This window comes from Lonsdalea britannica, from assembly GCF_002111595.1.
GTDB lineage: Bacteria > Pseudomonadota > Gammaproteobacteria > Enterobacterales > Enterobacteriaceae > Lonsdalea > Lonsdalea britannica.
Map to the genome: position 1 here is coordinate 57,672 of NZ_LUTN01000008.1, position 92,825 is coordinate 150,496.

At 56.9% G+C, this 92,825-nt stretch carries 75 protein-coding genes, 1 tRNA gene, 1 other RNA gene and 7 pseudogenes (1 of these 84 only partly in view); 44 read left to right on the top strand and 40 right to left on the bottom strand.

Annotated elements, in window-relative coordinates; translation table 11 throughout:
* Both kdsD and AU509_RS08595 read right to left on the bottom strand, forming a co-directional pair.
* Window positions 1–975, bottom strand: partial view of an arabinose-5-phosphate isomerase KdsD gene (kdsD, locus tag AU509_RS08590; protein WP_085651059.1) — the 5' portion only. It extends 12 nt beyond the left edge of the window; only the first 975 of its 987 coding nucleotides appear in the window; it begins with the start codon at window positions 973–975; its stop codon lies beyond the left edge, outside the window.
* 32 nt (window positions 976–1,007) lie between these two features.
* Window positions 1,008–1,970 (bottom strand): calcium/sodium antiporter, encoded by a 963-nt coding sequence (locus AU509_RS08595; protein WP_085651058.1) that lies wholly within the window; start codon window positions 1,968–1,970, stop codon window positions 1,008–1,010.
* A 277-nt stretch (window positions 1,971–2,247) separates the two neighbouring features.
* Here AU509_RS08595 and mlaF point away from each other — a divergent pair, with 277 nt between their 5' ends.
* The 7 genes from mlaF to murA all read left to right on the top strand — a co-directional run bounded on the left by mlaF (window position 2,248) and on the right by murA (window position 7,037).
* Entirely contained in the window at window positions 2,248–3,060 is an 813-nt protein-coding gene (gene mlaF / locus AU509_RS08600) for a phospholipid ABC transporter ATP-binding protein MlaF (protein ID WP_085651091.1), read from the top strand.
* Between the two features lie 7 nt (window positions 3,061–3,067).
* Window positions 3,068–3,850: a lipid asymmetry maintenance ABC transporter permease subunit MlaE gene (mlaE, locus tag AU509_RS08605; RefSeq protein WP_085651057.1), complete on the top strand. Its 783-nt coding sequence runs from the start codon at window positions 3,068–3,070 to the stop codon at window positions 3,848–3,850.
* Between the two features lie 3 nt (window positions 3,851–3,853).
* Window positions 3,854–4,405: an outer membrane lipid asymmetry maintenance protein MlaD gene (mlaD, locus tag AU509_RS08610; RefSeq protein ID WP_094118145.1), complete on the top strand. Its 552-nt coding sequence runs from the start codon at window positions 3,854–3,856 to the stop codon at window positions 4,403–4,405.
* A 12-nt stretch (window positions 4,406–4,417) separates the two neighbouring features.
* Window positions 4,418–5,053, top strand: coding sequence for a phospholipid-binding protein MlaC (mlaC, locus tag AU509_RS08615; RefSeq protein ID WP_085651055.1), 636 nt, complete (start codon window positions 4,418–4,420; stop codon window positions 5,051–5,053).
* Window positions 5,046–5,348: a lipid asymmetry maintenance protein MlaB gene (gene mlaB / locus AU509_RS08620; RefSeq protein ID WP_094118146.1), complete on the top strand. Its 303-nt coding sequence runs from the start codon at window positions 5,046–5,048 to the stop codon at window positions 5,346–5,348. The genes mlaC and mlaB overlap by 8 nt, the downstream gene beginning before the upstream one ends.
* Before the next feature lie 131 nt (window positions 5,349–5,479).
* Window positions 5,480–5,734, top strand: coding sequence for a BolA family iron metabolism protein IbaG (ibaG, locus tag AU509_RS08625; protein ID WP_026740703.1), 255 nt, complete (start codon window positions 5,480–5,482; stop codon window positions 5,732–5,734).
* Window positions 5,735–5,774: 40 nt separating this feature from the next.
* Window positions 5,775–7,037 (top strand): UDP-N-acetylglucosamine 1-carboxyvinyltransferase, encoded by a 1,263-nt coding sequence (gene murA, locus AU509_RS08630; protein ID WP_094118147.1) that lies wholly within the window; start codon window positions 5,775–5,777, stop codon window positions 7,035–7,037.
* A gap of 88 nt (window positions 7,038–7,125) precedes the next feature.
* Here the strand turns inward: murA and degS are convergent, their stop codons facing one another.
* The 3 genes from degS to zapG all read right to left on the bottom strand — a co-directional run bounded on the left by degS (window position 7,126) and on the right by zapG (window position 10,232).
* Complete coding sequence (gene degS, locus AU509_RS08635) at window positions 7,126–8,178, bottom strand: outer membrane-stress sensor serine endopeptidase DegS (protein ID WP_085651052.1); 1,053 nt, start codon at window positions 8,176–8,178, stop codon at window positions 7,126–7,128.
* An 87-nt stretch (window positions 8,179–8,265) separates the two neighbouring features.
* Window positions 8,266–9,633, bottom strand: a complete 1,368-nt coding sequence (degQ, locus tag AU509_RS08640; RefSeq protein ID WP_094118148.1) for a serine endoprotease DegQ — start codon at window positions 9,631–9,633, stop codon at window positions 8,266–8,268.
* Window positions 9,634–9,827: 194 nt separating this feature from the next.
* Window positions 9,828–10,232: a Z-ring associated protein ZapG gene (zapG, locus tag AU509_RS08645; protein WP_094118149.1), complete on the bottom strand. Its 405-nt coding sequence runs from the start codon at window positions 10,230–10,232 to the stop codon at window positions 9,828–9,830.
* A gap of 222 nt (window positions 10,233–10,454) precedes the next feature.
* On the opposite strand from zapG, the gene zapE reads away from it, so the two are divergent.
* The 6 genes from zapE (at window position 10,455) to AU509_RS08680 (ending at window position 14,698) form a co-directional block, all read left to right on the top strand.
* Window positions 10,455–11,621: a cell division protein ZapE gene (gene zapE / locus AU509_RS08650; protein ID WP_409359756.1), complete on the top strand. Its 1,167-nt coding sequence runs from the start codon at window positions 10,455–10,457 to the stop codon at window positions 11,619–11,621.
* Between the two features lie 188 nt (window positions 11,622–11,809).
* On the top strand, window positions 11,810–12,238 hold the full coding sequence (rplM, locus tag AU509_RS08660) for a 50S ribosomal protein L13 (protein WP_026740709.1): 429 nt from the start codon (window positions 11,810–11,812) through the stop codon (window positions 12,236–12,238).
* 15 nt (window positions 12,239–12,253) lie between these two features.
* Complete coding sequence (rpsI, locus tag AU509_RS08665) at window positions 12,254–12,646, top strand: 30S ribosomal protein S9 (RefSeq protein ID WP_026740710.1); 393 nt, start codon at window positions 12,254–12,256, stop codon at window positions 12,644–12,646.
* A gap of 327 nt (window positions 12,647–12,973) precedes the next feature.
* Window positions 12,974–13,615, top strand: a complete 642-nt coding sequence (sspA, locus tag AU509_RS08670) for a stringent starvation protein SspA (protein WP_085651047.1) — start codon at window positions 12,974–12,976, stop codon at window positions 13,613–13,615.
* Between the two features lie 5 nt (window positions 13,616–13,620).
* Window positions 13,621–14,121: a ClpXP protease specificity-enhancing factor gene (sspB, locus tag AU509_RS08675; RefSeq protein WP_085651046.1), complete on the top strand. Its 501-nt coding sequence runs from the start codon at window positions 13,621–13,623 to the stop codon at window positions 14,119–14,121.
* A gap of 169 nt (window positions 14,122–14,290) precedes the next feature.
* Complete coding sequence (locus AU509_RS08680; protein ID WP_085651045.1) at window positions 14,291–14,698, top strand: GFA family protein; 408 nt, start codon at window positions 14,291–14,293, stop codon at window positions 14,696–14,698.
* Window positions 14,699–14,759: 61 nt separating this feature from the next.
* Here the strand turns inward: AU509_RS08680 and AU509_RS08685 are convergent, their stop codons facing one another.
* Both AU509_RS08685 and gltB read right to left on the bottom strand, forming a co-directional pair.
* Complete coding sequence (locus AU509_RS08685) at window positions 14,760–16,178, bottom strand: glutamate synthase small subunit (RefSeq protein WP_094118151.1); 1,419 nt, start codon at window positions 16,176–16,178, stop codon at window positions 14,760–14,762.
* Between the two features lie 9 nt (window positions 16,179–16,187).
* Complete coding sequence (gene gltB / locus AU509_RS08690; RefSeq protein WP_094118152.1) at window positions 16,188–20,651, bottom strand: glutamate synthase large subunit; 4,464 nt, start codon at window positions 20,649–20,651, stop codon at window positions 16,188–16,190.
* 684 nt (window positions 20,652–21,335) lie between these two features.
* On the opposite strand from gltB, the gene AU509_RS08695 reads away from it, so the two are divergent.
* The 4 genes and pseudogenes from AU509_RS08695 (at window position 21,336) to mtgA (ending at window position 26,323) form a co-directional block, all read left to right on the top strand.
* Window positions 21,336–22,265 (top strand): TIGR01212 family radical SAM protein, encoded by a 930-nt coding sequence (locus AU509_RS08695; protein WP_094118153.1) that lies wholly within the window; start codon window positions 21,336–21,338, stop codon window positions 22,263–22,265.
* A 92-nt stretch (window positions 22,266–22,357) separates the two neighbouring features.
* The gene (gene arcB / locus AU509_RS08700; protein ID WP_094118154.1) at window positions 22,358–24,703 is read left to right on the top strand and encodes an aerobic respiration two-component sensor histidine kinase ArcB; all 2,346 of its coding nucleotides are present in this window, start codon (window positions 22,358–22,360) and stop codon (window positions 24,701–24,703) included.
* Window positions 24,704–24,939: 236 nt separating this feature from the next.
* Window positions 24,940–25,593, top strand: a complete 654-nt coding sequence (elbB, locus tag AU509_RS08705) for an isoprenoid biosynthesis glyoxalase ElbB (protein WP_094118175.1) — start codon at window positions 24,940–24,942, stop codon at window positions 25,591–25,593.
* Window positions 25,590–26,323, top strand: a pseudogene (gene mtgA, locus AU509_RS08710) (monofunctional biosynthetic peptidoglycan transglycosylase). The gene elbB and the pseudogene mtgA overlap by 4 nt, the downstream one beginning before the upstream one ends.
* A 315-nt stretch (window positions 26,324–26,638) precedes the next feature.
* Here the strand turns inward: mtgA and dolP are convergent.
* Genes dolP through AU509_RS08730 form a run of 4 tightly spaced genes read right to left on the bottom strand, consistent with a single transcriptional unit; the run spans window position 26,639 to window position 30,220 of the window.
* Window positions 26,639–27,214: a division/outer membrane stress-associated lipid-binding lipoprotein gene (gene dolP / locus AU509_RS08715; RefSeq protein WP_094118155.1), complete on the bottom strand. Its 576-nt coding sequence runs from the start codon at window positions 27,212–27,214 to the stop codon at window positions 26,639–26,641.
* 10 nt (window positions 27,215–27,224) lie between these two features.
* Window positions 27,225–27,815, bottom strand: a complete 591-nt coding sequence (gene diaA / locus AU509_RS08720; protein ID WP_026740721.1) for a DnaA initiator-associating protein DiaA — start codon at window positions 27,813–27,815, stop codon at window positions 27,225–27,227.
* A gap of 39 nt (window positions 27,816–27,854) precedes the next feature.
* On the bottom strand, window positions 27,855–28,211 hold the full coding sequence (locus AU509_RS08725; protein ID WP_244201039.1) for a YraN family protein: 357 nt from the start codon (window positions 28,209–28,211) through the stop codon (window positions 27,855–27,857).
* Complete coding sequence (locus AU509_RS08730) at window positions 28,208–30,220, bottom strand: penicillin-binding protein activator (protein WP_094118156.1); 2,013 nt, start codon at window positions 30,218–30,220, stop codon at window positions 28,208–28,210. The genes AU509_RS08725 and AU509_RS08730 overlap by 4 nt, the downstream gene beginning before the upstream one ends.
* 60 nt (window positions 30,221–30,280) lie before the next feature.
* On the opposite strand from AU509_RS08730, the gene rsmI reads away from it, so the two are divergent.
* The 3 genes from rsmI to ygiD all read left to right on the top strand — a co-directional run bounded on the left by rsmI (window position 30,281) and on the right by ygiD (window position 32,555).
* The gene (gene rsmI, locus AU509_RS08735) at window positions 30,281–31,147 is read left to right on the top strand and encodes a 16S rRNA (cytidine(1402)-2'-O)-methyltransferase (RefSeq protein WP_085651037.1); all 867 of its coding nucleotides are present in this window, start codon (window positions 30,281–30,283) and stop codon (window positions 31,145–31,147) included.
* Between the two features lie 46 nt (window positions 31,148–31,193).
* An RNA gene (gene rnpB, locus AU509_RS08740) (RNase P RNA component class A) lies at window positions 31,194–31,572 on the top strand.
* 200 nt (window positions 31,573–31,772) lie between these two features.
* Entirely contained in the window at window positions 31,773–32,555 is a 783-nt protein-coding gene (ygiD, locus tag AU509_RS08745) for a 4,5-DOPA-extradiol-dioxygenase (RefSeq protein ID WP_085651036.1), read from the top strand.
* 65 nt (window positions 32,556–32,620) lie between these two features.
* Here ygiD and AU509_RS08750 read toward each other — a convergent pair whose 3' ends face one another.
* From AU509_RS08750 to tolC, 4 genes are all read right to left on the bottom strand, one after another.
* Window positions 32,621–33,175: a tetratricopeptide repeat protein gene (locus tag AU509_RS08750; protein ID WP_085651035.1), complete on the bottom strand. Its 555-nt coding sequence runs from the start codon at window positions 33,173–33,175 to the stop codon at window positions 32,621–32,623.
* Between the two features lie 224 nt (window positions 33,176–33,399).
* Complete coding sequence (locus AU509_RS08755) at window positions 33,400–34,560, bottom strand: glutathionylspermidine synthase family protein (RefSeq protein ID WP_085651034.1); 1,161 nt, start codon at window positions 34,558–34,560, stop codon at window positions 33,400–33,402.
* A gap of 12 nt (window positions 34,561–34,572) precedes the next feature.
* On the bottom strand, window positions 34,573–35,286 hold the full coding sequence (locus tag AU509_RS08760) for a DUF1190 family protein (RefSeq protein WP_094118157.1): 714 nt from the start codon (window positions 35,284–35,286) through the stop codon (window positions 34,573–34,575).
* A gap of 246 nt (window positions 35,287–35,532) precedes the next feature.
* Entirely contained in the window at window positions 35,533–36,921 is a 1,389-nt protein-coding gene (gene tolC, locus AU509_RS08765) for an outer membrane channel protein TolC (RefSeq protein WP_094118158.1), read from the bottom strand.
* 358 nt (window positions 36,922–37,279) lie between these two features.
* Here tolC and nudF point away from each other — a divergent pair, with 358 nt between their 5' ends.
* The 6 genes from nudF (at window position 37,280) to AU509_RS08795 (ending at window position 42,707) form a co-directional block, all read left to right on the top strand.
* A complete protein-coding gene (gene nudF, locus AU509_RS08770) occupies window positions 37,280–37,912 on the top strand; it encodes an ADP-ribose diphosphatase (RefSeq protein WP_026740731.1) in 633 nt (210 codons plus the stop codon).
* A gap of 4 nt (window positions 37,913–37,916) precedes the next feature.
* On the top strand, window positions 37,917–38,339 hold the full coding sequence (locus AU509_RS08775; RefSeq protein WP_026744045.1) for a DUF1249 family protein: 423 nt from the start codon (window positions 37,917–37,919) through the stop codon (window positions 38,337–38,339).
* Window positions 38,340–38,366: 27 nt separating this feature from the next.
* Entirely contained in the window at window positions 38,367–39,194 is an 828-nt protein-coding gene (cpdA, locus tag AU509_RS08780) for a 3',5'-cyclic-AMP phosphodiesterase (protein WP_094118159.1), read from the top strand.
* Complete coding sequence (yqiA, locus tag AU509_RS08785; protein WP_085651030.1) at window positions 39,194–39,775, top strand: esterase YqiA; 582 nt, start codon at window positions 39,194–39,196, stop codon at window positions 39,773–39,775. Before cpdA ends, yqiA begins: the two co-directional genes overlap by 1 nt.
* Before the next feature lie 117 nt (window positions 39,776–39,892).
* The gene (parE, locus tag AU509_RS08790; protein WP_085651029.1) at window positions 39,893–41,788 is read left to right on the top strand and encodes a DNA topoisomerase IV subunit B; all 1,896 of its coding nucleotides are present in this window, start codon (window positions 39,893–39,895) and stop codon (window positions 41,786–41,788) included.
* Window positions 41,789–41,810: 22 nt separating this feature from the next.
* Window positions 41,811–42,707: a LysR substrate-binding domain-containing protein gene (locus AU509_RS08795; RefSeq protein WP_094118160.1), complete on the top strand. Its 897-nt coding sequence runs from the start codon at window positions 41,811–41,813 to the stop codon at window positions 42,705–42,707.
* 35 nt (window positions 42,708–42,742) lie between these two features.
* Here the strand turns inward: AU509_RS08795 and AU509_RS08800 are convergent, their stop codons facing one another.
* Complete coding sequence (locus tag AU509_RS08800) at window positions 42,743–43,324, bottom strand: NAD(P)H-dependent oxidoreductase (protein WP_085651027.1); 582 nt, start codon at window positions 43,322–43,324, stop codon at window positions 42,743–42,745.
* Window positions 43,325–43,583: 259 nt separating this feature from the next.
* On the opposite strand from AU509_RS08800, the gene parC reads away from it, so the two are divergent.
* From parC to ftsP, 3 genes are all read left to right on the top strand, one after another.
* Entirely contained in the window at window positions 43,584–45,857 is a 2,274-nt protein-coding gene (gene parC, locus AU509_RS08805; RefSeq protein WP_094118161.1) for a DNA topoisomerase IV subunit A, read from the top strand.
* A 213-nt stretch (window positions 45,858–46,070) separates the two neighbouring features.
* A complete protein-coding gene (locus AU509_RS08810; protein WP_085651025.1) occupies window positions 46,071–46,808 on the top strand; it encodes a 1-acylglycerol-3-phosphate O-acyltransferase in 738 nt (245 codons plus the stop codon).
* Between the two features lie 103 nt (window positions 46,809–46,911).
* The gene (gene ftsP, locus AU509_RS08815; RefSeq protein WP_094118162.1) at window positions 46,912–48,327 is read left to right on the top strand and encodes a cell division protein FtsP; all 1,416 of its coding nucleotides are present in this window, start codon (window positions 46,912–46,914) and stop codon (window positions 48,325–48,327) included.
* A gap of 19 nt (window positions 48,328–48,346) precedes the next feature.
* On the opposite strand, the pseudogene AU509_RS08820 reads toward ftsP, so the two are convergent.
* The 3 genes and pseudogenes from AU509_RS08820 to AU509_RS08830 all read right to left on the bottom strand — a co-directional run bounded on the left by AU509_RS08820 (window position 48,347) and on the right by AU509_RS08830 (window position 51,735).
* Window positions 48,347–49,293, bottom strand: a pseudogene (locus AU509_RS08820) (PfkB family carbohydrate kinase).
* Window positions 49,293–50,711 carry a purine-cytosine permease family protein gene (locus tag AU509_RS08825; RefSeq protein WP_085651023.1) on the bottom strand — a complete coding sequence of 473 codons (1,419 nt, stop codon included), beginning with the start codon at window positions 50,709–50,711 and terminating at the stop codon, window positions 49,293–49,295. The pseudogene AU509_RS08820 and the gene AU509_RS08825 overlap by 1 nt, the downstream one beginning before the upstream one ends.
* A pseudogene (locus AU509_RS08830) lies at window positions 50,657–51,735 on the bottom strand (ADP-ribosylglycohydrolase family protein). The gene AU509_RS08825 and the pseudogene AU509_RS08830 overlap by 55 nt, the downstream one beginning before the upstream one ends.
* A gap of 197 nt (window positions 51,736–51,932) precedes the next feature.
* On the opposite strand from AU509_RS08830, the gene AU509_RS08835 reads away from it, so the two are divergent.
* A complete protein-coding gene (locus AU509_RS08835) occupies window positions 51,933–52,673 on the top strand; it encodes a GntR family transcriptional regulator (protein WP_085651021.1) in 741 nt (246 codons plus the stop codon).
* A 58-nt stretch (window positions 52,674–52,731) separates the two neighbouring features.
* On the opposite strand, the gene dkgA is transcribed toward AU509_RS08835, so the two are convergent.
* The 3 genes and pseudogenes from dkgA to AU509_RS08850 form a co-directional block, all read right to left on the bottom strand.
* Window positions 52,732–53,577 (bottom strand): 2,5-didehydrogluconate reductase DkgA, encoded by an 846-nt coding sequence (gene dkgA / locus AU509_RS08840; RefSeq protein WP_094118163.1) that lies wholly within the window; start codon window positions 53,575–53,577, stop codon window positions 52,732–52,734.
* A gap of 198 nt (window positions 53,578–53,775) precedes the next feature.
* Window positions 53,776–54,938, bottom strand: a pseudogene (gene yqhD, locus AU509_RS08845) (alcohol dehydrogenase).
* 3 nt (window positions 54,939–54,941) lie between these two features.
* Entirely contained in the window at window positions 54,942–55,682 is a 741-nt protein-coding gene (locus AU509_RS08850) for an NADPH-dependent oxidoreductase (RefSeq protein WP_094118164.1), read from the bottom strand.
* Window positions 55,683–55,889: 207 nt separating this feature from the next.
* Between AU509_RS08850 and AU509_RS08855 the strand changes: the two genes are divergently transcribed.
* Entirely contained in the window at window positions 55,890–56,804 is a 915-nt protein-coding gene (locus AU509_RS08855; protein WP_085651087.1) for an AraC family transcriptional regulator, read from the top strand.
* 45 nt (window positions 56,805–56,849) lie between these two features.
* On the opposite strand, the gene AU509_RS08860 is transcribed toward AU509_RS08855, so the two are convergent.
* The gene (locus AU509_RS08860; protein ID WP_085651017.1) at window positions 56,850–57,509 is read right to left on the bottom strand and encodes a DedA family protein; all 660 of its coding nucleotides are present in this window, start codon (window positions 57,507–57,509) and stop codon (window positions 56,850–56,852) included.
* Window positions 57,510–57,698: 189 nt separating this feature from the next.
* Window positions 57,699–58,892 carry a cystathionine beta-lyase gene (gene metC / locus AU509_RS08865; RefSeq protein WP_094118165.1) on the bottom strand — a complete coding sequence of 398 codons (1,194 nt, stop codon included), beginning with the start codon at window positions 58,890–58,892 and terminating at the stop codon, window positions 57,699–57,701.
* A 329-nt stretch (window positions 58,893–59,221) separates the two neighbouring features.
* On the opposite strand from metC, the gene exbB reads away from it, so the two are divergent.
* Window positions 59,222–60,181, top strand: a complete 960-nt coding sequence (gene exbB, locus AU509_RS08870; protein WP_085651015.1) for a tol-pal system-associated acyl-CoA thioesterase — start codon at window positions 59,222–59,224, stop codon at window positions 60,179–60,181.
* Window positions 60,182–60,184: 3 nt separating this feature from the next.
* Entirely contained in the window at window positions 60,185–60,604 is a 420-nt protein-coding gene (gene exbD / locus AU509_RS08875) for a TonB system transport protein ExbD (protein WP_074728878.1), read from the top strand.
* A gap of 168 nt (window positions 60,605–60,772) precedes the next feature.
* Here the strand turns inward: exbD and AU509_RS08880 are convergent, their stop codons facing one another.
* The 5 genes from AU509_RS08880 to AU509_RS08900 form a co-directional block, all read right to left on the bottom strand.
* Entirely contained in the window at window positions 60,773–61,792 is a 1,020-nt protein-coding gene (locus AU509_RS08880) for a substrate-binding domain-containing protein (RefSeq protein WP_085651014.1), read from the bottom strand.
* A gap of 31 nt (window positions 61,793–61,823) precedes the next feature.
* On the bottom strand, window positions 61,824–63,236 hold the full coding sequence (locus AU509_RS08885; protein WP_094118166.1) for a glycoside hydrolase family 32 protein: 1,413 nt from the start codon (window positions 63,234–63,236) through the stop codon (window positions 61,824–61,826).
* Window positions 63,236–64,606: a sucrose-specific PTS transporter subunit IIBC gene (locus tag AU509_RS08890; RefSeq protein WP_085651012.1), complete on the bottom strand. Its 1,371-nt coding sequence runs from the start codon at window positions 64,604–64,606 to the stop codon at window positions 63,236–63,238. The genes AU509_RS08885 and AU509_RS08890 overlap by 1 nt, the downstream gene beginning before the upstream one ends.
* Before the next feature lie 82 nt (window positions 64,607–64,688).
* Window positions 64,689–66,260 carry a carbohydrate porin gene (locus AU509_RS08895; protein WP_094118167.1) on the bottom strand — a complete coding sequence of 524 codons (1,572 nt, stop codon included), beginning with the start codon at window positions 66,258–66,260 and terminating at the stop codon, window positions 64,689–64,691.
* A 185-nt stretch (window positions 66,261–66,445) separates the two neighbouring features.
* Complete coding sequence (locus AU509_RS08900) at window positions 66,446–67,372, bottom strand: aminoimidazole riboside kinase (RefSeq protein WP_085651010.1); 927 nt, start codon at window positions 67,370–67,372, stop codon at window positions 66,446–66,448.
* Between the two features lie 399 nt (window positions 67,373–67,771).
* On the opposite strand from AU509_RS08900, the gene AU509_RS08905 reads away from it, so the two are divergent.
* Window positions 67,772–68,227, top strand: a complete 456-nt coding sequence (locus AU509_RS08905; RefSeq protein ID WP_085651009.1) for a YhbP family protein — start codon at window positions 67,772–67,774, stop codon at window positions 68,225–68,227.
* 4 nt (window positions 68,228–68,231) lie between these two features.
* Here AU509_RS08905 and nrdG read toward each other — a convergent pair whose 3' ends face one another.
* Window positions 68,232–68,696 carry an anaerobic ribonucleoside-triphosphate reductase-activating protein gene (gene nrdG / locus AU509_RS08910; RefSeq protein WP_085651008.1) on the bottom strand — a complete coding sequence of 155 codons (465 nt, stop codon included), beginning with the start codon at window positions 68,694–68,696 and terminating at the stop codon, window positions 68,232–68,234.
* A 159-nt stretch (window positions 68,697–68,855) separates the two neighbouring features.
* Window positions 68,856–70,994: an anaerobic ribonucleoside-triphosphate reductase gene (nrdD, locus tag AU509_RS08915; RefSeq protein WP_085651007.1), complete on the bottom strand. Its 2,139-nt coding sequence runs from the start codon at window positions 70,992–70,994 to the stop codon at window positions 68,856–68,858.
* Between the two features lie 733 nt (window positions 70,995–71,727).
* Here nrdD and AU509_RS08925 point away from each other — a divergent pair.
* The 5 genes and pseudogenes from AU509_RS08925 to AU509_RS08945 all read left to right on the top strand — a co-directional run bounded on the left by AU509_RS08925 (window position 71,728) and on the right by AU509_RS08945 (window position 77,725).
* A complete protein-coding gene (locus tag AU509_RS08925; RefSeq protein WP_085651005.1) occupies window positions 71,728–72,636 on the top strand; it encodes a homocysteine S-methyltransferase family protein in 909 nt (302 codons plus the stop codon).
* A gap of 67 nt (window positions 72,637–72,703) precedes the next feature.
* Window positions 72,704–74,245: an ABC transporter substrate-binding protein gene (locus AU509_RS08930; RefSeq protein WP_085651004.1), complete on the top strand. Its 1,542-nt coding sequence runs from the start codon at window positions 72,704–72,706 to the stop codon at window positions 74,243–74,245.
* A gap of 28 nt (window positions 74,246–74,273) precedes the next feature.
* Window positions 74,274–75,268: pseudogene (locus AU509_RS08935) on the top strand (ABC transporter permease).
* Between the two features lie 47 nt (window positions 75,269–75,315).
* Window positions 75,316–76,137 (top strand): ABC transporter permease, encoded by an 822-nt coding sequence (locus tag AU509_RS08940; RefSeq protein WP_027063977.1) that lies wholly within the window; start codon window positions 75,316–75,318, stop codon window positions 76,135–76,137.
* Window positions 76,130–77,725 (top strand): ABC transporter ATP-binding protein, encoded by a 1,596-nt coding sequence (locus AU509_RS08945; RefSeq protein ID WP_094118168.1) that lies wholly within the window; start codon window positions 76,130–76,132, stop codon window positions 77,723–77,725. Before AU509_RS08940 ends, AU509_RS08945 begins: the two co-directional genes overlap by 8 nt.
* Window positions 77,726–77,847: 122 nt before the next feature.
* Here the strand turns inward: AU509_RS08945 and ridA are convergent, their stop codons facing one another.
* The 4 genes from ridA to argF form a co-directional block, all read right to left on the bottom strand.
* The gene (gene ridA, locus AU509_RS08950) at window positions 77,848–78,234 is read right to left on the bottom strand and encodes a 2-iminobutanoate/2-iminopropanoate deaminase (protein ID WP_094118169.1); all 387 of its coding nucleotides are present in this window, start codon (window positions 78,232–78,234) and stop codon (window positions 77,848–77,850) included.
* Window positions 78,235–78,350: 116 nt separating this feature from the next.
* Window positions 78,351–78,815: an aspartate carbamoyltransferase regulatory subunit gene (gene pyrI / locus AU509_RS08955; RefSeq protein ID WP_026740769.1), complete on the bottom strand. Its 465-nt coding sequence runs from the start codon at window positions 78,813–78,815 to the stop codon at window positions 78,351–78,353.
* A 13-nt stretch (window positions 78,816–78,828) separates the two neighbouring features.
* Entirely contained in the window at window positions 78,829–79,764 is a 936-nt protein-coding gene (gene pyrB, locus AU509_RS08960) for an aspartate carbamoyltransferase (RefSeq protein WP_085650998.1), read from the bottom strand.
* A gap of 346 nt (window positions 79,765–80,110) precedes the next feature.
* Window positions 80,111–81,121, bottom strand: coding sequence for an ornithine carbamoyltransferase (gene argF / locus AU509_RS08965; RefSeq protein WP_094118170.1), 1,011 nt, complete (start codon window positions 81,119–81,121; stop codon window positions 80,111–80,113).
* A 161-nt stretch (window positions 81,122–81,282) separates the two neighbouring features.
* On the opposite strand from argF, the gene rraB reads away from it, so the two are divergent.
* Window positions 81,283–81,708: a ribonuclease E inhibitor RraB gene (gene rraB / locus AU509_RS08970; RefSeq protein ID WP_085653795.1), complete on the top strand. Its 426-nt coding sequence runs from the start codon at window positions 81,283–81,285 to the stop codon at window positions 81,706–81,708.
* Between the two features lie 77 nt (window positions 81,709–81,785).
* Here the strand turns inward: rraB and AU509_RS08975 are convergent, their stop codons facing one another.
* The 4 genes from AU509_RS08975 to pepA form a co-directional block, all read right to left on the bottom strand.
* On the bottom strand, window positions 81,786–82,289 hold the full coding sequence (locus AU509_RS08975) for a GNAT family N-acetyltransferase (RefSeq protein WP_085653794.1): 504 nt from the start codon (window positions 82,287–82,289) through the stop codon (window positions 81,786–81,788).
* Window positions 82,290–82,568: 279 nt separating this feature from the next.
* Window positions 82,569–85,424: a valine--tRNA ligase gene (locus AU509_RS08980; protein WP_085653793.1), complete on the bottom strand. Its 2,856-nt coding sequence runs from the start codon at window positions 85,422–85,424 to the stop codon at window positions 82,569–82,571.
* Between the two features lie 5 nt (window positions 85,425–85,429).
* Window positions 85,430–85,885 (bottom strand): DNA polymerase III subunit chi, encoded by a 456-nt coding sequence (locus tag AU509_RS08985; protein WP_094118171.1) that lies wholly within the window; start codon window positions 85,883–85,885, stop codon window positions 85,430–85,432.
* A gap of 130 nt (window positions 85,886–86,015) precedes the next feature.
* Window positions 86,016–87,524, bottom strand: a complete 1,509-nt coding sequence (pepA, locus tag AU509_RS08990) for a leucyl aminopeptidase (protein ID WP_094118172.1) — start codon at window positions 87,522–87,524, stop codon at window positions 86,016–86,018.
* 281 nt (window positions 87,525–87,805) lie between these two features.
* Here pepA and lptF point away from each other — a divergent pair.
* Window positions 87,806–88,905, top strand: a pseudogene (lptF, locus tag AU509_RS08995) (LPS export ABC transporter permease LptF).
* A pseudogene (gene lptG, locus AU509_RS09000) lies at window positions 88,905–89,974 on the top strand (LPS export ABC transporter permease LptG). The pseudogenes lptF and lptG overlap by 1 nt, the downstream one beginning before the upstream one ends.
* Window positions 89,975–90,038: 64 nt before the next feature.
* Here lptG and AU509_RS09005 read toward each other — a convergent pair.
* Window positions 90,039–91,331 (bottom strand): DUF445 domain-containing protein, encoded by a 1,293-nt coding sequence (locus AU509_RS09005; protein WP_094118173.1) that lies wholly within the window; start codon window positions 91,329–91,331, stop codon window positions 90,039–90,041.
* A gap of 201 nt (window positions 91,332–91,532) precedes the next feature.
* Here AU509_RS09005 and AU509_RS09010 point away from each other — a divergent pair.
* Together AU509_RS09010 and AU509_RS09015 are read left to right on the top strand one after the other, a co-directional pair.
* Window positions 91,533–91,616, top strand: a tRNA-Leu gene (locus AU509_RS09010).
* A 189-nt stretch (window positions 91,617–91,805) separates the two neighbouring features.
* Window positions 91,806–92,825, top strand: a 1,020-nt coding sequence (locus AU509_RS09015; RefSeq protein ID WP_094118174.1) for a tyrosine-type recombinase/integrase, incomplete at its 3' end; no start/stop codon positions are given.

The following is a 92,825-nucleotide window of genomic DNA, read 5'->3' on the forward strand; positions in this document are numbered from 1 at the left end:
TGCCCGCAGCATGTCGTGCATATGCACGACGCCGACCAGACGATCGTCTTTGGCGACCATCAGCGCCGTCACATGACGCGACTGCATCAGGTTCAGCGCATCCACGGCCAGCATTTGCGATGTCACGCGGATACCGCCGCCCGTCATGACGTCGACGATGCGCGCGCTGTTCAGATCGATATTCAGATCGAAAATACGGCGCAGGTCGCCATCGGTGAAAATCCCTTCGATGGTGCCGTCGGGCGCGCAGATGGCGGTCATTCCCAGGTTCTTACGGGTGATCTCCAACAGCGCATCGCGCAGTGAGGCATCCCGGGGCACACTGGGGATTTCATCGCCAGCGTGCATGATATCGTTCACCCGCAATAACAGTTTGCGGCCAAGTGCTCCGCCCGGATGAGACAGGGCGAAATCTTCCGCGGTAAATCCGCGAGCCTGAAGCAGCGCCACGGCAATCGCGTCGCCCATTACCAGCGTAGCAGTTGTGCTGGAGGTGGGCGCCAGACCCAGCGGGCAGGCTTCCTGCGAAACATGAATGCAAAGATGGTGATCGGCGGCTTTTCCCATGGTGCTTTCCGGGTTGCCGGTCATGCAGATCAACGGGACGTGCAGACGTTTGAGCACGGGGATCAGGGCCAGAATCTCATGGGATTCGCCGGAGTTGGAGATAGCGATCACGATATCCTGCGCGGTAATCATCCCGAGATCGCCGTGACTGGCCTCGCCGGGATGCACGAAGAAGGACGGCGTGCCGGTACTGGCGAAGGTCGCGGCGATCTTGCAGCCGATATGACCGGATTTCCCCATGCCCATCACCACGACTTTGCCCGCACAGCGGAAAATCATCTCGCAGACGCGGGTGAAGTTGTCGTCGATATACTGATCCAATTGAGCCAGCGTTTCGCGCTCAATGGATAAAACCTGTTTCCCTGCGCTCTGGAAATCGAAATTGGAGGGTAGCTCAAAGTGTGACATTCAAAACGTCCTGCGTTGCCGATAAGGTCCGGCTATGAAAAAAAGAACAGCACGGCGAGGTAAGCGATAAACGCGCACAGCAATAGCGCGCCCGCGCCCTGACCGATGCACCGTTTCTGGCGTAGGCACAGTGCCGCCAGCAGTACGCTGGCTCCCAGCATCACCCAGTAGTCGCGGCTGAACGCCAGTGGGTTCACTGACCCCGGGGAAAGCAGCGCCGGTACGCCCAGCACAATGCCGATGTTGAAAATATTGGAACCGATCAGGTTGCCCAGCGCGATGTCGTCTTCTTTCTTCAGCGTGCCGACGATAGCGGTGGCGAGTTCGGGCAGGCTGGTGCCGATGGCTAGCACCGTCAGACCGATAGTTAATTCGCTAATATTAAAGCTGCGGGCGATCACCGTGGCGTTGTCCACGACGATGCGGGTCGCCATGGGCAGAATGATGACGCCTAACACCAGCCACAGTAAGGCGACGGTCGAGTTATTGTCGCGCGGCAGCTCATCCATCTGCTCGCGCGTCAGGCTATCCACGCCCGCCTGTTGGGCGGTGCGAGCCATGCGCAGTATCATCGTGATCGAGACCGCGGCTGACAGCAGCAGTATCACGCCGTCCAGTCGGCTGAGGTCATGGTCGAGCAGCAAGACGCCGCACAACGCCGTGACGATCAACATCAGCGGCAGTTCCCGACGCACCAAGACCGAATGGAAGGTCAGCGGGCGAATTAATGTGGCGCTGCCGAGGATCAGCAGAATGTTGGCGATGTTGGAGCCGAGCACATTGCCCACCGCCATATCTATCTGATGATTCAGCGCTGCGGTGACCGAAACCATCAGCTCCGGCAACGAGGTACCGAGCCCGACAATCGTAATGCCGATCATCATCGGTGGAATGCCGAAGGAGCGGGCCAACACGGCGGCACCGTAAACCAGTCGGTCGGCACCATAAACCAGCAGAATCAAACCAACAATCAAGAGTACTGTCGCAAAAAGCATGCAGCGTCCTTTATTCAGGTATAATCACCGGTTTATTGGCGCACAAACCAGTATTTTTTGGACGAAGAGTGAACAAGAAAGTCATTTTTCATCTTTGGCGCTAATTTTGACTGTGTAGTGTGAAAAAGTAAAACCAATGGCAACTTTGGTCACGAATTAGTGATGGCCGTTTGTCACAGTGAATGCCTGATGCGTCATCCGGCGTGGAAGGACGGTTCAACATACGGTCTTAATGCTGATGACTGCGCCGCTCGCGCAGTCGGAAAGGAAACATATGATGAATCCCGAAGTCTCTAACCTGGTTGAAGTTCGCGGGCTCAGTTTTCGCCGGGGAAATCGGCAGATTTTCACCGATATTTCCCTGAACGTTCCCAAACGCAAAGTGACGGCCATCATGGGGCCGTCCGGCATCGGCAAAACCACGCTGTTGCGCCTCATCGGCGGACAGCTGCCGCCGGATCAGGGGCAAATCTGGTTCGACGGCGAAAACATTCCTGCGCTTTCCCGTTCCGGCCTGTACGAAGCCCGTAAAAAGATGAGCATGCTGTTCCAGTCCGGCGCGCTGTTTACCGACCTCAACGTATTCGATAACGTCGCCTGGCCGCTGCGCGAGCACAGCCAACTGCCGCCGGAACTGTTGCACACCATTGTGATGATGAAACTCGAAGCGGTGGGGTTGCGTGGAGCGGCCTCTCTAATGCCGTCCGAATTGTCCGGCGGGATGGCGCGACGTGCGGCGCTGGCGCGAGCCATCGCGCTCGACCCGCAGCTGATCATGTTTGACGAACCGTTTGTGGGGCAGGACCCCATTACCATGGGCGTGCTGGTCAAACTGATCGATGAACTGAATCATGCGCTCGGTGTCACTTGTATTGTGGTTTCGCACGATGTGCCCGAAGTGTTGAGCATCGCGGACTATGCCTACATCATTGCCGATCAGCACGTCATTGCCGAAGGCACGCCGAACGATTTGCAGCAGAACGCCGACCCCCGTGTCCGCCAGTTCCTGGACGGTATTGCCGACGGGCCGGTGCCTTTCCGCTATCCTGCGGGAGATTACACACGCGAGCTGTTGGAAGCAGGGAGTTAATTTATTCATGCTATTTCAGGCATTAGCGTCTTTTGGACGCGTCGGCATTAACGTTTGCACGTCGTTCGGACGCGCGGGACTCATGCTGTTCAATGCGCTGGTGGGAAAACCGGAGCTCGCCAGACAATGGCCGCTGTTGCGCCGCCAGCTGTACAGCGTGGGCGTACAATCGCTGTTGATCATCGTGGTGTCCGGTCTCTTTATCGGTATGGTGCTGGGCCTGCAGGGGTATCTGGTGCTCACGACCTATAGCGCGGAAGCCAGCCTCGGCATGATTGTCGCGCTATCGCTGCTGCGTGAGCTGGGACCGGTGGTGACCGCGTTGTTGTTCGCAGGTCGCGCTGGATCGGCGCTGACCGCGGAAATCGGCCTGATGAAGGCTACCGAGCAGTTGTCCAGCATGGAAATGATGGCGGTCGACCCGTTACGTCGCGTTGTCGCGCCGCGTTTCTGGGCCGGGGTGATCAGCATGCCGCTGCTGACGGTGATTTTTGTCGCTGTGGGCGTGTGGGGCGGCTCGTTGGTGGGCGTGGACTGGAAAGGCATCGATAGCGGCTTTTTCTGGTCGGCTTTGCAAGGCGCCGTCGAGTGGCGGCTGGATATCGTAAACTGCCTGCTCAAAAGCGTGGCCTTTGCGATTACCGTAACCTGGATCGCTTTGTTTAATGGTTATGACGCGATCCCGACGTCAGAGGGGATTAGCCGTGCAACGACGCGTACCGTCGTGCATTCATCGCTGGCGGTTCTGGGATTGGATTTTTTGCTGACGGCACTGATGTTTGGGAACTAAGTGATGCAAACGAAGAAACATGAAATCTGGGTCGGCGTATTCATGCTGATTGCGCTGGGCGCCATTATCTTTATCTGTCTGAAAGTGGCCGATTTGAACACGTTGGGGCACCAGCAGACGTACCGTTTGACGGCGACGTTCGATAATATCGGCGGTCTGAAAGCGCGTTCGCCGGTGAAAATCGGCGGTGTCGTGATTGGCCGCGTGGACAGCATCGATCTGGATCAGAAAACGTATTTGCCGCGGGTCACGATGGAGATCGATAAGCGTTACGACCGCATTCCGGACACCAGTTCGCTGGCCATCCGCACATCGGGCCTGCTGGGTGAACAGTATCTGGCGCTGAATATGGGCTTCGAAGATCCCGAGATGGGGACGTCTATCCTGAAGGACGGCGGCACGATCCAGGACACTAAATCGGCGATGGTGCTGGAAGACCTGATTGGACAGTTCCTGTACAAGAGCGGCGGCAGCAATGACCATGCTGAGCAGAACGGCAGCGCGCCAGCGGCCGCTCCGGAATCCCAGAATTCCCCCGTGACTCCACATTCTTAAGAGGATACCTGCATGTTGAAACGTTTACTCATGGCGGCAGCGCTTATCGTGATGGCTCCCGCAGCGCTGGCGGCCGACCAGACTAATCCTTACAGCCTGATGGCTGACGCCGCGCAGAAGACCTTCGACCGCCTGAAGAATGAACAGCCGAGTATCCGCCAGAACCCCAATTATCTGCGCAGCATCGTGCGTGAAGAGCTGTTGCCCTATGTGCAGGTGAAATACGCGGGCGCGCTGGTGCTGGGACAATATTACAAGGGCGCGACGCCGGCCCAGCGCGACGCCTACTTCAAGGCGTTCTCCGCTTATCTGGAACAGGCCTACGGTCAGGCGTTGGCGTTGTATCACGGCCAGACTTACCAGATCGCGCCACAGCAGCCGCTGGGCGATGCCAACATTGTGCCTATCCGCGTGACCATCATCGATAACGGCGGCCGTCCGCCGGTGCGGCTCGACTTCCAGTGGCGCAAGAACAGCCAGACCGGCAACTGGCAGGCGTACGACATGATCGCCGAAGGGGTGAGCATGATCACCACCAAGCAGAATGAATGGGCGTCGATACTGCGTCAGCAGGGCGTCGACGGGCTGACCCGCCAGCTGCAAATCTCGGCGCAGCAGCCGATTACGCTGGATCAGAAAAATGGCTGAGCCGCTAAGCTGGCAATCTCAGGAAGGCACGCTAACGTTGAAAGGCGATCTGGATCGTGAAACGCTGCTGCCGCTGTGGCAACAGCATGAGACGCTCCTCGCGGAGTCCGTTGAATTGGACGTGAGCCAGCTGCAACGTGTGGATTCCGCCGGTCTGGCTCTGCTGGTGCACTTTTACCATGAGCAGACGCAAAAGGGCCGCGACCTGCGGATTATCGGCGTGAGCGATCGGCTAAGAACATTGATCGATCTGTATAACCTGAACAACGTCATTCCAGTGCAATTGACCCGCTAATGCACGGCGTTTCTGGCCCTTCGTCCCCCGTTGTCTTTTGCGCCACGGGGGATTTCTTTTGTTTAAGATAGCGGCGGATTCCTCTAAGATACCCCCTGTTTATCATCCCCCCAGACGTAGAATCGAGAGCGATGGAAAATAAAGAAATCGAATCCGTGCTGATGAGCGCATTGGCACTTCAGGAAGTTCATGCATCCGGCGATGGAAGCCATTTTCAGGTGATTGTTGTCGGCGATCTCTTTGCCGGCATGAGCCGCGTTAAGCAGCAGCAGACGGTCTATGCGCCGCTGATGGAATATATCGCGGACAACCGTATTCACGCCCTGTCAATCAAGGCTTATACCCCCGAAGAGTGGCAACGCGATCGTAAGCTCAGCGGCTTTTAAATAGCGCGCCATTGAACTGAATTATTGAGAAATCGTCACTATGGATAAATTTCGTGTGCAGGGGCCGACCCGGCTCTCTGGTGAAGTCACTATCTCCGGGGCTAAAAATGCGGCCTTGCCTATCCTGTTTGCCGCGCTGCTGGCTGAAGAACCGGTAGAAATACAGAATGTCCCGAAACTGCGGGACATCGACACCACGATGAAGCTGCTAAGCCAACTTGGCGCTCGCGTGGAACGCAACGGTTCCGTCCATGTCGACGCTAGCGGAGTCAACGTCTTTTGCGCGCCTTACGAGCTGGTGAAAACGATGCGCGCGTCCATCTGGGCGTTAGGACCGTTGGTGGCCCGTTTCGGTCAGGGACAGGTTTCTCTGCCGGGCGGATGCGCCATCGGCGCGCGTCCGGTCGACCTGCATATCAACGGCCTGGAGCAGTTGGGCGCGAAGATTACCCTGGAAGAAGGGTACGTCAAGGCCCACGTTGACGGGCGTTTGCAGGGTGCGCATATCGTCATGGATAAGGTCAGCGTGGGTGCGACGGTGACGATCATGAGCGCGGCTACGCTGGCGGAAGGTCAGACGATTATTGAAAATGCGGCCCGCGAGCCGGAAATCGTCGATACGGCCCACTTTTTGAATACGCTGGGCGCCAAAATCAGCGGCGCGGGTAGTGACCGTATCGTGATCGACGGCGTTGCTCGCTTGGGCGGCGGCGTTTATCGCGTGCTGCCTGACCGCATCGAAACCGGCACCTTCCTGGTCGCTGGCGCGATTTCCCGCGGTAAGGTCGTATGCCACAGCACGCGTCCGGATACGCTGGATGCGGTACTGGCCAAGCTGCGCGAAGCCGGTGCTGATATCGAAATCGGCGAAGACTGGATCAGTCTGGATATGCATGGCGAGCGTCCTAAAGCCGTAACGTTCCGCACCGCACCGCATCCGGGATTCCCCACCGATATGCAGGCGCAGTTCAGCCTGCTGAATCTAGTGGCGGAAGGCACGGGTGTGATCACGGAAACCATCTTCGAAAACCGCTTCATGCATATTCCTGAGCTGATCCGCATGGGCGCGCAGGCGGAGATTGAGAGCAATACCGTCATCTGCCACGGCGTGGAAAATCTGTCAGGCGCACAGGTCATGGCGACCGATCTGCGGGCATCGGCTAGCCTGGTGCTGGCGGGCTGCATCGCGGAAGGCGCGACGCTGGTCGATCGTATTTATCATATCGATCGCGGCTATGAGCGCATCGAAGATAAGCTGCGTGGTCTTGGCGCAAACATAGAGCGTATTGCTGGCGAGGAGTAAGTTCCTCTTGCCATAAAAAACGGGACGATAGCCGTGAGGCTGTCGTCCCGTTTCTCGTTTTGTGGCCGGCACAGATTGATGAAGCGCGCTAGTTCGCCGGGAATTCCTGAATGGTCACGTCGAGCGTCAGTTCTTTGTTGTCGCGGAAAATGACGACCGGAATTACCGTGCCGGGCCGCAGCTCCGCCACCTGGTCCATCGTTTCTATGACCGACCGCGCTGGCTTGTTGTTCACCTTCAACAGCAGATCGTCTTCCTTGATACCCGCTTTATCCGCCGGACCATCCTGTTCGACCTTGCTGACGATGATGCCCTGCAAGCGTTCCAGCCCGGCATTCTTGTTGCCGACCCGTTCAATCTGAGCGCCGTTGATACCGATATAACCACGAATGACCCGCCCGTCGCGAATGAGCTTCCCCATCACTTTGGTTGCCAGCGCGACGGGAATCGCAAAGCCGATCCCTTCCGGGGTTCCGCCATCGTTGCTCTTATCGAAAGACAGGGTATTGATGCCGACCAGTTCCCCCAGCGTATTGACCAGTGCGCCGCCGGAGTTGCCCCGGTTAATGGAGGCGTCGGTCTGGAGGAAATTCTGACGGCCTGATGAGCTGAGTCCGACTCGCCCTGTGGCGCTGATGATGCCCTGCGTAATGGTCTGCCCCAGGTTATAGGGGTTGCCAATCGCCATCACGACGTCGCCGACGTGCGGGGTGCGGTGATCGTTAATGGCGATCGCCGGCAGGCTGGTGGCTTCGATTTTAAGCACGGCCAGGTCGGTCAGCGTATCCGAGCCGACCAGCAGCGCCTCATACAGACGGCCGTCCTGCAGGGTGACGACGATTTGTTCGGCGTCGGTGATCACATGTTTGTTGGTAAGAATATAGCCCTTGTTGTTCATGATAACGCCCGAACCCAGCGTGCGGACGTTGAGTTCATCCTTGTTGCCAGCCCGATTATAGACGTTGACGACCGCAGGCGCGGCGCGGCGAACACCTTGGTAATAGCTGACGGGGGCTTGATCTTGCGTCGACACCTCCTCTTTCAGCAGCATGCTGCTGGAGCGCAGTGCGGGAAGGGCCAATAACAGGATCGCGGCCACGACGACACCAATCAATGCTGAGCGTATCAGTTTGGTTAACATGAGCGTTTGGGACTTGAAGAAGAATAAATCGCAGAATAACAAAGATGGTAGGACGCCGCACGGCGCGGCGTCCAGTTTTTAGCGGGATTAACGTAATAGCAGATAAATCGATTCGTCTCCGCGGATGATATTCAGCGCCAGCACGGTCGGCTTGGCTTCCAGTATCTTGCGGAGCTGGGCGATATTTTCCACGCGCTCACGGTTAACGCCGATGATGATGTCGCCTTTCTGCAGACCAATTTTACCGGCGGCGCTGTCTTTGGCGATGTTGTCGATAGTCACGCCTTTGGTGCCATTCTTCAACTGACCGTCGGACAGCGTGGCGCCCTGCAGGCCAGGAGACAGCGTTTCCGCGTTAGTGGATGCGTTAGCGCTGTTATCCAGAACAACTGCAACTTCTTGCTGTTTCCCGTCGCGAATCAGGCCGATTTTCACGGTTTTCCCCGGTGCGGTGGTGCCCACTTTGGCACGCAGCTCGGCAAAGCTGTTGATCGTTTTGCCGTCCAGAGAGACCAGGACATCGCCTGCCTTAATACCGGCCTTGGCCGCCGCCGATTTCGGCAAGACTTCGCTGACGAAGGCGCCGCGCTGCGCGTCGACCTTGAAGGCTTTCGCCATTTCAGAGGTCATTTCGCTGCCTTTAATGCCTAACAGGCCGCGTTTGACTTCGCCGAATTCCAGCAGCTGCTGCGTCAGGTTCTGCGCCATGTTACTGGGAATGGCGAAGCCGATGCCGATATTGCCGCCGCCGGGGGCCAGAATAGCGGTGTTGATGCCGATCAGCTCGCCGTTCAGGTTGACCAGCGCGCCGCCGGAGTTGCCGCGGTTAATGGAGGCATCGGTCTGAATGAAGTTTTCCAGCCCTTCCAGATTCAGCCCGCTGCGACCCAGCGCGGAGATGATGCCGGACGTCGCGGTTTGGCCCAGACCGAAGGGGTTGCCGACGGCGACGGCAAAGTCGCCGACGCGAAGCTGATCGGAATCCGCCATTTTCACGGCGGTCAGGTTTTTCGCGTCGTTCAACTGCAGCAGGGCGATGTCCGTCTGCACGTCGCGACCTATCAGTTTGGCGTCGTATTCACGACCGTCGTTAAGCTGTACGCGAATTTTGTCCGCGTTGTTGATGACGTGGTTATTGGTCAGTACATAACCCTTGGCGGCATCAATGATGACGCCGGAGCCGAGACCCTCAAACGGACGGCTTTGTTTTTCGCCCGGCGCGTTGGGACCAAAAAAGAACTTAAACTCTTCCGGGATGCGCTGATTCTGAACCTGAGTGCCTTCCACATGGACGCTGACCACGGCGGGCAGGACTTTTTCCAGCATGGGGGCCAGGCTTGGCAGCGATTGACCGGCGACTGCCGCAGGCAGAGCAGCTTGGGCGACAGGCAGCGAAGATAGGGACAGTCCGATACTAATGGCTAGTGCGCTGAATAACATCGATGTCTTTTTCATTGATTGTTAACTCTCTCTCGACCTGCGTGGTAGTAAAATGATGATATATAAACTCAATCTTGTGGTGAAGAGTCAGACCGACTATTCCCGTGTAAAGTTCACTGCTGTTTTATGCGCGAAATGTAAGGAGCAGCCAGCGCTGCGGAAGAGAAGAGCGGGGCAAGGCGTGCCCCGCGCGTAGGGAATGAGTAGAATTATTTACGTAGCGGCGTTTCGCCGCGCAGCAGCCCGGAGGCGCTTTCCGAGTAATCACGCGGCGGCATCTTCACCGGCACCTGATCGTTGTCTGATTCGGCTTCCGTCAGACGATAGTTGAACGGATTTTCGCGTGACTGTCCTTCCGGCAGCAGGTCGTTCGAGCTTTTAGCCATGTGCTGATACAGCTTGCGGTAGTCGTCCGCCATATTGTCCAGCAGCTCAGCGCTACGGGCGAAATGACTCACAAGCTCCTGACGATATTGCTCCAGATCGGCTTTGCTTTTCTCCAGCTCATGTTGCAGTACCTGCTGCTGGCGCAGTTTACGATTGCCGTAGCGCATCGCTACCGCACCGATGATGACACCGATAACAAATCCAATCAGCGCGTACTCCCAGGTCATAATGACTCCTATTTGACTTCGTTGTTCCGTCGTATTTTTCACTCAATAATAGTCACTATAACCGCTAAGCTTGCCAGAGTGGAGTCCTGAAACAGGATGTAATAAAGCAGTTGGCGAAGGTGGGCGGTCCTGGAAGCGTTAACTGCTATGATTTAGACGCTAAACTAAGGTTCTTCAACGATAAAAGACCGTTTATCTCCTTTCTATAGGGATCTGGCCGCCATGCAGAATATGACGCCGATAACGCTTTACCAGCAAGCTTTAGCGACGCAGGATTACCAGCCGGATGAGGTGCAACGCCAAACGGTGCTGCGGCTTGAGGATATTCACCGTGCGTTGACGGCGCGTCAGCAGACGACGACGGCCCACGAGCCGCGAAGCTGGCTCCAGCGTCTCGGCAGGAAAAAGCCGCCAGCGCAGGCGCCGGTCGAAGGACTCTATCTTTGGGGCGGCGTGGGGCGGGGTAAAACCTGGCTGATGGATATGTTTTTCCAGAGCCTGCCGGGCGAACGCAAACTGCGTCTGCATTTCCATCGTTTTATGCTGCGAGTGCATGACGCTCTCAATCGGCTACAGGGACAGGAAAACCCTCTGGAACAGGTGGCGGATGAATTTCAAGCACAGACTGATGTGCTGTGCTTTGATGAATTTTTCGTCTCCGACATCACCGACGCCATGCTGCTGGCCGAACTGCTCGGCGCGTTGTTTGCGCGAGGAATCACGCTGGTGGCGACGTCCAACATTCCGCCGGACGAGCTGTATCGCAATGGCCTGCAGCGATCGCGTTTTTTACCGGCTATTGAACTGATTAAACAGCACTGCGCCGTGATGAATGTCGACGCGGGCATTGATTACCGACAGCGAACGCTGCGGCAGGCTCACCTGTACTTTTCCCCGCTGGGTGCGCATGCCGATGATGCGATGCGGCAAATGTTCATCGATCTGTCTGGACACACGCCCGACGGCGAAACGTTGGAGATAAATCATCGTGCGATGCCAGTGCTCGGCAGCTGCAACGGCGTACTGGCGGTCAGTTTCGCTACGCTGTGCGCCGATGCGCGCAGCCAGAACGATTACATTGCCTTGTCCCAGCGCTATCACTGCGTGCTGCTACATCACGTCACGGTCATGGGCGAGGCGGAGGAGGATGTCGCGCGGCGCTTTCTCGCGCTGGTCGATGAATTTTACGAACGCCGGGTGAAGCTGATTATATCGGCGCAGGTGCCGATGCCCGAGCTCTATCAGGCGCTCGTCTGGTGTTCGAGTACCGCCGCTGCCTGTCCCGGTTGCAGGAGATGCAAAGCGAAGACTATCTGCAATTGCCCCATCTGTCGTAGGAGGCGCTGCTGCCTTTTCTATCAATGTGGTAGAAAAAAGGTCGATTTTTGATGGCGGCTTCTCTATAATCCTGCGACCCCACGTTACAACAAAGTTTTTTTCCCGAAACTTTAATCGCGCTGGCAATAGCTATTCGAAGGGGTAGGTTTGCTGGACTAGATAGCCGTGTGAACCTCAACACTATTTATTGAAGCGTTTGTGTGTTCACCAACGTGTAACTTAAATTGGGTAAGCTTTTAATGAAAACTTTTACAGCTAAACCAGAAACCGTAAAACGCGACTGGTACGTTGTTGATGCGAGCGGTAAGACTTTGGGCCGTCTCGCTACTGAACTGGCTCGTCGTCTGCGCGGCAAGCATAAAGCGGAATACACTCCGCACGTTGATACTGGTGATTACATCATCGTCCTGAACGCTGAAAAAGTTGCTGTAACCGGCAACAAACGTTCTGACAAAGTGTACTACCACCACACCGGTCACATCGGTGGTATCAAACAGGCGACCTTTGAAGAGATGATTGCCCGCCGTCCTGAGCGTGTGATTGAAATCGCGGTTAAAGGCATGCTGCCGAAGGGCCCGCTGGGTCGTGCTATGTACCGTAAACTGAAAGTTTACGCGGGTAACGAGCACAATCACGCGGCACAGCAACCGCAAGTTCTGGACATTTAATCGGGATTATAGGCAATGGCTGAAAATCAATACTACGGCACTGGTCGCCGCAAAAGCTCCGCCGCTCGCGTGTTCATCAAACCGGGCAGTGGCAACATCGTTATCAACCAGCGCAGCCTGGATCAGTACTTCGGTCGCGAAACTGCCCGTATGGTAGTTCGTCAGCCGCTGGAACTGGTCGACATGGTTGGCAAACTGGATCTGTACATCACCGTTAAAGGTGGTGGTATCTCCGGTCAGGCTGGTGCTATCCGTCACGGTATCACCCGTGCACTGATGGAATATGATGAGTCTCTGCGTTCTGAGCTGCGTAAAGCTGGCTTCGTGACGCGTGATGCTCGTCAGGTTGAACGTAAGAAAGTCGGTCTGCGTAAAGCACGTCGTCGTCCTCAGTTCTCCAAACGTTAATTTCTGGCTGCTTTGCAGCGAAATCAACGTCAGAAACCCGGTGCTCGTCACCGGGTTTTTTTTGCCTGGTTTTTCAGTGCGTCTAAAAAATTCTCTTTAATTCCATGCGGTTAACGATGAATAGGCGCTTATATCCCCCCAAAACGCACAAAATCTGATACACTAATCGCCGGTTTTGTACCTGTTTGCCAGCTAGTAAGTTTTGATAAAACGACAGCTGTCGTCAGCGGTTTCTTACTCCAGTAAGAAGTTCAAACGCGGCAAGGCCTGCAGGATAATATTCGATCGGTTCTATGCCGTATTTTCTCGATAAACTTGGAGGTTTTCATGGCTGTCGCTGCCAACAAACGTTCGGTAATGACGCTGTTTTCCGGCCCGTCCGATATTTTTAGCCATCAGGTACGTATAGTGCTGGCGGAAAAAGGAGTGAGTGTCGAGATTGAACAGGTAGATGCGGATAATCTGCCGCAGGATCTCATTGACCTCAACCCGTACGGTTCTGTCCCGACGTTGGTGGATCGTGAACTGACGCTGTATGAATCCCGCATCATCATGGAATACCTGGATGAGCGTTTCCCGCATCCGCCATTGATGCCTGTCTACCCAGTCGCGCGCGGCAATAGCCGTCTGATGATGCACCGCATCGAGCAGGACTGGTATTCGTTGTTGAAAACTATTTCCACCGGTACGGCGTCACAGGCCGATGCAGCACGTAAACAGCTGCGCGAAGAGCTGCTGGCGATTGCCCCGGTATTTAATGAAACGCCTTATTTCATGAGCGAAGAGTTCAGCCTGGTCGATTGCTACCTGGCGCCGCTGTTGTGGCGTTTGCCGCTGCTGGGCATCGAGCTGAGTGGTTCAGGTTCCAAGGAGCTGAAAGGCTACATGACGCGTGTCTTCGAACGCGATGCTTTCCTGGCTTCCCTGACCGAAGCCGAGCGTGAAATCCGGTTACAGACCCGAGGTTAAGCTACATGGCTCTGTCTCAACTATCACCGCGCCGTCCGTACTTGTTACGGGCCTTTTATGACTGGTTGCTTGATAACCAGCTGACGCCGCATCTGGTGGTGGACGTCACGCTTCCCGGCGTGCAGGTGCCGATGGAGTTCGCCCGCGACGGCCAGATAGTACTCAATATTGCGCCGCTTGCCGTGGGCAATCTCGAATTGGCTGACGACCTGGTACGATTTAACGCCCGCTTCGGCGGCGTTCCTCGTCAGGTTATGGTGCCAATGGCGGCCGTCATGGCGATCTACGCCCGCGAGAACGGCGCAGGCACCATGTTCGAGCCTGAGCCTGCCTATGAGGCGGGCGGTGACGCGGATGACGCGCTGGTGCAGGACGATGAGCCGCACAAGCCGTCGTTGCGCACGGTCGAAGATGTTGAAACTGTTCCTTCCGGCAATGAAACGCCGGATGACGAGCCCCCTTCACCGCCTCGCGGCGGACGTCCTGCTCTGCGGGTCGTGAAGTAACTCAAAATAAAAGGGCATCATTACGGTGCCCTTTTTTACGTCCCCGGTTCCTCCCGATGCTGCTTCCCTCGTTCCGCTTCTAACGTTCCCAACATTGTTTGTTCAAGCCAAATGAAGACATACTGACGTTCTGAAACCTCTGTTTTTCTGCATCGAAAGGAGAAAAGAAATGGAAGGGCGTTGTTTATGTGGAGCGGTCACGCTGTCTACTGAGCGCGATATCCATGAGGTCTCCGTCTGCCATTGCGGTATGTGCCAGACCTGGAGCGGAGGGCCGTTAATGTCGATAGAGTGTAAAGATGATCTTGTTATCGATGGTAAAGAGAGTGTCGCTTACTACCGGTCTTCGGCGTGGGCGGAGCGCGCATTTTGCCGTCTGTGCGGCTCGCACTTGTTTTACAAGCAGTTGAACCCGTTAACCTATTTCGTGCCGGTAGGATTGTTCGGCAGCGATGAAAACACGCGTATGGTGTCTCAAATCTTCATTGATAAAAAGCCGAAATTTTACGCTTTTTCCCAGCAGACGCAGGAAATGACGGAGCAGGAAATGTTAGAAATGTATCCGTCGCAGAGTTAGCCGTCGACGCTTGTCAAAAGGGCAACCCGAAGGCTGCCCTTGATCTATAGAGGATTGAAAATCAGACTTCGAGATAGTTGAGGATCCCGTCTGCGGCCTTACGGCCCTCAGCGATGGCGGTGACGACCAAATCCGATCCGCGTACCGCATCGCCGCCCGCGAAGATCTTCGGGTTGCTGGTCTGGAAAGCGCTGTCGCGCGCTTCCGGAGCCAGGATCCGTCCCTGATCGTCCAGGGCGACGTCGTGCTCGGCCAACCAGTCCATTCGATGCGGACGAAAGCCGAATGCCATGATGACCGCATCGGCTTCCAGAATGTGCTCGGAGCCGGGTACGATCTCCGGTCGACGACGTCCATTGGCATCGGGTGCGCCCAGCTCGGTGCGCGCCATACGAACGCCGCAGACGTTGCCTGAGGCGTTGATTTCGATGCTCAGCGGCTGCAAATTGAAACGGAACTCAACCCCTTCCTCGCGCGCATTTTTCACCTCACGGCGCGAACCCGGCATGTTCTCTTCGTCACGACGATAGGCGCAGGTCACATGCGTTGCGCCCTGACGGATAGAGGTACGCACACAGTCCATCGCCGTATCGCCTCCGCCCAGAACGACGACGCGTTTGCCTTCCATCGAGACATAAGCTTCCGGCGCGGCCGTTTCGAAACCCATCAGCTGTTTGGTGTTGGCAATCAGGAATGGCAACGCGTCATAAACCCCAGTTGCCTCTTCGTTCTCCAACCCGCCGCGCATAGACTGATAGGTGCCTACGCCCAGGAACACGGCGTCGTGGTTGGCCAGCAGGTCAGTCAGCTGAACGTCTTTGCCGACTTCGGTATTCAAATGGAACTCGATGCCCATGCCGGAGAAAATTTCGCGGCGTTTGGTCATCACGCTTTTTTCCAACTTGAAGGCCGGAATACCGAAGGTCAGCAGGCCGCCGATTTCAGGATGTCGGTCATACACATGCGCTTTCACGCCGTTGCGCGCCAGAACGTCTGCGCAGGCCAGACCGGCGGGACCTGCGCCGATGATCGCCACGTTCTTACCGGTGGCCTGAACGCCGGACATGTCCGGCTTCCAGCCCATTTCGATGGCTTTATCGTTGATGTAGCGCTCGATGTTGCCGATCGTGACCGCGCCGAATTCATCGTTCAGCGTGCAGGAGCCTTCACACAGGCGGTCCTGCGGACAAACGCGGCCACAGACCTCAGGCAGACTGTTCGTGCGGTGGGAGAGCTCAGCGGCTTCGATAATACGTCCCTCATTGGCGAGCTTGAGCCAGTTGGGAATGTAGTTATGTACCGGACACTTCCATTCGCAGTAAGGGTTGCCGCAGGACAGACAACGGTCTGCCTGTGCTTTGGACTGACTTTCTGAAAATGGCTCGTATATCTCAATAAATTCAATTTTCCGTACTTTCAGCGGTTTTTTCGGCGGATCTACGCGCTGTAGGTCGATAAATTGATAAACATTTTGACTCATGATGACCTCTTACTGCGCCAGAACCCGCAGCTCAGCTGCGGAACGACTACGATGACCCAACAGCGCTTGCACATCGCTGGACTTCGGTTTCACCAGTGCGAATTTCGCCGCCCATACCGGCCAGTTGGCGAGGATTTCTTCGCCGCGTGATGAGCCGGTGTGCTGAACATGTTCGGTAATCATGCCGCGCAAGTGTTCTTCGTGGATCGCCAGGCTATCGACATTCAGGACTTCAACCAGCTCTGGGTTGACGCGTTTACGGAACTCGCCGTCTTCATCCAGCACGTAGGCGAAGCCGCCGGTCATCCCTGCACCGAAGTTCACGCCGGTGCGTCCCAGAATACAAACGATGCCGCCGGTCATGTATTCACAGCCGTTGTCGCCAATGCCTTCCACCACGGTGATGGCGCCGGAGTTACGTACGGCAAAACGTTCGCCCGCGCGCCCGGCGGCGAACAGTTTGCCGCCGGTGGCGCCGTAAAGGCAGGTGTTGCCGATGATGCTGGCTTCATGGCTGCGGAATGCGGAGCCGACAGGCGGACGGACGGCAATCATGCCTCCCGCCATGCCTTTACCGACATAGTCGTTGGCATCCCCGGTCAGCGTCAGCTCCACGCCGCCAGCGTTCCAGACGCCGAAGCTCTGTCCTGCGGTGCCGGTGAAGTAGGCTTTGATCGGATCGCTCGCCAGTCCCTGATCGCCATATTTTTCAGCGATAACCCCCGAGAGCGTGGCCCCGACGGAACGGTCGGTGTTGCGAATGTCGAAGTACAGCGTCTTGCTCTGTTTGGCCTCGACGTAAGGCTCGGCCTGTTCATGCAGCGCTGTGTTCAACACCCCTTTGTCGAACGGCGGATTGTTCTCGGTGCAGTACAGCGCCTTGCCCGGATGCGGTGTTGCCGTCTTCAACAGCGGCGCCAGATCCAGTTTGTTCTGCTTGGCGGTGAACCCATCCAACTCAGTGAGCAGGTCGGTACGGCCAATCAGGTCCACCAACTGGCTGACGCCCAGTTCAGCCATCAGCTCACGGGTTTCCCTCGCGATGAAATTGAAGTAGTTGATCACGCGTTCCGGCAGGCCGTGGTAGTGGTCGCGGCGCAGTTTGTCATCCTGCGTGGCAACGCCGGTGGCGCAGTTGTTCAGGTGACAGATACGCAGGTATTTGCAGCCGAGCGCAACCATCGGTCCGGTGCCGAAGCCGAAGCTTTCCGCCCCCAGAATCGCGGCTTTGATGATATCCAGCCCGGTTTTCAGTCCGCCATCCACCTGTAGGCGAATTTTGTGACGCAGGCCGTTCGCGACCAACGCCTGTTGTGTTTCCACCAGACCCAGCTCCCACGGGCAGCCCGCATATTTCACGGAGGTCAGCGGGCTCGCACCGGTGCCGCCGTCATAGCCGGCGATGGTGATGAGGTCGGCATAGGCTTTCGCAACGCCGGTGGCGATGGTGCCCACGCCGGGTTCGGAAACCAGTTTTACCGAAATCATCGCCTTCGGATTGATTTGTTTCAGGTCGAAAATCAGCTGCGCCAGATCCTCAATCGAGTAGATATCGTGGTGCGGCGGCGGTGAAATCAGCGTCACGCCGGGGACGGAATAACGCAATCGGGCGATGTAAGGCGTGACTTTGTCGCCCGGCAACTGACCGCCTTCGCCCGGTTTTGCGCCCTGAGCCACTTTAATCTGAATCACGTCGGCGTTGACCAGATAAGCCGGGGTGACGCCGAAGCGACCGGAAGCGACCTGCTTGATGCGCGAGACCTTGTTAGTGCGGTAGCGCGCCGGGTCTTCTCCGCCTTCGCCGGAGTTGGAGTAGCCGCCCAGCGTGTTCATGGCTTCAGCCAGCGATTCGTGCGCTTCCGGACTGAGCGCGCCGATGGACATGGCGGCGGTGTCGAAGCGTTTGAACAGCTCTGACGCGGGTTCCACCTGATCGAGAGCGATCGCCGAACTCTTCTCCTGCGGCTTGACGGCCAGCAGGTCGCGCAGCGTTGCCGTCGGACGTTCGTTGACCAGTTTGGCGTAGTGCTGATAGTCGCTGTATTCGCCGCTTTGAACCGCAGTCTGCAAGGTACTGACCACGTCGGGGTTATAGGCATGGTATTCGCCGTTGTAGACGAACTTCAGCAGGCCGCCGTGTTCCAGCGGCAGCCGTTTCAGCCAGGCGCGTTTAGCCAGATTCCGCAGGTCTTGTTCGAAATCGCTGAAGTTCGCGCCGCCGATACGACTGACGACACCCTGGAAACAACTGTGGGTGATGTCTTCATGCAGGCCGACCGCTTCGAACAACCGTGAGCAGCGGTAAGACGCCACGGTGGAAATGCCCATTTTGGACATGATCTTGTACAGACCTTTGTTGATGCCGTTACGGTAGTTCAGCATCACAACGCGGTGCGCTTTATCGATGGTGCGATTGTCCACCATACGGGCCAGCGTTTCGTAGGCCAGATAGGGGTAAATCGCGGTCGCGCCAAAGCCGAGCAGTACGGCGAAATGGTGCGGGTCGCGCGCGCTCGCGGTTTCTACAATGATGTTGGCGTCGCAACGCAAACTCTGTTCGACCAGACGGCTGTGAATCGCGCCCACCGCCATCGGAGCAGGTACCGGCAAGCGATCTTTGGCGATCGCGCGGTCAGTCAGCACCAGAAGTACCGTACCGTCGCGGACTTTGCTTTCCGCTTCGTCGCACAGTTTCTCAATTGTTTCCTGTAGCGTCTGCTGCTGAGGATCGAAAGTGAGGTCAATCTGGTCGGCGCGGTAGTGCTCCTGATCCTGATGGATCAGCTGATTGAAATCGGAATAGAGCAGAATCGGCGACTTGAAGCTGAGGCGGTAGGCCTGTCCTTCCGCTTCGCTGAAGACGTTCATCTCACGGCCGATGCAGGTCGCGAGCGACATGACGTGTGCTTCACGCAGCGGGTCGATCGGCGGATTGGTGACCTGCGCGAACTGCTGGCGGAAGTAGTCATAGACGATGCGCGGACGGCTGGACAGCACCGCGAACGGCGTATCGTCGCCCATTGAGCCGGTGGCTTCCTGGCCGTTCTCGCCGAGTACGCGCAGGATCTGGTCCAGCTCTTCGTTACTGTAGCCGAACTGCTTCTGATAGGCCTCAAGCTGCACGTCGTCCAGATCGCGCTGTCCGACCTGATCGTCCGGCATCTCTTCGAACGGCACCAGACGTTTAACGTTTCTCTCCATCCACTCTTTGTAGGGATGGCGACTCTTCAAATCGTTGTCGGTTTCGCTGGAGTGAAGGATGCGTCCTTCCTGCGTATCGATCACCATCAGTTCGCCGGGACCGACGCGGCCCTTTTCCACCACTTCATCCGGCTGATAGTCCCAAATCCCGACTTCAGAAGCACAGGTGATCAGCTTGTCCGTGGTGATGACGTAGCGCGCCGGGCGCAGTCCGTTACGGTCGAGGTTACAGGCGGCGTAACGCCCGTCGGACAAGACCACACCCGCCGGACCGTCCCACGGTTCCATGTGCATGGAGTTGAAGTCGAAGAACGCGCGCAGCTCCGGATCCATGTCCGGGTTGTTCTGCCAGGCGGGCGGCACAAGCAGGCGCATGGCGCGTACGATGTCCATACCACCGGCCAGGAACAGTTCCAGCATGTTGTCCAGCGAGCTGGAGTCGGAGCCGGTTTCATTGACGAACGGCGCGGCGTCCCGCAGATCCGGGATCAGCGGCGTTTTAAATTTATAAGCACGCGCGCGCGCCCACTGGCGGTTGCCGGCGATAGTGTTGATTTCGCCGTTGTGGGCCAGATAACGGAATGGCTGCGCCAGCGGCCAGCGCGGCACGGTATTGGTCGAAAATCGCTGGTGGAACAGGCAGATAGCCGATTCCAGACGAAGGTCGGCCAGATCCAGATAGAAGCGCGGCAGATCCGCGGGCATGCACAGACCTTTATAGATCGTCACCAGATTGGAGAAGCTGCACACGTAGAAATCCTTATCCTGCACGCGTTTTTCAATGCGGCGACGGGCCATAAACAGGCGTCGCTCCATATCGCGCTGGCGCCAGCCCGCAGGGGCGTTCACGAAAATTTGTTCGATGCGCGGTAGGGAGGAGAGGGCGATTTCACCCAGAACATCCGGATTGGTCGGCACTTCGCGCCAGCCCAGAACGGACAGCGTCTCGTTCTGCAGCTCTTCTTCCACAATCCGGCGAGTCGCTTTAGCGACCTCTTCGTCCTGGCTGAGGAACATCATGCCGACGGAGTAATTTTTCGCCAACCGCCAGCCGCGCTCTTCCGCGACCAGGCGGAAGAAACGGTCGGGCTTCTGAAGTAACAGGCCGCAGCCGTCGCCGGTCTTGCCGTCGGCAAGGATCGCGCCACGGTGCTGCATACGGGCCAGTGCGTGAATGGCGGTACGCACGACCTTATGGCTCGGCTCACCTTCTATATGGGCGATTAGTCCGAAGCCACAGTTGTCTTTTTCTTGGGATGCATCGTACAACATATGAATGAACCTCCCCAGGCTCTGTATGACTACCTCATCGCCAGCCCAATGCAGGCGACTTTACCGCGAGCGACCCCTCACTGAGAGTGAATATCTCAGCGGAAAATGACGCTCTCTATTTCCGGACTCTCGTGACGGTCTCACAAGGGGTGATGACTTGCTTGATGAGGGAGTCTTCTTGTTACTGCATAAATATGACGAGTCGTAGTCTCGTCAGGAAAGCTTCCAGCCATTTCCCAAATTAGCGAGAAACCCTGTTCAGGTCAAATCCCCTACATAAATCAGTATTTCAGGGATAATATTTACTTATATTTATGATAAGTAAGGATTTTTATAATAAAAAGAAGACATTGTCTCAACCTGAAGTCCGGATGAAATGTGAGGTGTATCACTATAAGAAAGCCGGATTGGTGTCCCGACGTGCTGCGTTATCTCGACTTAATGGCATCTTATTCTGGTAGATTTCCGTTTTTTAACTCATGTCACTGTTTTTTAATCTCTGGTCAACTTCTAATGCGACGCGCGCAGGTGATTAACAAAACTAATTAAGCTATTTGTGACTTTATTTTCACTAAAACAGAATAATTATTCAAAATGACCGAGAGGGGGGACTTGATCGGCGTCATCGCACGCGGGGCGAGGAAACGGTAGGCTGCTCCTCCCGCGGAGGAGGAAAGTCAGAATATGCAATTACAAAGATTAATCAATATGTTTGGCGGCGATCTCCAGCGCCGTTACGGCGAAAAAATTCACAAGCTGACCTTGCACGGCGGCTTCAACTGTCCTAATCGCGACGGCACGTTAGGCCGGGGCGGCTGCACGTTCTGCAATGTAGCTTCGTTCGCCGATGAACAGATGCAGCAGCGTAGCATCGCCGATCAGCTATCCGCACAGGCCGGTAAGGTTAACCGAGCCAAGCGCTATCTGGCCTATTTCCAGGCTTACACCAGCACTTATGCGGAGGTGCAGGTTCTGGCATCCATGTATCGCGAAGCGCTGACACAGGCCGATATGGTGGGCTTGTGCGTCGGCACCCGGCCTGACTGCGTCCCGGATGCGGTGCTGGATCTGCTCTCCGACTATCGTCAACAGGGCTATGAGGTCTGGCTGGAATTGGGCCTGCAAACGGCGAATGACAAGACGCTGCACCGCATCAACCGCGGCCACACGTTTGACTGCTACCAGCAGACGACGCGACGGGCCAGAGCGCGCGGCCTCAAAGTCTGCACGCACTTGATCGTCGGCCTGCCGGGCGAGGACGAGAAGAGTTGCTTGTCCACCCTGCGCCGCGTGGTTGACGCAGGCGTCGACGGTTTGAAACTGCATCCGCTGCATATCGTTGACGGCAGCATCATGGGTAAGGCGTGGCGTGCGGGTCGATTGCCGGCGTTGCCGCTGGCGCAGTATGTCACCACGGCCGGTGAAATGATCCGCCATACGCCTGCGGATGTGGTCTATCACCGCATCTCCGCCAGCGCCCGTCGCCCGACGCTGCTGGCCCCGCTGTGGTGCGAAAATCGTTGGACCGGCATGGTGGAGATCGACCGCTATCTGTCCCAGTACGGCGTTCAGGGTTCCGCTCTGGGCGACGCCTTCCGTTTTGTTCCCGCCTGACGCCACATCCCGTTCTTAAATCCTCTGTTCATTTCCCGCGCATCATGACTTTTACGGTATGATTTGCGGGATCTCGATGAAGGAAAAATCCTATGAAGCAAATCCGGCTGTTAGCCCAGTATTACGTTGATTTAATGGTGAGACTTGGGCTAGTTCGCTTTTCCATTCTGCTGGCTTCCGCGCTCGTGCTTTTGGCGCTGGTGGTTCAGATGGCGGTGACCATGTTGCTCAGCGGTCAGGTAGAACGCATCGATGTGGTGCGATCCATCTTTTTTGGCCTCTTAATCACGCCATGGGCGGTTTATTTTCTGTCGGTAGTGGTCAAGCAGCTTGAAGAGTCTCGACAGCGCCTGTCGCGTCTGGTGGCCAAATTAGAGGTGATGCGACATCGCGATCAGGAGCTGAACGCCAAACTGCAAAACAACATCGCCCAGCTCAACCAGGAAATCACCGATCGCATTAAAGCCGAAGAGTCGCGTCTTGAGATGCTCAGCAAGCTGCGCGAAGAAATGGCGCGGCGCGAACAGGCGCAGGTGGAACTGGAGCAACAGTCGGCGTTGCTGCGTTCTTTCCTCGATGCGTCGCCGGATCTGGTGTACTACCGCAACGAAAACAAGGCGTTCTCAGGCTGCAACCGCGCAATGGAGCTGCTGTTGGGCAAAAGCCAGAAGCAGATGATCGGCCTGACGCCCTTCGACGTCTATCCGCAGGATATCGCGGCCAAGGTGGTTGAAACGGACGAAAAAGTGTTCCGCCATAACGTCTCCCTGACCTACGAACAGTGGCTGGTTTACCCGGACGGACGCAAATCCTGCTTCGAGTTGCGCAAGGTGCCGTTTTACGACCGACAGGGTAAGCGGCATGGGCTTATGGGTTTTGGACGCGATATAACGGAACGTAAGCGTTATCAGGACGCGTTAGAGAAGGCCAGTAGGGAGAAGACTACCTTCATCTCAACGATCAGCCACGAGCTTCGTACGCCCCTTAACGGCATTGTCGGCCTCAGCCGCATTCTGCTCGACACCCATCTGGAGGCGGAGCAGCGAAAATATCTGAAAACCATCCACGTCAGCGCCATCACCCTCGGCAATATCTTCAACGACGTGATCGAAATGGACAAACAGGAGCGACGCAAGGTTCAGCTCGACAACCAGCAGGTCGATTTCATCGGATTCGTCGCCGATCTGGAAAACTTGGGCGGCTTGTTGGCCGAACCCAAAGGGTTACAGCTAGAGATGGACCTGCAGCAACCGTTGCCGAAAAGCATCATCACCGATGGCACGCGCTTACGGCAGATTCTGTGGAACTTGCTGAGCAACGCGGTGAAATTCACTCAGAGCGGCAAGGTGGTGATCCGCGTCGGGCATGACCAGAACACCGGTCTGCGTTTCGAGGTCGCGGATTCCGGCATGGGTATCCCGGATGACGAACTCGAAAAAATCTTTTCCATGTATTACCAGGTGAAGGATCAGAACGGCGGTAAACCGGCTACCGGCACCGGTATCGGTCTGGCCGTATCCAAACGGCTTGCGCAGAACATGGGGGGAGACATTCAGGTTACCAGCAAACTGGGCGAAGGCTCCTGCTTCACGCTGACGGTGTCCGCACCGAAGGTGGAAGAAGCGGAAACGAATGAGAACGGCGATGAAACAATGCCGTTGCCTGCGTTGCATGTCCTGCTGGTGGAAGATATCGAACTGAATGTCGTGGTTGCGCGTTCAGTGCTGGAAAAACTGGGCAGTAGCGTCGACGTGGCGATGACCGGTCAGGAAGCGCTGGCGATGTTCGATCCGGACGAATTTGATTTGGTGCTGCTGGATATCCAACTGCCGGATATGACCGGGCTGGATGTGGCGCGCGAGCTACGCGTTCGCTACGGTCAGCAAACGTTGCCTCCGCTGGTGGCGCTCACCGCCAACGTGCTGAAGGACAAGAAAGACTACCTGGATGCCGGCATGGACGATGTGTTGAGCAAACCGCTGGCGGTTCCCGCGCTCACCGCGATCATCAAACGGTATTGGGATGCGCCTGAAACTGGCGTGTTGGACGCTGTCGTCGAGGCGACGACCGATGCCTCCGCCGTGGAGTCGATGCTGGACGTCGCCATGTTGCAGCAGTATCTGGATTTGGTCGGTCCCTCGCTGATTCACCAGAGTCTGGATATGTTTGAGCAGATGATGCCGGGCTATCTGGAGGTGCTGGAGTCGAATATGACGGCGCGCGACCAGAAGGGGATTGCAGAGGAAGGCCATAAAATCAAAGGCGCAGCGGGTTCTGTCGGGTTACGGCACCTACAGCAGGTGGCTCAGCAGATTCAAACGACGACGTTGCCTGCATGGTGGGACAATGTGCATGAGTGGATTGATGAACTGAAACAAGATTGGCGTCATGATGTCGACGTGTTGAAAGCGTGGGTGGCTAAGGCTGAAAAAAAATGACCCCGACCGAAGCCGGGGTGCGCGAATTATGCGCCAACACCAGGGAAACTGGTACACCTGCAATTGATTTCAGGTTTGTTAGCTCGCAAGTGTGGTAAGTACATTTCAGGTAACTGACAACCTATCAAAATGCCGTTGCTCGTTACGAGTATCATTAAAATGTGTGGTGTAGATTAGTATTAGTGTTTGTCAATTAAAAAATCAATTAGTTGATGTAATGAAATGAGGACTTAATGATGAAAAAAGTCGGTGTCGTACTCAGCGGATGCGGTGTTTATGATGGTTCAGAAATCCACGAAGCTGTCTTGACTCTACTTGCAATAGACCGTGCCGGAGCCGAAGCTATCTGCTTTGCACCGGACAAAGATCAGCTGCATGTCGTCAATCATCTTAGCGGCCAAGTGACTGATGAAAAGCGTAATGTTCTTGCGGAATCAGCGCGGATCGCACGGGGTAAAATACAGCCTCTTTCCACGGCTGACGCGGAACAGCTTGATGCGTTGATTGTTCCCGGTGGTTTCGGCGCGGCAAAAAATTTAAGCGATTTTGCGACCCGTGGAAGCGAGTGCCAGGTCGACGAAGAATTAAAAATACTCACTCAGGAAATTTATAAGAAAAGCAAACCAATTGGCTTTATTTGCATCTCCCCGGCGATGTTGCCGAGACTGCTGGGTCTTCCTGTCAGACTTACAATTGGTAACGATATTGATACAGCGGAAGCCATCGAAACGATGGGGGGAATGCATGTCACTTGTCCGGTTGACGACATTGTCGTGGATGCCGAACACAAGGTCGTGACGACGCCTGCCTACATGCTGGCGAATTCCATCGGCGAGGCGGCTCAGGGGATTGAGAAACTGGTTGCCCATGTTTTGGAATTGACTGAATGAAATCAGGCCGAGCCCTAAGTCATTTTTCGAGTCGTTTGAAACGCACGATCGTCCGGGTCATCGTGGTCGTGTTGGGAGTCTGGCTGCTGGCGATTGCGCTATTTTCCTTCCTGCCGGTTCCCTTTTCGGCGGTGATGATCGATCGTCAGGTCAGCGCATGGCTGCGAGGTGACTTTTCCTATGTCGCTCATTCCGACTGGGTCTCGATGGATGAGATCGCCTATGTCATGCCGCTGGCGGTGATCGCGGCGGAAGACCAAAAGTTTCCACAACATTGGGGTTTTGACCTCGATGCGATCGATGCCGCCTTACGGCATAACGAGGAGAATGAAGGACGCATCCGCGGAGCTTCCACCTTGTCTCAGCAAACGGTCAAAAATTTGCTGTTGTGGGATGGACGCAGCTGGGTACGCAAAGGACTTGAGGCCGGCCTGACGACGGTCATGGAGCTGGCGTGGACCAAGCGTCGAATTCTGACCGTTTACCTGAATATTGTGGAGTTTGGCCCTGGGATCTTCGGCGTAGAAGAGCCTCCCGGCATTTTTTCCACAAGTCGGCGAGCCGGTTGACCGCCAGCGAGGCGGCGCTGCTGGCTTCCGTATTACCTAATCCCATTCGCTTTCGCGTCGACAGACCCTCGGGTTATGTGGCTCGCCGTCAGCAGTGGGTGCTTCGTCAAATGAGCCAGATAGGCGGCGAAGCTTTCATTAAAAACAACAAGTTACGATAGTGCTACGGTTCTGTTTCTAAAATTCCCGGCGCTTGTTGCCGGGTTGTTCAATTCGTACAGCATAGTCCGCGTCGAGAGGGTCAAAAAAAACAATAGCCAAGCTAATGTATTAGCAAATTCAGCATGATGTTCTGACATTTTGCCGCGTTGACAGGCAATATCGCGAGGCCATCGATAGAGTGTAAAACAGGGTTATTTTGCCATCGGTATAGCAGGTATGAAGGGCTAGCGGGCGGTGAGGTGGGATTAAGATGGGGCTAGGACGTCCTGAGCCCGCCGTTAAGGCGGGTCAGGTCTGTTCATGAAGGGGACGGCTTATTCCAGATAGGTAAACGCCGTGGTGACGTGTTTGACGCCGCTGACTTTGCTAGCGATTTCCGCCGCAGCAGTTCCCTCGCGACGAGTCACCAGTCCTAACAGGAAGACTTCGTTGTTTTCCGTGGTCACTTTGACGTTAGAGGACTTGACCTGATCGCTGGCAAGTAGCTGAGAACGTACTTTGGTGGTGATCCAGGTATCCATCGAGGCGGTACCCAGGCTAATTGGCGTTCCCTGACGGATTTCGTTGTACACCTCCGTCGTACCTTCCACACCCAGCGCAATCTGTTTGGCGCGGCTGGACAGCTCCGCATTCGGCGATTGGCCGGTCAACAACACCTTGCCTTGGTATACCGTTGCGATGATGCGGGCTTCCTTGCTCAACTGCTGGTCTTTTGCCAACGTATTGGAAACGCGCATTTCCAGCGTACCATCATCAACCTGAGTCCCTACCGTACGGGGATCGGTCGCGGTTTTGGTCGCGACGGCTGCGCTACCGATAGCGACCGCGCCGATACAACCTTGTAGCAGCAGAGCGGCAGACAGCACGGCAATGCAAGAATATATCCTCATGAGGTACTCCTTAATCGTTCTGGTGTGGGAAGAGCGTGTTGTCTATCAGATCGCACAAGCAGTTCACAGTCAACATGTGCATTTCCTGAATACGAGCGCTGCGGTGCGACGGGATGCGAATCTCCACATCCTGTTGTCCCAGCAGACCCGCGAGTTCGCCGCCATCGTAGCCGGTTAACGCAACGATGGTCATGTCACGCGTTACCGCGGCCTCTACCGCTTTTACAATGTCGCGGCTGTTTCCGTGTGTGGATATCGCCAGGAGGATATCCCCTGTTTGTCCCAAGGCCCGGACCTGTTTTGCATAGATCTCCTCGTGCAACCGGTCATTCGAAATTGCCGTCAGCACCACATTGTCGGCGTTCAGCGCGATCGCGGGCAGGCTGGGACGCTCCGTCTCGAAACGGTTAATCATGTTAGCGGCAAAATGCTGGGCGTTGGCGGCGGAAGTCCCGTTCCCGCAACTCAGGATTTTGTTGCCGTTCAGCAAAGATTGCACCATTGCGACGGCTGCCCGCGAGATCGCATCCGGCAAAGCTTCAGCCGCGGCGATCTGGGTTTGGATGCTCTCGGTAAAACAGACTTTAATTCTATCCAGCACGTTTGGGTAACCTATTCTTTTGTTTTCGGAATTAACCAATTATTCCTGATTGGCGAACGCGTTCGGCAACCACTCAAGCTGGTCGCCGGTGATAGCCAATACGTCGAAACGACAGTCGGTATGTTCGAAGCCGCCGCCTTGACGCGATAGCCACATAGCGGCTGCCTGCAGTAATCTTTGCTGCTTGCGTCGGGTCACGCTGGCGGCTGCGCCGCCAAAGTCCGCATTGCGTCGGTAGCGAACTTCAACGAACACCCATATCGGGCCGTCGCGCATGATCAAGTCCAGCTCGCCGCCGCGCAGCGTCACGTTGCCCGCGACAAACGTCAGGCCCGCGCGCTCAAGATAGCGCCGAGCCTGTCGTTCGTAATCGTTTCCGGTTTCTCGCGTCTTCAGGATGCCGGCACCAGCTGTCCCTGGCGGAACTGCAGCCAGGTGAGTTTGCGGTTCACGACGCAATCCGGCGTGGCGCTCAGTTGCCCTGTCGAACCCTCCAGATGATAGCCCGGCTGTTGACGTAGCGAGGAGAAGTTGTTCGCCAGCGTCCAGGCGTCCATCCCCATGGCAAACAGGCGAACCAGCGAATAGTCGTTGCGGAACTGGCTGGTTGTCTGCTGCATCAGCGATGGGTTAGCGCCCGTCAGCAGCGGAATATCGCTAAACTGCAGCCCTTCCATCTCCAGGCGGAAATCGGGGCCCAGACCGGCCTGATTGCTGCGAGAGCTGGCATAGAGCGCGGCACGAACGCGTGATTTGTTGCGCAGGTCGATCATGGGTTTGATTAATGACAGCTCGTCCGGTGTGGCGATGATATAAACCGCGTCCACGCCGCCTGCACTGATGCTGGCGGGCGATGGGGGCACCTGAGCTGGAATATTCAGGCCGTCGATAGTGGTGCCTGACGGAGGTTGAGATGCTGCTTCAGTGACAATCGGCTGGCCGCTAAGAGTAATACCCGCGCCGTTATTGATGGCTTGCTTCAGTTCGGCGGTGCCGCCGATGCGCTGTTGCAACGGCGCGGCGCCCCCCTGTTGCTGCCAGGCGGCGGCGAAAGCGGCTGTAACGCGATCGCCCAAACTACCGCGCGGGGCCAAAACCAGCGGCTGCTGTTTGCCTTGACTGTGGATGAATTGCGCGGCATCCCGAGCTTCATCCTCTGGTGACAATGCGAAATAGCAGATATTCGGGCTAGGCTGGACGTGCTCCGGTTGATTGAGGGCCAGCACTTGCAGCGTGGTTTGCGTCGCCGGTAATTGCTCTACGTCATTTTTAAGCAGCGGCCCCACAATCATGGTGGCCCCGTCTTTCTGCGCCTGAGCAATGACGTTGGCCAACTGCTGGCCAGTCGTATCGTAGACCTTCACCGCCACGTTGCTGGACGTTGGGGCCGGTGATGGCGTTGTGGCTGCGGTCGCCGGTTGTTCCTGCGTCGGCGTGGTAGGCGCCTGAGAGTCGGTTGCGGCGGCCGTCGCGTCTCCCGGCGCAGGGGCCGTCGGAGCGATTGCTGGCGTTTGCGCTGGCGCGTTTTGCGTGGCCTGACCGTCTCGCGCTGCGCTGAAACCGGCCTGAATGGCTTTCGAATAGACCTGAGCTTGACCGTTTAACGGCAACAACAGAGCAATACCGCCGGAAGTCGACAGATCCGGCCCGGTCCCCTGCGGCTGCGTCAACGCCGTCGGCAGCGTTTTAGCGGCCGGATGATGCGGATAGCGCGTTTGCCAGTCGGCAATCGCCGTTTTCAGCTCGGCAGGCGCGGCGGTTTTGCTCTGATAGGTCGTCAGCAGGTCGAGCCAGCCCGCCAGCGTATTTTCGTCGGCGTTGATCGCGACGGAACTGAGAGTCTGTGGGCTAAGACGCGCGAGCGCAGACCAGGTCAGATCGATATTGCGCTGATGGGCAGCGCCCTGCAACTGCGGTTCTTGTGCGATGTAAGCACGGATCAGGGTCAGCGACGGCTGTGCCTGATTAGCGCTAATCAATGCCTGGTAGTACCGCTCTTGCTGTTGGCTGGATAGCGTTTTGACATCCATCTGGGACAACGTGCTGTTGGCGGCGTTCATATCATTGCGGGCGACCGCCAGTTCTGCGTTCAGCAGACGCTGTTCAAGCTGTTGTCTGTCGTTGAGCGCCGCGGGCAGGGCGCTCCACTGCGCGTTGGCCTGGAGCAGCTTGCCTTCCTGGATCAGGGCACGAATAGCAAGTAATTGCCAGTCAGCCTTGTTATCATCCCCGCCTTGCTGCACCTGCTGCAGGTAATAATCAGATGTGGCGCCGGCCTTTACCGCCACCTGCTGGTTAGACGGACTTTGGGGCGCCTGGCTTGGACAGCCCGCGAGAAATAGTGCCGCCAACATGACAGGAATGACACGGCCTGTATGGGCGCGGACAGAATTTAAGGGAAGCATACTGTATCCAGTGATAAATTCAGAGATGCTCAATATTAAATCGGCAACCCGGATGAAACAATGAAACAAGACCAACAAGCAGAGATTTCTGCCTCTACCCTTTACATTGTCCCGACGCCTATCGGCAACCTGGGAGACATCACTCAGCGTGCGTTGGACGTTTTGAAAAGCGTCGATCTCATTGCGGCAGAGGATACTCGCCATACCGGTTTATTGTTACAGCATTTCGCGATTAATGCGCGGCTGTTCGCACTGCACGATCACAATGAACAACAAAAAGCAGAGCAACTGCTAAGCCGTTTGCAAAGTGGGATGAGCGTGGCGCTGGTGTCTGACGCCGGAACGCCGTTGATTAACGATCCGGGTTATCACGTGGTGAGACTGTGCCGTGAAGCGGGGGTGCGCGTCGTGCCGTTGCCGGGCGCGTGTGCGGCGATTGCCGCGCTTTCCGCCGCCGGGCTGGCGTCGGACCGTTTCTGTTATGAAGGATTCCTACCGGCAAAAACCAAGGCGAGAAAAGACACGCTGCAGGCGATGTTGGAAGAACCGCGAACGCTGATTTACTACGAGTCCACGCACCGATTGCTGGATAGCCTGCGCGATATGGTCGCCGTGCTGGGGCCGCAGCGTTATGTCGTGCTGGCGCGTGAACTCACCAAAACCTGGGAGTCCATCTATGGCGCGCCGGTGGCCGAGCTGCTGGCGTGGGTCGAAGAGGACGAAAACCGTCGCAAAGGCGAAATGGTGCTCATCGTTGAAGGGTATCACCGCGACGACAGCGCGTTGCCCGCAGAAGCGCTGCGAACGCTGGCGCTGCTGCAAGCCGAGCTTCCCCTGAAAAAGGCGGCGGCGTTGGCGGCCGAGATCCACGGTGTGAAAAAGAACGCCTTGTACCGTCATGCGCTGGAGCAAGACGGGGAAAAGTGAGCCAACGGGGATGACAAGGGCCGCGATTTGCCCTATCATCCGCGCCGGAGTTGACCAGACAGTCGCCGCTTCGTTGCCGTCCCTTTCGGGGGAGACAGATGGAGGGGAGGAAAGTCCGGGCTCCATAGGGCAGGGTGCCAGGTAACGCCTGGGGGGCGCAAGCCCACGACAAGTGCAACAGAGAGCAAACCGCCGATGGCCCGCGTAAGCGGGATCAGGTAAGGGTGAAAGGGTGCGGTAAGAGCGCACCGCGCGGCTGGCAACAGACCGTGGCATGGTAAACTCCACCCGGAGCAAGGCCAAATAGGGGTTCACATGGTACGGCCCGTACTGAACCCGGGTAGGCTGCTTGAGCCAGTGAGCGATTGCTGGCCTAGATGAATGACTGTCCACGACAGAACCCGGCTTAACGGTCAACTCCCTCACTTTCGACCGGCGTGTTGCTGATGCAATGCGCCGGTTTTTTTATGTCTGCTCTATCCCATCTCATAGCTCGCTTGTGAGGGTATTAATTCAAATTTTTTGACGCTTTTGGTCATGCTTATCCGACTGTTTTCCCACGGTCTGGGGCGTAGAGTAGCGGCTATGCACTTACGCTATTTCCACGCTAATCAAAGGTACTGTTATGAACGTTTCCCGGATGCCCGCGCTTTTCCTCGGTCATGGTAGCCCTATGAACGTGCTGGAAGACAATATCTACACGGAGACCTGGCGGACTCTGGGTGAGACGTTGCCCCGGCCGAAAGCGATAGTGGCCGTTTCCGCCCATTGGTTTACCCGCGGCACCGCAGTGACGGCGATGGATGCGCCGCGTACGATCCATGATTTCGGCGGTTTTCCACAGGCGCTTTTCGATATCCAATATCCGGCTCCGGGATCTCCGGCGCTTGCCCGACAAATTCAGCAACTGTTGGCGCCGGTAAAGGTGCATCTCGACGAACATGAATGGGGACTGGATCACGGCAGTTGGGGCGTCTTAATCAAAGCTTTCCCGCAGGCGGAGATCCCGGTGGTGCAGTTGAGCGTCGATGGTACGCAGCCGGCGGAGTATCACTACCAGCTAGGGCGGAGTTTGTCCGCGCTGCGCGATCAGGGGGTGATGATTGTCGCCAGCGGCAACGTCGTTCACAATCTGCGTCAGGTGAAGTGGGAAGGGGACACGACACCCTATTCCTGGGCCAGCGCCTTTAACCAGTTTGTCCGCGACAACCTGACTTATTGCGGCGACGATCACCCGCTGGTGAACTTCATGCAGCACCCGGATGCGGCGCTGGCTAATCCGTCGCCGGATCACTATCTGCCGCTACTGTATGTTTTAGGCAGTCGACGGGATAAAGAGCCGGTGTCGATACCGATCGACGGTATCGAAATGGGCTCTCTTAGCATGCTGTCGGTGCAAGTGGGCTGACGATATCGAACGCAGGAACGCCGAATGAGCGGTTCTGCGCACCTTCCCGCCGCATTACGTCGATTTTAGGGGGCCAAGTGTCCGTCAATGAACGCGATCATTTTGTCGGCGCCCTCTTTCAACTGCGGCGTGGCATCCGGGTTGTTTAAGGCTTTTTCCGCCCACAGCCTGGCCTGCTCAAAATCTCTCGGCAGTTGCGGATGTTTGCTCAATACGACGGACATCAGCAGTTGCGCGGGAGCAAAACCGGCTTCAGCCGACTTTTTCAGGTATATCAGCCCGCTTTCCGGATCGTTTTCATTGGGCATTCTGCCAAGATAAATTTTGCTCAGTCGAAATTGCGCCCGCACGTCGTTGGCGTCCGCTTCTTGCTTTAACCATTCAATGCCTTCCGCCCGGTATGGCGGCCAGTTACTACGCAGCAGCTGATCCGTGAGCTGATGTCGGTCTTTTTCGCTGCCGTTCTCTGCCTTTTCTCTCAATGTTTTGAGCTGGAGTTCTTCCTGAGTGATTTCCTGTGCTAAAGAGTGGGGCGTCGTTTCTTGCGCGTCGGGTTCGCTTTGTGCGTACGAGGCCGTATGAAGACCCAACAGGAGTGCCATCACTAGCGTTTTTTTCATGATCTTCCCTTGTGTTCAATTCCATCAAAAAATCAAAACAGCCCCATCGAGATGAATCGGGTCATCAATGATGTCTACTGCGGCTGGATAAGATATTTAACCAAATGGAGACGTTTTCAAAGGGAGAATAAAAGGGAGAAAATGATTTTCTTGCTGAGAACATGAAACGCAGCGGGTAAAAAGCGGGAACGCAGACGGCGAGGAGAACGCCGTCTGCAAAGGCGTTAATCCAGAATAATGTGCGGATAAAAACGCGATAAGTCCTGTGTAATCAGAGATTTGTCTTCTCGCAAACCGATGCCGCAGGCTTTGTCGCCGACCAGCCAGCTGCCGATCAGCGTGTAGCTGTCGCCGAATTTCGGCAGCGGATGATACTGCTGCACGATGTTGCCCTCTTCGCCGTAGGGACCGTCGGCAGAGGCGATTTTCTGGCCGTTTTGGACAATGTCGATGTTCGCGCCTTCACGTGAAAATAGCGGTTTCACGACATAGTTTTCCATCGCCGGATGATCGTCTTCCGCAAAGTAGGCGGGAAGCAGGTTCGGATGATTGGGGAACATTTGCCAAAGCAGCGGCAGCAGCGCCTTATTGGAGATAATGCTCTTCCATCCGGGCTCCAGCCAGCGCACGCCTGCGTCCGCCAGCTTGGTGGAAAACGTTTCCCGCAGCATAAATTCCCACGGATAGAGCTTGAACAGATTACTGATGACCTGATCTTGCGGATCGGTAAACTGACCGCGTTCACCCAGACCGATTTCGTCAATGTAGAGAAAATCCGTCGCGATGCCGGCTTCCTCTGCGCAATCCTGCAGATATTGCACGGTGCCGCGATCTTCTTCGGTGTCCTGACAGCAGGTGAAGTGCAGCAGCCCAAAGCCATGCTGCTGACGCAGCTCGGCGAAACGCTCAATCAGCTGCTCCTGAATGCTGTTGAACTGATCGGCGTTTTGCGGCAGTTTTCCGGCGTTGATCTGATCTTCCAGCCAGCCCCATTGGAAGAACGCCGCCTCATAGAGCGAGGTGGGCGTGTCGGCGTTGTTTTCCAGCAGCTTCGCCGGATTGACGCCGTCATAGACCAGATCCAGTCGGGAATATAACGCGGGTTGCTGGCTTTTCCATGATTCACGCACGAAATCCCAGGTGTGTTTGGGGATACGAAATCGGGTTAGCAGCGCTTCGCTGTTGACGACTTTATCCACCACCTGCAGGCACATTTGGTTCAGCTCTTCCGTCGTCGACTCCAGCTCTTCGATTTGGGCCAGCGTGAACTGATAGCAGGCGTTTTCGCACCAGTAGGGTTCGTCATACATCGTATGGAAATTGAAGCCGAATTCGGCGGCTTTTTCACGCCAGTCAGGGCGTTCCGCTATCGCGATTCTTTTCATTGTGTCTGAGCCTTACCCACCCATCGAACTGTGGCTACGATAACTTGAACCCGAACGGGAAGAGGAGTTGTCTCGCTCTTTTCTCAACTGCTGCTGTTGTCGGTTAATGGACTCGCCGAAGCCGCCTCGCATCGTCGTGGTGGTGGTCGCGGGTTTGGGCGTCATCGCGGTTTTAGGTACGGTGATCGTACGGCCGGTTGTTGCGCTGCCATAGCTTTTGCCGCTCGCGTCGACGAACTGACCGTTCGCCGGGCTGGCCGCGGAACGCGGGCTGAACAGCGGCTGCTGAGCATATCCGCCGCCGCCCATCATGCGGCCCATCATGTAGCCCGCCATCAACGGCATCCAGAAACTGCCGCTTTCGTGCGGCTGCGCCGTCATGCCAGCCTGGGCAGGTGCGTTTTGATTCGATGCGGTGGTCGCGGGCGTCTGCGTACACTGCGCTTCGCCGAATTCAGCGACGCAATCTTCCTGACTCCGGTACTTCGGCGCGGTCTTCTCGGCTTCTTTCAGTGCGTTGTTATAGGTTGTGGTGCACTGGTCTTTCATGGACGGGTTAGCGCGAGAACAGTCGTCTGCATTCTGATAGAGGGACACGGTTTCATCCGTCTTTTCGCAGCCAGCCAGCATAAGTATGGAGCCAATGGCCAGCGTCAGCGGCGCCAGAGGAAAGCGACGCCAGCTTTTACGGAAGCGATCATAGTTGATGTTACGTGTTCTTTTCATTGTGTGGTGTCTTCCCGAGGAAAAGGGCATCTTGCCCAACATAACAGTAAAGGTTTGTAGAATAGGTGAACGGCTTGGGTTTTAAAAGCGAGGCACGAGTGGGCGTGGGCTTTTTTACGCAGCTATACAATTCGCGTTGAAAGAAATTCTCGCGCTGAAAGAAATCTGCGGTGAGGGGAGCCGTCGTTGAATGATGCGGCGGAAGCACGTTCGCGCCGCATCATGTCAGACGTTGAAAAAAAGCGATCAGTTGCCGGCGGCGAAAACGGTCCGGGTACTGTCGTCTGCGGTCGGCGCCGGTGTCGTCGATACCGGTTTGCCCAACGAGGCGTTCAGCGCGCGCAGATCGTTTTCATTCAACGTTCCCAGCGCATATTTCAAGTTCAGCTCATTAATCAGGTAGTCGTAACGAGCGCTGGAGAGCTGCTGTTTCGCGTTATACAGCGTTGTTGTCGCGTCAAGAACGTCAACGATGGTACGTGTTCCGACCTGATAACCCGCTTCCATGGCGTCCAAAGAACTTTGCGCGGACACGACGGCCTGCTTATAGGCGGCGATGCTGCTAATGGACGCGGCAATGTTGTTGTGAGACGAACGCAGCGTCTGAATCATGCTGCGGTGCGCGCTCTCCAGATCTTCGCTGGCGGCCACATAGCTGTGCTGCGCCTGTTTGACCTGAGAGTTTGTCGCGCCTCCGCTGTACAGCGGCAGGGAGAAGCTCAGGCCGACCTGATGCTGTCCGATATCGCTGTCGTTGTAGCTGCCTTCCGACGCGCGTGACCCGGAATAACGGGTGTTGCTAACGCCGGTAGAGGCGGATAAATCCAGCGTCGGCATGTAGCCGGTCTGCGCCGAACGAATTTGCTCGCGAGCCAAATCCTGGCTTAAACGCGAGGACAACAGGCTCAGGTTGCGGCTTTCCGCCGTTTTCATCAGCGTATTGATAGGCTCGGGTTTTTGAGCGGTGAAGTTGGCGGTATTCACGCTGGCCAGTTCCGGATAGACGTTTCCGGTAACCTGACGCAGGACTTCCATATAGTTGTCCAGCGCATTGCGGGCGGTGACTTCGCTTGCCAGCACGCTGTCATACTGCGCTCGGGCGTTCTGCACATCGGTAATGGCGACCAAACCGACGTTGTAGCGCTGAGTGGTTTGATCCAGTTCGCGATAAATAGACGCTTTTTGAGCGGTGACATACGACAGCGAATCAATCGCTCGCAGCACGTTGAAATAAGCGGTGGCGGAGTTCAGCAACAGCGTTTGCTGCGCGGTCTGATAGGTGACGTCTTCGATGCCGGCTTGTTTTTCCTGCAGCGTCAGCGCGCGCCATTTGGACATATCGAACAGGGTTTGCGTCAGCTGCAGCGAAGCGCTCTTCACGTTGTTATTCACGTCTTTGCTGTCACGGAAACCGCTGGTATAGGTATAATCCGCACCCAGACCCAGCTGCGGCAACAAGGGAGAACGCGCTTCGTTGATTTTCTCAAAGGCGGCGTCACGAGTCGCTGCAGAACTGCGTAAATCGGGGTTTGTCGTTTTAGCCTGCTGATAAATCTGTAACAGATCTTCCGCCTGGCTCATGAAGCTGAAGCCGCTCAGACCCAAGCCGATAAGAAGAGGGAGCAATTTCTTCATTTGCATTCCTTGTTGTGCAGCAAAGTTGCTATGGTAGCGCCATCTGAAGACGATTAGTTGCCGATTCTAGCAGAATCTTACAATAAGATGAGGTGGCTGAATGTGCCATCCTGCGGCGACATCCGCGCCCTGACGCATTTTATCGACCGTCATAAAGTGGGGAAAATCCCCGTTAATGCGTTCGGTGCGGCCAAAAGGCGGTGAACATACATTCTTCGTTTCTGGCGGTTGCGTTGTCTTGACGATAACGTCGGGCGTCAGGTTTGGGTCAATATCGTTTCAATCGCCGGTGACTCCGGCCAACATCCCCAGCAGCAATATACACTGAGATTACGAGACATATCACAGGAGTACAAAGATGGCGTCTTCAAAGACTCGTCCCTTCACCTTCACCAAAGACGATGTTGAAATTATTGCACGTGAAACGCTGTACAAAGGTTTTTTTTCGCTGGATCGCTACCGTTATCGTCATCGACTGTTCAAGGGCGGTATGAGCGGCGAAGTCAGTCGTGAGATTCTCGAACGTGGTCATGCGGTCGTGTTGCTGCCATACGACCCGGTGCGGGACGAAGTGGTGTTGATCGAACAGATTCGTATTGCTGCCTACGATACCAGTGATTCGCCGTGGCTGTTTGAGCTGGTCGCTGGCATTATTGATCCCGGCGAAAGCCATGAAGACGTCGCGCGGCGAGAAGCGCAGGAAGAAGCGGGTTTGACTGTCGGACGTTGCCGCGAAGTGCTCAGCTATCTGGCCAGTCCGGGCGGCACCAGCGAGCGCCTGACCATTATGGTTGGTGAAGTGGATACCCGTACCGCACAGGGCGTGCACGGGCTGGCCGAGGAAAACGAAGACATTCGCGTTCAGGTGGTCAGCCGCGAACAGAGCTATCGCTGGGTCGAAGAGGGAGTGATTGATAACGCGGCCTCAGTCATTGCCTTGCAATGGCTGGCGTTGCACCATGAAAAACTGAAAACTGAGTGGGTGGACTGAATTGATGAAACGTTATACTCCCGACTTTCCCGAAATGATGCGGCTGTGCGAAATGAATTTTGCGCAGTTGCGCCGTCTGCTGCCGCGTCAGGATGAGGTGGGTGAAAAAGTGGAGTATCACGTGCAGCAGGCTCGCTATCGTTTAACGATTCTTGAGTCTACCCGTTATACCTCGCTGGTGGAGATCCAACAGATTGCGCCAGCGGTAAGCTACTGGAGCCTGCCGACGCTGGTTGTGCGGCTCTACCACGATGCGATGGTCGCGGAAGTGTGTTCCAGTCAGCAGATCTTTCGCTTTAAGGCACGTTATGATTACCCCAATAAAAAGCTACACCAACGTGACGAAAAGCATCAAATCAATCAGTTCCTTGCTGATTGGCTAAAATACTGTTTAGCGTATGGTTCGATGTCGGTTCCGGTTTATTAGGCAGATTTCACAGACCAAGGACACCATTTGGAAAGCCTGTTGACACTTCCTGTGGCGCGTGGGGCCAGAGTCAGGATTTTACAGATAACAGATACCCACCTGTTTGCTGGCAAGCAGGAAACCCTGCTTGGTGTGGATACCTATCGCAGTTACCACACGGTGCTGGAAGCTATCGCCACACGGCAATACGACGTTGACCTGATCACCGCCACGGGCGATCTGGCGCAGGACCACTCGCTGACGGCGTATGAACATTTCGCTGAGGGGATCCGCCGCTTTGACGCCCCCTGTGTCTGGCTACCCGGCAATCACGATTTCCAACCGGCGATGGTGGATGCGCTGGCGCTGGCCGGCATCGCGCCCTCCAAGCATGTGCTGTTAGGGGAAAACTGGCAGGTGATCTTGCTGGACAGCCAGGTGTTCGGCGTACCGCATGGCGAGCTGAGCGAGTATCAGCTGGAGTGGCTGGAACGGATACTGAGCAGCCATCCTGAACGTTTTACCCTGCTGATGTTGCACCATCACCCCTTGCCTTCGGGCTGTACCTGGCTTGACCAACACAGCCTGCGCAACGCTCACAGTCTGGATGCCGTCCTGTCCCGCTACCCCAACGTCAATACGGTGCTTTGCGGGCATATTCATCAGGAATTGGATCTGGACTGGCACGGTCGACGCCTGCTGGCGACGCCCTCCACCTGCGTGCAGTTCAAGCCGCATTGCACCAACTTCACGATAGACAGCGTCGCTCCCGGCTGGCGTTATCTGGAATTATTGCCGGACGGCGGCGTTGAAACGCAGGTGGTTCGTCTGGAAGGCAATGCTTTTCTGCCTGATATGGATTCGGACGGTTACTGATGCCTACCTTGCTTTATCTCCACGGTTTCAACAGTTCGCCCTATTCGGCGAAGGCGACGGCGCTGGGCCGCTGGCTGGCCGAACACCATCCCGACATCGACATGATCGTTCCCCAACTGCCCGCCTATCCGGCGGAAGCGGCCGAGCTGATGGAGAATCTGGTCATGGAGCGCGCCGGTCGGCCGCTGGGCATTGTGGGCTCCTCGTTAGGCGGATATTACGCTACCTGGTTGTCGCAATGCTTCCTGCTGCCCGCGGTGGTGGTGAACCCCGCCGTCAGGCCGTTCGAGCTGTTGATCGATCATTTGGGCCCCCAGCACAATCCCTACACCGATGAGCAATATGTGCTAGAGTCTCGGCACGTTTACGACCTTAAAACCATGCAGGTCGAACCGCTGGAATCCCCGGATCTGCTTTGGTGCCTGCTGCAAACCGGCGATGAGCTCCTGGACTACCGGCAGGCCGTGGCCTATTACACCGCCTGTCGTCAGACGGTGGAGTCCGGCGGCAATCACGCGTTTATGGGATTTGAGCACTTTTTTGCGCCTATCGTTGATTTTCTGGGGCTGACCAGGCGCTGACCGCCATGACGTTGATGGCGGTGAACGGGCCGGAGCAACAGCGCAGGGGGCCCGTCATCCGAGTGCCGGTTGCACGACGTCATATCATTTCAAACAACGACTTAACTCATTCAAACCATGACACAATCAAGTTATAACGCTGACGCCATTGAAGTCCTCAGCGGACTGGAGCCGGTGCGCCGTCGTCCAGGTATGTACACGGATACCTCCCGCCCGAACCACCTGGGACAAGAAGTGATCGATAACAGCGTCGATGAAGCGCTGGCCGGTCATGCTCGTCGCATCGAGGTGATTCTGCATGCCGACCAATCGCTCGAAGTCATTGACGACGGCCGCGGAATGCCGGTCGATATCCACCCGGAAGAAGGGGTGCCTGCGGTCGAGCTCATCCTGTGTCGTCTGCATGCAGGCGGCAAATTCTCCAACAAAAGCTATCAGTTCTCCGGCGGTTTGCACGGCGTGGGGATCTCGGTGGTCAACGCCTTGTCCACGCGTGTCGAAGTGACCGTCCGCCGCGGCGGCGAAGTCTACGATATGGCGTTTGAGAACGGCGACAAAGTGCAAGATCTGACGGTCACCGGCACCTGCGGTCGCCGCAACACCGGTACGCGCGTTCATTTCTGGCCTGACGGCAGCTTCTTCGACAGCCCGCGCTTCTCCGTTTCCCGACTGACGCATCTGCTGAAAGCCAAAGCGGTACTGTGTCCGGGCGTGGAAATCATCTTCAAAGACGGCGTCAATAAGACCGAGCAGCGCTGGTGCTACCAGGACGGGCTGAACGACTATCTTTGCGAAGCGGTCAACGGCCTGCCGACGCTGCCGGAGAAACCGTTCACCGGCGCCATCACGGGCGAGAGCGAGGCGGTGGAGTGGGCGTTACTGTGGTTGCCGGAAGGCGGAGAGCTGCTGACGGAAAGCTACGTTAACCTGATCCCGACCCTGCAGGGCGGTACGCACGTCAACGGCCTGCGTCAGGGACTGTTGGACGCCATGCGCGAGTTTTGCGAATTCCGCAACATTTTGCCGCGCGGCGTGAAGCTGAGCGCGGATGATATTTGGGAGCGCTGCGCCTACGTCCTGTCCGTGAAAATGCAGGATCCGCAGTTCGCCGGACAGACCAAAGAGCGTCTGTCGTCACGCCAATGTGCGGGCTTCGTTTCCGGCGTCGTCAAAGACGCTTTCAGCCTGTGGCTGAACCAGAACGTTCAGGCGGCCGAACAATTGGCGGAAATGGCGATCTCCAGCGCCCAGCGACGTCTGCGCGCCGCCAAGAAAGTGGTGCGTAAAAAGCTGACCAGCGGACCGGCGCTGCCGGGCAAGCTGGCGGACTGTACGGCGCAGGATCTGAACAAAACCGAACTGTTTCTGGTGGAAGGGGACTCCGCGGGCGGCTCTGCCAAACAGGCGCGTGACCGTGAATATCAGGCGATTATGCCGCTCAAGGGCAAGATCCTGAATACCTGGGAAGTCTCTTCTGACGAGGTGCTGGCGTCGCAGGAAGTTCACGATATCTCCGTGGCGATCGGCATCGATCCGGATAGCGAAGATCTGAGCCAGCTGCGTTACGGTAAAGTGTGCATTCTGGCGGATGCCGACTCGGATGGCCTGCATATCGCGACGCTGCTGTGCGCGCTGTTTGTCCGACACTTCCGTTCGCTGGTTGCGGGGGGGCATGTGTATGTGGCGATGCCGCCTTTGTACCGTATCGACCTCGGCAAAGAAGTGCATTACGCGCTGGATGAAGAAGAAAAGAACAGCATTCTGGAACGCCTCAAACGCAAAAAAGGCAAGCCCAACGTTCAGCGCTTCAAAGGGCTGGGCGAAATGAACCCGCTGCAGCTGCGTGAAACGACGTTGGACCCGAACACGCGCCGTCTGGTGCAGTTGACCATCGGCGAAGACGATGTCGAAAAGACGATGGCGACGATGGATATGCTGCTGGCGAAGAAGCGCTCGGAAGATCGCCGCAACTGGTTGCAGGAGAAAGGCGATGAAGCGGAAATTGAGGTCTGACTGCTAACGCAGTGATACGCCAATGAAAGTCACGCTGGAAGAAATGCAGGCGTTTGTCGTGGTGGCGGACAGCGGTTCCTTCACCGCCGCCGCCGACCAACTGGGGCAAACCACCTCCGGTATCAGCCGGGCGTTAAGCCGGCTGGAAAACAAGCTCGGCGTGACGCTGCTGCACCGCACGACGCGACGGCTGGTCTTGTCCGAGGAAGGCCAGCTGTTTTTAGTGCATGCGCGCGGCGTCATCCAGGCGGTCGAGCATGCGGAAGAGGCGCTGGCGCTATCCCGCGAGCAGCCCTGCGGCCGTTTGCGGATTAATGCCGCCACCACCTTTATGCAGCACGTGATCGTGCCCCTCATCCCTGAATTTCGTCGCCGTTATCCGCACATCGTCCTGGAGCTGAATACGGATGATGTCTTTATCGATCTGCTTGAACAGCATACCGATATCGCCATCCGCATCGGCGCGCTGAGGGATTCTACGATTCACGCCCGGCGGCTCGGTGCCAGTCAGGTCAGAGTCCTGGCTAGTCCGGACTATGTGCGGCGGCATGGCGTGCCGCGCTCGGTGGAAGCGCTGAATGAGCATACGCTGCTGGGGTTCACGCAGTCAGAAAGCTTAAATCAGTGGCCGCTGCGGCACGCGGGCGGAGAGTTCTTCACGATCACGCCGACCATCTCGGCGTCTAACGGCGAGATGCTGCGGCAGCTGGCGCTGCGGGGAGAGGGCATTACCCGGCTGTCTGACTTTATGACCTGCGAGGACTTGGCGGCGGGGCGACTAGTGCAGATCCTGCCGGAGCACACGGTCGATACGCGCCTGCCGGTGAATGCGGTGTATTACCGTACGCACTCGTTAGCGGGAAGAATCGCCTGCTTTCTTGATTTTCTAAGTGAAAAGATGGCGCAGCACCCGCTATAACCTGGACACAGGAGCGAGGGCCGCGCCGATGAGGGTTAGTCGAAGATTTTTTCCAGGTGTTCGCGGTAACGGGCAATATCGCCATCAATATCGGGCTGTTTGATGACGTCGTTACAGATGAACGTCGGCAGTGCGGCCAGTCCGATGAACTCGTTGGCTTTGTGGAACGGCAGGTAGACGCCATCCACGCCGACGCCGTGGAAGAACTGATCTTTGTCGGTGAAGGCTTCCAGCGGCGCGTTCCAGGTCAGAGACAACATATAGGTTTTGCCTTGCAGCAAGCCGCCTGAGCCATATTTTTTACTGTCGTCGGAACGGGTGCGGCCGTCGCTGGCATACAGCGAGCCGTGACCTTCGGTAAAGACTTCATCGATATACTTTTTCAGCGTCCACGGTGCGCCCATCCACCAGCCGGGCATCTGATAGATGATGGTGTCGGCCCACAGGTAATTTTGGACTTCCTGCTGGATATCGTAACCCTCGTCTATCTTGATAACGCGGACGTCATAGCCTTTTTCGCGCAGGAAGCTGGCCGCCACGTCTGACATCGTGTCGTTCAGCTGTCCTTTGGAATGGGCAAAAGCCTTGCCCGCATTGATAAGCAGAATGTTATGCATAGCCGATATCTCACCTTCGATGAGTCATAAATGAATAGAGAGACAGTGTACTCAGCGGCGTCGGGGAGAAAAATGTGCAATGGCGCACAACACTCTTGACTGAACAGCAACAATCACAGAGAAATGCCCCCATGCGGCGGTCGTATCGGGCTACTGTGACAGTCAGCCACAAGTTGCGGTACTATCGCGGGCAGCTTCTATCACACTGACGGGGTTGTTCTGTTTTTAGACAGCCAACGCCACGGTTTAAGGATAATGAATGAGTGAATTGACTCATGACGGCGCAGAACGCCTTGCGCTGCACACGTTTACAGAGAACGCCTATCTCAACTACTCCATGTACGTCATCATGGATAGGGCGCTGCCGTTTATCGGCGACGGCCTGAAGCCGGTTCAGCGCCGTATCGTCTATGCGATGTCGGAGCTGGGATTGAACGCCAGCGCCAAATTCAAGAAATCCGCTCGTACCGTCGGCGACGTACTGGGTAAATACCATCCGCACGGCGACAGCGCCTGTTACGAAGCGATGGTGTTGATGGCCCAGCCGTTCTCCTACCGCTATCCGCTGGTCGACGGCCAGGGAAACTGGGGGGCGCCGGACGATCCGAAGTCCTTCGCCGCGATGCGTTACACCGAATCCCGCCTGTCCAAATATGCCGAAGTGCTGCTGGGCGAGTTGGGTCAGGGCACGGTGGACTATACGCCGAACTTCGACGGCACGATGCAGGAGCCGAAAACGCTGCCGGCTCGACTGCCGAACGTGCTGCTGAACGGCACTACCGGCATCGCTGTTGGGATGGCGACGGATATTCCTCCGCACAACGTACGTGAAGTCGCCGCCGCGACGGTCGCGCTGATCGACAACCCGGACGCGACGCTGGACGAGCTGCTTGAACGGGTTCAGGGGCCGGATTTCCCGACTGAAGCGGAAATCATCACGCCGCGCGAAGAGCTGCGCAAGATGTACCGGACCGGTCGCGGCTCTGTCCGCATGCGCGCGGTATGGAAAAAAGAAGACGGCTCCGCCGTCATCACCGCGCTGCCCCATCAGGTGTCCGGCGCCAAGGTGCTGGAGCAGATCGCCAGCCAGATGCGCGCCAAGAAGCTGCCGATGCTGGAAGACCTGAGGGATGAGTCAGACCACGAAAATCCCACGCGTCTGGTGCTGGTTCCTCGCTCGAATCGTGTCGACCTGGAGATGGTGATGAACCACCTGTTCGTCACCACCGATCTGGAAAAAAGCTACCGCATCAACATGAACATGATCGGTCTGGATTCTCGCCCCAGCGTCAAAGGGCTGCGTGAAATCCTGACCGAGTGGCTGGTCTTCCGACGCGCTACTGTCCGCCGTCGACTGAACTACCGGCTGGAGAAGGTGCTCAAGCGCCTGCATATTCTGGAAGGTCTGCTGGTGGCGTTTCTGAATATCGATGAAGTGATCCACATCATCCGTACGGAAGACGAACCCAAGCCGGTATTGATGAAGCAGTTCAGCCTGAGCGAAACGCAGGCGGAAGCGATTCTGGAGCTGAAACTGCGCCACCTCGCCAAGCTCGAAGAGATGAAAATCCGTGGCGAGCAGGACGATTTGGCGAAAGAGCGCGATCAGTTGCAGGCGTTGCTGGCCTCCGAGCGCAAACTCAACACGCTGCTGAAAAAAGAGATTGAAGCCGACGCCAAGGCGTATGGCGACGATCGCCGTTCGCCGCTACATGAACGTGGCGAAGCGAAGGCAATGAATGAGCACGATCTGCTGCCGTCCGAACCGGTGACGATTGTGCTGTCCGAAATGGGCTGGGTGCGCAGCGCCAAAGGCCATGATATCGATCCCGCCGGGCTGAGTTATCGTGCTGGCGATACGTTCCGCGCCGCCGCGCGTGGGAAGAGCAACCAACCGGTGGTCTTTATCGACACCACCGGGCGGAGCTATGCGCTCGACCCGCTGACGTTGCCTTCGGCCAGAGGACAAGGCGAGCCGCTGACCGGCAAGCTGACGCCGCCGCCGGGCGCGACGGTGGAGCAGGTGCTGATGGCGGCGGACGACCAGAAACTGCTGCTGTCTTCCGACGCCGGATACGGCTTCGTGTGTACCTTTAGCGATCTGGTGGCGCGCAACCGCGTCGGGAAGAGCGTGCTGACGTTGCCGAACAACGCGAAGGTCATGCCGCCGCTCAGCGTGCAAAGCGACGACGATTTGCTGTTGACGATCACCGCCGCCGGGCGAATGCTGCTCTTCCCTGTGGCGGATCTGCCGCAGCTGTCGAAAGGAAAGGGCAACAAAATCGTCTCTATCCCTGCCGCTCAGGCGGCCAGCGGTGAAGACAAGATCGGCTGGTTGTTTATCATCACGTCGACCTCTTCCGTGACGCTGTATGTGGGTAAACGCAAGCTGACCCTGCGGCCGGAAGATTTGCAGAAGTTCCGTGCGGAACGCGGCCGTAAAGGCACGCTGTTGCCACGCGGTTTGCAACGAGTCGATCGCGTAGAGGTTGTGTCTCCGCAGGCCCCCGCCGATAAGAGCGGCGACGCCTGATTCTCGCGTATTATCAGCGCCGCGGGGGACCGCGGCTAAAATGACGGACGCCTTATCTGTCGGTGTGTTTCACCGGGGGATAAGGCGTTTTTAAGTTGTACTTCTGACTGCGGCGTGCATGCTGAATATTGGATACATTCGGAAGCAAGGTTCGCCGTGTGTTTTGGAAGGAAGCCGCTATACTACCGGCGGCAGTTGGCTAATGAGGTTGTTATGGTATTTCTTCTTCGCTTTGTGGTCGTGATAGTGTCCGCTATCCTGATTTGTCTGTTTGGCTTTATCTACTGTTTATTCAGCCCGAAAAACCCGCGGCACGTATCAACGTTTGGTCGTATGTTCGGGCGGCTTTCGACGTTGTTCGGCCTGAAGGTCGATATTCGCCTTCCTGAGGATGTCTCTCGCTACGGCGACTGTATCTACATCGCCAATCACCAAAACAACTATGACATGATCACGGCGGCCAACGTCGTACAGCCTCGCACCATCACGGTCGGTAAAAAGAGCCTGGCCTGGATCCCGTTTTTCGGCCCGTTGTACTGGATTACCGGCAACTTGCTGATTGACCGCGATAACCGCACCCGCGCGCACGGCACCATTGCGCAGGTCGTGCAGCACATCAAAGAACAGCATATTTCCGTGTGGATGTTTCCGGAAGGAACCCGCAGTCGCGGGCGCGGCCTGATGCCGTTTAAAACCGGCGCTTTCCATGCGGCCATCGGTGCGGGTGTCCCCGTCGTGCCGATCTGTATCTCCAACACGCATAACAAAGTGAAGCTTAATCGCTGGAACAACGGTCTGGTCATTGTTGAAATGTTGCCGCCGATCGATTGCAGCGCCTACGGCAAGGATCAGGTCCGTGAACTAGCGGCGCATTGTCACGCGGTGATGGCGGAAAAAATTCAGCAGCTCGATGCGGAAGTCGCCGCTCGGGAAGCCGCTAAAAAACGATAGCCGTGAGTCCAGCCGCACGGTCCGGTGGCGGCGTATCAGCAGGTCTGATCTTCCTTTGGGAAGTGATAGGTAGCATGCGGTTTTACAGGTTTTCGGAGTGATTATGTCATTAAGCCGGCGTCAGTTTCTTCGGGCATCTGGTGTGGCCCTGTGTTCCAGCGCCATGCCATTAACGGCTAAGGCCGATGTTTCTACCAACATGTTACCTATTCCCCCGCTCATCGAATCCCGTCGCGGGCAGCCGGTCTTCCTGACCCTACAGCGCGCGCACTGGGCTTTTTCCGGCAATCGTAAAGTTCCGGTATGGGGAATCAACGGCCGCTATCTCGGCCCCACCGTCCGGGTGTACAGCGACGATGACGTCAAGCTGATTTACAGCAACCGACTGACTGAACCGGTGTCGATGACCGTCAGCGGCCTGCAGGTGCCCGGCTCGTTGATGGGGGGCGCTGGCCGTATCATCCCGGCCGGTATGGACTGGTCGCCGGTGTTGCCGATCCGCCAGCCAGCCGCTACCTGCTGGTATCACGCCAATACGCCAAACCGTATGGCGCCGCACGTCTATAACGGTCTGGCGGGCCTGTGGCTGGTGGAAGATCGCATCAGCCAATCGCTGCCGATCCCCAATCATTATGGCGTCGACGATTTTCCGTTGATGATCCAGGATAAGCGGCTTGATGGCTTTGGCACGCCGCAGTATGACCCGCCGAGCCACGATGGCTTCGTTGGCGACATCCTGCTGGTCAACGGCATGCAGACTCCGTTTGTCGAAGTGTCGCGCGGTTGGGTACGTCTGCGGTTGTTGAATGCCTCGAACGCACGCCGCTACCTCCTACAGATGAGCGACAACCGGCCCATGTATCTGATCGCCAACGATCAGGGCTTTCTGCCCGCGCCGCTGGCGTTGAACCAGTTGCCTATCGCGCCGGGCGAGCGCCGCGAGATTCTGATTGATATGTCAAAGGGCGACGAGGTGACGCTGACTGCCGGTGCGTCGGCCGGCATTATGGACCGCCTGCGCGGCCTGTTCGAGCCGTCCTCGATTCTGATATCTGGCCAAATTCTGACTCTGAAACCGACCGGCATGCTGCCGCTGGTGACCGACACGCTGCCGATGCGGCTGTTGGCGGATAACATCGTGGATAGCACCATCAGCCGTACCCGTGAATTCCGGCTGGGCGATACCTTGCCGGGCATCAACGGCGCGATGTGGGATATGAACCGGACGGATGTGCAGACGCAGGTTGGACGCTGTGAGCGCTGGCTCGTACATGCGGATACGCCGCAGCCCTTCCATATTCAGGGGGCTTCCTTCCTGGTGCGCAGCGTGAACGGCGGCAGAATTCCGCCGGAAGATAATGGCTGGAAGGATACGGTATGGGTGGAGAACGACGTGGAACTGCTGGTGTACTTCAATCAGTCTTCCGTCGACCGTTTCCCGTTCCTGTACTACAGCCATACGCTGGAGATGGCGGATAAAGGATCGGCCGGACAGCTGGTGGTGCAGGCGAACGCCTAAACGCGTTCGCCCGATGCGGCTAGTGATGCGGCGCGGCGCTGGGGGCGGTGGCGAAACGTTGTTGCAGCTCCTGCCAATCCGGCGCGCCATTTGCGCCGGGCCGGGAGACCACGCAGGCGGCGATACGATTCGCCAAATCCACCGCGTCCGCCAGCGGCCACTGCGCCGACAGGGCGGCCAGCAGCCCGCCGCTGTGCGCATCACCGGCACCGATGGTATCGACCACCTCCACCGGGTAGATTGGCGCGTAGCGGGGCGTTTCTCCCGGCACGCATAGCCAGGCGCCGTCTTTGTCCAACCGGCAAATCAGCGTCAGATGATGGCGGGCGGCGTACTCTGCGGACAGCGCGATAGGGTCGCCATCGCCGCACAGAAAACGGGTTTCGTCCCGGTTCAGCGTCAGCAGGGTATTCGTATTGTCCAGCGCCGTGATAAAGGTGGGCGGTACGTCTGCGATACGCGGTCCCAGATCCACAAGCTTGCGCTGAGGCTGAGCCAGCAACCAGTCGCGCAGGAGGGCGCCGTTATCACTACTCAGCTCGTAGCCGCTGGCGTAGATCAGCGCGTCTTCCGGCACAACCAACTGAGCCAGCTTTTCCTTCGACCACTGCGACTCGCAGCCTGAAACCGATATAAACGTGCGTTCACCGGTCTCTTCCGCCAGCGCGAGGCACCAGCCGTTATCCTGATCGTCACTGCGAAGCTGTATGTCTAAACCTAGTGCGGCCATCTCTGCGGCGACGCGTTGGCTCCACGGTCCGTTGCCGACCGTCATTCCATTGATGACCGGTACCTGAAGTCGGCGGAGGGCGCGGGCGACGTTGAAGGCGCAGCCGCCAATCTGGTAGCCAGATCTTTCGCTTCAATATCTTCCCCGCTCTGCGGCAGCCGTTTCACGGCCATCACGTTATCGCCCACTGCGGCGCCGATCACCACTACGGGCGTGGTGGCATGAAAGTCCTTCATCATAGCTTCTCCTTGGGGTTACACAGCAAATACAGACCGTACGTCGCCAGGCTGATGCCGAAGGAGAGGAAAATGCCCAGGCTGGAATTGGCGAAAATTCCGACCGCCAGCGGACCGTCGATAAACCCGGTTTTCGTGACCAGCAGACCGCATACCGATCCCAACAGCCAGCAGCCGAGCGGGATCCAGCGGACGCCGCGATTTTCGCCGTTCAGCCCGAATAGCGTGACGGCCGAGTAGCCGCGATGCTGCCGCAGGCTTAGGTAGTCCAGGATAAACATCGCTGCCCACGAGCCGAGGAACACGCCGCAAAAAATCAGGAACGAAATAAATGGCGTCAGGAAGTCGCCGGAAACGAACAGAACGTAAATCGCCACGCCCAGCATCAGAATGGCGTCGATGGACACTGCCACGGACTGGCGGACTTTAATACCAATGGTCAGCAGGTTGAGGCTGGCTGAATAGAGGCTCAGTACCGCGATGGTGACGACGCCCGCGGTGGCGGTCAACAGGTAGGGAACGGACATCCACGGCGGAAGCACAGTGCCGATCAGCGCGATGGGATTGGCAGAACTGGCAAGATCCTTTAACTGGGAAGAGAGCAATATGCCGGCCAGCATCAGCAGGACCAGCGGCAGACAGGCGCCGCCGACCACGGAGGCGAAAATGCTGCTGCGCGGCGTGGATGGATGCTGATAGCGGCTGTAGTCGGCCCCCGCGATAGTCCAACCGATCCCGGTGCCTGCGGCAATCACGGAAACGGCCGGCAGGAAACCGGTCAGCCAACTGCCGGACGGCATCGCCAGCACCTGCTGCCACGGCGTATTGAACAGAATGTAGATGACCACAATCAACGTCATGGTGCCGAAAATCTTACTGAACCAATTCTGCATCGCGAACAGCACATTTTGCCCGAGCAGGCTGACAATGATGGTCAGGCCAGCAAACAACACCAAACAGATAGCAGTCAGCGTGTGGCTGGCGCTGAAGCCGATAGCTTCAAACAGCGCAGCTAGCGTCATGGTGCCGGTAATGACGTTGACGGCTTCCCAGCCGATCAGGCAGAACCAGCTGAACGCGGTGGGCGCGATGTTGCCGCGTAGGCCAAAGATGACGCGGGAGAGCGTCAGGGTCGAGGTGCGGCCGGTTTGTCCGGCAAAGGAGGTGTAGCCAACGAGCGAGAAGCTGGCGACGCCGATGACGGCGGCCAGGACGGACTGAATGAAGGAGAGTCCGAAGGAGACGATGATGGCGCCGTAAACGATGCCGAGGATGCCGATATTGGCGGCGCACCAGATCCAGAAAAGCTGTAGCGGGGTGCCCGTGCGTTCAGCCTCGGGCACCAGATCAATACCGGTTTCTTCTACTTTCCAACCTTTGGATGAAGGTTGTGTATCACCTCGTTGCGTTCCATCCATTCCAATGTGCTCCTCTTTATTCTGAATGCATAAAGTTTTGCAGCATGAGGAGTGAAGTCAATCTCATTGGCCTGATTGATGATGGAAACCCATGCTGCGGGAAAGGCATTAATACCTTGAAGCGCACCGCAAATCGCGGTGGCCATAGCGCCAATTGTATCCGTATCGCCGCCAAGATTGGCAGCTAATATAGCGCAGCGTTGGGGTTGGGTGACAGCCAGTTCGACCAGAGCCAGCGCCATCGGCACGGATTCCAGCGTATCCATGCCTGCGCCCAGCGTATCGTACAGCTCCGAGAGCGCTAGCGCGTCTGGGACATGACGTAGCGTGGCGGTCAGGCTGAATGCCTGCTCGATGCGGCGGCTTAGCTTTGGACTGAAAGTGGTGATGCGTTGCAGTTGGACTTCTTCCGCCAACCGCGGCAGTTCGTTTTTGATCGTCTTCCACTCCGCGCCGTCGATAGCGCGGCTGATGGCCCAGGCAATGACGACCGCGCCGGCAACGGCGATATCGGACTGATGCGTCGGGCTACAGGACAGGCGCACCGCGTGGATAAACGCGGCTTTGTCGGCGGTGGACATCAAACAACCCATCGGTGCTACACGCATAGCGGCGCCGTTGGTCACGCCGTTGGCGTTGATTTCATGCACGGGCGTGCCGGAACGAATAGCGTTCAACGCCGCCTTGGAACTGGGGCCAAGAACGTTTTTTTCGAAGGCGTTGATGCGCGTCGCCCATGCCAGAATATGCCTGGCGATGCGCTCAGGCTCAATGGCGCCTTTGGCTTCGATCACGGCGTTAATCAGGCGATGGCCTGTTGGGTGTCGTCGGTGAATTCCCCTGCGATAAGACCGCAGGCGGCGACATTGACGTCTGGTCCTGGCAGAAAGCGATCGATCCAGCCAAAGTGCTGGCGGACGCGCTTCTGCGGCCAAAGTTCTGATGGCATCCCCATCGCGTCACCCGCCGCTTGCCCATAGAGACAACCGAGGATGGCGTCGTGGGGATGTTTTATTACGGTCATGAAGACCCCTGGTGTTGGCTTAGTTTCCTAATACCGTGGCTAATGTATAAAAAGCGTGCGTTAATTGCAAGTCCAATTTAAAGCCTTTATGATGCCAATGTAAATCCTAAGTACATTACCCTGCATATTATGAGTATCCAGGCGGTGGGGAATTGATAAAAAATTGCCTCATTAAAGACCCTAACTACAAGGCAGCCATGGAAGAATTTTTTATTCAGTTACGGTCCTTGCTGGACAAGCCGTCATCCGCTCCGCGTTACATGCAACTGGCGAAAGCGCTGGAGCTCGCTATTCAGCAACGGCGCGATCTCAGCGGGCATTTTTTACCGCCGGAGCGCCAGCTGGTACAACTGCTGGGGCTGTCCCGCGTCACGGTTTCCCGTTCTCTGGCGCTGCTGGAGCAGAAAGGGTTGATTCTTCGCCAGCAAGGCGTCGGCACGCGTATCGCCCTCCAGCTCGACTATGCGCTGACCAGCGATGAACCGGGTTTCTCCGCGCTGGTTCAACAGCGGGGCGGGGTCGCCAGCAATAGTTGGCTGGAACGTATCACCGACGTCGCCATTAGTCCGACGCTGGCACTGACGATGCATCTTCCGGACAGCGCCGTGTTGACCAAACTTCGTCGCGTCAGGCTGTTGAATGATGAGCCGGCATCGCTGGAGACGGTATGGATCCCACAGCGCTGGTTACCGAAACCGGAAGAAATTGAACATTCGCTGTACGGCTATTGGCGCGAGCGACACATCTTTCCAGAAAATCGGCGTTATCGTGTCCGTGCCGTTAGCGCAACGCGGGAAATTTCGAAACTGCTGAAAGTGCCGAATGGCATGCCACTGCTGTTTAGCCGTCAGCACACCTTCGACGCCAAAGGTGAGTTATTGGAATACTGCGAAATTTATTGCCGTAGCGATATCTATGAATTTGAAGTGTCAGACTGAATCACCGTCCCTGCGGTAAGCGCAGCGCCGGTCAGACCAGCGCTGCGGCGGGACGAGATTACGCTTCAGCAGGGGGTTGGTCCGGATCGGGCCCCAGACGCTTGCCGCTGTCCAGCGCGGCGATCTGGCTTAGTTCCTCTTTTTCTAATTTAAAATCAAGCACATCGAAATTCTCTTGGATGCGTGCCGGTGTGACGGATTTCGGGATCACCACCAATCCGTTATCAAGATGCCAGCGGATGACAATCTGCGCTGGTGTCTTGCCGTATTTTTTCGCCAGGTCACGGATAATGGGCGTATCAAATACGCCTTTCCCGCCCTGCGCCAGCGGACTCCAGGATTCGGTCTGAATGTGGTGCGTGGTGTTCCAGGCATGTAGCGAGCGCTGTTGCAGCAGCGGATGCAGTTCGATCTGGTTGATGACCGGCATCACCCCGGTGGCTTCCTTGAGACGCTGCAGGTGGTGGGGATGAAAGTTGCTGACGCCGATGCTTTTAGTGAGCCCCTGTTCCTGCAATCGGATCAAACCCCGCCACGCCTCGATATAGGTATCCTCGGCGCTGCCTTTAGGCGGCCAGGGCCAGTGGATCAGGTAGAGGTTGACATAGTCCAGCTTCAGCTTGCGTAGGCTCTCCGTCAGCGCTTGTACCGGACGGCCTTGATCGCTGTTCCAGAGTTTGGTGGTGATATACAGATCGTTGCGCGGCAGCCCGGCGGACTGTAACGCCTCGCCCACCGCAGCTTCGTTTTGATAGATGGCCGCGGTATCGATGGCCTTGTATCCCGTTTTCAGTGCTTCATTCACCGCAACAATGGTTTCTTCATGGCTGGCTTGCCATACGCCCAGTCCCAACTGCGGGATGGTTTTGCCGTCACTCAGTTTAATGATGGGTTGTGTCGTCATAGCATTCTCCTTGTTCCGGCCCGACCACGCAGCGCGGTCGATGCAGACTGCAGGTTCGCTTTTCGGCAAGCCGAAAGCGAATAACGGCGGTTTCCGTGAGAGGAAAAACCGCCGGAGTGCTTGTCGCCGCAGGGGAAAGCGTTTTCCCGATGCGCAGCGTTAAACAGCAGTGTAGCTGAAAGCTGAAGAGGGGGAGGCTTAGCGAGCAGCCTCGTAGACGCGTTGACTGTCGGCCAGCGTAATATCCTTGTGCTCGCCGAGCGACGTCATGCCGTGCTCCTTGAGTTTTTCCACCAGCGCCGGGATGCTGCTGCCGTCCAACTGATAGTCCGACATCCGCGTCGGAACGCCCATGCGTTCGAAGAACTCACGGGTGGCCTCAATCGCGCCCTCAATTCGCTGCGCTTCGCTGCCGTCGCGGAGACCCCATACGCGTTCAGCATACTGAAGCAGTTTCTCCCGTTTCTGCGCTTGACGGTCGCGGAGCATGGCTGGCAGAACAACCGCCAATGTCTGAGCATGATCCAATCCGTGCATGGCGGTCAGCTCATGCCCCAGCATATGCGTCGACCAGTCTTGCGGCACGCCCGCGCCGATCAGACCGTTCAACGCCAGGGTCGCGCTCCACATGACATTGGCGCGCACAGTGTAGTTATCCGGTTCTTTCAGCGCGCGCGGACCTTCTTCGATCAGTGTCAGCAGCAGCCCTTCCGCGAAGCATCCTGCACTTTCGCGTCGACCGGATAGGTCAGGTATTGCTCCAGCGTATGGACAAAGGCATCGACGACGCCGTTGGCGATCTGGCGCTCAGGAAGAGTGTAGGTAACCACCGGGTCCAGTACGGCAAACTGCGGGCGCACCAGTGGGGTATGGAACGCCTGCTTATCGCCGCTGGCTTTCCGCGTGATCACCGCGCCGCTGTTGGACTCGGAGCCGGTTGCCGGCAGCGTCAGCACCACGCCGATAGGCAGCGCCTGGGTGATGTCCTGTCCATGGGTCTGCAGGATATGCCATGGATCTTCCGACGCCGTGTAATTCGCTGCCGCCGCAATGAATTTGGTGCCGTCCGCGACTGAACCGCCGCCGACGGCAAGCAGAAAGTCGATGTGATCCCGGTGAACCACGTCGACGGCCTTCATCAGCGTTTCGTAAGTCGGGTTAGGCTCAACGCCGGAAAACTCCGTGATGCTGCGGCCTGCGAGGGCGGCGTGAACCTGATCGAGCACGCCATTGCGTTTGATACTGCCGCCGCCGTAGACGATCAGAATACGCGCGTCTTCAGGAATTTCGGCGGCGATACCCGCGATCTGTCCTTCCCCGAAGAGAATTTTCGTCGGGGTATGCAGGGTAAAATTGTTCATAGATTATTTATCCAGTTTAAAGCCTTGCTGAAGCAGGGCGGGTAGAACTTCGGGGAAATAGATGTGCTGGTAATAGTCCGCGGTGTTAGGCCCCCAGGCGGCGCCGTCAGTGCGACCGATCTTTTCCCAGTGTTTTGTCAGCGTTTCATCGTATTGCTTGATGGCGTCGTTCAGCGTGTCGTCCTGATACGTTTCTTCGTGCCGGAAGGTGCTGACAGGCAGACGAGGTTTCTGGTACGCCGGTTGGTCGACGTAGCCCATCACCAGTCCTACCAGCGGGAAAGTGTGTTCCGGCAACTCGAGCAGTTCGATCATGGCTTGAGGATCGCGGCGGACCGCGCCGATAGGCACGATGCCCAGTCCATAGGAATGGGCCGCAGCGATCAGGGTGCCCAGGGCGATGCCGACATCGGTACTGCCGGAGACGATGCTCTCCACGCTTTCGTGGGCATGTTGCTCAAAGCCGCTCAGGGCAATGGCACGTTCGCTTTTATGCATATCCAGCACTAGCGTCAGGAAGACCGGAGCCTGAGCTATCCAGTCTTGTCCACCCGCCAGTTCGGCGATGCGGGCGCGTCGCGCCGGATCGCGGGTGACCACAATAGAAACCTGCTGTGAATTAACGGACGTGGGGGCGAGGTAAGCGGTTTCGATGATGGCGGAAAGGACGTCTTCAGGGATCGCTTTATCCAGATAGCTGCGTTCGCTGCGATGGCTGGTTAATAACTTGATTGTCTCGTTCATGTTCTCCACCCCTTCTTGATTTGATTTTCTTCTGTCCATCGGGTTAGCCGATGGCATGGTCTGTGATTCATTCTCGGGATCTGTCGGCGTAGGTACAATGCTCATTTCTGTTTCGTTATTGCCTATTTCTGCAAAGGAGTGCAGGAATTGATGCTTGACGGCCGGATTTATGTCATTTTATTGCTATATTCTGCAAAGGATGAAGATATGCAAAGCGAAACACATCGCCAGCGGCTGGCGAATATGGCCCGACAATACGTGGGGCAGGGCTGCGTCACCGCCACGCCGATCCCGCAGGTCAGGGTCATCTATGCCGAAGAGCACTGTGTGCGTCGGCCGGTGATGTATGACCCCAGCATCGTCATCATATTTCAGGGCCATAAGGTCGGATACATGGGCGAAAAGACCTTTCGCTATGATCCGGAAAACTATCTGCTGATGACGGTGCCCTTGCCGTTTGAGTGCGAAACGTTCGCGACGCCGGAGCATCCGCTGATCGGCCTGTCGATACGAATGGAAAGCGCGATGTTGCAGGATTTACTGATGGATCTTGGCGATGATGAGTGTCCGGATCGTCCGCGCGCCGATATCACCGGGGTATGCAGCGTACCGCTGTACGACAAGATGCTGTGTGCGGCGGAGCGGCTGCTGGAGGCGATGGCCTCGCCCAGAGACGCCAGAGTGCTGGGGCCGGGGATTGTCCGGGAGATCATCTATTACGTGCTCTGCGGCGTAGGCGGGGCGGCGCTGCAGGCGGTGGTCAACCGGCATACCCATTTCAGCCAGATCGCGCGCGCGTTACGGCGTATCGAACATGATTACGCGGACAGCCTGAACGTGGAGCAGTTGGCCGCGGACGTAAACATGAGCGTGTCGGCCTTCCATCATAATTTCAAGGCGGTGACGAATACCTCGCCGCTGCAATATTTGAAATCTTACCGTCTGCACAAGGCGCGGATAATGATGCTGCATGGTGGGTTGAAAGCCGGTGCGGCGGCGCTGCAGGTCGGGTACGAAAGTCCCTCGCAGTTTAGCCGGGAGTTTAAACGCTATTTCGGTACGACGCCGGGCGACGAAGTGGTTCGGCTACGGTCGGGCAGGGCGCTGGTGGAAGGTAATTAACTGGCGTCGCCGCACGGGCATTCGGCCCGGCGGCGGAAGGCGGCGTCAGGCGCTGACGCGTCTTTTACGCCACAGCATGACGGCGATACCGACCAGGCTGCTAAGCAGCAGCACGACCGGCAGCAGGCACAGTCCGGTCATCACCTGATCTTCATAGCGTTTCACCAGCGGAATATGGCTGATGGCGTAGCCCAGCGAGACGATGCCGCAGACCCACAGCAGCCCGCTCAGCCAGTTGAAAACCTGAAAACGGGTATTGCTCAGTCCGGAAATCCCGGCGATGGTGGGGAGCAGCGTACGAATAAACGCCAGAAAACGGCCGATCAACAGCGCCACCAGTCCGTGGCGGTGAAACAGCGAGTATGCGCGTTGGTGATAGTGCACCGGCAACTGTCCCAGCCAGGTTTTAACCAGTCGGGTATGGCCCAGCCAGCGCCCTTGCAGGTAACTGAGCCAGCAGCCGAGGCTGGCCGCAATGGTCAGCAGCACCATGGTGGGGATAAAACTCATCACCCCTTTTGCGATCATGGCGCCCGCCAGCAACAGTAAGCTGTCTCCCGGCAGGAAGGACGCCGGCAACAGGCCATTCTCAAGAAATAAGGTAACGAAGAGAATGCCGTAGACCACCCATATCACGTGAGGATCGGCCAGCGCGCTGAAATCTTGCTGCCATAGCGCCTGAATTATTTCGTGAACAACACTCATTTTGCGTCCTGTCTGGTTTTGCTGGAACCCTCTGAAGTGAACAACGTATTGCTGCTCCGTGCCGCGGTTCGGGTACGTAATAGGGTGAAAAACGTGGGTTTGTCGTTATAACTGCTGTGTAACGACCATAATACACGTTTTCCCCATGCAATCGCAGCGAAATCAGGGGGTATAGCGAGACAGAAACCTTTACGATTCCTGAATTCTTCTGAACCCGTCAGCAAGATCCTCGATCAGATCGTCGCAATCTTCCAGTCCGATATGTAACCGAATCAACGTGCCGTTGAAATCAACGCCGCCGGCCGGTCGGATTTTGGCTAGCTCTTCTGGCTGATTTGCCAGAATCAGCGATTCGAAACCGCCCCAAGAATAAGCCATGCTGAAGTGGTGGAAGTTATCAAGATAGCTGGCTAACTGCGTTGACGAGAGTTTTTGTTTTAAAACAAACGAAAAAAGCCCGTTACAGCCGCTGAAGTCGCGCGTGAAGGCTGCGTGGCCTTTACATTCCGGCAGCGCGGGATGATTGACGACGTCGACTTCGGGACGTTCCGCCAGCCAGCGCGCAATGCGCAGGCTGCTTTCCTGATGCTGCTTCAGACGCACGCCCAGCGTACGCAGACCACGGCTGGCGACATAGGCGCTGTCGGCGTCCGCCATCTGTCCCATCAGATAAGATTGCTCGCGCAGCCTGTCCCAGCAGCGGGCATTGGCGACCGCGGTGCCCAGCATGGCGTCGGAATGTCCAACGATGTACTTGGTGCCGGACTGCACGGAGATATCCACGCCTGCGTCCAGCGCCTTAAACAGAATGCCTGCCGCCCAGGTGTTATCCATGATGATGACAATCTCCGGATTGACGCGGCGTACGGCGGCGACAATCGCGGGGACATCCTGGACTTCCATGGTGATGGAACCAGGGGATTCCAGAAATACCGCTTTGGTTTCCGGTTGGATCAATTCGGCGATGCCGTCGCCGATCAGCGGGTCGAAGTAGGTGGTGCTGACATTCATTCTGCCCAGCACTTTGTTACAAAAGTCCTGCGTCGGCTCATAGGCGGAGCCGGTCACCAGCAAATGGTCGCCCGCGGAGATGAATGACAGGATGGCATTGGCGATAGCCGCTGCGCCGCAAGGGTATAGCGCGCAGCCCGCGCCGTTTTCCAGCTCGGTCATGGCTTCTTGAAGAGAGAAGTGCGTCAGCGTTCCTCGGCGACCGTAAAACAGTGCGCCTTTGGCGCGATTTATCGTCGCCTGTTTCTTGTCTTGTACGCTGTCAAAGACGAGGGAGGAGGCTCGCTGAATCACGGGATTCACTGAACCTTGAGTAAATTTCTTCTGTCTTCCGGCGGATACCAGTGCTGTGGCGGTTTTTTTGCTCGTCATGCTTCACCTGTTGCTCATCGGCCTTAATGGCTCCTGTCATCGAGGAGCGCGGCGGTTTTATCTCTTTAACACCATTCTCTTTACGTTATCATGGCTGACACCGAGTGTGTCGGGCTGAAGGCTAAAAAGCACACTCTTGCTGCCAGTAAGGGCAGTAAAAGGGGATTGTGCTGTAAGGAAAGGCGGGGTTACGGCCAGAAGAGCCGACTGCCATGGAGATATATGCGCAATAATAATGAGAATAGCTATCAATTAATTTTGGCTTTGGTATCATTTTGACCAAAATGTTTGACCCATGAATAGCACTGAATGATTGGCGGAGGAACAGCGTGAATACGGCTGACATTAAAGGAAAGCAGCAGCAGGTTTCATCAGCCCGGCGGACGATTGGCGGCGCCATTGGCGCAGCGTACCGGAGCCTGCTGGCGTTATTGCTGGTGGCGGGCTTTAGCGGTTATGCGTTTGCCGCGCCTTCATCTTTACCTCTCTCCACGAACGGTGGCGATACAGCGGCGACCTCTCCGCTCTCGCTGCCGCCGGGTCCCGACGCGGCCGCGCCGGGCAATCTGATGCAAATGGATTTATCCGTGCTGGGGATGTATCAACACGCTGACATCGTGGTCAAGATCGTGATGATCGGCTTGATCCTAGCCTCGGTGATGACCTGGGCCATCTTCTTCGGCAAAAGCGCGGAGATGATCGGCGCCAAGCGCCGTCTGCGTCGAGAGCATGATGCGCTGAGCAACGTCCGCTCTCTGGACGAAGCGGCGGAAATGGCGCGTCTTTGCAAAGCGGGCAGCGTCGCGCAACAGTTTGTCGCTGAGGCGCAGGACGAAATCTCTCTATCGGCTCGTTCCGACGACAACCTCGGCATCAAAGAGCGCACCGCGTTTCGCTTTGAGCGCCGCGTCGCGGCCAACGGACGTCATATGTCGCGTGGGACCGGATACCTGGCGACCGTCGGTGCCATCGCGCCGTTTATCGGTCTGTTTGGTACGGTTTGGGGCATCATGAACAGCTTTATTGGTATCGCCCATACGCAGACGACTAATCTGGCCGTTGTCGCTCCCGGCATCGCCGAAGCGTTGCTGGCGACCGCTATCGGTCTGATTGCCGCGATCCCGGCGGTCGTGATCTACAACGTGTTCGCCCGTTCTACGACCAGCTACAAAGCGATGGTCGGCGATGTGGCGGCGCAGGTGCTGCTGCTCCAGAGCCGCGATTTAGACATCGCCGCCAGCGAAAGCAGCACCGCGTCTTCTTCGGCGCAGAAACTACGGGCGGGTTGAGCCATGGCGATGCATCTGAACGATGGACAGAACGAAAACGGCGAAATGCATGACATCAACGTCACGCCGTTTATCGATGTCATGCTGGTGCTGCTGATTATCTTTATGGTGGCGGCGCCGCTGGCGACGGTCGATGTTCGCGTGAACCTGCCCGCCTCTTCCGCAGCGCCTCAGCCGCGTGAAAAGCCGGTCTATCTGACGATTAAAGCCGACAAACAGCTTTATCTGGGTGAAGATCCGGTCACGCAAGATACGCTGGCGCAGACGTTGAATGCTAAAACCAACGGCAATAAAGAGAACACCATCTATTTCCAGGCAGATAAAAGCGTGGACTACGAGACCATGATGCAGGTGATGGACGCGCTGCGTTCCGCCGGCTACCTCAAAGTGGGGTTGATGGGGATGGAGAAAGTGTCTCGTTAATCATTTACGCCACATCCTGTACTTCAAGCGCGGCTTCTGCCGCGCTTTTTCATTTCTGTGAACCCCGCCTGTCGCCTTCTCTGCCGAAGGGATGTTCCCTTCAACCGCAGGCGCGATATCTGGTCAGAGGCGTGCCGTGCCGAAAGGCCGCTCCGCTGGCAAAGAAGCTTATCCGCGCGAGTCAGGGTGCCGCCAGTGAATGCGACTGGGGACGTAAACGCGTTTTTCGGGCAGGGCACGACCGTCGATCAGCGCGGTGATCATATCGAAGCTTCGGCTTGCCAGCGTTTCGCAATCTTGCGCGACCGTGTCGATGCGCAGCGGCAGACAGTCGAACAGGTAGTGATCGTCGAAGCTGCATAGTCTGATGTCGCTGTTCATCAGGTTGTGCTGATTCAGGTAGCGTAGTACCCCTTCCAGCAGGCCGCAGGCGGCGACAAACAGGGTCTTCGGGGGACGACCGAGCGTCGCGCAGAGCTCGGCGAACATTTCGTAGCCGGAGCTGGGGCGATAGTTGCCGTGAATGATCCAGTCCGGGTGGCAGCTGACTCCGGCGCGTTCCAGCCCTCGCTGGAAACCAGCCAGTCGATCGCGGGTGGGTGAAATACGGGATTGGCCGCCAATGAAATAGAACTCGCTCTGATGCTGACGCGCGACGGTTTCCACCAGCGTCGCCGTGGGCTCGATCGACTCGGTGATCACCAACGGCAGGTCGGAGTCTCCAATCATGCGGTCGAACTGTACGACAGGCAGTTGCTGGTTAATCTTCTGATACTCGGCGTCGTTCAGCATGCTGGAGGCGACAATCAGCCCGTCCACCTGACGTTGAATCAGGCTATTCACCGCCATGATTTCCTGGCTGGGGTTCTCGTCGGTACAGGCGATGAGCAGTTGCAGACCGGCTTCGCGGCACAGCATTTCCAGCTCGTGAGAAATCAACGCAAAGCCATAGTTGGTCATTTCCGGCACGACCAGACCGAGCGTGTTGCTGCGGGTGGAGCGAAGCGAGCGGGCATGAATGCTGGGAAGGTAACGATGTTGTTGAGCGAGAGCGAGAACGCGATCGCGCGTAGCGTCCGAGACGCGAAACTCTTTACTACGACCATTTAAAACCAAACTGGCGGTGGATTTGGAAACCCCCGCCAGCTTGGCGATATCACTGATGGTTACGCGCTTAGTTTGTTTCACCACTCGTTCTTAATGGTAGAAAAAAGGGAAACTATTCTATCACGCATGGCGCTAACAGCCAGTGCTGCAGCGTTAACCTCCCTGAACCGCTGAAACTGACGGTGGCGTCTTGCTGTGGGAAATAGCGAGCCGACATCACGGCAGCACCGTGGTTGATAAAAATCTCCACGCTGGAGCGGTCGCACAGGATATGCAGGTAGTGCAGTTCGCCGCGCCAATAACGGTGTTCCGGCTCACCCGTACGCAGGTTGTGACGACTCAGCGTGAGCCATTCGCCATCCCAGCATAACACCATCAGGTTGGCGAAATTGATCTGGAATTCGCCCTGCGTATCCACAATCAGTTCCGCGCTGCCTGCAGGCAGGACCGGCGCATAATCCGCGACGCCTTTCCAGACGTGCTTCTGCGTGCGTAGGCTCTGCAACTCTCGGGCGGGCTGCTGATAAAGCATACCGTCTTGAAGCGTCAGCTCGCGCGGGCAGGTCATGGTGTGTACCCAGCCGTATTCGAGGGTGGGCTGCTGGAACTCATCCTGTTCCGGAACCGCCATCCAGCCGAACATCAGACGACGGCCGTCCAGACTCATCGTGGTCTGCGGCGCATAGAACTCAAAGCCCAGATCCAGTTCCTGGAAGTCTCCGTGAGTGAACTGCCCTTGGTCGTAATCCAGCGTGCCGACGAAGTAGCCCGCCTGAAAGATATTCAGGTAGCGTTCTTCTTCGGCCGCCAGACCTTGCGGACTGCAAATCAGCACGTCGTGCTGCCCTAACGGGAACAGATCCGGACATTCCCACATGTAGCCGAAATCGCCCAGTCCGCCGAGGCGAGAACCGGCGATTTCGCCCAGAGACTGCCACTGGTGCAGATCGTCGGAGGAGAACAGCAGCACCTTGCCCTGCAAATCGGTGTCCTGAGCGCCGAGCACCATGTACCACTTACCGTCATGACGCCAAACCTTCGGATCGCGCACATGGCCGGTATAGCCTTCCGGCAGCGGCAGTACGGTGCCGAGCTTGTCGAAGGTGCCGTCGGCATTTTCCCGTGCCAGACACTGGTTGGCCGTACGGGAGCCGTCGTCGTACTTCACGTTGCCGGTATACACCAACGTCAGCGTGCCGTCGTCGTCTTCCACCGCGGAGCCGGAGTAGCAGCCGTGGCTTTCATAACTTTCCGACGGCACCAGCGCCACGGGTTCGTGGCGCCAGTTAACCAGATCGACCGAGCTCCAGTGCCCCCAGAATTTGGCTCCGTGGGCGCAAGCTAATGGATTCCACTGATAAAACAGATGGTAACGCCCTTTATGCTGAATGAATCCGTTAGGATCGTTAAGCAAACCGACATTAGGTGACAGGTGCCACTGCGGACGGTAAGGGTCATAGCACTGGCGCGATTGAGCCGACATCAAGGCATGAGCCATACGTTTTAATAAGTGGGTTTCTCTCATTATTTGCTATCCGTTTTGTATCTCAGGAGCAGTGAAAGCACGAAGGCTGTTCCAAAGGCTATCAGCATGCCGATCACATAACTAATAAATGAGTCGGGTTTTACGATCGCCATACCAGGAATACCCGTCAGGCCCACGGCGGTCATGCCGACGTGGTTCGCCACGACCCAGGCGCCGCCCAGCGCACCGCCAGCGATAGCGGCCAGGAACGGTTTCACAAAGCGCAGGTTGATGCCGAACAGCGCCGCCTCGGTAATTCCCAGCAGTGCCGAGAAACCGGAAGGGATGGCGATGGCTTTGATGCGGGCATCTTTGGTTTTGAAGTAAACCGCCAGGCAGGCGCCGCCCTGAGCGATGTTAGCCATACACCAGATCGGCAGCAGGAAGTTGACGCCGATATTCGGATTGCCCAGCAGACCAGCCTCGATGGCGTGGAAGCTGTGGTGCACCCCGGTGATCACAATCACGGAGTAGAGACCGCCGAAGAGCAGACCCGCAAACCAACCTGCATGCGCGATCAGGGTGCTCAGTACCATGGAGATACCGTCGCCCAGCATCCGGCCCGCAGGACCAATTACCATCATGGCAACGAAGCCGGAGATGATGACGGTCAGGAACGGCGTCAGGATGATATCCAGCGCGTTGGGGATGATTTTGCGCAAGCGTTTTTCCACCAGGCTCATGAACCAGACCGCCAGCAGCACCGGGAACACGGTGCCCTGATAGCCGATCATGGCGACGTCGTAACCGAACAGGTGCATGGTCTTGAACCCTTCGGTGACGCCCCAGGCGTTAGTCAGAGCGGGATGGGTCAGAATCCCCCCGAGCGTCGCGCCCAGATACGGGTTACCGCCGAACTCGCGCGCGGAGGTAAAACCAATCAGGATTGGCAGAATGATAAAGGCGGCGGAGCTGAAGATATCCAGCAGAATGAAAATGGCGCTATCCGGATTCACCCAGTTATAGGTTTTAATCATTCCCAACAGGCCCATCAGCAAGCCGGAAGCAACGATAGCCGGGATGATAGGCACGAAGATGTTGGACAGCAGACGCGCCAGACGCTGCAACGGGTTCAGCTTCTTGGCGGCGGCCGATGCGGCCTCTGCTTTGCTGGACTCGTTGACGCCCGCGGCTTTAATGAACTCGGCATGGACTTTGTTGACCAGACCGGAGCCGAAAATAACCTGCATTTGCCCTGAGTTTTGGAAACAGCCTTTAACGCCTTCCAGTTTCTCGATAGCGGCTTTGTCCGCCTTATTATCATCTTTTAACACCAGACGCAGACGTGTGGCACAGTGGGCCGCGCTGGCGATATTGTCCTTCCCGCCCAGCAGGGTGAGAAGAGAAGCCGCAGTGGCTTTAATGTCCATAAGTTTCCTCATAAATCAAACAACACTACATCAGCTAAAACCGCGGCAATCCGTAGAAGGCCGCGGGTAAAGGCTGAATCAATTAAAACCAGGTTTCCATCTGGACGCCGAAGGTCCATTCGCCGCCAGCCGTAAAGCCGGTGGAGCCGAAGGCATCTTCGTTGGAGTAGTTGTCCAGACGTTTATCCCAGTCCATGTAGCTGGCGAAAACGCGCAGCTCGGGCCGGCTGAAAAAGTTGGCGATATCGCCAACTTTGAAGGTGGGTGCAAAGGTCAGCTTGTAAAAACCGCCGCTGACCTGATTGCGTGCTAAATAGCCTTGCGGATCGAGATCCATGTACTGATAGCTACCCTCATACGCCAAGGCGAAATTGGGGGTGATTTCCTGAATAAAGCGGGCGTTGAGCGTCACCCACTGATAGTCATCTCCGGAGACATAACGATCTTTGCTGCTCTGCGCCATCAGCGACGGCGCGAAGCTCCAGGTCTTGTTGATGGCGGTGGTGCCATAGGTCGCGAGACGCCAGGTGTCGGCGTTTTGCGTCAGGTTGCCGTCGGAACCGATCCCTTTGACTTCCGCGCCCAGGCCGTGACCGTACAGCAGCGCGACCAGCGAGCTGCCGTCCCGTAGGCCGTAGAAGTTGTCGCCGCGCCAGGCCACCGCGGCGTGTACGCCGGAATCGCCCGCGTTGCTGTTGACGATATGGCTGGCGCTGTTGGCGCCGGTGTTGGTGGTGAGATCGTTATTCTTCGCTCTCAGTCCACTCAGCATGAACTGGAACGGGCCGACGAAGTTGTTGCTGGTCACGATGTAGTTCTGAATTTCGTTATCCAACGCTTCGTTGTCGCCCAGACTACGCCCGTACAGGGAGAAGTTGGTTTTCCAACCGTCGACGGGTTGAACATCGTAGATACCGCCGCCGGTGCCAGCCAGGAAGACAACATCGGAATCCAGCCAGTGGATATCGAAGTTATCCCGGTCGAAGCGTTTACCGGCCCACAGCGTGGTGTCCTTGAACGCGCCGGTGAAGGTCGGCAAAGAGCCCAGCTCCACGAAGGCTTCACGAATATTCAGGTCGCTGCTGTCCGCCGTCCAGTCGTTATAGCTGCGCTGTCCGTCGGCCATCATCACCTTGAAACGCGTGGTCGCGCCGTTGTCCAGCTTGGTTTTATGTTCCAGCTTCAGTTCCAGATAGGTGTCGTCTTCGTTGCCCAGACGGCCGACGTTGCCGCCTACGCTGCCGGCAGGCGACATGCCCGGACCGACATCCGCTTTGCTGCTGGTGGCGGAGTCATGTATCGCCAGACCGGATCGCGCATAGCCGTGGAATTCGAAGCCATCGGCGAGACGGTTTTTGTCAGCCAGCGCGGTGGTGCGTTCCGCAACCTGTCGCGTTTGCTGCTCGTTTTGGCTGGTGCGCTGTTCTACCTGGTGAGCCTGCTGTTCGATTTGAGCCGTACGGGTAGAGAGCGTTTGCGCCTGTTTTTCCGCCGCGTCGGCACGGGCTTCCGCCCGCTGAGCGCGCAGTTCGGCCTGCTGAACGCGCTGTTCCAGCGCATTGAGCCGATCTTCAAGCGTGGTAGTTTCCGCCCCGGCGGCATAATGAGAACACAGAAGGAGCCCTATCGTTGCAGAGAGGTATTTGAGTTTCATGGTTTTTATTCTCTTTTTAGGTTGAGCTATATTATTTTTGCTAAATTGCTAAACCGGTTGCGCAGCGAAATTAAAGGGGAGTAAGGGGGTTGGCAAGGGTTTTTGCTAACTCGATTCTTTATCTGTGATCCTGGCTACAAAATACCTGTTCCCGCGTCTTTTTTTTACGCGGGAACAGGACAGTTTTAGGAAAGCGGCGTGGCTAACTGGTGCGCGTAAGGCAGTGCCGTCATTGCGCCTTTGGCGGTGGTCGCGAGAGCGCCGCAGCGCTGCGCCTGATCCACGATATCCATCCATTGGGCGATGTTGTTCAAATCGTCGTGCTGCGCCAAACCTTGCAACAGACCCGCGACAAACGCATCGCCTGCGCCCGTCGTGTCGACAGGCGTCACGTACGGCGCGTCGAAGTGTTTCAGGTTCTTGCTATCACGCAGCCATACGCCGTTGCCGCCCTGGGTGACCAGCAGCAGTTTCAAACCGTAACGAGACATCAGCGCTTCCGTGCCCTGTTCGATCTCGGACGTACCGCTCAGGAACAGGAACTCGTCTTCCGACAGCTTCACGGCATCGGACAGAGACAGCGCCTGATCCAGACAATCACGTAGTTCCTGTTCATTTTCCCACAGGTCTTCACGGATGTTCGGATCGAAACTGACCCAACCCTGCGCTTCGCGGATACGCTTCATGGCTTCCAGCGCCGTACCGCGCGAAGGTTCCTGAGAAAGAGCGATAGAGCACAGGTGCAGCCATTCGCCGCGCTGGAAATCAGGCAGGTCGTGAGACTGAATAAACAGGTCGGCGCTGGGGCGCACCATGAAAGTAAAGGAGCGCTCGCCCTGATCGTCCAAATCGACCAGTACGGTAGAAGTCCGATGCTTACGGTCCAGCTGCATAAAACCGGTGTCCACCTGTTCCTCGATCAGCACCGTGCGCAGGAAGCGACCAAAGGCGTCTTCGCCCACGCGGCCGATAAATGCGCTCTCACCGCCGAGACGGGCCACACCCACGGCGACGTTCGCCGGTGCGCCGCCAGGACATTTCAGATAACGATCCGTGCCTTCTGGAATAAGGTCAACCACGGCATCGCCCATGACCCACACTTTATGTGACATAACTATGCTCTTTAACTGGGATTGATAAACCGGCCGCTAAAATAGAAGAATCGGTTTAGCTAATCAATACCTTCCTGCGCCGAATGTTACCGACCGCACACATTGATCCTTAAATTAGGCGCTAGTCGGTGAAAAAAGCCGGCATTTTCGCCGAAATTGATGACGTGGCGAAGTCATTACTCATTGTGAATATTATAGGCGGAAGGGTTGTTTGGTCGACGCGCTCATGAGCGTGCAGTCAATGGAACGGGGAGGTGGGCGGGAAATTCTGAACGAGAGTAACAATGGGGATGCCGCGCCACATTCTGACGTTGTGAAAACGTCTTTTGACTGACGATGCGTCCACGCCGTCGCAGGAAAAGTGATGCTACGCTTAGTCAGTGGAGGGAGGCCATCAGGATGAATTCAGAAGCGATCTCGGCGGCAATAACACGTTACCTGCGTCGGCATCATGTGCTGACGCTGTGCGCGGGCGATGCCGACAATTTATGGTGCGCCAACGGTTTCTACGTTTATGACGCGGACATCGCGGCCTTCGATATTATGACACCGGCGGACACGCGACATGCCCAACTGATGCGGGATTATCCGCGCGTCGCGGGCACCGTCAGCGACCAGCAGAAAAACGAGATGTTGATTCAGGGCGTACAGTTTCGGGCCGAAGCTCGCCTGTTGCAAGGCGCGGAGGCTCACGCCGCACGCGATCGTTACAATGCGCGCTTCGCCCTTGCCCGACGGTCCCGTTCGCCGCTATGGCGCTTAACGCTGACAGAGCTGAAAATGACCGATAACCGGCGCAGCTTTGGGACCTGTCTGCAGTGGCAACGGGACATCGCGGACCTGCCATCACGCTGAAGCCTCAACGCAGGTGATGGATGACCTGATTGCTGCTGCCGCGCCAGATCAGCGAAGGGTCTTTCAAATCCTGCACGAATTTACCGTCAACCAGTACGTTGATGAGATCGACCACCTGACGCTGTTCCGGCGTCAGCTCCGCCAGCACATAGCCCGTCCACATCCAGATATCCTTGCCCGTACACTCACGTCGGATGCGTTGTACCAGACGCAGGATGTCCGGCACGTTCTGCGGATGTAGGGGATCGCCGCCGGAGAGGGTGATCCCCTGACGCGGAATGTCGGTATCTTGCAGATCGACGATGATCCGATCCTCTTCGACCTGCGTAAACGGCTGACCGGCGCTGAGCCGCCAGGTGGTTTTGTTATAACAACCCGGACATTGATGTTCGCACCCGGCGACAAACAGCGCGCAGCGTGTGCCGGGGCCGTTAACGACATCCACGGGGTAGTACTGAAGGTAATTCATCACGGTTGTCCCTATCCGGGGTCGTCCAGAGACGGCCTGTCTTGAGCAGCGTGTGATTCGAATCCCCAAGGGGAGAGCGAATGGGGACTCGATGAGCGGGAAGCGTCAGCGCCCGGCCGGCAGCATCAATATTGCTGGCCAGGCGCTGAGAAAGCAGGATTAACCCAGCTGGCCGTTAGCCAGATGTTTGATTCTGCGTTTTACCTCTTCCTGTTTGCCCGCGTTAAACGGACGCGCGTCCGGGCTGCCCAGATAGCCGCAGACACGGCGAGTGACGGAAACACGCGAGGAGTCGTGGTTACCGCATTTCGGGCAGGTAAAGCCTTTGCTGGTGCAGGCGAACTCGCCGGTGAAGCCGCACTCGTAGCATTCATCGATCGGCGTGTTGGTCCCGTAATAGGGGACGCGGCTGTAGCTGTAATCCCAGACGTCTTCCAGCGCTTTCAGGTTGTGCTGCAGGTTGGGATATTCGCCGTAACAGATAAAGCCGCCGTTCGCCAACGCCGGATACGGCGCTTCGAAATTGATTTTTTCGTACGGGTTCACCTTCTTCTCGACGTCGAGATGGAAGCTGTTGGTGTAGTAGCCCTTGTCGGTCACGCCCGGGACTACGCCGAACTCGGCGGTATCCAGACGGCAGAAACGGTCGCACAGGTTTTCGCTCGGCGTGCTGTACAGGCTGAAGCCGTAGCCGGTATCTTCTTTCCAGCGGTCGGTCGCGGCTTTCAGATGCGCCACAATTGCGACGGCTTTTTCACGCAGCATTTCGTCGTCGAAGACGTGTTTCTCATTGCCGAACAGCGCGTTGATCGTTTCATGTACGCCGATATAGCCAAGAGAAATAGACGCGCGGCCATTCTTGAAGATTTCAGCGATATTGTCGTCCGCTTTCAGACGTACGCCGCAGGCGCCTTCCATGTAGAGGATGGGCGCGACGCGCGCCTTCACGTTTTCCAGACGGGCGACGCGGGTCATCAGCGCTTTCTTCGCCAGTTCCAGTCGCTGGTCGAGCAGTTTCCAGAACTGAGCCTCATCCCCTTTGGCTTCCAGCGCGATGCGCGGCAGGTTCAGACTGATTACGCCGAGGTTGTTGCGGCCGTCGTGGATCTGCTCGCCGTTTTCTTCATAGACGTTGAGGAAGCTACGGCAGCCCATCGGCGTCTTGAACGAACCGGTGACCTTCACCACCTGATCGTAGTTCAGGATATCCGGGTACATCCGTTTGCTGGCGCATTCCAGCGCCAGCTGTTTGATGTCGTAGCTCGGATCGCCCGCTTTGTGGTTAAGGCCGTCGCGCACAGCGAAGACCAGCTTCGGAAATACGGCGGTTTTGCGATTTTTACCCAGCCCGGCGATGCGATTGCGCAGGATAGATTCCTGAATCAGACGAGACTCCCAGCTGGTGCCCAGCCCGAAACCGAAGGTCACGAACGGCGTCTGACCGTTGGCGGTGTGCAGCGTGTTCACTTCATATTCCAGCGACTGGAAGGCGTCGTAACACTCTTTTTCCGTGCGGCTGTGCGCGTAACGTTCGGCGTCAGGAATATTCCACTCTTCCGCTACGGCCTGATGCTTCTTGTAACTGGCGGCGACGAACGGCGCCAGAATTTCGTCAATGCGGTTGATGGTGGTGCCGCCGTAGATATGGCTGGCGACCTGCGCGATGATCTGCGCGGTGACGGCTGTCGCCGTAGAGATGGAGCGAGGCGGCTCGATCTCGGCGTTACCCATCTTGAAGCCCTGCGTCAGCATGCCGTTCAGGTCGATCAGCATGCAGTTGAACATGGGGAAGAACGGGGAGTAATCCAGATCGTGGTAGTGGATTTCCCCGCGCTCATGCGCCAGCACCACATCGCGCGGCAGGATATGCAGCTTAGCGTAGTGTTTCGCGACGATGCCGGCCAGCAGGTCGCGCTGAGTCGGGATCACCTTGCTGTCTTTGTTGGCGTTCTCGTTAAGCAGGGAAACGTTGCTCTGTTCAACCAGACCGCGAATTTCCTGCGTCAGGCGACCCTGACGTTCGCGCGAGACGTCGCGGTCGTGGCGATATTCGATGTAGGCGCGCGCGACAGGCTTGTAGTTGCTCGACATCAGCAGGTTTTCGACCGCGTCCTGAATTTCGCGGATTTCGACGCGAGAGCGATCCCGCATCTGCTCGGTGACGGCGGCCGCCACGGTCGCGCAAAAATCGAGATCGTTAACGCCCGTAGCGCTGGCGGCTCGCTCCACCGCCTCACGGATACGAATTTCATCAAAAGGTACCTGACAGCCGTTCCGTTTAATCACTACTGGTTTCACGTTCGCGTCCTCATTAATGTCTGTGCAGTTGTTATCCACAGGCACAACCGCGGCCCATCAGGGCTTGATGGGGTTGTGGATGATTTTGTGGATAAGCGCTATATGTAGGTCTTATTCTGAGTATAGACACTATATATTGAATTTTTCCAGCCGGATTATAGTGAGTTTGGTAGGGAGGTTTATCTCCAATTTCATGCTGAGATTGATGCAGAACAAAGAAATTTCTAAACAGCTTAAATTAGAGACGAATAGCATGATGTCTTTTTTGTAAACGTGAGCAAGGGAGGGGGAGACCATCTTTAAATATGCAAAAAGGCATGGGAAAAATAGGGTTTTCCGTCCTTTGTTCGCCGTTTTTTTAAACGCTTTTTTTACTCAGGCGATTCACTGTCATGGCCGACTTCGCTCCTCTCCGCGTGCGTCATGTTTCTCGCAAAAAAACGCCTTGGCCGACCCTGCATTTTTGAGGATGGAGTCGCTGCGTCGCTGACGCAATGTCGCCCTCAACCTGCGCGACGAAGCCGGAGTCACCCCTTCTTGGGCTTCCTGGGGAATGTGAGGGTCCCCGTATTGCCGTTGGGAACGGCGATCATGGCGGGCGGCGATAAAGTGAGACTGCCGCAGAGCGTTGAAGCTCTCCGGTTTTTTAGCTATCAAGGCTTCTAGACATCTATATGACTTTTTTTGTAAGGTGGGCCACCATTTTTTCAGTTTCGCTGAGTAAGGAAGGACGATGTCAAAGAACGTGCTGATTCTGGACGGCGGCATGGGCCGTGAACTGGCGCGAATTGGCGCGCCTTTCCGCCAACCGGAGTGGTCGGCGTTAGCGCTGCTGGAGTCTCCGCAGCATGTACGGCAAGTGCATGATAGCTATATCGCCGCGGGATCGCAGGTCATCACGGCGAACAGCTACGCCGTCGTCCCGTTCCATCTTGGCGACGATCAGTTCCAGCGCCGCGGCCATGAACTGGCTGCGCTGGCTGGCAAGCTGGCGCGAGAGGCGGCAGACGCCGCGCCGCACGCCGTGCGAGTCGCCGGTTCTCTGCCTCCGGCGCTCGGCTCTTATCGACCCGACCTGTTTTCCGCCGCCGCCGCTGAACCCCTTTTGCGAGTGCTGATCGACGCGCTTGACCCCTACGTTGATGTCTGGCTGGCCGAAACCCAAAGCTCGCTGGCGGAAGTGGCGCTGGTGCGTCGGCTGCTGGCGGACGATCCGCGCGAACTGTGGTTCTCCTTTACTTTGCAGGATGAGCTGGATGATCAGGGCCGAGCGCGGCTGCGTTCCGGTGAGACGATCGCCGAGGCGGCTAAAGGCGCCATTGAGCTGGGCGCCGCCAATCTGCTGTTCAACTGTAGCCGCCCGGAAGTCATGGCTCCCGCCGTCGCGGAAGCCCGCGCTCAGTTAAGCGAGCAGGGCGCGACCATGGGCATCGGTGTGTACGCCAATGCGTTCGAGCCGGAAGATAATCGCCGCGAAGCGAACGACGGCCTCAGTCGACTGCGTGCTGACACGCACCCTGAAGGGTATCAGCAGTGGGCCGCCGAATGGGTGGCACAGGGCGCGACGCTGGTCGGCGGCTGCTGCGGCATCGGACCCGAACATATTGCCCGCCTGGCGCAGGCGTTGCCGCATCGGGACTAAATCCCGATCGGCGTCTATAACGATAATAACCTCTCGCCACGAGCAGGGGATAACAGGGGAACACATCATGAATCGTCGTCACTTTATCAAGAACGCGTGCGCGCTCTCGGTCGCCGCCGCTACGGCGAGTTGGCCGCTGAGCCACGCCTGGGGGGCGGATACTGCGGAAACGCCGAAGAAAGGCGGTCATCTGATCGTCGGCGTGGATAATGCCTCCAGCACCGATCGCCTCGATCCGGCTTTCTGGTTCGAAACCTATATGTATTTCGTTGGCTCCCAGCTGTTCAACAATCTGGTCGAGCTCGATGAGCGCGGTGAACTCAGCCCGTCGCTGGCGGAGTCCTGGGACAGCCAAGAGGGTGGCCGTGTCTGGGTACTGAAAATTCGGCAGGGCGTACAGTTCCACGACGGTCGTACGCTGACCGCCAAAGATGTCATCTATTCGTTGAACCACCACCGCAGCGCCGAGTCGAGTTCGTCGGTGAAAGGTTATCTGGAACCGGTCACGGCGCTGGAAGCGACTGGTACGCATGAAGTGACGATCCGACTCAATGCGCCAAACGTTGAATTTGTCGCGCTGCTGAGCGACGTGCATTTCGCCATCACGCCGGAAAATGAATCGTTCGATAAAGGCATCGGCACCGGCGCTTTCATTCTGGAAAGCTTCCAGCCCGGCGTGCGTACGCTGGTGAAACGTAACCCGAATCACTGGAACAGCGCGCGCGGTCACGTCGATTCCGTCGAAACGCTGGCGATGAACGACTCTACCGCCCGCGTCGCGGCGTTGGTGAGTGGTTCCGCTCACCTCATCAACCGCGTCAATCCGCGCATCGTTGGCCGGATTGAGAAGATGCCGAATTTACAGCTGCTGCGCTCGCACGACAGCCAGATCTTCACGTTTCCCGGCCTCGGCAGCCTGCCGCCGTTCGATTCACAGGACGGCCGACTGGCGCTCAAATACGCCATCGATCGCCAGCAGATCATCGATACGGTGCTGGGCGGTTATGGCACCGTCGCCAACGATAACCCGGTCTTCCCCTCTAGCCGCTACTTTGCGAAAGACATTCCGCAGCGCCCGTACGATCCGGAAAAGGCCAAATGGCACTGGCAGAAAGCCGGATTTAACGGACCGTTGGTGCTGTCCGTCGCCGATGCGGGCTTCCCCGGCGCGGTGGATGCAGGCCAGCTCTATCAGGCCTCTGCGCAACGCGCGGGAATTCCATTGAAGGTTGAGCGTGTACCGGACGATGCGTTCTGGGACAATGTCTGGATGAAGAAACCGTTCGTGTCTTCCAACTGGTCTATGCGTCCGACGACGGATGCGTTGCTGTCGCTGGTGTTCACCAGCGGCGCGCCGTGGAATGAATCCGGCTGGAAAGAGCCGTCGTTCGACCAACTGGTGCAGGCGGCCCGTGGTGAAGTCAACGAAGAGAAACGCCGTCAGATTTATCATGATATTCAGCTGATGCTGGTGGAAAAGGGCAGCGAAATCATTCCGCTGTACGCCGACTCTCTCGACGCTTGCAGCCAACGCGTGAAAGGGCTGACGGCAATCCCTGGCTTCCCGCTGAGCGGCAACCGCGCCGCAGAAAAATTGTGGCTGGCATAGGGATCGCCCAGCCGATAGGTGAGACAAGATGAGCGTGCTTGATAGCGTAAATGCCCGATGGCCGCTGCTGACGATGATTTCGCGTCGTTTGCTGGCGGGCGGGCTGATGATTGTGGTGGTGTCGGCGTTGATTTTCGCCGGGATCCAGCTGTTGCCGGGGAATGCCGCGACCGCCATTTTGGGGCAAACGGCCACGCCGGACGCGTGAAGGCGCTCAATCTTCAGCTTGGGCTGGACCAACCGGCGTTGGCGCGCTATTTCAGCTGGCTGTCGGGCATCGTCCACGGCGACTTCGGTCATAGCTTTACCAGTCGCCAGCCGGTCGGACCGGTGCTGGCTTATCGGCTTGAAAATACGTTGTTTCTGGCCGCCTGCACCTCGGCAGTTGCGGTGCCGCTGGCGCTGATCATCGGTTTTCTGTCGGTACGTTATCAGGGCAGCTGGCTTGACCAACTGCTGAACCTGTTTACCCGAACGGCGGTGGCGCTGCCGGAGTTTTTTTCGGGCTATCTGCTCATTCTAGTGTTCTCCATCACGCTCTATTGGCTGCCGAGCAACAGCAGTGTAAACGACGGTATGCCGTTCGCGGACCGCTTAACGGCCGTCGCGCTGCCCGCGATGACGCTGTTGCTGGCGGTGCTGGGACATATGAGCAACATGACGCGCGCCGCGCTGATCAGCGCCCAGAATGCCGCGTATGTCGATACCGCACTGCTGAAAGGACTATCGCCTTCCAGCATTCTCTGGCGCCATGTGCTGCCCAACGCTTGGGGGCCTATCATCAACGTGATCGTGCTGAATCTGGCCTACCTGATGGTGGGCGTGGTGATTGTGGAAAACGTCTTTGTTTATCCCGGGCTGGGACAGTACATGGTCGATAGCATCAGCAAACGCGACATTCCGGTGATTCAGGACTGCGCGCTGGTGCTGGCCGCCATTTATATTTTGCTGAACCTGCTGGCGGACGTGGTGGCGTTGATGGCCAACCCGCGTTTACGACACTCCCGGCAGTCGAACGGATGAGCCGGCGCGACCCGCAAGATCGTCTTGATGGTAATGGATAAAAGTACATGCCTCCTGTGAAACCTTCCGTTGTACTCGGCCTATCAGGGCTGAGCCTGTTTATTCTGGTGGCCGTTTTCGCCCCTTGGATCGCGCCTTTCCCGGCCGATCAGGTGATCGGCGGCGCATGGTTAGGGCCGATGGATCGCGCATGGCTGGGCACCGATAATTTGGGGCGCGACCTGTTTTCCCGACTGATTTGGGGGACGAGGACGTCGCTGACCGTGACGGCGTTGGCGGCCGCGTTGGCGTTTGTTCTCGGCACGCTGCTCGGTTTTCTGGCCGGGGTGTGCGGCGGCGCGGTCGATCAGATCATCTCGCGCGTCAACGATGTGCTGATGGCGATCCCGACGCTGATCCTGGCGCTGGTGGTGCTTGCGCTGCTCCCGAAAAGCCTGTTCGTCATTATCGTCGTGCTGGGCGTGCTCGAAGCGACTCAGGTACTGCGCGTGGCGCGGGCGCTGGCGGTCGATCTGGCGACGCAGGAGTTTATCGAAGCCGCGCGGATGCGCGGTGAATCGATGCGCTGGATCCTGTGGCGGGAAATCTTGCCGAATGCGCTGACCACGCTGATCGCGGAGTTCGCGCTGCGTTTTATTTTCATTCTGCTGTTCCTCTCCGCCCTGTCGTTTCTGGGGATGGGCATTCAGCCGCCGACTGCCGATTGGGGCGGGCTGGCGCGGGATAATAAAGACGGCATTCTGTTTGGCGTCTGGGCCGCGCTGGTGCCGGGCGCGGCGATCGCGCTGCTGGCGATATCGCTCAGCGTGGTGGCCGACTGGCTGCTGAGTCGCGACGGCCGTCGCTGGCAGGGAGGTCGACATGGTTGAGCTGCTGCGAGTCGAAGCATTAAAAGTGGTGGCGGGTGACAGCACGCTGGTTCAGGACATCTCGTTCTCGCTGAAAAAAGGCGAGGTGCTGGGGCTGATTGGCGAGTCCGGCGCGGGCAAGTCCACCATTGGTCAGGCGATCCTCGGTCACTGCCGCCACGGGATGCAGATTCAGGGCGGTCAGATCTGGTTTCAGGGAACAGATCTGGCGGCGTTATCTGAGCGCCAGCTGCGCCGGGTGCGCGGTCCCCGTATCGCCTACGTTGCCCAGTCAGCCAGCACGGCCTTTAATCCAGCCCGCAAGATCGGCGAGCAAGTGATCGAAACGGCGGTGCGTCATCGTGTGATGTCGCGTCGGCAGGCGATCGAACGGGCGATGACGCTGTTCGCTCAGCTGTCGTTGCCGGACCCGTCGAGCTTCTTCCAGCGTTATCCGCATCAGGTGTCCGGCGGGCAGTTGCAGCGGGCGATGATCGCGATGGCGATGTGCGCGGGACCAGAGCTGATTATCTTCGATGAACCGACGACGGCGCTGGACGTCACGACCCAGTTGGACGTCCTCAAAGCCATCGACGACATCATCCGTATGACCGGCGTGGCGGCACTTTACATCAGTCACGATCTGGCGGTGGTGGCGCAGCTGAGCCAGCGCATCATGGTGCTGCGCCGGGGTCGGCAGGTGGAAGTCGGCGCGACGGAGGCGATCCTGGCACGTCCGTCGCAGGAGTACACTCGTCAGCTGTTGCAGGCGCGCGGCGAACCGAAAATGCCACAGCCGGATGATGGCGAGGTTCTGCTGGATGTCGTGCAGTTGGAAGCGCGCTATCAGCGTCAGCCGGTGCTTCATGACATTTCGCTGCGTTTGGCGCGAGGGCGCACGCTGGCGGTGATCGGCGAGTCCGGGTCGGGCAAATCGACGCTCGGGCGGACTGTGTGCGGATTACTGGCGCCCAGCCAAGGAGATATCCGACTGCGGGGAGAAACACTGCCTGCGACGCTGGCGAAACGTAGCCGACGACAGCTGCAGTCTATTCAAATGATTCACCAGCACCCGGATATGGCGCTGAATCCGCGTCTCTCTGTCGGCGTGCAAATCGAGCGAGCGATGGTCTGCCTGACGGATCTTGGCCCCGCAGCGTGCCGCGGGCGTGTTAATGCGCTGCTTGAGCAGGTCGGGCTCTCCGCCGACATCGCTCGTCGCCTGCCGACGTCGCTCTCGGGCGGCCAGAAGCAGCGTGTCTGCATCGCCCGCGCGCTGGCCGCACAGCCGGAACTGATTATCTGCGATGAACCGACGTCCGCGCTGGACCCGCTGGTGGCGCGCGATGTGCTGGCGCTGTTGCGTCGAATCCAGCAGGAAACCGGCGTCTCCTACCTGTTCATCACGCATGATTTACATGTGGTGCGGGAAGTCGCGGACAGCGTCGCGGTGTTACGTCAGGGGCGGATAGTCCGTCAGGGCCGAGTAGACGAAGCGCTGTCGCCGCCGCTTGACGAGTACACCCGCGAGTTGCTGATCGCCGTACCGGAGATGCGCTGCGGCTGGCTGCAGGAAGTGATGGTGGAGAACGAGAGCGACGCCCATTAAGAGATGCGCGCGTTTCCGCGCGTTTTTTCTGATCCGCTTCGAAAGGTCATTACCCGGAGTCGAGTTAAAAAAAGACGCGCCTTTCAGGTCGCGTCTTTTTTATTGGCGAGGGTGCGGCGCGCTTAGCGGCGAACGGCAATGGCCTCGATTTCGATCTTCACGTCTTTCGGCAGGCGTGCGACTTCCACGCAGGAGCGGGCCGGGAACGGGGCATCGTTTTCATTGAAGAACGCTTCATAAGTCGCGTTCACCGTCGCAAAGTCGTTCAGGTCTTTGACGAATACCGTCATTTTCACCACGTCGCTCACCTTCAGACCGGCGGCTTCAACGATGGCTTTGACGTTTTCCAGCGACTGGCGTGCCTGCGCGGAGACGTCGTCGGGAACCAAACCGGTTTTAGGATCGACGGGGATCTGACCCGAAGTGAGTACCATGTTGCCGAGATCGACGGCCTGAACATAAGGACCGATAGCGGCCGGAGCGTGTTCCGTACTGATAATGCGAGACATGTTTTCTCCTGATTGAGTCCGAATGGGTGCTTGCAGCATCCATTATTCCTGAAACGTAACTTCATTCTACCCCGTGAGTCGCTTCACGAGGCAATAGGTTTCTGATCTCAGGTCGCTCAGCGGCTGTTCAGCACCGCCTGACGTTCGAACTCTTTTTCGCAGTATTTGCACTTCAGCAGCACTTCGTCTTCATGAGATTTCACGGTGAAGGAAGAGGTGACCGGTTCGCTGCGGCTGATACAGTTGGTGTTCGGGCAGGTCAGGATGCCGTGGACATGCTCAGGGAGCTGCGGATGCAGCTTGCGCACGACGTTGTATTGGTCGATCTGATTGACGGTCGCCTGCGGCGCGTACATCGCCAACTGATTGGCCTGTTCTTCCGTCAGGAAAACGTTCTCGATCTTGATCAGATCTTTGCGGCCCAGCTCGTTGGACGGCAGATTCAGACCGATGGTGATGCGCTGGTCGGTGTCGGTGAACTTGAACAGGGTGAGCAGTTTGAAGCCGATTTGCGCCGGAATGTGGTCGATCACCGTACCGCGTTTGATGGCTTCCACCTGTAATTTGTTGTCGTGAGTCATGTGTCTTCCTCTCTTACAGAACCAGTTCGCTGTTCAGCACCAGAGCCAGCAGGGCCTGACGTGCGAAAATACCGTTGCCTGCCTGCTGGAAGTAGTAGGCATGGGGCGTGCTGTCGACGTCGGTCGTGATTTCATCGATGCGTGGCAAGGGATGCAGCACTTTCAGATTCGCGCGCGCCTCGGCGAGATCCGCGGCATGCAGGATGTACTGCGCTTTGATATTGATGTATTCGGACGGGTCGAGCCGCTCTTTTTGGACGCGGGTCATGTAGAGAATATCCAGCTCCGGCACGACTTCTTCGATGCTGTTATGCAGGCTGTAGGGAATGTTCCGCTCTTCCAGCATTTTTAAAATGTAGTCCGGCATGGCCAGCGCATCGGGTGCGATGAAGTAAAAACGGTTGCCTTCGAACTTGGCCAGCGCCTGCGTCAGAGAGTGGACAGTGCGGCCGTATTTCAGATCCCCGACCATGGCGATGTTGATGTTGTCCAGACGTCCCTGAGTCTCTTGGATCGTGAACAGGTCGAGCAGCGTCTGAGAGGGGTGCTGGTTGGCGCCGTCGCCGGCGTTAAGGACGGGGATACCCTGCGAGAACTCGGCCGCCAGACGGGCCGCGCCTTCCTGTGGATGGCGCATCACAATGGCGTCCACATAGTTGCTGACCACGGAAATGGTGTCCGCCAGCGTTTCGCCTTTTTTCCCGAGCGATGTATTGCTGCTGTCGGCAAACCCCACCACCGACGCGCCCAGACGGTGCATCGCCGTTTCGAACGACAGCCGCGTGCGTGTGGACGCCTCGAAGAAGCAGCTGGCAATCACTTTATGTTTCAACAGCTCGGGCTGCGGGTTGGCCTTCAGGCTGGCGGCGACTTTCAGCGTCAGCAGCAGATCGTCCCGGCTGAGATCGTTGATTGAGATAATGTGTCTTTTATAAAGCGGATTGACCATTTGGCTATTCTCCCCACGGTTCGGCTCGGTCTACAGGTTGGCGGCCTGACGCCCTTTTCGACAGACAAAAAAAAGCCCCTCAACGAGGGGCTTTTTTCAATGAAATACGGTGTACAGGGAGGAAAAACGCGGCGTGGCTGCCAGAAGGCAGTTGCGGTTGATGACCGACAAAGATGGCTGCGTTGGACATGGTTCCTCCCGGCAAATTGCCCGGAATTATACGCGCGGAAGAGGTGAATTCAAGCGAAAAACGCAGATTTTGCCCGCGAGCAATCGGTTGCGACTGCCTGTGCGCCACTGCCGTCGACGACCTGGCATCGGGCCGGAACGGCAGTGAAACTGCGGATTATGCGTTGGGACTCAGAGTGGCGACCATGACGGCTTTGATGGTATGCATCCGATTTTCCGCCTGATCGAACACGATGCTGTGTTTGGACTCGAAAACCTCGTCGGTGACTTCCATGCCGCCGTGCAAACCGTATTGTTCGGCCATCTGCTTGCCGATCGTGGTTTGGTCGTCATGAAAAGCGGGCAGGCAGTGCAAGAATTTGACCTGCGGGTTACCCGAGGCCGCGATCATGGCCATATTGACCTGATAGGGTTTGAGCAGATCGATGCGCTGCGCCCACACCTCTTTGGGTTCCCCCATGGATACCCACACGTCGGTATAGATGAAGTCGACGTCTTTCACCCCCACAGCTACCTCTTCCGTCAGCGTGATGCTACCGCCGGTTTTCTCTGCCGCGGCCTGACATTCTGCGACCAGACCCGCTTCCGGCCAGCAGCTTTTGGGGGCGATCAGACGCAGATCCAGTCCGGTCAACGCCGCTGCTTCCAGCATGGTGTTCCCCATATTGTTGCGGGCGTCGCCGACGTAAGCCAACTTCATTTCGGACAGTGAACGGCCGGGCGCGTGTTCTTGCATCGTCAGCAGGTCCGCCAGCAACTGGGTAGGATGAAATTCATCGGTCAGCCCGTTCCATACCGGTACGCCGGACAGGTCAGCCAGTGTTTCCACACGCTCCTGTCCATAGCCGCGATACTGAATACCGTCGTACATCCGACCCAGCACGCGCGCCGTATCCTTCATCGACTCCTTGTGGCCGATCTGGCTGCCGCTGGGGGCCAGGTAGGTGACCTGCGCCCCCTGATCGTACGCAGCAACTTCGAAAGAGCAGCGAGTGCGCGTCGAATCTTTTTCGAAGATGAGTGCGATGTTTTTCCCCTGCAGGTGACGGGTCTCTGCGCCGCTTTTTTTATCTAATTTCAGTTTTGCTGACAGGGTTAACAGATGACTTATTTCTGTTGGAGTGAAATCCATCAGTCTTAAAAAATGACGTTTATAGAACGGGTTCATGGTGCTTATCTCCGTGCGAACAATCCTTCTGGTTGAATTAAAATTCACTTTATATGTGTAAATATTCAATTTCAAGTGGGCAGATCAAACTTTGTGGTGGAGCCGGGTGCGGGGCTGTGGGACAATGCGGCGATATCTCGCCGTTTAATGAGGACTGAGTCATGGTAAACCGTGAATTGCTGGAAGAGCAGCGTGAAGAAACGCGGCTGATTATTGAAGAGTTGCTGGACGATGGCAGCGATCCTGAAGCGGTCTACACCATCGAGCATCACTTCTCCGCCGAGAAGTTCGAAGACCTGGAAAAGGTGGCAGTCGACGCCTTCAAAATGGGCTATGAAGTCACGGATGCGGAAGAGCTGGAAGTTGAAGAGGGCGTGCTGCTGATGTGCTGCGACGTCATCAGCGAAGTGTCGCTCAAAGCCGAGATTATCGACGGTCAGGTCGAACAGCTACTGTCATTGGCTGAGCGTCATGAAGTCAATTACGACGGTTGGGGCACTTACTTCGAAGATCCGAACGGTTCTGACGAAGATGATGAAGGCGAAGGTGAATTCTACGATGAGGATGATGACGGCAAACGTCACTAATGCCTCTTCTCCGTGACGGCCCCCCCTTCTCCGGGCCTCGCAATATTGCCGGCGGCATGACCGTCGGCAATCCTTTCTTACAGCGGCTTGATCATTCTCACTTCGCAGTCCACATGACCGGTACTCCCTAACGCATAAGGGATTTGGCGAAATCCTAGCTTTTCATAGAGCCGAATCGCGCTGGTGAGGTGGCCGGTGGTTTCCAGATAGCAGCGGTTAAAGCCGTGCTGACGACCAAACTCCAAGGCCTGCTGCGCCAGCTGTCTGGCCAGTCCCCGTCCACGCGCGGCGGGGAGGAAATACATTTTCTGCAGCTCGCAGATATCCGCCTCTCCCCCCGACAGCGGAGCGACGCCGCCGCCGCCGATCACTTCGCCGCCGCACTCCACCACCCAGTAAGCGCAGTGCGGGCGATTGTACAGCTGGAACAGCGAATCAAGATCGGGGTCGGCGATGGTGTAGCCCTTGTCCGCCGTCAACCCGAACTCAGCCGACACGCGGCGGATCACGCTGGCCATCGCGGCGTTGTCGGCAGCGGTAATAGGGCGTGTCAGAAGTTGAACGGGAGTTGCGGTTGTCATGGTGCTTAAATGCTCGCTTTTCAGTTAATCGTTGCGACCCAATGAGGAAAGTGGATACACAGACTGTAATAACACTTTATCTGGCTCGAATGCAATCGTCGGAATTATCCTGCCCCCGGGGCGCCTCCCCAGATTGTTCAAGGGTTTGCGTTACGTGTGTCGATATTCCACTGCTGGGGTAGCGTCGTGTGTATTAGAGGTCTTAGGGACCAATAAAAAAGGGAGATCTGGACGATCTCCCTTTGTGTCGGCCGCATTATTTACGGCTGGTTTTTTTGCTTACAACGCGGCGATGGTCGCCTGCTGTTCTTTCAGTTTCGCTTTTGCATCGGCGTAATGAGTCAGCTTCTCACGTTCTTTCGCGACGACCGCTTCCGGCGCGCGCGCAACAAAGCCTTCGTTAGCCAGTTTGCTTTCGATACGCGAGATCTCGCCATCAATCTTCGCGACCTCTTTCGCTAAACGATCCAGCTCGCTGGCCTTGTCGATCAGACCGGCCATCGGGATCAGCAGTTCGGCGCCGTCCACCAGCTTGGCGACGGAAACCGGTCCTTTATCGCCAGCAGGCAGGACGTCGATGCTCTCCAGTCGCGCCAGCGTTTTGATAAAGCTGAGGTTCTCGTTGATCCGGCGCTGCGCTTCGGCGTTGCTGTCGCGCAGCAGCATTTCCAACGGTTTGCTGGGTGCAATGTTCATCTCGGCGCGAATGTTACGCACGGCGATGATGGTTTGCTTGATCCACTCCAGATCGTGCAGCGCCTGGCTGTCTTCCAGCGCCGCGTCGAAGGCCGGGAACGGCTGCAGCATAATGGTGTCGGCGTCGATGCCTTTCAGCACTTTGACACGCTGCCAGATCGTTTCCGTGATAAACGGAATGATCGGGTGTGCCAGACGCAGCAAGGCTTCCAACACCTGTACCAGCGTGTGACGGGTGCCGCGCAGTTCTGCTTCGCTGCCGCCGTTCATCACCGGCTTGGCGAGTTCCAGATACCAGTCGCAGAACTGGTTCCAGGTAAATTCGTACAGAATATTGGCCGCCAGATCGAAGCGATAGCTGTCCAGCGCTTCACGGTAGGCTTTCACCGTACGATTGAATTCAGCCAGAATCCAGCGGTCTGCCAGCGACAGGACGCGTTCGCCGCCTTGCATTCCGCAATCCTGTCCTTCGGTGTTCATCAGGACAAAGCGGCTGGCGTTCCACAGCTTGTTACAGAAGTTGCGATAACCTTCCAGGCGCTTCATGTCCCAGTTGATGTCGCGACCGGTGGAGGCCAGCGCCGCCAGCGTAAAGCGCAGGGCGTCAGTACCATGCGGTTCGATCCCGTTCGGGAACTGTTTTTCCGTACGCTTGCGGATTTTTTCCGCCAGCTGCGGCTGCATCATGTTGCCGGTGCGTTTTTCCAGCAGCGCTTCCAGAGAGATGCCGTCGACCATATCCAGCGGGTCGATGACGTTCCCCTTGGATTTGGACATTTTCTGTCCTTCGTCGTCGCGAATCAGACCGGTCATGTAGACGGTGTTGAATGGCACCTGCGGCTGACCCTTTTCATCTTTGATGAAATGCATCGTCAGCATAATCATGCGGGCGATCCAGAAGAAGATGATGTCGAAGCCGCTAACCATCACGCTGCTCGGATGGAAGGCTTTCAGCTCAGGAGTCTGTTCCGGCCAGCCCAGCGTGGAGAAGGTCCACAGTCCGGAGGAGAACCAGGTGTCCAGCACGTCTTCGTCCTGCGTCAGCGTCACATCGTCCGCCAGATTGTTTTCGCTACGAACTTCGGCTTCGTCGCGGCCGACATAGACGTTGCCGTTAGCGTCATACCAGGCCGGAATACGGTGACCCCACCACAGCTGGCGGGAAATACACCAGTCCTGAATGTCGCGCATCCAGCTGAAGTACATGTTTTCATACTGTTTCGGTACGAACTGGATACGACCGTCTTCGACGGCTTCCACCGCTTGTTTGGCCAGGGGGGCCGTGCGTACGTACCACTGATCGGTCAGCATCGGCTCAATCACCACGCCGCCGCGGTCGCCGTAAGGCACCGTCAGGTCATGCGCCTTGATCTCTTCCAGCAGGCCTAATTCGTCGAAAGCGGCCACGGTCGCTTTACGCGCGGCGAAACGTTCCATGCCGCGGAAGGCTTCCGGGATAGTGTCGTCATAGACGTCAGAGGCATTTCCGTGGGTGTCGAACACTTCCGCCTGCTGACGGATATCGCCGTCAAAGGTCAGGATGTTGATCATCGGCAGGGCGTGACGTTTACCGACTTCATAGTCGTTGAAGTCATGAGCTGGCGTGATTTTTACGCAGCCGGTGCCTTTTTCCATGTCGGCATGTTCGTCCGCAAGGATAGGAATGCGGCGGCCGATCAGCGGTAGGATGACGTCTTTACCGATTAGGTCTTTATAACGAGGATCTTCCGGGTTTACCGCGACGCCGGTATCGCCCAGCACGGTTTCGGGACGGGTGGTGGCAACGACCAGATAGTCTTTGCCTTCGGCCGTTTTAGCGCCGTCAGCCAGCGGGTAGCGCAGGTGCCACATGGAGCCTTTGACTTCACGGTTCTCCACTTCCAGATCGGAGATGGCGGTGCGCAGTTTCGGATCCCAGTTCACCAGGCGTTTGCCGCGGTAGATCAGGTCCTCTTTGTACAGGCGGACGAAGACTTCCTTCACGGCGTCGGACAGACCTTTATCCATGGTGAAGCGTTCGCGCTCCCAGTCCACGGAGTTGCCCAGACGGCGCATCTGGCGCGTGATGGTGCCGCCGGATTCTTCTTTCCACTGCCAGATTTTGTCGATGAAGGCTTCGCGACCGTAATCGTGGCGCGTCTTGCCTTCTTCGGCGGCGATTTTGCGCTCAACGACCATCTGCGTAGCGATACCGGCATGGTCAGTACCCGCCTGCCACAAGGTATTTTTGCCCTGCATGCGCTGATAGCGGATCAGAGTATCCATAATGGTTTGTTGAAAAGCATGACCCATGTGCAGGCTGCCGGTGACGTTGGGCGGCGGAATCATGATGCTGAAGCTTTCTTGCTCGGTATCGCCGTTTGGCTTGAAGTAGCCTTGTTTTTCCCAGTGCTCGTAAAGCGGCTGCTCTATATCGTGCGGGTTGTATGTCTTTTCCATTATGCTCAAAATTCAGTGGGTTGGCGGTGTAGCGTGGTCAATCGGAAGCCGACGCTGCGATAGGCTTTATAGCGGTCGCGCGCCAACTGTTTCAGGGATTCTTCGTAAGGGACAAAGTCTATCACTTCATGGAAAGCGGTGGCAAAATCTGCGAACTGCGGCTGCAGGTTGATCATGACCTCGCGCGGCGTATTACCGCGCTTGTGAGGCCAGGCCAGTTCGACGGCCGCTCCCTGACGCGGACCTTCCCCGGCCAGGTTGTGCGGTACGAAAGCATGCGGTGGACGCTGCCATAACGCCTCATCCAGCTTCTGCGCTTGCTCTTCGTCTTCGCAGGCGATGAGTACCCGTTTGCCCGCCCGCCACAGCGTGGCGGCCAGTTCGCAGGTTAGCGCTTCCAGCGCACTGAGTTCTCCGCTTTGGTCTTCTGTTTCAAGAAGATAGAACGTTGCGTTTTTCATTGTTACCTATACTTCCATCGCGGTTTCTGACCGGCGCGGATCTCTGGCTGCGTTAAACGCAGATTCCCGTTTGCACGGGAATCGCCGACGTATCGCCATGCGCCGGGGGACTTCAGCGCGGGGTTACCCCTTACTCGACGTCGTTCAGGCCGGCGCGGTTCAGCAAGAACTGTGACAGCAGCGCGACCGGACGACCCGTCGCGCCTTTGGCTTTGCCGGAACGCCAGGCGGTGCCGGCGATATCCAGGTGCGCCCAGCTGTATTTGCGCGTGAAGCGAGACAGGAAGCAGGCCGCGGTAATGGCGCCGCCGGGGCGTCCCCCGATATTCGCCATATCGGCGAAGTTGGATTCCAGCTGTTCCTGATACTCGTCCAGCATCGGCAGACGCCAGGCACGGTCGCCCGCCTGTTCGGAAGCGCCCAGCAGCTCATGCGCCAGCGGATTGTGGTTCGACATCAGGCCGGTGATATGGTGGCCTAGCGCGATCACGCAGGCACCGGTGAGCGTGGCGATATCGATGACGACATCAGGTTCATAACGTTCCACGTAGGTCAGGGCGTCACACAGCACCAGACGGCCTTCCGCATCGGTATTTAGCACTTCCACCGTCTGGCCGGACATGGTGGTCAGGATATCGCCCGGACGATAGGAGCGGCCATCGACCATGTTCTCACAGCCTGCCAGCACGCCGATGATGTTCAGCGGCAGTTCCAACTCCGCAGCCATCCGCATGACGCCGTACACCGTGGCGGCGCCGCACATGTCGTATTTCATTTCGTCCATGCTGTCGGCGGGCTTGATGGAGATGCCGCCGGAGTCGAACGTCAGCCCTTTGCCCACCAGCACGATAGGCTTAGCGTCGGCGTCTGGGTTGCCTTTATATTCAATCACCGACATCAGGGACTCGTTCTGAGAACCTTGTCCCACCGCCAGGTAGGCGTTCATCCCCAGCTCTTTCATCTGCTGTTCGCCGATGACGCGGGTGGTGATATAGCCGTAGGCGTCCGCCAGCTGACGAGCCTGCGAAGCCAGATAAGCGGCGTTGCAAATGTTGGGCGGCATGTTGCCGAGATCTTTGGCGGCTTTGATGCCGGAAGAAATGGCCAGACCGTGCTGAATGGCGCGTTCGCCGGAGGTCAGTTCGCGGCGAGTCGGTACGTTGAAGACCATTTTTCGCAGCGGACGACGTGGCTCGACTTTGTTGGTTTTTAGCTGATCGAACGTGTAAAGCGTCTCTTTCGCCGTTTCAACGGCCTGACGCACTTTCCAATAAGTGTTACGACCTTTTACATGCAGCTCGGTCAGGAAGCAGACGGCTTCCATAGAGCCGGTATCGTTAAGGGCGTTGATCGTGCGCTGAACGACCTGCTTGTACTGGCGCTCGTCGAGCTCGCGCTCCTTTCCGCAACCGATCAGCAGGATGCGTTCGGAAAGAATGTTCGGTACATGGTGCAGGAGCAATGACTGGCCGACTTTGCCTTCCAACTCGCCACGGCGCAGCAGGGCGCTGATGTAGCCGTCACTGATTTTATCCAGTTGTTCGGCGATAGGTGACAGACGACGCGGTTCGAATACACCGACGACAATGCAGGCACTGCGCTGTTTTTCCGGGCTACCGCTTTTTACGCTGAACTCCATGTACTCTCCTGAATCTTTAAAGACAATAGCGGGTGCTACGGTTAGAATGTGGCACTCCGTAATACTTTCCCACCGTCGCGTTAACATAACCTGTGTTAATCTGAACGACGTAGCGAATCTGTAATAAGGCTTTGCAGGTTCTGATAGCACATCCCGAACGCAGGATGTTGTAACACCGGTTTAGCTACGAGAAGGTTGCCACAAATGAGTATAAATGGCGAGTTAGCGAAAAAACTATCGACTTTCCTGCAAAAAGACAAGTTTTCACAGGCGTATTGAGCGTGATCATCATTCGATATCTGGTACGGGAAACCTTTAAAAGCCAGCTGGCTATCCTGTTTATTCTGCTGCTGATTTTTTTCTGTCAGAAATTAGTGCGAATACTGGGCGCGGCGGTGGACGGTGATATCCCGACGAATCTGGTTTTATCCCTTTTGGGGCTTGGCGTGCCGGAAATGGCGCAGCTTATTTTGCCGTTGAGTCTGTTTCTCGGGTTACTGATGACCTTTGGGCGACTGTACGCTGAAAGCGAAATCACCGTGATGCATGCATGCGGACTGAGCAAGAACGTGCTGCTGAAGGCTGCGGCATGGCTGGCATTGGCAACAGCCGTGGCGGCGACGGTCAACGTGCTATGGCTCAGTCCCTGGTCGTCGCGACATCAGGACGAGGTGCTGGCTGAGGCCAGAGCCAATCCTGGGATGGCGACGCTGGCGGAAGGGCAGTTCCAGCAGTCTCAGGACGGCAATTCGGTGCTTTTCGTGGGTAACGTCAGCGGCAAGGAGTTCGAACACGTATTCCTCGCCAGATGCGTCCGCGCGACAACGCTCGCCCCTCCGTGGTGGTGGCCGACCACGGCACCGTCGCGCAGGGCGACGACGGATCGCAGGTCGTGACGCTGAACAAAGGCACACGTTATGAAGGGACGGCGATGATGCGCGACTTCCGCATCACCGACTTCACGGATTATCAGGCGGTCATTGGGCATCAGGCGGTCACCGTCGATCCGAATAACGTTGAGCAGATGGACATGAAGACGCTGTGGCGTTCTGATGATGTCGGTGCTCGTGCCGAGTTCCACTGGCGTCTGACGCTGATCCTCTCCGTGCTGGTCATGGCGATTATTGTTGTGCCGCTTAGCGTGGTGAATCCCCGTCAGGGCCGCGTGCTGAGCATGCTGCCAGCCATGTTGCTCTATCTGATTTTCTTCCTGCTGCAGACCTCGCTGCGATCGAATGCCGGTAAGGGCAAGCTCGATCCGCTGGTATGGATGTGGCTGACCAACGCGGTTTATGTGGCGATTGCCGTTGCGCTTAACCTGTGGGATAGCGTGCCGTTGCGCAAATTGAGATACCGCCTGACGCCAAGAGGAGCGGCCTGATGTTTGGAGTTTTAGACCGCTATATCGGTAGAACCATTTTCAATACCATCATGATGACGTTGTTCATGCTGGTATCGCTATCCGGCATCATCAAGTTTGTCGAGCAGCTGCGCAAAGTCGGACAGGGCGGTTATTCGGCGCTGGGGGCCGGGTTCTATACGCTGTTGAGCGTCCCCAAAGACATTGAAACGTTTTTCCCGATGGCGGCGCTGTTAGGCGCACTGTTAGGGTTGGGAACGCTGGCGACGCGCAGCGAACTGGTTGTCATGCAGGCATCTGGTTTTTCCCGCCTGCAGATCGCCGGGGCGGTCATGAAAACCGCTATCCCGCTGGTGCTGCTGACCATGGCCATCGGCGAGTGGGTGGCGCCGCAGGGCGAACAGATGGCGCGCAATTACCGTTCTCAGATGATGTTCGGCGGTTCAATGCTGTCTACCCAGAACGGGATGTGGGCCAAAGACGGGTCTGATTTCGTATTTATTCAGCGGGTGGTGGGCGAAAAAGAGCTGGCGGGCGTGAGTATTTATCACTTCGACAATGACCGTAAGCTGCTGTCGGTACGTTATGCGGCCTCTGCCACCTTTGCTGACGGTATGTGGAAGCTATCGCAGGTCGATACGTCCGAACTCACCGACAGTAAAAAGATTGGCGGCAGCCAAACCCTAAGCGGTGAGTGGAGCACCAGCCTGACGCCAGATAAGCTGGGCGTGGTGGCGCTGGAGCCCAGCGCGCTTTCCATCAGCGGTCTTCATAACTACATCAGTTACCTGAAACAGAGCGGGCAGGAGTCCGGCCGTTATCAGCTCAACATGTGGAGCAAGATTTTTTCTCCGCTGTCGGTAGCGGTGATGATGTTGATGGCGCTGTCGTTTATTTTCGGTCCGTTGAGAAACGTGCCAGCCGGTATGCGCATCGTCATTGGTATCAGCTTCGGCTTCCTGTTTTACGTGCTGGACCAGATCTTTGGTCCGCTGAGCCTGGTTTACCATATGCCGCCAGTGTGGGGGCTCTGCTACCGAGCGTTCTGTTCCTGGCTATCAGCGTGATGCTACTGCTGAAACGTCGCTAGACGTTCTCCGCTGTCGACTAAAACGGGCCTGCGGGCCCGTTGTCTTTTGTACCGTATCTGTGGGCTAAAACGTGGTTGAATTACGCAGCATGGCAATCAGGTCTGGCAGCTGCGACAGCAGATACAGTCCCAGCCCGATGCTTCCCCCCACCAGCGTGCCGTTGATGCGAATAAACTGGAGATCTTTGCCGATGTTCAGTTCGATTAAACGAGACATCTCTTCAGCATCCCAGCTTTTTACCGTATCGCTAATGTGGCGCGTCAGGAAATTGGCGAACTCGGGTGCGAGCGTGCGCACCGCCTCTTCCAGATGCTGATTGAGCGACGACCGCAATCCTTCATCCTGCATCAACGTTTGTCCCAGCCACTGACCGATGGCGCTAATGCGGGCTTGTACGGCGGAGTCGCTTTGATTGAGGTCGGCCTTGAGCCAGGCGCGCAGGTCACCCCAAAGATCGCTCAAATAGTGATTCAGCGCTTCGTCGTCTTTCAAATAGCGCTTAATCGCTTCGGCCCGCTGCGCCATGTCCGGATCGGTGCGGAGTCGTTCGATCAACCGGACGACGGTACGATTAAAGTGCTGACGCAACTCATGGCCCTCGTCGCGCACGACTTCGTCTAACAGCGTGTTGACCGCGTTGGCGACCACCTCGGCGCTGCGCTCACCCAGCCATTCAGAAGGCAGGATCTTTTCCGTGAGCGGATGCTCACGTTTCAGCCAGCGGATGATCTGTATCGCGATGAATTCACGCGTAGACGGTTTGTTCACCATCCTCAACAGTTGTTCTATCACCGTGTCCAGCAACTGCTGATGGCGATTATTTTTAGTCAGACTTTCCAACAGAACGGCGACAGACTGGGTGAGATCCACTTTATCGATCGCTTTGTGTACCGCACTGCGAATGAAGCGCTGGATACGCTGGTCATCCGCCATATCTAAAATGCCACGCATAAACTGCAACAGATGACCGCCCAGCCGTTCGGCATTATCGGGGTTCTGCAACCAGCATCCCACGATATGAGCAGGATTATGCCGACGGATTAGCGCCAGCAGCGATTCGGTATCGAGGAACTTCTCCTGAACAAAGGTGGCCAGATTGTCCGCGATCCTCGCTTTGTTACGCGGGATAATCGCGGTATGGCGGGAGACTAATGGTAGCGGCACCCGGCGAAACAGCGCTACGACGGCAAACCAGTCGGCCAGCGCACCGACCATCGCCGCCTCGGCAATAGCCTTCGCAGCGCTAACCCAGAAGTTGGGCGGCAAACATAGCGTGGTCACAAAGACGGCGGCCGCAAGACCGAGCAATGACAGCGCCAGTCGTTTGGCTCGTTTCAGTTCAGCTTCTTTATTCATGCATTAAGGTTACCCTGTTTCGCACTAAACAGGCCAAGCGATTATGCCTCCAGGTTACAGACTGAACGATGCAACCCGCAGTCATCGGGCTGAACGGGGATAAGACGAATTTTTCATCACTCAGTCGCGGATTGATGGATTAAGGTTGCGCGGACGCGACTGCACGGTATAATCCCCCCGTTTTCCGCATACTACTTCAGTGCCGAAGTGGCGAAATCGGTAGACGCAGTTGATTCAAAATCAACCGTAGAAATACGTGCCGGTTCGAGTCCGCCTTCGGCACCAAATAGTACAAAATCGACGTCTATTGACGTCTTTTTTTGTCTCTAAAATCCAGCAGTTACGCTGTTTCCCCTCTGTTCTATGTCTCTTGACGTCCACTCACATCTATCCACATATACCAACAAATGATGGTATAACTGGTGGTATCTTCGGTTCGATTGATTTTGATACCAACAATGGAGGTATCAACTGATGGCGCTCACTGATATCAAAGTTCGAACAACCAAACCCTCAGATAAACCCTTTAAACTGACTGATGGTCAGGGTATGCACCTGCTAATCAACCCCAATGGCTCAAAATACTGGCGTTTACAGTATCGCTTTGATGGTAAGCAAAAGATTCTGGCATTAGGTGTTTATCCAACGGTCACACTTGGCGAAGCTCGTAGAAAAAGAGATGAAGCCAAAAAGTTGGTATCTGTTGGTATCGATCCCTCAGAAAAGAAAAAATCCGACAAGATTGAACAAAGTGAAGCATTTACCTTTGAAGCTATAGCGAGAGACTGGCATACCGCATGTAATCGGAGATGGTCTCCTTCACACAGCGAACGAGTTCTTAAAAGTCTTGAGGACAACCTTTTCTCCTCAATAGGTAAGAGAAAAATTGTTGAGCTTAAAACAAAGGATCTACTCGTTCCGATCAAGGTCGTTGAGGCTTCAGGGCGTCTGGAAGTAGCAGCACGCCTGCAACAGCGAACCACCGCGATAATGCGATATGCAGTCCAGAATGGTTTAATTGACTACAACCCAGCTCAGGAGATGTCTGGGGCTATTGCAGTAGCAAAACGAACCCACAGGCCAGCTTTACCTTTTGATCGCTTCTCTGAACTCCTTCAACGTATTGATAGTTTTAAAGGCAGGAAACTAACCAAACTAGCGGTGAAGCTCACATTGCTGATTTTCATTCGCTCTAGCGAACTCAGGTTTGCAAGATGGTCAGAGATTGATTTAGACAATGCTATGTGGACGATCCCAGCAGAACGTGAACCATTACCCGGAGTGAAGCACTCACACCGTGGGTCAAAAATGCGAACACCACATCTTGTCCCATTAAGCCGTCAAGCCTTAGAAGTCCTTGAAGCGATCAGAGAAATCAGCGGTGGATATGATCTGATTTTTATCGGTGATCACAACCCTGGAAAACCGATGAGCGAAAACACGGTGAACAAGGCTTTAAGGTCTATGGGATATGACACGTCTACAGAGGTGTGT

What these genes read in the sequence shown, in the direction of transcription:
- AU509_RS08860 (WP_085651017.1), bottom strand. Translation starts at nt 57,509, where the DNA reads ATGAGTGTTGTTCACGAAATAATTCAGGCGCTATGGCAGCAAGATTTC.
- AU509_RS08695 (WP_094118153.1), top strand. Translation starts at nt 21,336, where the DNA reads ATGCAATTACAAAGATTAATCAATATGTTTGGCGGCGATCTCCAGCGC.
- murA (WP_094118147.1), top strand. Translation starts at nt 5,775, where the DNA reads ATGGATAAATTTCGTGTGCAGGGGCCGACCCGGCTCTCTGGTGAAGTC.
- pyrB (WP_085650998.1), bottom strand. Translation starts at nt 79,764, where the DNA reads ATGGTCAATCCGCTTTATAAAAGACACATTATCTCAATCAACGATCTC.
- sspB (WP_085651046.1), top strand. Translation starts at nt 13,621, where the DNA reads ATGGCTCTGTCTCAACTATCACCGCGCCGTCCGTACTTGTTACGGGCC.
- AU509_RS08835 (WP_085651021.1), top strand. Translation starts at nt 51,933, where the DNA reads ATGGAAGAATTTTTTATTCAGTTACGGTCCTTGCTGGACAAGCCGTCA.
- arcB (WP_094118154.1), top strand. Translation starts at nt 22,358, where the DNA reads ATGAAGCAAATCCGGCTGTTAGCCCAGTATTACGTTGATTTAATGGTG.
- exbD (WP_074728878.1), top strand. Translation starts at nt 60,185, where the DNA reads ATGGCGATGCATCTGAACGATGGACAGAACGAAAACGGCGAAATGCAT.
- AU509_RS08930 (WP_085651004.1), top strand. Translation starts at nt 72,704, where the DNA reads ATGAATCGTCGTCACTTTATCAAGAACGCGTGCGCGCTCTCGGTCGCC.
- AU509_RS08985 (WP_094118171.1), bottom strand. Translation starts at nt 85,885, where the DNA reads ATGAAAAACGCAACGTTCTATCTTCTTGAAACAGAAGACCAAAGCGGA.
- ibaG (WP_026740703.1), top strand. Translation starts at nt 5,480, where the DNA reads ATGGAAAATAAAGAAATCGAATCCGTGCTGATGAGCGCATTGGCACTT.
- dolP (WP_094118155.1), bottom strand. Translation starts at nt 27,214, where the DNA reads ATGAGGATATATTCTTGCATTGCCGTGCTGTCTGCCGCTCTGCTGCTA.
- degQ (WP_094118148.1), bottom strand. Translation starts at nt 9,633, where the DNA reads ATGAAAAAGACATCGATGTTATTCAGCGCACTAGCCATTAGTATCGGA.
- AU509_RS08825 (WP_085651023.1), bottom strand. Translation starts at nt 50,711, where the DNA reads ATGGATGGAACGCAACGAGGTGATACACAACCTTCATCCAAAGGTTGG.
- pyrI (WP_026740769.1), bottom strand. Translation starts at nt 78,815, where the DNA reads ATGACTCACGACAACAAATTACAGGTGGAAGCCATCAAACGCGGTACG.
- degS (WP_085651052.1), bottom strand. Translation starts at nt 8,178, where the DNA reads ATGTTAACCAAACTGATACGCTCAGCATTGATTGGTGTCGTCGTGGCC.
- pepA (WP_094118172.1), bottom strand. Translation starts at nt 87,524, where the DNA reads ATGGAGTTCAGCGTAAAAAGCGGTAGCCCGGAAAAACAGCGCAGTGCC.
- AU509_RS08885 (WP_094118166.1), bottom strand. Translation starts at nt 63,236, where the DNA reads ATGAGAGAAACCCACTTATTAAAACGTATGGCTCATGCCTTGATGTCG.
- AU509_RS08810 (WP_085651025.1), top strand. Translation starts at nt 46,071, where the DNA reads ATGGTATTTCTTCTTCGCTTTGTGGTCGTGATAGTGTCCGCTATCCTG.
- AU509_RS08945 (WP_094118168.1), top strand. Translation starts at nt 76,130, where the DNA reads ATGGTTGAGCTGCTGCGAGTCGAAGCATTAAAAGTGGTGGCGGGTGAC.
- AU509_RS08895 (WP_094118167.1), bottom strand. Translation starts at nt 66,260, where the DNA reads ATGAAACTCAAATACCTCTCTGCAACGATAGGGCTCCTTCTGTGTTCT.
- mlaC (WP_085651055.1), top strand. Translation starts at nt 4,418, where the DNA reads ATGTTGAAACGTTTACTCATGGCGGCAGCGCTTATCGTGATGGCTCCC.
- AU509_RS08850 (WP_094118164.1), bottom strand. Translation starts at nt 55,682, where the DNA reads ATGAACGAGACAATCAAGTTATTAACCAGCCATCGCAGCGAACGCAGC.
- AU509_RS08975 (WP_085653794.1), bottom strand. Translation starts at nt 82,289, where the DNA reads ATGACAACCGCAACTCCCGTTCAACTTCTGACACGCCCTATTACCGCT.
- argF (WP_094118170.1), bottom strand. Translation starts at nt 81,121, where the DNA reads ATGAACCCGTTCTATAAACGTCATTTTTTAAGACTGATGGATTTCACT.
- AU509_RS08940 (WP_027063977.1), top strand. Translation starts at nt 75,316, where the DNA reads ATGCCTCCTGTGAAACCTTCCGTTGTACTCGGCCTATCAGGGCTGAGC.
- mlaE (WP_085651057.1), top strand. Translation starts at nt 3,068, where the DNA reads ATGCTATTTCAGGCATTAGCGTCTTTTGGACGCGTCGGCATTAACGTT.
- tolC (WP_094118158.1), bottom strand. Translation starts at nt 36,921, where the DNA reads ATGAAGAAATTGCTCCCTCTTCTTATCGGCTTGGGTCTGAGCGGCTTC.
- zapG (WP_094118149.1), bottom strand. Translation starts at nt 10,232, where the DNA reads ATGACCTGGGAGTACGCGCTGATTGGATTTGTTATCGGTGTCATCATC.
- zapE (WP_409359756.1), top strand. Translation starts at nt 10,455, where the DNA reads ATGCAGAATATGACGCCGATAACGCTTTACCAGCAAGCTTTAGCGACG.
- AU509_RS08750 (WP_085651035.1), bottom strand. Translation starts at nt 33,175, where the DNA reads ATGAAAAAAACGCTAGTGATGGCACTCCTGTTGGGTCTTCATACGGCC.
- AU509_RS08980 (WP_085653793.1), bottom strand. Translation starts at nt 85,424, where the DNA reads ATGGAAAAGACATACAACCCGCACGATATAGAGCAGCCGCTTTACGAG.
- rsmI (WP_085651037.1), top strand. Translation starts at nt 30,281, where the DNA reads ATGAAACAAGACCAACAAGCAGAGATTTCTGCCTCTACCCTTTACATT.
- AU509_RS08755 (WP_085651034.1), bottom strand. Translation starts at nt 34,560, where the DNA reads ATGAAAAGAATCGCGATAGCGGAACGCCCTGACTGGCGTGAAAAAGCC.
- mlaD (WP_094118145.1), top strand. Translation starts at nt 3,854, where the DNA reads ATGCAAACGAAGAAACATGAAATCTGGGTCGGCGTATTCATGCTGATT.
- rplM (WP_026740709.1), top strand. Translation starts at nt 11,810, where the DNA reads ATGAAAACTTTTACAGCTAAACCAGAAACCGTAAAACGCGACTGGTAC.
- metC (WP_094118165.1), bottom strand. Translation starts at nt 58,892, where the DNA reads ATGACGAGCAAAAAAACCGCCACAGCACTGGTATCCGCCGGAAGACAG.
- AU509_RS08685 (WP_094118151.1), bottom strand. Translation starts at nt 16,178, where the DNA reads ATGAGTCAAAATGTTTATCAATTTATCGACCTACAGCGCGTAGATCCG.
- AU509_RS08680 (WP_085651045.1), top strand. Translation starts at nt 14,291, where the DNA reads ATGGAAGGGCGTTGTTTATGTGGAGCGGTCACGCTGTCTACTGAGCGC.
- mlaB (WP_094118146.1), top strand. Translation starts at nt 5,046, where the DNA reads ATGGCTGAGCCGCTAAGCTGGCAATCTCAGGAAGGCACGCTAACGTTG.
- mlaF (WP_085651091.1), top strand. Translation starts at nt 2,248, where the DNA reads ATGAATCCCGAAGTCTCTAACCTGGTTGAAGTTCGCGGGCTCAGTTTT.
- parC (WP_094118161.1), top strand. Translation starts at nt 43,584, where the DNA reads ATGAGTGAATTGACTCATGACGGCGCAGAACGCCTTGCGCTGCACACG.
- AU509_RS08890 (WP_085651012.1), bottom strand. Translation starts at nt 64,606, where the DNA reads ATGGACATTAAAGCCACTGCGGCTTCTCTTCTCACCCTGCTGGGCGGG.
- dkgA (WP_094118163.1), bottom strand. Translation starts at nt 53,577, where the DNA reads ATGACGACACAACCCATCATTAAACTGAGTGACGGCAAAACCATCCCG.
- nrdG (WP_085651008.1), bottom strand. Translation starts at nt 68,696, where the DNA reads ATGAATTACCTTCAGTACTACCCCGTGGATGTCGTTAACGGCCCCGGC.
- ftsP (WP_094118162.1), top strand. Translation starts at nt 46,912, where the DNA reads ATGTCATTAAGCCGGCGTCAGTTTCTTCGGGCATCTGGTGTGGCCCTG.
- yqiA (WP_085651030.1), top strand. Translation starts at nt 39,194, where the DNA reads ATGCCTACCTTGCTTTATCTCCACGGTTTCAACAGTTCGCCCTATTCG.
- AU509_RS08855 (WP_085651087.1), top strand. Translation starts at nt 55,890, where the DNA reads ATGCAAAGCGAAACACATCGCCAGCGGCTGGCGAATATGGCCCGACAA.
- AU509_RS08800 (WP_085651027.1), bottom strand. Translation starts at nt 43,324, where the DNA reads ATGCATAACATTCTGCTTATCAATGCGGGCAAGGCTTTTGCCCATTCC.
- elbB (WP_094118175.1), top strand. Translation starts at nt 24,940, where the DNA reads ATGAAAAAAGTCGGTGTCGTACTCAGCGGATGCGGTGTTTATGATGGT.
- ygiD (WP_085651036.1), top strand. Translation starts at nt 31,773, where the DNA reads ATGAACGTTTCCCGGATGCCCGCGCTTTTCCTCGGTCATGGTAGCCCT.
- AU509_RS08730 (WP_094118156.1), bottom strand. Translation starts at nt 30,220, where the DNA reads ATGCTTCCCTTAAATTCTGTCCGCGCCCATACAGGCCGTGTCATTCCT.
- rraB (WP_085653795.1), top strand. Translation starts at nt 81,283, where the DNA reads ATGGTAAACCGTGAATTGCTGGAAGAGCAGCGTGAAGAAACGCGGCTG.
- AU509_RS08925 (WP_085651005.1), top strand. Translation starts at nt 71,728, where the DNA reads ATGTCAAAGAACGTGCTGATTCTGGACGGCGGCATGGGCCGTGAACTG.
- parE (WP_085651029.1), top strand. Translation starts at nt 39,893, where the DNA reads ATGACACAATCAAGTTATAACGCTGACGCCATTGAAGTCCTCAGCGGA.
- AU509_RS09005 (WP_094118173.1), bottom strand. Translation starts at nt 91,331, where the DNA reads ATGAATAAAGAAGCTGAACTGAAACGAGCCAAACGACTGGCGCTGTCA.
- gltB (WP_094118152.1), bottom strand. Translation starts at nt 20,651, where the DNA reads ATGTTGTACGATGCATCCCAAGAAAAAGACAACTGTGGCTTCGGACTA.
- AU509_RS08775 (WP_026744045.1), top strand. Translation starts at nt 37,917, where the DNA reads ATGAAACGTTATACTCCCGACTTTCCCGAAATGATGCGGCTGTGCGAA.
- AU509_RS08760 (WP_094118157.1), bottom strand. Translation starts at nt 35,286, where the DNA reads ATGAAAAGAACACGTAACATCAACTATGATCGCTTCCGTAAAAGCTGG.
- AU509_RS08595 (WP_085651058.1), bottom strand. Translation starts at nt 1,970, where the DNA reads ATGCTTTTTGCGACAGTACTCTTGATTGTTGGTTTGATTCTGCTGGTT.
- sspA (WP_085651047.1), top strand. Translation starts at nt 12,974, where the DNA reads ATGGCTGTCGCTGCCAACAAACGTTCGGTAATGACGCTGTTTTCCGGC.
- ridA (WP_094118169.1), bottom strand. Translation starts at nt 78,234, where the DNA reads ATGTCTCGCATTATCAGTACGGAACACGCTCCGGCCGCTATCGGTCCT.
- AU509_RS08795 (WP_094118160.1), top strand. Translation starts at nt 41,811, where the DNA reads ATGAAAGTCACGCTGGAAGAAATGCAGGCGTTTGTCGTGGTGGCGGAC.
- AU509_RS08900 (WP_085651010.1), bottom strand. Translation starts at nt 67,372, where the DNA reads ATGTCACATAAAGTGTGGGTCATGGGCGATGCCGTGGTTGACCTTATT.
- nudF (WP_026740731.1), top strand. Translation starts at nt 37,280, where the DNA reads ATGGCGTCTTCAAAGACTCGTCCCTTCACCTTCACCAAAGACGATGTT.
- AU509_RS08905 (WP_085651009.1), top strand. Translation starts at nt 67,772, where the DNA reads ATGAATTCAGAAGCGATCTCGGCGGCAATAACACGTTACCTGCGTCGG.
- rpsI (WP_026740710.1), top strand. Translation starts at nt 12,254, where the DNA reads ATGGCTGAAAATCAATACTACGGCACTGGTCGCCGCAAAAGCTCCGCC.